The organism is Ruegeria sp. YTSA072, assembly GCF_059610285.1.
In genome coordinates, this window is the sequence record NZ_JBXWNI010000006.1 from 57,672 (window position 1) to 167,560 (window position 109,889).

The 109,889-nt window shown below is 57.8% G+C and carries 118 protein-coding genes (2 of these 118 cut by a window edge); 65 read left to right on the forward strand and 53 right to left on the reverse strand.

What is annotated here, in order from left to right; all coding sequences use genetic code 11:
* Positions 1 to 359: the final stretch of a GIY-YIG nuclease family protein gene (locus AC2FIB_RS12025; RefSeq protein ID WP_496842155.1), read on the forward strand. The gene continues 583 nt to the left of window position 1, outside the view; only the last 359 of its 942 coding nucleotides appear in the window; its start codon lies off the left edge, out of view; its stop codon occupies positions 357 to 359.
* A 99-nt stretch (positions 360 to 458) separates the two neighbouring features.
* On the opposite strand, the gene AC2FIB_RS12030 is transcribed toward AC2FIB_RS12025, so the two are convergent.
* The 8 genes from AC2FIB_RS12030 to AC2FIB_RS12065 all read right to left on the reverse strand — a co-directional run bounded on the left by AC2FIB_RS12030 (position 459) and on the right by AC2FIB_RS12065 (position 7,466).
* Positions 459 to 1,805: a phospholipase D family protein gene (locus AC2FIB_RS12030; RefSeq protein WP_496842156.1), complete on the reverse strand. Its 1,347-nt coding sequence runs from the start codon at positions 1,803 to 1,805 to the stop codon at positions 459 to 461.
* Between the two features lie 122 nt (positions 1,806 to 1,927).
* Positions 1,928 to 2,089: a hypothetical protein gene (locus tag AC2FIB_RS12035; protein WP_496842157.1), complete on the reverse strand. Its 162-nt coding sequence runs from the start codon at positions 2,087 to 2,089 to the stop codon at positions 1,928 to 1,930.
* Between the two features lie 143 nt (positions 2,090 to 2,232).
* On the reverse strand, positions 2,233 to 2,562 hold the full coding sequence (locus tag AC2FIB_RS12040; RefSeq protein WP_496842158.1) for a hypothetical protein: 330 nt from the start codon (positions 2,560 to 2,562) through the stop codon (positions 2,233 to 2,235).
* On the reverse strand, positions 2,559 to 3,152 hold the full coding sequence (locus tag AC2FIB_RS12045) for a hypothetical protein (protein WP_496842159.1): 594 nt from the start codon (positions 3,150 to 3,152) through the stop codon (positions 2,559 to 2,561). Before AC2FIB_RS12045 ends, AC2FIB_RS12040 begins: the two co-directional genes overlap by 4 nt.
* A gap of 468 nt (positions 3,153 to 3,620) precedes the next feature.
* On the reverse strand, positions 3,621 to 5,096 hold the full coding sequence (locus AC2FIB_RS12050) for an AAA family ATPase (RefSeq protein ID WP_496842160.1): 1,476 nt from the start codon (positions 5,094 to 5,096) through the stop codon (positions 3,621 to 3,623).
* Positions 5,083 to 5,388, reverse strand: a complete 306-nt coding sequence (locus AC2FIB_RS12055; protein ID WP_496842161.1) for a hypothetical protein — start codon at positions 5,386 to 5,388, stop codon at positions 5,083 to 5,085. Before AC2FIB_RS12055 ends, AC2FIB_RS12050 begins: the two co-directional genes overlap by 14 nt.
* A gap of 585 nt (positions 5,389 to 5,973) precedes the next feature.
* On the reverse strand, positions 5,974 to 6,252 hold the full coding sequence (locus tag AC2FIB_RS12060) for a helix-turn-helix transcriptional regulator (RefSeq protein WP_496842162.1): 279 nt from the start codon (positions 6,250 to 6,252) through the stop codon (positions 5,974 to 5,976).
* Between the two features lie 71 nt (positions 6,253 to 6,323).
* The gene (locus tag AC2FIB_RS12065) at positions 6,324 to 7,466 is read right to left on the reverse strand and encodes a site-specific integrase (RefSeq protein ID WP_496842164.1); all 1,143 of its coding nucleotides are present in this window, start codon (positions 7,464 to 7,466) and stop codon (positions 6,324 to 6,326) included.
* A gap of 721 nt (positions 7,467 to 8,187) precedes the next feature.
* On the opposite strand from AC2FIB_RS12065, the gene AC2FIB_RS12070 reads away from it, so the two are divergent.
* The 6 genes from AC2FIB_RS12070 to AC2FIB_RS12095 all read left to right on the forward strand — a co-directional run bounded on the left by AC2FIB_RS12070 (position 8,188) and on the right by AC2FIB_RS12095 (position 12,557).
* On the forward strand, positions 8,188 to 8,622 hold the full coding sequence (locus AC2FIB_RS12070) for a hypothetical protein (protein WP_496842165.1): 435 nt from the start codon (positions 8,188 to 8,190) through the stop codon (positions 8,620 to 8,622).
* Positions 8,619 to 9,284 carry a MotA/TolQ/ExbB proton channel family protein gene (locus AC2FIB_RS12075; RefSeq protein WP_496842166.1) on the forward strand — a complete coding sequence of 222 codons (666 nt, stop codon included), beginning with the start codon at positions 8,619 to 8,621 and terminating at the stop codon, positions 9,282 to 9,284. Before AC2FIB_RS12070 ends, AC2FIB_RS12075 begins: the two co-directional genes overlap by 4 nt.
* Entirely contained in the window at positions 9,277 to 9,642 is a 366-nt protein-coding gene (locus AC2FIB_RS12080; RefSeq protein WP_496842167.1) for an ExbD/TolR family protein, read from the forward strand. The genes AC2FIB_RS12075 and AC2FIB_RS12080 overlap by 8 nt, the downstream gene beginning before the upstream one ends.
* Entirely contained in the window at positions 9,639 to 10,016 is a 378-nt protein-coding gene (locus AC2FIB_RS12085; protein WP_496842168.1) for an ExbD/TolR family protein, read from the forward strand. The genes AC2FIB_RS12080 and AC2FIB_RS12085 overlap by 4 nt, the downstream gene beginning before the upstream one ends.
* Entirely contained in the window at positions 10,013 to 11,149 is a 1,137-nt protein-coding gene (locus tag AC2FIB_RS12090; protein WP_496842169.1) for an energy transducer TonB family protein, read from the forward strand. Before AC2FIB_RS12085 ends, AC2FIB_RS12090 begins: the two co-directional genes overlap by 4 nt.
* Positions 11,150 to 11,528: 379 nt before the next feature.
* Positions 11,529 to 12,557, forward strand: a complete 1,029-nt coding sequence (locus tag AC2FIB_RS12095) for a porin (RefSeq protein ID WP_496735127.1) — start codon at positions 11,529 to 11,531, stop codon at positions 12,555 to 12,557.
* A gap of 61 nt (positions 12,558 to 12,618) precedes the next feature.
* On the opposite strand, the gene AC2FIB_RS12100 is transcribed toward AC2FIB_RS12095, so the two are convergent.
* The 5 genes from AC2FIB_RS12100 to AC2FIB_RS12120 are packed head-to-tail and all read right to left on the reverse strand — an operon-like array spanning position 12,619 to position 16,825.
* Positions 12,619 to 13,161, reverse strand: a complete 543-nt coding sequence (locus AC2FIB_RS12100; RefSeq protein WP_496735125.1) for a DUF3833 family protein — start codon at positions 13,159 to 13,161, stop codon at positions 12,619 to 12,621.
* Positions 13,158 to 13,775 (reverse strand): DUF3833 domain-containing protein, encoded by a 618-nt coding sequence (locus AC2FIB_RS12105; protein ID WP_496735123.1) that lies wholly within the window; start codon positions 13,773 to 13,775, stop codon positions 13,158 to 13,160. The genes AC2FIB_RS12100 and AC2FIB_RS12105 overlap by 4 nt, the downstream gene beginning before the upstream one ends.
* Entirely contained in the window at positions 13,772 to 14,995 is a 1,224-nt protein-coding gene (locus AC2FIB_RS12110; RefSeq protein WP_496842170.1) for an MFS transporter, read from the reverse strand. Before AC2FIB_RS12110 ends, AC2FIB_RS12105 begins: the two co-directional genes overlap by 4 nt.
* Complete coding sequence (locus tag AC2FIB_RS12115; RefSeq protein ID WP_496735121.1) at positions 14,995 to 15,540, reverse strand: hypothetical protein; 546 nt, start codon at positions 15,538 to 15,540, stop codon at positions 14,995 to 14,997. The genes AC2FIB_RS12110 and AC2FIB_RS12115 overlap by 1 nt, the downstream gene beginning before the upstream one ends.
* A complete protein-coding gene (locus AC2FIB_RS12120) occupies positions 15,494 to 16,825 on the reverse strand; it encodes an NAD(P)/FAD-dependent oxidoreductase (protein ID WP_496735119.1) in 1,332 nt (443 codons plus the stop codon). The genes AC2FIB_RS12115 and AC2FIB_RS12120 overlap by 47 nt, the downstream gene beginning before the upstream one ends.
* Positions 16,826 to 17,053: 228 nt before the next feature.
* Here AC2FIB_RS12120 and AC2FIB_RS12125 point away from each other — a divergent pair, with 228 nt between their 5' ends.
* Positions 17,054 to 17,779, forward strand: coding sequence for an SDR family NAD(P)-dependent oxidoreductase (locus tag AC2FIB_RS12125; RefSeq protein WP_496842172.1), 726 nt, complete (start codon positions 17,054 to 17,056; stop codon positions 17,777 to 17,779).
* Positions 17,780 to 17,795: 16 nt separating this feature from the next.
* On the opposite strand, the gene AC2FIB_RS12130 is transcribed toward AC2FIB_RS12125, so the two are convergent.
* Positions 17,796 to 19,448 carry a DUF6504 family protein gene (locus AC2FIB_RS12130; RefSeq protein WP_496735116.1) on the reverse strand — a complete coding sequence of 551 codons (1,653 nt, stop codon included), beginning with the start codon at positions 19,446 to 19,448 and terminating at the stop codon, positions 17,796 to 17,798.
* A 61-nt stretch (positions 19,449 to 19,509) separates the two neighbouring features.
* Positions 19,510 to 19,839: an I78 family peptidase inhibitor gene (locus tag AC2FIB_RS12135; protein WP_261307832.1), complete on the reverse strand. Its 330-nt coding sequence runs from the start codon at positions 19,837 to 19,839 to the stop codon at positions 19,510 to 19,512.
* 85 nt (positions 19,840 to 19,924) lie between these two features.
* On the opposite strand from AC2FIB_RS12135, the gene AC2FIB_RS12140 reads away from it, so the two are divergent.
* Complete coding sequence (locus tag AC2FIB_RS12140) at positions 19,925 to 21,037, forward strand: S-(hydroxymethyl)glutathione dehydrogenase/class III alcohol dehydrogenase (RefSeq protein ID WP_058272862.1); 1,113 nt, start codon at positions 19,925 to 19,927, stop codon at positions 21,035 to 21,037.
* Between the two features lie 77 nt (positions 21,038 to 21,114).
* Here the strand turns inward: AC2FIB_RS12140 and AC2FIB_RS12145 are convergent, their stop codons facing one another.
* The 3 genes from AC2FIB_RS12145 to AC2FIB_RS12155 all read right to left on the reverse strand — a co-directional run bounded on the left by AC2FIB_RS12145 (position 21,115) and on the right by AC2FIB_RS12155 (position 25,583).
* Entirely contained in the window at positions 21,115 to 22,053 is a 939-nt protein-coding gene (locus AC2FIB_RS12145) for a DMT family transporter (protein WP_496735115.1), read from the reverse strand.
* 147 nt (positions 22,054 to 22,200) lie between these two features.
* Complete coding sequence (locus AC2FIB_RS12150; protein WP_496735113.1) at positions 22,201 to 22,614, reverse strand: group III truncated hemoglobin; 414 nt, start codon at positions 22,612 to 22,614, stop codon at positions 22,201 to 22,203.
* 50 nt (positions 22,615 to 22,664) lie between these two features.
* Complete coding sequence (locus AC2FIB_RS12155; protein ID WP_496842173.1) at positions 22,665 to 25,583, reverse strand: error-prone DNA polymerase; 2,919 nt, start codon at positions 25,581 to 25,583, stop codon at positions 22,665 to 22,667.
* Positions 25,584 to 25,692: 109 nt separating this feature from the next.
* On the opposite strand from AC2FIB_RS12155, the gene AC2FIB_RS12160 reads away from it, so the two are divergent.
* A complete protein-coding gene (locus tag AC2FIB_RS12160) occupies positions 25,693 to 26,157 on the forward strand; it encodes a DUF1203 domain-containing protein (RefSeq protein ID WP_496735110.1) in 465 nt (154 codons plus the stop codon).
* Here the strand turns inward: AC2FIB_RS12160 and AC2FIB_RS12165 are convergent.
* Positions 26,154 to 27,146, reverse strand: coding sequence for an ABC transporter ATP-binding protein (locus AC2FIB_RS12165; protein ID WP_496735209.1), 993 nt, complete (start codon positions 27,144 to 27,146; stop codon positions 26,154 to 26,156). The genes AC2FIB_RS12160 and AC2FIB_RS12165 overlap by 4 nt on opposite strands.
* 87 nt (positions 27,147 to 27,233) lie before the next feature.
* On the opposite strand from AC2FIB_RS12165, the gene AC2FIB_RS12170 reads away from it, so the two are divergent.
* The 3 genes from AC2FIB_RS12170 (at position 27,234) to polA (ending at position 31,009) form a co-directional block, all read left to right on the forward strand.
* Complete coding sequence (locus AC2FIB_RS12170; RefSeq protein WP_496735108.1) at positions 27,234 to 27,410, forward strand: zinc-finger domain-containing protein; 177 nt, start codon at positions 27,234 to 27,236, stop codon at positions 27,408 to 27,410.
* Between the two features lie 13 nt (positions 27,411 to 27,423).
* A complete protein-coding gene (locus AC2FIB_RS12175; protein WP_496735106.1) occupies positions 27,424 to 28,086 on the forward strand; it encodes a YrbL family protein in 663 nt (220 codons plus the stop codon).
* Positions 28,087 to 28,210: 124 nt separating this feature from the next.
* Complete coding sequence (gene polA, locus AC2FIB_RS12180) at positions 28,211 to 31,009, forward strand: DNA polymerase I (RefSeq protein ID WP_496842174.1); 2,799 nt, start codon at positions 28,211 to 28,213, stop codon at positions 31,007 to 31,009.
* Positions 31,010 to 31,067: 58 nt separating this feature from the next.
* On the opposite strand, the gene AC2FIB_RS12185 is transcribed toward polA, so the two are convergent.
* Entirely contained in the window at positions 31,068 to 31,298 is a 231-nt protein-coding gene (locus tag AC2FIB_RS12185) for a DUF2798 domain-containing protein (RefSeq protein WP_496735103.1), read from the reverse strand.
* A gap of 79 nt (positions 31,299 to 31,377) precedes the next feature.
* Positions 31,378 to 32,127: a hydroxypyruvate isomerase family protein gene (locus tag AC2FIB_RS12190; RefSeq protein WP_496842176.1), complete on the reverse strand. Its 750-nt coding sequence runs from the start codon at positions 32,125 to 32,127 to the stop codon at positions 31,378 to 31,380.
* 175 nt (positions 32,128 to 32,302) lie between these two features.
* Here AC2FIB_RS12190 and AC2FIB_RS12195 point away from each other — a divergent pair, with 175 nt between their 5' ends.
* Positions 32,303 to 33,247, forward strand: coding sequence for a DMT family transporter (locus tag AC2FIB_RS12195; protein WP_496842178.1), 945 nt, complete (start codon positions 32,303 to 32,305; stop codon positions 33,245 to 33,247).
* Here AC2FIB_RS12195 and AC2FIB_RS12200 read toward each other — a convergent pair.
* Positions 33,244 to 33,822, reverse strand: a complete 579-nt coding sequence (locus AC2FIB_RS12200) for a DUF1285 domain-containing protein (protein WP_496735099.1) — start codon at positions 33,820 to 33,822, stop codon at positions 33,244 to 33,246. The two genes, AC2FIB_RS12195 and AC2FIB_RS12200, sit on opposite strands and share 4 nt — an antisense overlap.
* Positions 33,823 to 33,886: 64 nt before the next feature.
* Here AC2FIB_RS12200 and AC2FIB_RS12205 point away from each other — a divergent pair, with 64 nt between their 5' ends.
* Genes AC2FIB_RS12205 through AC2FIB_RS12220 form a run of 4 tightly spaced genes read left to right on the forward strand, consistent with a single transcriptional unit; the run spans position 33,887 to position 40,561 of the window.
* Entirely contained in the window at positions 33,887 to 34,894 is a 1,008-nt protein-coding gene (locus AC2FIB_RS12205) for an AAA family ATPase (RefSeq protein ID WP_496735098.1), read from the forward strand.
* Positions 34,891 to 35,766 (forward strand): DUF58 domain-containing protein, encoded by an 876-nt coding sequence (locus AC2FIB_RS12210; protein ID WP_058272870.1) that lies wholly within the window; start codon positions 34,891 to 34,893, stop codon positions 35,764 to 35,766. The genes AC2FIB_RS12205 and AC2FIB_RS12210 overlap by 4 nt, the downstream gene beginning before the upstream one ends.
* Positions 35,763 to 38,525, forward strand: a complete 2,763-nt coding sequence (locus tag AC2FIB_RS12215) for a DUF4159 domain-containing protein (protein WP_496735096.1) — start codon at positions 35,763 to 35,765, stop codon at positions 38,523 to 38,525. The genes AC2FIB_RS12210 and AC2FIB_RS12215 overlap by 4 nt, the downstream gene beginning before the upstream one ends.
* The gene (locus AC2FIB_RS12220; protein WP_496735095.1) at positions 38,522 to 40,561 is read left to right on the forward strand and encodes a hypothetical protein; all 2,040 of its coding nucleotides are present in this window, start codon (positions 38,522 to 38,524) and stop codon (positions 40,559 to 40,561) included. The genes AC2FIB_RS12215 and AC2FIB_RS12220 overlap by 4 nt, the downstream gene beginning before the upstream one ends.
* 4 nt (positions 40,562 to 40,565) lie before the next feature.
* On the opposite strand, the gene AC2FIB_RS12225 is transcribed toward AC2FIB_RS12220, so the two are convergent.
* Complete coding sequence (locus tag AC2FIB_RS12225) at positions 40,566 to 41,411, reverse strand: 2-keto-4-pentenoate hydratase (RefSeq protein ID WP_496735093.1); 846 nt, start codon at positions 41,409 to 41,411, stop codon at positions 40,566 to 40,568.
* A 115-nt stretch (positions 41,412 to 41,526) separates the two neighbouring features.
* On the opposite strand from AC2FIB_RS12225, the gene AC2FIB_RS12230 reads away from it, so the two are divergent.
* Both AC2FIB_RS12230 and AC2FIB_RS12235 read left to right on the forward strand, forming a co-directional pair.
* Positions 41,527 to 43,743, forward strand: coding sequence for a response regulator (locus tag AC2FIB_RS12230; protein ID WP_496735092.1), 2,217 nt, complete (start codon positions 41,527 to 41,529; stop codon positions 43,741 to 43,743).
* Between the two features lie 9 nt (positions 43,744 to 43,752).
* Entirely contained in the window at positions 43,753 to 44,214 is a 462-nt protein-coding gene (locus AC2FIB_RS12235) for a VOC family protein (RefSeq protein WP_496735091.1), read from the forward strand.
* On the opposite strand, the gene yaaA is transcribed toward AC2FIB_RS12235, so the two are convergent.
* The 3 genes from yaaA to AC2FIB_RS12250 all read right to left on the reverse strand — a co-directional run bounded on the left by yaaA (position 44,205) and on the right by AC2FIB_RS12250 (position 47,427).
* Complete coding sequence (gene yaaA, locus AC2FIB_RS12240) at positions 44,205 to 44,975, reverse strand: peroxide stress protein YaaA (RefSeq protein WP_109313672.1); 771 nt, start codon at positions 44,973 to 44,975, stop codon at positions 44,205 to 44,207. The genes AC2FIB_RS12235 and yaaA overlap by 10 nt on opposite strands.
* A gap of 35 nt (positions 44,976 to 45,010) precedes the next feature.
* Complete coding sequence (gene recQ / locus AC2FIB_RS12245) at positions 45,011 to 47,050, reverse strand: DNA helicase RecQ (protein ID WP_496735088.1); 2,040 nt, start codon at positions 47,048 to 47,050, stop codon at positions 45,011 to 45,013.
* A gap of 86 nt (positions 47,051 to 47,136) precedes the next feature.
* Positions 47,137 to 47,427: a YggT family protein gene (locus AC2FIB_RS12250; protein ID WP_108860000.1), complete on the reverse strand. Its 291-nt coding sequence runs from the start codon at positions 47,425 to 47,427 to the stop codon at positions 47,137 to 47,139.
* Between the two features lie 132 nt (positions 47,428 to 47,559).
* On the opposite strand from AC2FIB_RS12250, the gene AC2FIB_RS12255 reads away from it, so the two are divergent.
* The 10 genes from AC2FIB_RS12255 to smpB all read left to right on the forward strand — a co-directional run bounded on the left by AC2FIB_RS12255 (position 47,560) and on the right by smpB (position 55,767).
* The gene (locus tag AC2FIB_RS12255) at positions 47,560 to 48,927 is read left to right on the forward strand and encodes an MFS transporter (RefSeq protein ID WP_496735085.1); all 1,368 of its coding nucleotides are present in this window, start codon (positions 47,560 to 47,562) and stop codon (positions 48,925 to 48,927) included.
* The gene (gene mepA, locus AC2FIB_RS12260) at positions 48,924 to 49,787 is read left to right on the forward strand and encodes a penicillin-insensitive murein endopeptidase (RefSeq protein ID WP_496735083.1); all 864 of its coding nucleotides are present in this window, start codon (positions 48,924 to 48,926) and stop codon (positions 49,785 to 49,787) included. The genes AC2FIB_RS12255 and mepA overlap by 4 nt, the downstream gene beginning before the upstream one ends.
* Positions 49,760 to 50,644, forward strand: coding sequence for an esterase-like activity of phytase family protein (locus AC2FIB_RS12265; RefSeq protein WP_496842182.1), 885 nt, complete (start codon positions 49,760 to 49,762; stop codon positions 50,642 to 50,644). Before mepA ends, AC2FIB_RS12265 begins: the two co-directional genes overlap by 28 nt.
* 91 nt (positions 50,645 to 50,735) lie before the next feature.
* Positions 50,736 to 51,380 (forward strand): queuosine precursor transporter, encoded by a 645-nt coding sequence (locus tag AC2FIB_RS12270; protein WP_058279096.1) that lies wholly within the window; start codon positions 50,736 to 50,738, stop codon positions 51,378 to 51,380.
* Positions 51,381 to 51,643: 263 nt separating this feature from the next.
* Positions 51,644 to 52,063 (forward strand): alternative ribosome rescue aminoacyl-tRNA hydrolase ArfB, encoded by a 420-nt coding sequence (arfB, locus tag AC2FIB_RS12275; RefSeq protein WP_496735080.1) that lies wholly within the window; start codon positions 51,644 to 51,646, stop codon positions 52,061 to 52,063.
* 60 nt (positions 52,064 to 52,123) lie between these two features.
* Positions 52,124 to 52,870 carry an SDR family oxidoreductase gene (locus tag AC2FIB_RS12280; RefSeq protein WP_058279346.1) on the forward strand — a complete coding sequence of 249 codons (747 nt, stop codon included), beginning with the start codon at positions 52,124 to 52,126 and terminating at the stop codon, positions 52,868 to 52,870.
* 81 nt (positions 52,871 to 52,951) lie between these two features.
* The gene (locus AC2FIB_RS12285; RefSeq protein ID WP_496842183.1) at positions 52,952 to 53,965 is read left to right on the forward strand and encodes a P1 family peptidase; all 1,014 of its coding nucleotides are present in this window, start codon (positions 52,952 to 52,954) and stop codon (positions 53,963 to 53,965) included.
* Between the two features lie 113 nt (positions 53,966 to 54,078).
* Positions 54,079 to 54,492, forward strand: a complete 414-nt coding sequence (locus AC2FIB_RS12290) for a c-type cytochrome (RefSeq protein ID WP_496842185.1) — start codon at positions 54,079 to 54,081, stop codon at positions 54,490 to 54,492.
* A gap of 208 nt (positions 54,493 to 54,700) precedes the next feature.
* Positions 54,701 to 55,243: an isopentenyl-diphosphate delta-isomerase gene (gene idi, locus AC2FIB_RS12295; protein WP_496739495.1), complete on the forward strand. Its 543-nt coding sequence runs from the start codon at positions 54,701 to 54,703 to the stop codon at positions 55,241 to 55,243.
* Between the two features lie 47 nt (positions 55,244 to 55,290).
* Complete coding sequence (gene smpB, locus AC2FIB_RS12300; protein WP_058272887.1) at positions 55,291 to 55,767, forward strand: SsrA-binding protein SmpB; 477 nt, start codon at positions 55,291 to 55,293, stop codon at positions 55,765 to 55,767.
* 13 nt (positions 55,768 to 55,780) lie between these two features.
* Here smpB and glpK read toward each other — a convergent pair whose 3' ends face one another.
* The 3 genes from glpK to panB form a co-directional block, all read right to left on the reverse strand.
* A complete protein-coding gene (glpK, locus tag AC2FIB_RS12305) occupies positions 55,781 to 57,259 on the reverse strand; it encodes a glycerol kinase GlpK (RefSeq protein WP_496842187.1) in 1,479 nt (492 codons plus the stop codon).
* Positions 57,260 to 57,326: 67 nt separating this feature from the next.
* Positions 57,327 to 58,169 carry a pantoate--beta-alanine ligase gene (gene panC, locus AC2FIB_RS12310; protein ID WP_496735075.1) on the reverse strand — a complete coding sequence of 281 codons (843 nt, stop codon included), beginning with the start codon at positions 58,167 to 58,169 and terminating at the stop codon, positions 57,327 to 57,329.
* Positions 58,166 to 59,005, reverse strand: coding sequence for a 3-methyl-2-oxobutanoate hydroxymethyltransferase (panB, locus tag AC2FIB_RS12315; protein ID WP_496735074.1), 840 nt, complete (start codon positions 59,003 to 59,005; stop codon positions 58,166 to 58,168). The genes panC and panB overlap by 4 nt, the downstream gene beginning before the upstream one ends.
* Positions 59,006 to 59,174: 169 nt before the next feature.
* On the opposite strand from panB, the gene AC2FIB_RS12320 reads away from it, so the two are divergent.
* Genes AC2FIB_RS12320 through AC2FIB_RS12345 form a run of 6 tightly spaced genes read left to right on the forward strand, consistent with a single transcriptional unit; the run spans position 59,175 to position 66,673 of the window.
* A complete protein-coding gene (locus tag AC2FIB_RS12320) occupies positions 59,175 to 60,662 on the forward strand; it encodes an ABC transporter substrate-binding protein (RefSeq protein ID WP_496735073.1) in 1,488 nt (495 codons plus the stop codon).
* A gap of 60 nt (positions 60,663 to 60,722) precedes the next feature.
* Positions 60,723 to 61,793, forward strand: a complete 1,071-nt coding sequence (locus AC2FIB_RS12325; RefSeq protein ID WP_496735071.1) for a ligand-gated ion channel — start codon at positions 60,723 to 60,725, stop codon at positions 61,791 to 61,793.
* Positions 61,794 to 61,833: 40 nt separating this feature from the next.
* A complete protein-coding gene (locus tag AC2FIB_RS12330) occupies positions 61,834 to 62,781 on the forward strand; it encodes an ABC transporter permease (RefSeq protein WP_058275238.1) in 948 nt (315 codons plus the stop codon).
* Complete coding sequence (locus AC2FIB_RS12335) at positions 62,778 to 63,593, forward strand: ABC transporter permease (RefSeq protein WP_496735070.1); 816 nt, start codon at positions 62,778 to 62,780, stop codon at positions 63,591 to 63,593. Before AC2FIB_RS12330 ends, AC2FIB_RS12335 begins: the two co-directional genes overlap by 4 nt.
* Positions 63,590 to 65,188 (forward strand): ABC transporter ATP-binding protein, encoded by a 1,599-nt coding sequence (locus AC2FIB_RS12340; RefSeq protein ID WP_496842188.1) that lies wholly within the window; start codon positions 63,590 to 63,592, stop codon positions 65,186 to 65,188. The genes AC2FIB_RS12335 and AC2FIB_RS12340 overlap by 4 nt, the downstream gene beginning before the upstream one ends.
* Positions 65,189 to 65,221: 33 nt before the next feature.
* Positions 65,222 to 66,673 (forward strand): aldehyde dehydrogenase family protein, encoded by a 1,452-nt coding sequence (locus AC2FIB_RS12345; protein ID WP_496735068.1) that lies wholly within the window; start codon positions 65,222 to 65,224, stop codon positions 66,671 to 66,673.
* 3 nt (positions 66,674 to 66,676) lie between these two features.
* On the opposite strand, the gene pncB is transcribed toward AC2FIB_RS12345, so the two are convergent.
* On the reverse strand, positions 66,677 to 67,969 hold the full coding sequence (pncB, locus tag AC2FIB_RS12350; RefSeq protein ID WP_496735066.1) for a nicotinate phosphoribosyltransferase: 1,293 nt from the start codon (positions 67,967 to 67,969) through the stop codon (positions 66,677 to 66,679).
* Between the two features lie 165 nt (positions 67,970 to 68,134).
* Here pncB and AC2FIB_RS12355 point away from each other — a divergent pair, with 165 nt between their 5' ends.
* Positions 68,135 to 68,659 (forward strand): hypothetical protein, encoded by a 525-nt coding sequence (locus tag AC2FIB_RS12355; RefSeq protein ID WP_496735064.1) that lies wholly within the window; start codon positions 68,135 to 68,137, stop codon positions 68,657 to 68,659.
* Here AC2FIB_RS12355 and pncA read toward each other — a convergent pair.
* Positions 68,656 to 69,249, reverse strand: a complete 594-nt coding sequence (pncA, locus tag AC2FIB_RS12360) for a bifunctional nicotinamidase/pyrazinamidase (protein ID WP_496735063.1) — start codon at positions 69,247 to 69,249, stop codon at positions 68,656 to 68,658. The genes AC2FIB_RS12355 and pncA overlap by 4 nt on opposite strands.
* 97 nt (positions 69,250 to 69,346) lie before the next feature.
* Here pncA and trhO point away from each other — a divergent pair, with 97 nt between their 5' ends.
* A complete protein-coding gene (trhO, locus tag AC2FIB_RS12365) occupies positions 69,347 to 70,252 on the forward strand; it encodes an oxygen-dependent tRNA uridine(34) hydroxylase TrhO (protein ID WP_496735061.1) in 906 nt (301 codons plus the stop codon).
* A 76-nt stretch (positions 70,253 to 70,328) separates the two neighbouring features.
* Positions 70,329 to 70,829: a potassium channel family protein gene (locus AC2FIB_RS12370; protein ID WP_058275022.1), complete on the forward strand. Its 501-nt coding sequence runs from the start codon at positions 70,329 to 70,331 to the stop codon at positions 70,827 to 70,829.
* A gap of 7 nt (positions 70,830 to 70,836) precedes the next feature.
* On the opposite strand, the gene AC2FIB_RS12375 is transcribed toward AC2FIB_RS12370, so the two are convergent.
* Positions 70,837 to 71,166 (reverse strand): hypothetical protein, encoded by a 330-nt coding sequence (locus tag AC2FIB_RS12375; protein WP_496735060.1) that lies wholly within the window; start codon positions 71,164 to 71,166, stop codon positions 70,837 to 70,839.
* 164 nt (positions 71,167 to 71,330) lie between these two features.
* Here AC2FIB_RS12375 and betB point away from each other — a divergent pair, with 164 nt between their 5' ends.
* The 3 genes from betB (at position 71,331) to AC2FIB_RS12390 (ending at position 76,699) form a co-directional block, all read left to right on the forward strand.
* Positions 71,331 to 72,785 carry a betaine-aldehyde dehydrogenase gene (betB, locus tag AC2FIB_RS12380; RefSeq protein ID WP_496842189.1) on the forward strand — a complete coding sequence of 485 codons (1,455 nt, stop codon included), beginning with the start codon at positions 71,331 to 71,333 and terminating at the stop codon, positions 72,783 to 72,785.
* A gap of 129 nt (positions 72,786 to 72,914) precedes the next feature.
* Positions 72,915 to 75,359 carry a GcvT family protein gene (locus AC2FIB_RS12385; RefSeq protein WP_496735057.1) on the forward strand — a complete coding sequence of 815 codons (2,445 nt, stop codon included), beginning with the start codon at positions 72,915 to 72,917 and terminating at the stop codon, positions 75,357 to 75,359.
* Entirely contained in the window at positions 75,356 to 76,699 is a 1,344-nt protein-coding gene (locus AC2FIB_RS12390; RefSeq protein ID WP_496735055.1) for an MmgE/PrpD family protein, read from the forward strand. The genes AC2FIB_RS12385 and AC2FIB_RS12390 overlap by 4 nt, the downstream gene beginning before the upstream one ends.
* 87 nt (positions 76,700 to 76,786) lie before the next feature.
* On the opposite strand, the gene AC2FIB_RS12395 is transcribed toward AC2FIB_RS12390, so the two are convergent.
* Genes AC2FIB_RS12395 through AC2FIB_RS12420 form a run of 6 tightly spaced genes read right to left on the reverse strand, consistent with a single transcriptional unit; the run spans position 76,787 to position 81,377 of the window.
* Positions 76,787 to 78,925, reverse strand: a complete 2,139-nt coding sequence (locus AC2FIB_RS12395) for a hypothetical protein (protein ID WP_496735053.1) — start codon at positions 78,923 to 78,925, stop codon at positions 76,787 to 76,789.
* Complete coding sequence (gene motA, locus AC2FIB_RS12400) at positions 78,922 to 79,791, reverse strand: flagellar motor stator protein MotA (protein WP_496735051.1); 870 nt, start codon at positions 79,789 to 79,791, stop codon at positions 78,922 to 78,924. Before motA ends, AC2FIB_RS12395 begins: the two co-directional genes overlap by 4 nt.
* Before the next feature lie 46 nt (positions 79,792 to 79,837).
* On the reverse strand, positions 79,838 to 80,413 hold the full coding sequence (locus AC2FIB_RS12405) for a MotE family protein (protein WP_496735049.1): 576 nt from the start codon (positions 80,411 to 80,413) through the stop codon (positions 79,838 to 79,840).
* Entirely contained in the window at positions 80,410 to 80,871 is a 462-nt protein-coding gene (locus tag AC2FIB_RS12410) for a hypothetical protein (protein WP_496735047.1), read from the reverse strand. The genes AC2FIB_RS12405 and AC2FIB_RS12410 overlap by 4 nt, the downstream gene beginning before the upstream one ends.
* Before the next feature lie 9 nt (positions 80,872 to 80,880).
* Positions 80,881 to 81,228 carry a flagellar basal body-associated FliL family protein gene (locus AC2FIB_RS12415; protein ID WP_496842191.1) on the reverse strand — a complete coding sequence of 116 codons (348 nt, stop codon included), beginning with the start codon at positions 81,226 to 81,228 and terminating at the stop codon, positions 80,881 to 80,883.
* Positions 81,156 to 81,377 (reverse strand): hypothetical protein, encoded by a 222-nt coding sequence (locus AC2FIB_RS12420; protein ID WP_496842221.1) that lies wholly within the window; start codon positions 81,375 to 81,377, stop codon positions 81,156 to 81,158. Before AC2FIB_RS12420 ends, AC2FIB_RS12415 begins: the two co-directional genes overlap by 73 nt.
* A 119-nt stretch (positions 81,378 to 81,496) precedes the next feature.
* Between AC2FIB_RS12420 and fliF the strand changes: the two genes are divergently transcribed.
* The 4 genes from fliF to fliP are packed head-to-tail and all read left to right on the forward strand — an operon-like array spanning position 81,497 to position 84,693.
* Entirely contained in the window at positions 81,497 to 83,086 is a 1,590-nt protein-coding gene (gene fliF, locus AC2FIB_RS12425) for a flagellar basal-body MS-ring/collar protein FliF (protein WP_496735045.1), read from the forward strand.
* On the forward strand, positions 83,086 to 83,682 hold the full coding sequence (locus AC2FIB_RS12430; protein ID WP_496735044.1) for a FliH/SctL family protein: 597 nt from the start codon (positions 83,086 to 83,088) through the stop codon (positions 83,680 to 83,682). The genes fliF and AC2FIB_RS12430 overlap by 1 nt, the downstream gene beginning before the upstream one ends.
* Complete coding sequence (locus AC2FIB_RS12435) at positions 83,675 to 83,962, forward strand: FliM/FliN family flagellar motor switch protein (RefSeq protein ID WP_496735042.1); 288 nt, start codon at positions 83,675 to 83,677, stop codon at positions 83,960 to 83,962. Before AC2FIB_RS12430 ends, AC2FIB_RS12435 begins: the two co-directional genes overlap by 8 nt.
* Positions 83,962 to 84,693 carry a flagellar type III secretion system pore protein FliP gene (fliP, locus tag AC2FIB_RS12440; RefSeq protein ID WP_496735041.1) on the forward strand — a complete coding sequence of 244 codons (732 nt, stop codon included), beginning with the start codon at positions 83,962 to 83,964 and terminating at the stop codon, positions 84,691 to 84,693. The genes AC2FIB_RS12435 and fliP overlap by 1 nt, the downstream gene beginning before the upstream one ends.
* A 4-nt stretch (positions 84,694 to 84,697) precedes the next feature.
* Here the strand turns inward: fliP and AC2FIB_RS12445 are convergent, their stop codons facing one another.
* Together AC2FIB_RS12445 and AC2FIB_RS12450 are read right to left on the reverse strand one after the other, a co-directional pair.
* Positions 84,698 to 86,140, reverse strand: a complete 1,443-nt coding sequence (locus tag AC2FIB_RS12445) for a sensor histidine kinase (protein WP_496735039.1) — start codon at positions 86,138 to 86,140, stop codon at positions 84,698 to 84,700.
* Entirely contained in the window at positions 86,137 to 86,868 is a 732-nt protein-coding gene (locus AC2FIB_RS12450) for a response regulator transcription factor (protein ID WP_496735037.1), read from the reverse strand. Before AC2FIB_RS12450 ends, AC2FIB_RS12445 begins: the two co-directional genes overlap by 4 nt.
* A gap of 217 nt (positions 86,869 to 87,085) precedes the next feature.
* Here AC2FIB_RS12450 and AC2FIB_RS12455 point away from each other — a divergent pair, with 217 nt between their 5' ends.
* Genes AC2FIB_RS12455 through AC2FIB_RS12470 form a run of 4 tightly spaced genes read left to right on the forward strand, consistent with a single transcriptional unit; the run spans position 87,086 to position 91,256 of the window.
* Positions 87,086 to 88,330 (forward strand): ABC transporter substrate-binding protein, encoded by a 1,245-nt coding sequence (locus tag AC2FIB_RS12455; protein WP_496735036.1) that lies wholly within the window; start codon positions 87,086 to 87,088, stop codon positions 88,328 to 88,330.
* Positions 88,331 to 88,390: 60 nt separating this feature from the next.
* Positions 88,391 to 89,263: a carbohydrate ABC transporter permease gene (locus AC2FIB_RS12460; protein ID WP_058275014.1), complete on the forward strand. Its 873-nt coding sequence runs from the start codon at positions 88,391 to 88,393 to the stop codon at positions 89,261 to 89,263.
* A complete protein-coding gene (locus tag AC2FIB_RS12465; RefSeq protein WP_058279072.1) occupies positions 89,256 to 90,155 on the forward strand; it encodes a carbohydrate ABC transporter permease in 900 nt (299 codons plus the stop codon). The genes AC2FIB_RS12460 and AC2FIB_RS12465 overlap by 8 nt, the downstream gene beginning before the upstream one ends.
* Before the next feature lie 3 nt (positions 90,156 to 90,158).
* Positions 90,159 to 91,256 (forward strand): ABC transporter ATP-binding protein, encoded by a 1,098-nt coding sequence (locus AC2FIB_RS12470; RefSeq protein WP_058275012.1) that lies wholly within the window; start codon positions 90,159 to 90,161, stop codon positions 91,254 to 91,256.
* A gap of 72 nt (positions 91,257 to 91,328) precedes the next feature.
* Here the strand turns inward: AC2FIB_RS12470 and AC2FIB_RS12475 are convergent, their stop codons facing one another.
* Positions 91,329 to 91,928: an MlaC/ttg2D family ABC transporter substrate-binding protein gene (locus AC2FIB_RS12475; protein WP_058275011.1), complete on the reverse strand. Its 600-nt coding sequence runs from the start codon at positions 91,926 to 91,928 to the stop codon at positions 91,329 to 91,331.
* Positions 91,918 to 92,745: an MlaA family lipoprotein gene (locus tag AC2FIB_RS12480; protein ID WP_282119606.1), complete on the reverse strand. Its 828-nt coding sequence runs from the start codon at positions 92,743 to 92,745 to the stop codon at positions 91,918 to 91,920. Before AC2FIB_RS12480 ends, AC2FIB_RS12475 begins: the two co-directional genes overlap by 11 nt.
* A gap of 291 nt (positions 92,746 to 93,036) precedes the next feature.
* On the opposite strand from AC2FIB_RS12480, the gene AC2FIB_RS12485 reads away from it, so the two are divergent.
* Genes AC2FIB_RS12485 through AC2FIB_RS12500 form a run of 4 tightly spaced genes read left to right on the forward strand, consistent with a single transcriptional unit; the run spans position 93,037 to position 95,779 of the window.
* Positions 93,037 to 93,492, forward strand: coding sequence for a RidA family protein (locus tag AC2FIB_RS12485; protein WP_496735032.1), 456 nt, complete (start codon positions 93,037 to 93,039; stop codon positions 93,490 to 93,492).
* Positions 93,489 to 94,256, forward strand: a complete 768-nt coding sequence (locus tag AC2FIB_RS12490; RefSeq protein ID WP_496735031.1) for a glycerophosphodiester phosphodiesterase family protein — start codon at positions 93,489 to 93,491, stop codon at positions 94,254 to 94,256. Before AC2FIB_RS12485 ends, AC2FIB_RS12490 begins: the two co-directional genes overlap by 4 nt.
* A gap of 45 nt (positions 94,257 to 94,301) precedes the next feature.
* Positions 94,302 to 95,489, forward strand: coding sequence for a GNAT family N-acetyltransferase (locus tag AC2FIB_RS12495; RefSeq protein WP_496735029.1), 1,188 nt, complete (start codon positions 94,302 to 94,304; stop codon positions 95,487 to 95,489).
* Complete coding sequence (locus tag AC2FIB_RS12500; protein WP_058275007.1) at positions 95,486 to 95,779, forward strand: 4a-hydroxytetrahydrobiopterin dehydratase; 294 nt, start codon at positions 95,486 to 95,488, stop codon at positions 95,777 to 95,779. The genes AC2FIB_RS12495 and AC2FIB_RS12500 overlap by 4 nt, the downstream gene beginning before the upstream one ends.
* Here AC2FIB_RS12500 and AC2FIB_RS12505 read toward each other — a convergent pair.
* The 4 genes from AC2FIB_RS12505 to AC2FIB_RS12520 form a co-directional block, all read right to left on the reverse strand.
* The gene (locus AC2FIB_RS12505) at positions 95,776 to 96,084 is read right to left on the reverse strand and encodes a hypothetical protein (RefSeq protein ID WP_496735027.1); all 309 of its coding nucleotides are present in this window, start codon (positions 96,082 to 96,084) and stop codon (positions 95,776 to 95,778) included. The two genes, AC2FIB_RS12500 and AC2FIB_RS12505, sit on opposite strands and share 4 nt — an antisense overlap.
* Positions 96,085 to 96,117: 33 nt before the next feature.
* The gene (locus AC2FIB_RS12510) at positions 96,118 to 96,465 is read right to left on the reverse strand and encodes an EF-hand domain-containing protein (RefSeq protein WP_496842193.1); all 348 of its coding nucleotides are present in this window, start codon (positions 96,463 to 96,465) and stop codon (positions 96,118 to 96,120) included.
* A 13-nt stretch (positions 96,466 to 96,478) separates the two neighbouring features.
* A complete protein-coding gene (locus AC2FIB_RS12515; RefSeq protein ID WP_496726400.1) occupies positions 96,479 to 96,724 on the reverse strand; it encodes a glycine zipper 2TM domain-containing protein in 246 nt (81 codons plus the stop codon).
* A 104-nt stretch (positions 96,725 to 96,828) separates the two neighbouring features.
* On the reverse strand, positions 96,829 to 97,314 hold the full coding sequence (locus AC2FIB_RS12520; protein WP_496735023.1) for a peroxiredoxin: 486 nt from the start codon (positions 97,312 to 97,314) through the stop codon (positions 96,829 to 96,831).
* Positions 97,315 to 97,413: 99 nt separating this feature from the next.
* Between AC2FIB_RS12520 and AC2FIB_RS12525 the strand changes: the two genes are divergently transcribed.
* The 4 genes from AC2FIB_RS12525 to AC2FIB_RS12540 are packed head-to-tail and all read left to right on the forward strand — an operon-like array spanning position 97,414 to position 100,019.
* Entirely contained in the window at positions 97,414 to 98,625 is a 1,212-nt protein-coding gene (locus AC2FIB_RS12525; RefSeq protein ID WP_496735021.1) for an NAD(P)/FAD-dependent oxidoreductase, read from the forward strand.
* Positions 98,622 to 99,179: a 16S rRNA (guanine(966)-N(2))-methyltransferase RsmD gene (gene rsmD, locus AC2FIB_RS12530; protein WP_496735019.1), complete on the forward strand. Its 558-nt coding sequence runs from the start codon at positions 98,622 to 98,624 to the stop codon at positions 99,177 to 99,179. Before AC2FIB_RS12525 ends, rsmD begins: the two co-directional genes overlap by 4 nt.
* A 1-nt stretch (position 99,180) precedes the next feature.
* Positions 99,181 to 99,816, forward strand: coding sequence for an HAD family hydrolase (locus AC2FIB_RS12535; RefSeq protein ID WP_496842194.1), 636 nt, complete (start codon positions 99,181 to 99,183; stop codon positions 99,814 to 99,816).
* Positions 99,817 to 99,839: 23 nt separating this feature from the next.
* On the forward strand, positions 99,840 to 100,019 hold the full coding sequence (locus AC2FIB_RS12540; protein ID WP_496735016.1) for a hypothetical protein: 180 nt from the start codon (positions 99,840 to 99,842) through the stop codon (positions 100,017 to 100,019).
* On the opposite strand, the gene map is transcribed toward AC2FIB_RS12540, so the two are convergent.
* Positions 100,007 to 100,819, reverse strand: coding sequence for a type I methionyl aminopeptidase (gene map, locus AC2FIB_RS12545; RefSeq protein ID WP_496735015.1), 813 nt, complete (start codon positions 100,817 to 100,819; stop codon positions 100,007 to 100,009). The genes AC2FIB_RS12540 and map overlap by 13 nt on opposite strands.
* A 200-nt stretch (positions 100,820 to 101,019) precedes the next feature.
* Here map and AC2FIB_RS12550 point away from each other — a divergent pair, with 200 nt between their 5' ends.
* Positions 101,020 to 101,835, forward strand: coding sequence for a class I SAM-dependent methyltransferase (locus AC2FIB_RS12550; RefSeq protein ID WP_496735014.1), 816 nt, complete (start codon positions 101,020 to 101,022; stop codon positions 101,833 to 101,835).
* A 26-nt stretch (positions 101,836 to 101,861) separates the two neighbouring features.
* Here the strand turns inward: AC2FIB_RS12550 and sfsA are convergent, their stop codons facing one another.
* Together sfsA and AC2FIB_RS12560 are read right to left on the reverse strand one after the other, a co-directional pair.
* A complete protein-coding gene (sfsA, locus tag AC2FIB_RS12555) occupies positions 101,862 to 102,578 on the reverse strand; it encodes a DNA/RNA nuclease SfsA (protein WP_496735012.1) in 717 nt (238 codons plus the stop codon).
* Between the two features lie 39 nt (positions 102,579 to 102,617).
* Entirely contained in the window at positions 102,618 to 103,373 is a 756-nt protein-coding gene (locus AC2FIB_RS12560; RefSeq protein ID WP_496842195.1) for an SDR family NAD(P)-dependent oxidoreductase, read from the reverse strand.
* 99 nt (positions 103,374 to 103,472) lie between these two features.
* Between AC2FIB_RS12560 and AC2FIB_RS12565 the strand changes: the two genes are divergently transcribed.
* The 5 genes from AC2FIB_RS12565 to AC2FIB_RS12585 all read left to right on the forward strand — a co-directional run bounded on the left by AC2FIB_RS12565 (position 103,473) and on the right by AC2FIB_RS12585 (position 107,021).
* Positions 103,473 to 104,036: a TetR/AcrR family transcriptional regulator gene (locus AC2FIB_RS12565; RefSeq protein ID WP_496735010.1), complete on the forward strand. Its 564-nt coding sequence runs from the start codon at positions 103,473 to 103,475 to the stop codon at positions 104,034 to 104,036.
* A gap of 69 nt (positions 104,037 to 104,105) precedes the next feature.
* Complete coding sequence (locus AC2FIB_RS12570) at positions 104,106 to 104,828, forward strand: competence/damage-inducible protein A (RefSeq protein WP_496735008.1); 723 nt, start codon at positions 104,106 to 104,108, stop codon at positions 104,826 to 104,828.
* A complete protein-coding gene (locus tag AC2FIB_RS12575) occupies positions 104,825 to 105,544 on the forward strand; it encodes a GNAT family N-acetyltransferase (RefSeq protein ID WP_496842196.1) in 720 nt (239 codons plus the stop codon). The genes AC2FIB_RS12570 and AC2FIB_RS12575 overlap by 4 nt, the downstream gene beginning before the upstream one ends.
* A 5-nt stretch (positions 105,545 to 105,549) precedes the next feature.
* Complete coding sequence (locus AC2FIB_RS12580) at positions 105,550 to 106,122, forward strand: peroxidase-related enzyme (protein ID WP_496777278.1); 573 nt, start codon at positions 105,550 to 105,552, stop codon at positions 106,120 to 106,122.
* Positions 106,119 to 107,021, forward strand: a complete 903-nt coding sequence (locus AC2FIB_RS12585; RefSeq protein WP_496842197.1) for an OmpA family protein — start codon at positions 106,119 to 106,121, stop codon at positions 107,019 to 107,021. The genes AC2FIB_RS12580 and AC2FIB_RS12585 overlap by 4 nt, the downstream gene beginning before the upstream one ends.
* Before the next feature lie 83 nt (positions 107,022 to 107,104).
* Here AC2FIB_RS12585 and AC2FIB_RS12590 read toward each other — a convergent pair whose 3' ends face one another.
* On the reverse strand, positions 107,105 to 108,010 hold the full coding sequence (locus tag AC2FIB_RS12590; RefSeq protein WP_496735005.1) for a LysR family transcriptional regulator: 906 nt from the start codon (positions 108,008 to 108,010) through the stop codon (positions 107,105 to 107,107).
* A 228-nt stretch (positions 108,011 to 108,238) separates the two neighbouring features.
* On the opposite strand from AC2FIB_RS12590, the gene AC2FIB_RS12595 reads away from it, so the two are divergent.
* Complete coding sequence (locus tag AC2FIB_RS12595) at positions 108,239 to 108,679, forward strand: DUF4399 domain-containing protein (protein WP_496735004.1); 441 nt, start codon at positions 108,239 to 108,241, stop codon at positions 108,677 to 108,679.
* A gap of 25 nt (positions 108,680 to 108,704) precedes the next feature.
* Here AC2FIB_RS12595 and AC2FIB_RS12600 read toward each other — a convergent pair whose 3' ends face one another.
* The 3 genes in view from AC2FIB_RS12600 to AC2FIB_RS12610 are tightly spaced (at most 54 nt apart) and all read right to left on the reverse strand, a layout consistent with a single transcriptional unit that may run on beyond the window.
* Entirely contained in the window at positions 108,705 to 109,082 is a 378-nt protein-coding gene (locus AC2FIB_RS12600) for a hypothetical protein (protein ID WP_496735002.1), read from the reverse strand.
* Entirely contained in the window at positions 109,079 to 109,372 is a 294-nt protein-coding gene (locus tag AC2FIB_RS12605; protein ID WP_496735001.1) for a hypothetical protein, read from the reverse strand. Before AC2FIB_RS12605 ends, AC2FIB_RS12600 begins: the two co-directional genes overlap by 4 nt.
* A 54-nt stretch (positions 109,373 to 109,426) precedes the next feature.
* Positions 109,427 to 109,889: the 3' portion of a 2,4-dienoyl-CoA reductase FMN-binding domain-containing protein gene (locus AC2FIB_RS12610; RefSeq protein WP_496735000.1), read on the reverse strand. It continues 1,565 nt past the right edge of the window; only the last 463 of its 2,028 coding nucleotides appear in the window; its start codon lies off the right edge, out of view; its stop codon occupies positions 109,427 to 109,429.

Genomic DNA, 109,889 nt, shown 5'->3' on the forward strand with positions numbered 1-109,889 from the left:
ACGAAGACGGTGAAACTTACGTTTATTTGTCGGCTTACGAAGGTGATAGTCACGCTTTGGTTGGACGCAAAAAATCATTCTCTGACAAGTCGGTCGCATTAAAGATCGGCGTCACCAATGATCCAGAGCGGCGTCGCGATGAACTGAATGCGGGTTTTCCACCCGCTGCGCTTGGACTATGGGGACCTATGCGCAAGTCGCAACCATTCCCATGCAAAGCGGATGCGGAGGAGGTAGAAGCCGCGTTCAAGGACAAGGCGGCACAAAAGCTTGAAAGCTTGGGTGGAGAGTTTTTCTGGGGGCGTCTGGATGACGCGGAAACCCTGTTTTGGTCGTTGCCTGGGATGTCGCGCTTCTAACCAAACGAGACATCGACGATTGTCTCAATTCAGCTGATTAATGAGCTTCGCCGACATTTAGTCAGACAATTCTGAACACAAACGTATGACAAAATCAGCTTATTCAACGTGAACCGCTACGTCATACCCAAGAGCTTTTAGGGCTTTCGAAGTTCTGCCATTTCTAGGTGGATACTTGTCAGGCAATGCCCACCCTACAAGTTCGCCGAGGGCGCTAATTCCTAGACCGTCGATCTTGTATTTTGGATCTTCAATCGCTTGCCAAAGACGATCTGGCAACTGGTCAGAGTTCCCAGAATACAGAACGTGTGTAAGAACATCGACCACATTCAAACCCGCCTGTGTTCTCCTATTCCAGATGGTTTTCGACAGAGCATCAACCTTTTCTGGTATTGAATATGCGGAACCAATTGATGGCAGACCCACCGACGAGTTTCGCACTCTTCTTGCGTAGTCTTTCATTGAATGAACAGAAAAACAGATGTCTCTGAATGTGTCCAAATCTAACTTGGCCAGGCTTTCTTGGCTGAGGGCCTTTCGCAGGAAAGGTGCGGTTGCATTGAGCATCTCGTCTTCACCCTCGGGCGCATCCTTCAACCCGGCCCACCAAGTCAGAGCGTTGCTCCGGGCCAAATCAGGATCGAGTTTATTCCTTTCATAGAAATCCAGATACCTAGCTTTGCGGCCGTCAAAAGTCTTTTGATAATAGAACGCGTGTAAGAATTGGTCCGCTTGCGCGCCTTTGGGGGCATCGTCTGAGACCCATGAGGGGCGGTTCTTAGGTAAGCTTACCTGCTCGCTGACGTGCCTAAGGATTTGAAGAGTGGCATACCACTCTTCGAGAAACTTCTGTCTTTTTACATCGGCGGCCTTGTTTGGAGCAGTGGTACTCAGCCCGCTCCACTTTCTGATACTGGAATGCTTCCAAAAATCCGCCTCATCCAGTTTTGCCTTCGCCAAGTTGCTTTGGCGTTTCTGCATAAGATCAAACAACTCTTGCGTTAATGGAGTCGAGTTTTCTTCAAGAACAGAAAACATCTGCAAAATGTCTGTAGAAAGCGCATCGTCTATGTCGGTTTCTTGGAGGAAACAACCGGCTTCGACGTTTCTGTTCCAAGCACTGTCCGTCAAGTTGGCAGATCCGATATAGAGTCCAAAACCACGCCACCATATGACTTTTGCATGATGCTTCTCGACAAGCTTACAGGAAAACTTTGCAGATTTTGTTTTCAAAAACTTCGCCAACACATTCGTGTTAACAGCCACTTGGGGGTCAAGGCGCCCATAAAACTTTAAAGGAATATCGTGAGTCCAACACCAGTCGAATAGCAGCGAATTGTCTGTGGCGTAAGCGACAGCAGCCAGTACTTCTTCTGTGTGGTCAACAGCATTTTCGGTGATATTTCTCAGGTAGTTGCCGTTTATAGCTCCCAAAATCACTTGCACGAATGAGCTCCAAACGAAAACATCAGCAACTTACGGGTAGCATAGACCACTAAAACGCGAATTTTGCAATTGGGCGTAATCCTATTTTCGTCCCTGTAGAAAAGCCATTCATCTACAGCGCCCTAATTCCACGCATAGTGCGCCGTGTCCGAAATGTGCCGAATGATCGCTTCCCTGTCGCGCTGGTTGAGCCATTGATCGCCGCGCACCAGCGCTATGGCATCATCGCGTTCTTCACGACTGTACCAGGGAACTGGTTGCTGTTTGCCCGCGATTTCAGCCATTACTCCGTCATCAGCGTGCAGGTTGATGAACGCGCCAGGGAACTGGCGGCGACATATACGCAAGAACCGTCTCGCGAATGCACCAGAGCCAACTGACAAAGTATCAGTGGATCGACGCCTGAATTTGCCAAGTATGCTTGGGCTTAGCCCCACTCGTAGTGTGCTGTACCCAATATATGCCCAATGATCTGGTTGCGTTCTTCTTCATTCAGCCACCGGTCGTCCCGGATAACCTGAGCAGCCGCGTTTCGCTCTTCAACTGAGTACCAAGGCACCGGCGACCGACATCCAATCATTTCAGCCTTTATTCCATCTGGGGCATCGAGGTTCACGAACGCGCCAGGAAATTGGCGCCTGCAGACAACCGGAGAATTGCCGACACCAAGAGGTAGAGACATGACTCCGCTTTCAGACACAAATGTTATCGTGTGGCTAATCGGTTCCGGAAATGTGAAGTCGTGCTCATCATTCATGTTTGGGCTCCGTGAGACTTAACGGCGACCAATTCACTATTGGTCTTGTTGAAGCTGTCCGGTACGACCAATCGCGGCGTCCGTGGCTCAGCCGCAGACTCTGTCTGAGCACGAGCTGCTGCCACGTTGTGGATATTGATACGCGCTCCTTTGACCCCTTCTAGTTGGGTCCGATACTCTCGCCGGGCTTCGACAGCGCTTTTTAGAGCAAGCTCGCTAACCAGGATGGGCTCGAAGTCGTCGTCAAGCACGGGTGCGCCTGCTTCATCAAGGAGCGGCACCAAAGATTTTCGCAAGTGGCTTTGGACATGAGTGTCGGCCAAGTCCATCATTTCGGCAGCGTGGTTTCGTCTTGCTTCTGCAATTCGCAATTCGAGCTCTTGCCGGAACAATGGGTCGCGTAGCCGTTCCCGATGTACTGAATGGAAACTTACGCCCAGCGACCGGCAGGCTTTCGTTATCACACCGCCTTGCTTGTCCAGCTCTTCGAAGAGGGCTTCTCGAAGATCTTCGAATGACATGACACTAGCATTGCCGGGCTGGTGCCGTGTCGGCGGCAGGCAAATTGCCGTGGCTGTATTACTGGGCATATTTCTGACTCCCACCAGGTGAACAGATTTCCCTTGGTTCCCAATGCCCATAAAATGAGCTTTCAAATGAGAGGCTGTCTCTTCTTTGGCGATGTGACGTCTGCGCCGCTCCGGAACAGTATGCACGCTTCGCGTATCTGAGTAGGCCAGTGTTTTCGACTTGGCGCTTGCAGCCCTTTTACCAACTCGCCAAGACTAATGCGGCATTATTGCCCAAGCCTTTGTTGGAGCTTTATAAAAAGAATTTGTTTTGGGGCGACACGGTCGTCGCCTAGAGAGCGACGACCATGTCCAACGGCCCTGACGAACAATAGCGTTCATTGTCCGACCGGCATGTTTTCTTTGGCTTGGACGCTTCCAAACAACTTGTCAGGCCGCTTTGACAGTTCGTCCATACTGTCGCAAACCGCCAGAAACGCTCCGCCAAAGCGGAATGAAAATGCCAATCAAACCAGAGTTCATCGTAGCTCAGAGCATGATGACGACATTGGCATTATCCTTTTTGTCTTTGTCGAGCCTTAGGCCAGGCGTTTTGTCCACATAGCTTTCAATCCAGCGAGACAGCGTTCTTGATGACCGGACTGAGCCCATGTCCAAAATGCCTTTGACGAGCTCTGTGATCCTTATGGGGCCGCGGCGCACTCGATCAGTGATTTGGTCCTCGATCTCGGCCATTTCCCAATGATCTCGATCGACCCCGGACTTGACTTTGGAGGCCGAAGTCAAGTTGGCCTCAAGCACATCACGCATTACCAGGACGTCGCGAGGCATATCGTCTTTGCCGATATTGACCCAGGCCAAGTCGGCCCCAAGAAGGCGATCTAGATCGGTAGCTCCGTCCTTCTGCTTAGTACATTTTACTCTGGTTCTAATCTCACCGTCCCTGCCGTCCTTGCGTTCGAGCGTGATCTCGAAATCGACGTTGGCATGCAGTGAGGAGTGACCTCTGGCACCTCTGGACTTGTCTTTTCCCAGGTGGTGAACAAAAGCCACGGTGGCATCCTCCAAGGCAATGCGCCCGTCTGGCATCTCAACCTCACCTCGAAGCTCCTTGCTGATTTTGAGGCAGTTTCGGACGAAATTCGTCACGTCGGAACCATTCTCATCACCACTGAAATTTGCTGAAAGCGTATCCACGCCAACTAAAACCCGGAACCCCGGGATCCGCAGCTCACCGATCTCTCCAATCAACGTATTAACTGCGGTATCATCTCCGAAGTTTTCTGGGGCCGTCAGAACATGGACGGGTAATGGTTGACTCGCTTTGTAGTACTCTGCCCAGGCCTTCATTCTGCCCATAATGCCCGAGGCACCTTCACCGACAATCATTACAAATTGAGTGGGAGCCATTTCATCCGATCCGTCACCAAATGGTGCCTTTCCACTGCAAAGGCTAAGAGCCAAGTGGATCAGGAAAAAGGTTTTCAGTGATTGGGACGCACCAAGAACGGAACCTACGCTACCGACGGGAATTAGACCCGGCACCAGCCAACTAGGAGGCTCCTGTGCCATTAGCCCGTCCCACGTCAAAAATCGTCCTTGGCGAGATTTCACGTGCGTATCCGCGTCAGACAGCTCGATGACTAACTGAGACGTAGCGCTCTGTATCCTGTCTAACTTTCTGCGAAGAATAATCTTCTCTACATGATCGTCAATTTCTGCGATTTGCTCATCAGCGTACTCTCGGAATTTGCGCGCTTGGACTCGCAGAATTTTGGATAACGAGGTCTTCTTCGGCTCATCTGACGAACTGAGACCCTGGCGCAATTCTTCATCGCTTGGTCCGCTAGGCGATTGCCTAGCGGACTCGAACAGGATTGCAGCGGCGGCGTTCAATTCTTCGCGTGGGACATCACGCCGAACAGCAGAGATGACATTGTCCCAGCCGACAAAATCCGGGTCGATGCACTCCAATGCGCGAAGTCTGGGATTATCGGGAATCATAAAGCACCCCCTCTTCGACCCGGTGTTCGACCGGACCGTTCCAGCACGCCTCAAAGGCTTGAAAAAGTGGTACCAAGGCTTTTGGGCCTTCAAACGCGGGACATTGACCGGACCATGTCACCACAAGTGTTCCTCCTTTATTGTGCACCATATCAACCGCGTTCGACACGAAATCTGGACCGAACTGCTCGGCCAGGAACTCGAGGAGGTCCATTAGCAAAGACGATGGTTCTGCTGGGTGTCCTTCGATGGCGAAGATCAGCTTCTTGGGTTTTTGATCGGAGGTGCTCATTTCACTTCGCCTCCTCGATCGAAACGCCAGTGTAACCCTCTTCTAGGTAGCGAATTACGTCACATGTTCTGTAGTATATGGCATTGGTGCCTGGAACTTTGGTTGATACCGGTCCTCTGGATACCTCGCGACGACGTAAGCTGTTGTACGTTTGGAGCGTTCGCCGCGACAAACCAGTAACTTCAGAACACTGGCTCAGGTTCATTAGCTCGTCTCCCGCAAAGGACAACGAGGGTTCGGATGCGGGATTTCCGCCATTACGATTACGATGCATAGACAATGCAACCTCCTGTAATCATGCCAATTATTGGGCGTTCGACTGCACAGGTCGATCGCCCAAATCGGCTGGTTTCGGTTTACACTGTCAAAATGTCTGTGGACCTAAGCGACCCACATCGCGGTTTGCGCGACACATTAGCGGTATGCAATCTCAACAAAATTGCAACCCTTATTTGGAAGCCTCATCAGAACGCTGTTTTTGGGCCATCACCGCGCACCTAGGACTTGCAGCGCAGAATTTTAAAGATTCCTTAAATGGAAACAGAAGTTTGCGAGGCAGACTCCGCGCGATAACCGGTGCTGTTCTTAGTTCCGTCTGGTGTTGTCTTTTAGCCACGCGTCGAGGTCTTCACGGTCATAGCGGATCGTAGAACCCACCTTGCTGAATGCTGGGCCCGACCCATTTGAACGGTAGAGCGCCAACGATTGCTGACTCATGCCTATGTGGCTAGCTGCACCTCTCGTATCCAGCCATCGAGGTTGGTTTGCTTCGATTTGAATGGTCTGCGACTTTGCCGCCGACAACGCGTCGATCTTTGTCTCAATCTCTGTCAGCCGTTGTAGTATGCTTTCGAAGATTCCCATGTTCATTCGCTCCAAATTGTTTCGTTTGGAGACAAATTAGATGCTCGACAGAGCAGCGTATTCCATTGTTTCTACCTAAATGAAAGCAGATGCTCGGCAACCAGTTCGGTTGCAACTCGGACCGGCTTCAGCACTCTGTCACGACGGACATAACGCCAAGTAGTTGTACCGGCGCCCGCATGGTTCAGCGCAAGAGAGACTGTGCTCATCTCCACTCCGAGGTCCAGCGCTCGCGATGCCCAAGTATGCCGAAGCGCATGCGGCGCCGGAAGCGAACCTGAACTACGAAGATGACCAATATGCCCTTTGCTCGATCGTGCTGGGAACAACCATGGGCTTTCCAACTTCGTTGTTGCGTCCATTAAACCAGCCAATTCTTGCAGTAGAAATCGGGGGAGCGGCCTGAGAAAGGCGCGCGTCTCGCCGCCTTTCGGAGACCTGATGTTTGCAACGCCATTATCCCAGTCAACGTCATCGCGCGAGAGGCTGGAAACCTCTTTCATTCTAAGGCCGGTCATCGCCAAGGCAATCCAAGCAGCCCTGGCGACAGGGTTTGTAACCTCGTCAATCGCGCGCCACATGGACGAGATACTCGCATTGTCTAACGCCCAATCTCTAGGTCTTTCAGGGTTTGTCCTTATGGCTCTTTGCCAAACGTTCCCTTCCGGTAGGTCTTGGTCGCGGAGCACGTCCGTCCAAATTGCCTTGGCGGAGCGTGCAACGCCATTTGCCATGTAGGGCCCGCTTTCATGCGTGATCCGCTCAAAAAGTATTCTTGCGTCCTGGCGGGTGACGGTGTTCATCGGCACTTTTGCCAAGCGCCCCATGCGTCTTAGCATACAGCGATAGAATTCGACCGTTCGGTCAGAAAGGTCCGGTCGCTGCTGCAGGTACCTGTCGAGCGCAGTAGTTGCGTTCGGGACTTCCGCGGTCCGAAGGCGCTCTCTGCGTGGGTCTAGGCCCTGAGATAGCTTTAGCTTCATCTCTCTTGCAGCTTGTCGGGCCTGTCTCACCGTCAGAGCATCTGTTCGCCCCAAGGTAAGCGTTATAGGATCGGACCTTCCATTGTTGATAGTTCCGGCCAAGCGCCATGTCGCGCTCTTTTTTCCTACCTTGATCCTTAGCCCCGGAACCTCATCGCAATACAGCTGCACACCCGGTTTTTCATCGCGTAATAGGCGATCTATCCTTGGTTGAGTAAGCCTATCTGGCATAGTCAATCTCCTTGATTTTTGGACCGGATCCGAGACCCGGCGACACCTAGCGCCGAATAGTCTCGAAAAGATCGATGCAGAGATTATGCGCGTAAAATCAAAGAGATGATGCCCTCATTACAGCGATATACAGCGAAAAAATGCCAATTGAGTTGCTGCGCGGCTAGCTTTTAATCAGTGGGTCGCAGGTTCGAATCCTGCACGGCTCACCACTTTTTTCAAAAATTTGCGCCCTGAAGTTCAATTGACCTCCTGTGGCAGTACAGCAACTCTATACGGGGCCAATACCGGAGCCATCGAATGTTGCAGGCTGCGTTCTGATTGAGTATCTTCCCAGCCTCGTCGACCGTGGATCGCTTGGCGAACTTCGCATATTCCCGGTCAGATCAGCTTTGGCATGACTGGCGGAAAGTTGCATGAGTGGGAACTCCGAAAGGTCGGCGGTTCGATCTACCCGACGAACCAGGAACACTGGCCTGTTTATGCACAGATTTTTGAATGCCGAAGTAGCGTGCGTCAGCTGAAAACGGTATGAAATCAAACGCCCTTGAGTGGCTGATCACCTCCGCGCTTGCAACCGCGCATGAACGCTGACGTGATCCCTATTCACAAACCCAAAGGTCCCCCTTTCGCCAACCCCTTGCATTGACTATGTGTAGCAGAACGCCAGCGGAGCGTCGCCGGCCCTTGATGTCTGCCTTGAACAATCGGGAGCGCGCCAATGTTCTTTCTCCGTCCGGCACTTGCTGCATTTTGTGTATGTGCATTGCCTGCAGTTGCGATAGCGCAGTCCGAGGTGGCCGCTTCGGAAGGTCTGCAAATTGAGCTGAATACGGTTCAGGATGTCGAAAACGCATGTCGACTGACCTTTGTCGTGGAAAACCAAACTGGGACAGCCATTGACGAAGCCAGTTTTGAGACAGTGATCTTTGATGCCTCAGGTAGCGTTGTCAGACTTTCTCTATTCAACTTCCGCGACTTACCTACGGAACGACCACGTGTGCGCCAATTCGATTTGCCGGGCATGGCCTGCAGCTCGGTCGGAAAAGCCCTGATCAACGGTACCAACGCATGCAAGGTGGCCGGGGCGGACAGTTCGATATGTGAAGACGGGCTGAAACTGCAAAGCCGAACAGATGTGGAGTTGATTGGATGAGCCCCTTTGATGCATTGCGCGAAATCCTTGATCTGGGCGGGCCTGTTGTTGCGATCCTGATCGCGATGTCGGTGGTGACCGTTGCGGTCACGCTTTACAAATTCTGGCAATTCGCAGCATCCGGGGTCGGGCGTCACCGGGTGTTGTCCGAGGCGTTGGCTGCCTGGGATGCGGGCGATCCGCAAACCGCCCACGCCCGTCTGGACAAAAGCCGCAGTTACCTTGCCCCCCTGGTACGGGTTGCGATGAATGCCTCAGAAACGCCGGGTCTGGACCAACGGCTGGATGCTGAGGCAGGCCTGGCGCTTGCCGGGCTTGAGCGCGGCTTCCGACTGATGGACACCGTGGCGCAGCTTGCGCCGCTGCTGGGCCTGTTTGGCACAGTCCTGGGGATGATTGAGGCGTTTCGCAGCCTGCAATCCGCCGGGTCGTCGGTCGACCCATCACTGCTTGCCGGAGGTATCTGGGTTGCCCTGCTGACAACGGCTGTGGGGCTTGCCGTGGCGATGCCGACCTCGATGCTGTTGTCCTGGTTCGAAAGTCGCACGGCGCGCGAACGGGTCTTTGCGGACAAGGCGCTGCGCACAATTCTGGTGCCTGGGCAGGCTGTTCCGCAGGCCGACGATACCCGCGCCGTGGCGACCGCCCCCGGACATGCGTAACACCGCACCCTTTGTCCGGCGTCCCATGTCGATGACTCCGCTCATCGACGTGATTTTCCTGCTGTTGCTCTTCTTCATGCTGACCTCGACCTTTGCCAAATATGGCGAGATCGAGCTGAGCAATGCAGTGGGCGGCAGCGCGACATCGGATGCACCGACCGAGCGGTTGTTCCTGCAGTTGGGGGCAGAACGACTGGTGCTGAACGGGCAAACGGTCTCTCTTAGTGATCTGGAAACGCAACTGGAGGCCGGGCAGGTTCTGGTCAGTTTGGACCCGGATACAACGGCGCAGCGCGTCATCGACGTCCTGGTCCGGCTGCGCGGGCGTGACGGATTAAGCGTTCTGGTGCTGGAATGATCAAGTACAGGCGCCCCAAACGCAGACGCGACTCAACTATTGCGCTGATCAACGTCGTCTTCCTGATGCTGATCTTTTTCCTGCTCACCGGCACGCTGGCTCCGCCGCTTGATCCGGATCTTGAGTTGGTGAACACTGCAGACCTAGAAGGGCGCGAGCCTCCTGATGCGCTGATCCTGCACGCCGACGGCTCGCTGAGCTATCGTGGAATTCCAACCGACCCTGAAACGCATATGCGTGACCAAGGGGCCGATGCCGTGCGCATCGTCCCCGACCGAAATGCACCGGGCCCGCGTCTGATCGAGGTGACCGGCGCGTTACGCCGTCTAGGCGCGTCATCCGTCTTTGTTGTGACCGAGAAGGCGCTGGAATGATCCGCCGGTCGGTTTTGATTGCGGCGGCGGCCATTCTGGTGTCGCTGTTCCTGCACCTGATGGGGCTCAGCGTGACCGGGCAGCGGCTTGCAGAAGACGCGCCAGGCGGCCAAGCGCCTGAATCAATCGAACTAAGCACGACATTCGAGGATCTTGCCGAGGTTGCCGCCGAGCCGGTTGAACCCGAACCGGCCGAGGCACCAGAGCCTCCGGTTGAAACACGGCCTGAGGAACCGGAAATCCCGGTCAGTGAGGCGCTTGTCGCGTCGGAAAACCCGCAGGAGGTTTACGCGCCCGATATCGGCGAAGCAGAAGTGGTTCAGCCGACTGCCACGGAACCGGTTGAGCCTGATGTGGCAGAGACCGAAAACACATCCGAAGGCGATGCCGCCGCCAGCGAAAATTTCAATGAAACACCGCCGGTCGAGGCGGAAACAGCAACCGAGGTGCCCGAAGGAATTCCCGAGGCAGAGGTCGCCGAGCCAGAGGTCGCGACCGAAGTCCAGCCCGTATCACCCCAACCGCAAGAGCTGGCGGCGCTGCCGGTCACCCCGTCGCCCGAGGCCGCGATTCCCGTTGTCCCGTTGGAGTCTGAGGCGATTGAGCCGGATGACCCGGTTGAACCGACCGACCAGGATGCGACGGAGGACGTGACAGAACTGGCCGTGACGTCTTCGATCCGGCCGCAGCGCCCCGACCGGCAACCAGCGCCCGAAAGGCGGGGCACACTGAACGGCGCGCGCGACTTCAGCGAGTTGCAGTTCCCGTCAGAGGTGGTTGAATCGCCCCTTTACGCCTACAGGCGCGAAGGTCTGGATGCCTTCACGACTGGCAGCAGTGGCAGCCGCTCGGGCGGGCGTGGCCCCGGCAATTCGGACACCACCAATTATGCGGGTGAAGTCTTGGTCCACCTGAACCGCGCGCCCCCGGTATTTGTTGCTGCCCGGGGATTTGCCAAGGTGTTTTTCGAAATCAATCCCGATGGCACGCTGGCCTGGGTCGATGTCATCGACAGTTCAGGGTCGTCCGATGTTGACCGGGCCGCAAGGGCGCAAGTGCAGGCGGCCTCGCCCTTTCCGCTGCCGCCAGGTGGGGTCAGCCGCAAGTTGTCCTTCTTCTACACCAGCAATTGATTGGCGGGTTTCATCACCCGATTTACCCATCACAGAACCCGTTTTGAGCGGGATTTTGCCCGAATCTGCCCATTTTCGGAAGGTGGGGTCAAACCCCGGGAAGTCTCAATTGCAAACATGTACGTTTTTTGGCATTTAAAGGGGTGTCGTCGCATTTCTTTGATCAACTTTTTGTAACGAAACACAGCTGATCGCGAAACATACGTAAATACTCAGGAAATTGGGTTTCGTGCGGTATTCTGCATTTGCAAAGATGCAACAAATACCAACCTTGCCCAGAATGAAATGCAGCGAAACCATTGCGCACGCTCGGAATTTGTCCGAGTAGGCCAGCAGTCGCCATAGCGGCTGCACTCCTCTCAAATCTTATGGGTTTACCATGAAAAATCTCCTCATTGCATCGACCGCGTTGATCGCAACCGCAAGCGTTGCTGCCGCGGATGTTAAATTCAGCGGCTACGGCCGTTTTGGTATTGGATATCAGGAAGACCGTACCGGTACTGTTGACAACTTCACCGTTGATCCGGCAACCGGCGCAGTTACCAGCGCCGGCACCGCGACCGTCGACACCGACAACACCATCTTGGTCTCGCGCTTCCGTCTGAACATCGACGGCACCGCAGAAACCGATGGCGGCGTTGAGTTCCAGGCACGTGTTCGTCTGCAGGCTGATGACGATTCCGGCAACGGCGAACAGAACAGCGCGGGCCTGAACGGCGCACGTTTCTCTGTCATCTACGGTGGTCTGCGTGTTGACGCCGGCAACGTTGCGGGTTCCTTTGACAACCTGGCTAACTACTTCGGTAACGAACCGGGCCTGGAAGAGTTTCTGGGTCAGTATTCGGGCGTGAACTATAGCTTCCTTGAGTACACCTCGACCGGTTCGGGTGCGAACGCTGTGTTCTTCCAGTACGCAGTTGGCGATTTCGCATTCGGCGCGTCATATGATCAAGCAACTGTTGCTCTGGACGGTGTTCCGCAAGACGCAGACCGCTGGGACGTCAGTGCAACTTACACCTTCAACAACATCACCGCTGCACTGGCCTATGGTCAGACCAAGGCGAACGTGAACAGCGCGAGCGAAAAGCAGTCGCTGACCGTTCTGACCCTGGGTGCAGAATTTGGTGACTTCTCGGGTACTCTGTTTGTTGCGGACGATGACGTTGTTGATGATGCCGAGAACGGCACCGCATACGGTCTGTCGCTGGCATACAATCTCGGCGCCGCAACCACCCTGCAGTTTGCTTACGGTGACGGTTCGGCTGACAACGATACCCGCAACATCGGTATTGGCGCCATCTACGACCTGGGCGGTGGTGCATCGCTGCGTGGTGGTATCGGCGAAATCAAAACGGGTGACGAAGACGGGCGCATCCGCGCTGACTTCGGTGCTCAGTTCAACTTCTAAGTTGCGCTAAATCACAAAGTTTTAGGGCAGGTTTTCGAGCCTGCCCTTTTCTTTTGCTAGCTTATTTCTTCTCAAAGAACAGGATGACCTCGCCCAGCCGGACGCCATAACGCGAGACATAGGCTCGGTTCAGCAGACGATCATCGTCCAGCAGCCACATCCAGTCGTCAAAGTTGACCCGCATGGTGCCCTCTTTGACCGGCAGGTCGATCTTGTATGTCCAATTGAACGTATCGCCGCGCTCGACCCCGGTGGCGGTTCCCAAAACGCCGGGCGCCGTGCCGGTCCAGGTGTCCTCGCCCGTTTTGGTCAGCGTCCAGACACGCTGCTCGGTGGCGCCGTCATCATAGACGAAATCCTCAACCAGGGTCAGGATTTCACCATCCCACGTTCCGTCGATATCCACCGTAAAGCGGCGCGGAACGTTGCCCAGAACATCCTGAAACTGGCCATAGGCGACGGTCTTGCCCTCAAAATACTCTTCAAGGTTCAACTGCCGATCAGACAGAAAGGTCTTGGGAACGCGCGGTTTAGCTGAACAGGCAGTCAGAACGGCCAGTCCGGCGACTGCCAGGCCCGCAACAAGGACCCGACGCGAGATCATTGCAGCGGCCTTTGTTCTGCGTCCGCATCATAGCCGTTTGAACTGGGGACATGTGCGGGTTTAACCTCGGGCGCGGGGCGCATCGTGGCAATCAACTCTGCGACCTTGATACCGAACTTGCGCATCTCGGATCGGTTCATGATTACACCGTTTGCGGTCAGGTACATCCAGTCGGTGACGTCCAAAGTATGCCCGCCGGCATCCTCAGGCAAAATGATCCGGTAGGTTAGTTTGACCGTCGAACCCGAAATCGTGCCTTTGCCTTCACCGACGATGTCATCCGCCGTGGCGATGAACGTATTGCCGGTGCCCAGCGTCAGATACCATTTACGTGTCATCTGTTTGCCGTTGGAATAGGTGAAATGCTCGGACAACGTGCCGGTGTTGCCATCCCAGTTCCCAACCATACGGGCGACAAAGCTGTTCGACATCTTGCCGTTCGGGCCATAGATCAGCCCTTCGGACAGGATCTCTCCGTTCAGAACCTCTTTCATTTTGAATGCAGGCCCAGTGCCGGTGTAGTCGGCCGGTGTTTGCGACCGGAAGCTCAGGAACCGGTTCTTGGCTATTAACAAAGCGAGAGCGGCGAACAGTAAAACAACAAGCGTTTTCATTTGGCTGAGACCTCCGTGGGCAACGTCAGGACCATGCCAAACGCGCCAAGTTTCAGGATGCAGGGTAGTACCGCATAAGCCAGATTGAGTGTTTCCAGGGCTTGGGCGGAATTCGATTGGCCAGGTGAAAAGCCGCTGCGTTCCAGCAGGGGCAATGTAAAGAAGGCGGCAAGCGCGAGGCCCAGCTTGCCCGCAAAGGACCAGATGCCGAACGCGGCTGAGGCGTTCAGGCCGGCGCGGGTCAAAACGACCGAGAACATGGCCGGCAGGACCACCATATCGGCCCCAAGTGCCGCGCCCGAGGCAAGGCAGATCAGAGCAAAGCCCAAAAGCTCACCCGCTGGCAACATCGCAGCCCCAATAAAGCCGGCTATGGACAGCGGCATTGCGATGATCAGAGTCTGTTTCGGACCAATGCGATTGCTGAGCTTGGCCCAAAGCGGCACGCTGGCGCCGGCGCTGAGGAAAAACAGGATCAACAAGGGACCCGCCTTGCCCGGCAATTGCAGCCTGTCTTCGACGAAGAACAGAAACAGGGTTGAGGTAATGGCGACCGGCAAGCTGTTGACCAGCGCCAGCGCCAATAGTCGCAATGCCCCGGCCTGACCCAGCCCTGCGAAAGACAGGCCCTCGCCAGTAATCGGCGTGCGCCGCCACATTGGAAATGTCAGCGCGATGGTTACGATCGACAGGACGCCCAGAAACAGCCCAAAGGCGGGATATCCCTGCGCGCCGGCCCCTAAAGCGACGAACAGTGCAGGCGCGCTCGCAGCAATGACAACACCCGCCAATTGTCCACCTTCACGGAAGGCTGCCAGTGTCATTAACTCTTTTGCGTCTGGTGTTTTAGCCAGGGTTGCGCTGCGCCCGTAAAGCAGGATGGTCCCGAGGCTGTAGGCCGAGAACAGCAGGATCAGGATCAGGATCAGCGATGTCACGCTTGCGCCCTGTGGCAAGGCAAAGAGAAGCGGAAAGCCGACCGCCAGCCCAACAGCGGCCATGGCGGCGAACGCCAACTGACCCTTCGGCCATCGGTCAATCGCCCAGCCTATCAGCGGGTCTTGCACAAGATCCACAAGCCGGATCAACAGCAGTACCGTTCCAATCACCCCAAGGCTAATCCCAAGGTTAACCGCAGCAAAACGCGGCAGGTGGATATAGAGGGGAATACCCGCCGCTGCGAGCATCAGCGCATAGAGGCTGACCCGGGGATACAGCATCACTGTCCCTTCAATTGCCGCGTAAAGCTTGCGGATCTGGTATTGTCTCCCAGAAAGATCGACATGAATGTCTTTTTGACGCCTTGCCCGGACAGGGTGCAGGTTTTGCGCCCGTTCCGCCAGAAACCAACCTTGTTCGGCCCTTCCGAGATGGCCAGATAGCTGTCGCCTTTGCTGACAGCCTGAAAGCACTGCTCAAGCTGGGCTTGTGTCAGCCCGCTGTTTCCTTGCCGTGTCATCTCATCCAGCGTGGATTCGACCAGAGCCTTCTGCTTGAGGTTTTTGCGGTAGGTCAGCTGCAATCCGAAATCATCGCTCCAACTGAACGGGGCACCGCCTGGCGTGAACAGCTTTGCGTCATAGATCGGCAGGCCAAGGTAACGGAACGTGGCGGACCCGCGCAGTTCGGCGTTCGGCAATTCGTTCGACACGGTTGACGCCGCCAGCCCGACTGGGGCCAGCAAGGTCAGCGACAGCAGAGCAACGCACCAGACCGAGCTATTCGGCCGCGACAGGGATGACCGGGTCATTTTTGGCAATGCCATTGTCAGCTCCGATGGTTTGCGGGGTGCCTTTCAAGTGCGCGACAACATGCATCGCGCTGGCAATCCCGTCTTCGTGAAAACCATGCCGGTTATATGCACCGGCAAACCACGTTTTGTTCTGTCCCTGCATGTCGCGAATTTGCCCTTGGGCCTTCAGTGCGGCTTGATCGAAAACCGGATGGGCGAATTCGACTTCGTCATAGATTTTGTCTGCGGGAATATCCGCCGCAACATTGAGCGTTACAAACATCGGATCACTGTCGGGGATGTTCTGCAACCGGTTCATCCAGTAAGTGACGCCGACATTTCCGGCCTGTGAACGATAGGTCCAGCTGGACCAACAGGCCCGTCTTTTGGGCATTTGGCCGGGATCGCAATGCAAAACAGCCTTGTTGGGTTGGTACTTGATCGCGCTTAGGGCAGCAATTTCTTCGGGTGTGGCGCTGTCACCCAGAATGGCCAGCGACTGGTCGGAATGGGTGGCAAGGATGATCTCATCATAAAGGTCAGCCTGACCTTCGCTGAGTACGGTCACGCCCAGTTCATCCCTCTGAACATGCTGCACGGGGGAGGCGACGCGGATTTCGCAACCGCGGGCGCGCAATGCAGCCTCGATCCGGCGGACATATTCAATGCTGCCACCTTTGACCGTCCACCACTGATGCTGCTTTGAACGATCACCGGCCAGCAAGGCATGGTTTTGGAAGAACTGCACCAGCGAACGTGCGGGAAAGCGGTCAATGAATTCGACGGGGGTCGACCAGATCGCCCCGCACATAGGCATCAGATAGTTGTGGCGGAACCAGTGGCCCAAACGTAGTTCGTCGATCAGTTCGCCAATCGTAGTGTCATTGTTCTTGGCAGCTTCCGGGGCTTCTTTGCCAAAGCGCAGGATGTCCGAAATCATCTTGTAATAGGCTGGACGCATCAGGTTGCGTTTTTGCGCTGTCAGGGTGCGCAGATTGTTCAATCCGTATTCAAGGCGACCATTGTCGATCGTGGCGCCAAAGCTCATCTCGCTTTTGGTGACCGGGACGTTCAGCTCGTCGAACAGTTTGGTCAGGTTGGGGTAGGTGGAATAGTTGAACACAATAAAACCGGTGTCGACCGGTTGATCACCGTTTTTGCCAGCCATGACCGTTCGGGCATGGCCGCCCAGTCTTGGCTCGGCCTCATAGACCGTTACATCATTGTCTTCGGATAGATAGTAAGCTGCGGATAGGCCTGATATTCCTGCACCTACAATTGCGATTTTCTTGCGTGCGCCCCTTGGTTCGTCGAACATGTGATCCTCTTAGTTCGGCAATTTAAAAGGATTACGCATCAGATGCGTGTACGGATCAATCACGTTGGACTTTTTTTGAACGTGCGTTACATCGTGATGTCTTGCCTGGTTTTTTGAGCGTTAACGTGATCCAGCTTTGTTGCCGATCCGTAAAATCCTTAAATTGTCTGAAACAACACGAAACCAATGTCCGGGCCATATGTACCCGACAGTCCGGATGGCCCAAGCATGAGCAGTTTTGACGGAAAAACCTATTGGATCGTTGGCGCCAGTGAGGGGCTGGGCCGATCTTTGGCCCAGGCGCTAAGCCGAAAGGGGGCAAAACTGATCCTCTCGGCGCGCAATGCGGCGCGATTGGCCGAGATTTGCAAAACCCTTCCGAACGCGCGGGCGGTGCCGTTTGATGTGACCGACCTGGCGGCTGTGCGCCGGGCCGTTGCAGATGTCGGCGTGGTGGATGGGCTGGTCTACAATGCCGGTGCCTACGAGCCTATGAAATCGGCCGATTGGGATACCGAAGCTGTTCTGTCCATGACAGACGTGAACTACCTTGGCGCGCTGCGTGTGTTGGGTGAGACGGTGCCAGGGTTGCTACGGGCCGGACAGGGCGACATTACCCTGATCGGGTCTTTGTCTGGCTATCGCGGGCTTCCGGCTGCTGTCGGATACGCGGCCAGCAAGGCGGCGCTTGTCTCATTGGCTGAAACGATGCGATTTGATCTGGCAGGCACGGGGGTAACTGTTCGGATCGTCAATCCGGGCTTCATTAAGACCCGCCTGACCGAAAAGAACACGTTCAAGATGCCGATGCTGATGACACCTGAGGACGCGGCGGACCGGGTGGTCAGGGCGATGTCACGCCGCCGGTTCCGCACCGATTTCCCGGCACCGTTCTCTTGGGTGATCCGTTTGCTGGATTACCTGCCGGATTGGCTGATTTACCGCGGGAAATAGACTCTAATCAGGCGTTTTAACCAAACTGCCCCTGACAGAACCAGCCTGCCGACATCGTGCCGCCATGGCCGTAAAACAGCCACAGCCGCTCACCTTGTTCGGTGACCACCACCCAATAGTCACGCACGCCGCTGCGCCAGTTGGGGTCATCCAGCCACCATTCGGGTGCGATCCGTTCCGGGCCGGTGGCCTGGGCCAACTGCCAGTCGCGCCCGCGCCACCGAAAGGCGGCTGGAACATCCGGGGCTTCAGCGGCCATCACCGGCTCGGGCTGCCACATCTGCAAGGGGCGCGGGCGCGGTGGGGCAGCCCAGTCGCGCGCGGGTTCAGACCACGCCGCCGCCAACGTCTGCGCGGTTTTTTCGGGGATATGTGAGGCCGCCGGGTGCCGCCGGGTGATCACGTCCAGCCCGACCCGCGCGCCCAGCTTGCCGATCAGATCATCTACGGCTGTATTGCCCTCCAGCCGCGCGCGGGCCACGCGGCGCGCCTCGGCGTGCCCGGCCACGGTGCGGGCATGGATGGGCTCGGTCTGGATCGCCTCAAGCCGCAGCATGTCGATGCCATAGCCTGCGTCTATTTTTTCGATTTTCATCTCTAACAAAGGTCGAATGCGATGTTTATCATAGGTTGGGCGGGCCAGACCAACCTCGATGATCTCGGCCGCCTGATCGGCGCGATGTGCCTCAAGCCGTAGGGTGCGGGCGCCACGCGCCTTCTCTTCCAGCTTCGCGCACAGCGTGGGCAGCACCCGGTCGATTGCGGCCATCACGTCCTCGATCAGGCCGATCGGATTGGGCAGGGTCATCCGCACCGCAAAGTGATGCGGCGGACGCGCGGGGGATACCGGTTCGGGCGCGCTGCCCATCGCTTGGTCCAGTCTCATCACCAGCCCGCGCCCGAACCGTCGGGCGAGAGAAGCCCGGGGTTGGCCCAAAAGATCGCCGATCCGGCGCAGGCCCAGCCGGTTCAGTTGTGCCACAACCTGATCTTCCAGCCGCAGCGCCGCAATCGGCAGAGGGCTGAGCGCGCCATAAGACTGCCCTGGTGCCGCGATCCGCGCGCCACCGCCCAGAGCCATCACCTGCGGCGCGGCCCCGCCCTTGGTCCAGTGCCGCCGTTTCCCTGCGCGCGCGCGGGTGGCGCGTGCCTCTTGGCTGATGGCGTCGCCGTTGCGGTCAGACGTGGCCTCTTGCCCCGCATAACGCGCCAGCGCCCAGGCTGCGCCCAACGTGTCGGCGATACCCATCTGAACGCTCAGCCCCATATCGGCGCAATCGGTTTCAATGACGCTCAGCAGCGCCTCCTCCCCGCCGAACAGGTGCGTGCAGCCCGACAGGTCGACGATCAGACCATCGGGGATCTCTTCAGCCACCCATGGGCTGAACTTGCCGGCCCAGCGGCGCAGCGCGGTCAGAAACGCGGCCTCGGCGGGGGCGTTGCGGTGTCGCGTGATCAGGGCCGCGCACATGGCATGGGCATCACGCACGGGCTGCCCCGCACGCAGACCTGCGGCCTGCGCTTCTGCGTTCAATGAGGTGATCACCTGCATGTTCGACTGTTCCGCAACCACCGCCAAAGGGCCAACATGCAGCCCCCGTGCGGCACGGATCAGCCGTTCAGCCCCCAGACGGGGGAACCACAGTGAGAGTATTCGGCGTTTTGGCATTGGCAGACATCAAAATGTTCCCATTTTGTTCTTACCGTAGAATCATGCCTCGAGTCTACGCTTACCCGCAGGTCAGGCGTTGAATGATTCCGGCTCCGTTCACGAAAACATTCAGCCGGTCGATGCGGTAATCCTGTGTGGCAATGTCATCAGGACCCAGAACACGCGACCGTTCGGGCAACTGGGCTTGGATGGTCGAAACCGGTTGGCCGATGGAATCGGCAAAATCGTCGCCCAGGCAAAAGGCCAGATCAACCGGCGCGTCCGTTGAGGCGGGTGTTTCCACAGGTGCAGTCGTTTCAGCACAGCCTGCCAGCAGGACCAGCGCGGGAATAAATCGGTGCATTGGCGTTTCTCCATCTGACAATGTCGTTACTGCAATATCAAACATTTAGCCAACCTGCCACCAAAGCGCAGTTGAAAACACCCTGCAATTGACGCAGGGTCGGGGCAAATAAGACAGGGAGACAACGATCATGCGCACCCGTGCCGCCGTCGCCATTCAGGCGGGCAAACCTTTGGAAGTGATGGATGTGAACCTCGAAGGCCCCAAGGCGGGCGAGGTTCTGGTCGAAATCAAGGCCACCGGCCTTTGCCACACCGACGAATTCACCCGGTCGGGTGCTGACCCCGAAGGCCTGTTCCCGGCCATACTGGGTCACGAGGGCGCGGGTGTGGTTGTCGACGTCGGTCCGGGCGTCACCAGCCTGAAACCGGGCGATCACGTGATCCCGCTCTACACCCCTGAATGTCGTGAGTGCGAATACTGTCTGCATCCCAAGACCAACCTCTGTCAGGCGATCCGCGAAACCCAAGGCCGGGGCCTGATGCCCGACGGAACCTCGCGGTTTACGACTTTGGATGGTGACCCGATCCTGCACTACATGGGCTGCTCGACCTTTGCCAACCACACGGTTCTGCCCGAGATCGCGCTGGCCAAAGTGCGTGAGGACGCGCCTTTCGACAAGATCTGCTACATCGGCTGTGGCGTGACCACCGGCATCGGTGCCGTCATCAACACTGCCAAGGTTGAGATCGGCAGTCGCGCCATCGTGTTCGGTCTGGGCGGCATTGGCCTGAATGTCATTCAGGGCTTGCGTCTGGCCGGAGCGGACCAGATCGTTGGCGTCGACCTGAACCCATCAAAGGTCGAGATGGCGACCAGGTTCGGTATGACCGATTTCGTCAACCCATCCGAAGTTGAAGGCGATCTGGTGCCATATCTGGTGAACCTGACCAAAGGTGGTGCGGATTACACCTTTGATGCCACCGGCAATGTTGGTGTGATGCGCACGGCTCTGGAAGCGGCGCACAAAGGCTGGGGTGAATCGATCATCATCGGCGTGGCACCTGCCGGTGCCGAAATCTCGACCCGCCCGTTCCAGCTGGTCACCGGTCGTTCGTGGCGCGGGACCGCTTTTGGTGGTGCGCGGGGCCGGACCGATGTGCCCAAGATCGTCGACTGGTACATGGACGGTAAGATCGAGATCGACCCGATGATCACCCACACCATGGGTCTGGACGATATCAATCACGGCTTCGACCTGATGCATAAGGGCGAAAGCATTCGGTCGGTCGTCGTTTACTAAGACTCTAATTCGAGACAATCCGCGTAATGCGGTTGAAAACGGCGCGCGGAATAGTGCGCCGTTTTTTAGTTTGACGTTTACTCCCCTGGCCGTGACGCCCCGGTATCCGACCTAGGTGACCGCACCCTCAGGACGGGCGTGTTGGCTGAGGTCGTGTTGGTTCTGCTTTCGCGCCACACCACGTAGATGCCGGATGCGATAATGACGCTTGCACCGACTGCAACCCAGACGTCCGGGCGTTCACCAAAGAAAGCCATGCCGAAAATCGTGGCCCAGATGATCTGGCTATATTGACTGGGGGCAATAACCCCGGCAGGCGCGGCCCGATAGGCCAGAATGATCAGGTGCTGGGCGATGACCGAGAAAACGCCTACCAATGCCATCATCGCAAGATGCAGCAGGGATGGTGGTTGATAGACGGCAGGCTGTGCAAGGCTCATCACCGCGATGGCCAACAACATGGGGTACAGGATCAGCACGGCCGATCGTTCCTCATTCCCGATCTTGCGCACCAACACGGATGCAAAGGCGCTGCAAAAGGCGGCTGTCAGGGCGGCCAGATGGCCCAGCGTGATATCTGTTGCGCCGGGGCGTAAGACAATCAGCACGCCGATCAAGCCCACGCCCACGGCGGCCCAGCGCTGGACGCGGACTACCTCGCCGAGAATGGGGATCGACAGGACCGTCACGATCAGTGGAAAGGAGAACAGCAGCGAATAGACCTCGGCCAGCGGCAATACGGAAAAGGAGTAAAACGCGCAGGACATTGCGGTGACCATCAAGCCCGACCGCAGCAGCACCAGCCATGGGTGGCGGGGCAGGAAGTTCCCGGTTGTCCGGTCGGTCAGAATCGTGACGGCCATGGGCACAAACGAGAACAGCGTGGCGAAAAAGATGATCTGCATCACCGAGTAGACGCCGCCAAGCGCCTTGATCAATGCGTCATGGCTGGCAAAGACCGCAAAGCCCAAAAACGCATAGCCGAGTCCCCGGAGGGTGGAGTTCTGAGTGCTCATCTTTGTGGCCCCGGGTGATGTATCGGTGTTGTGACTGTGCCATCACACCGCAAGTGCGCGGGTGGCTTGCCTTTGAGTAAACTCATTTTGGTGGCGCGCATAGCCCCTAATTTACCGCTAACATTGCATGGCCGCCATGACGCGGGATCATCGCAGGATCGGTGGTGCGTCCTTGGGTTGGCGTGCGGATTGCACGCCCGCTTTCATTCCCACCCCGATGCGACGGGCCAGCGCGACCCAAGGAGTCGCGGTTTCAGAGGGCAGCGTTTGGGTTGCGACCTCTTCGAACAGGTCCAGCCAATGGGCGAAGAACTCGGGCTTTACGTCGGGCCGCTCGATATGGACTCGTTGCGGGTTGCCGTCATAACTGCGCTCGAACAAAATCGCGTTGCGCCAGAAGGCGGCGATCTTTTCCTCATGGGCGGGCCAGTCGTGAACATGTTTGTTGAAGACCGGTCCCAGTACTGTGTCTTCTCGCACGCGGGCATAAAAGGCGCGGACCTGCACGTTGATCTGATCTGGCGTCGCGGGAAAGCGTGGGGGCAGGGTGGGTCTGGTCATTGGGATGGTCCGATTTCGACTCTGTTCAGGGGCATTATCCCGTTCTGCGGTCATGCGACAGGCGTGGTTTTGTCGCGCGGGTCCGGTGTCAGAATATGCCGCAGCAGGGCGACGGGATGTGCCCGTAGGCTGAGGCGGGTGGCGACGTAGTCCTCGACCACCTGCTCGCCCAAGGTCATTTTCGGCAGGTAGGCCTCGGGTTCATCCAGCGCCTCCCCCTCCAGATCTTGTGAGAACAGCGGCAGGGGTTTGGCTGTGGCGATCGCTTTGGCCTGCCACAATGCCTCGCGCCGTGTCAGGTCGCAGGCGGCGAAGGCATCCGCCTCGGCCAGCCGTTCGATCACCGATGGTCCCAAACCGGCACGGCGCCAGACATCGTCGACCTGATGGTAGCCATTGCCGCGCGCGGCTGTCAGCCAGCTGGCATCTTCCTCGCTGAGGCCCTTGATCTGGCGGAAGCCCAGCCGTAGCGCCAGCCCGCCCTGACCGTCAGGTTCCATCACATTGTCCCAAAAGCTGGCATTGATGCAGACCGGGCGCACTTGAACCCCATGCTCGCGCGCATCACGGACGATCTGGGCGGGGGCATAGAACCCCATTGGCTGCGAATTCAGCAGGGCGCAGGCAAATATCCCCGGATGGTGGCATTTGATCCAGGCCGAGGCATAGACCAGCAGCGCAAAGCTGGCCGCGTGGCTTTCGGGGAAGCCGTAAGAGCCGAAGCCTTCGATCTGCGAAAAACAGCGTTCGGCGAAGTCCTGTTCATACCCGTTGCGTTTCATCCCGCGCAGGAACAGCGCGCGGAATTCGCTGACATTGCCGTGCTTCTTGAAGGTTGCCAGAGACCGGCGTAGCCGGTCGGCCTGTTCCGGGGTAAAGCCTGCGCCGACAATGGCGATCTGCATGGCCTGTTCCTGAAACAGCGGCACGCCCAGCGTTTTGCCCAGCACCTCGCCCAACTCGTCCGAGGGGAAGCTGACCTCCTCCTCTCCGTTCCGGCGGCGGATATAGGGGTGGACCATGTCGCCCTGAATGGGGCCGGGGCGGATGATGGCGACCTCGATCACCAGATCATAGAAATTACGCGGCCGCATCCGGGGAAGGAAGTTCATCTGTGCACGTGATTCCACCTGAAACACGCCAATCGAGTCCGCCTTGCACAGCATGTCGTAGACGACAGGGTCCTCGGGCGGCAGGGTGGCGAGTGTATAGCTGGTCTGGTGGTGCTGCCCGATCAGATCAAAGGCCTTGCGGATGCAGGTGAGCATCCCGAGGCTGAGGACATCGACCTTGAGGATGCCCAGCGTGTCGATATCGTCCTTGTCCCAGCAGATGACCGTGCGGTCCTCCATCGTGGCGTTCTCGATAGGAACAAGCTCGTCCAGACGCCCCTCGGTGATGATGAAGCCGCCGACATGCTGAGACAGGTGACGGGGGAACCCGTCGATCTCATATACCAGCATTAGAGTCTGTTTTAGACGGCGATCTTCGGGGTCGAGGCCAATCTCGCGCATCCGTTCCGCCTCAAGCCCCGCAGCTGAGAAGAAGCCCCAAAGCTGAGATGAGAGCGCCGAAATCGTGTCTTCGGTTAGTCCCATCGCGCGGCCAACCTCGCGGATGGCGCGTTTGCCGCGATAATGCACGACCGTGGCACAGAGGCCGGCGCGATGGCGGCCATAGCGGTCATAGATGTGCTGGATCACCTCTTCGCGGCGCTCATGTTCGAAATCGACGTCGATATCGGGCGGCTCATCCCGCGCCTCGGAGACAAAGCGTTCGAAGACCATCGTGCCCATCTCGGGGCTGACTTCGGTGATGCCGAGGCAGAAGCAGACCACCGAATTAGCCGCCGAGCCGCGTCCCTGGCAGAGGATGTCGCGCGAGCGGGCGAAATGAACGATATCGCGGACTGTCAGAAAGTAGGGTTCGTATTTCAGCTTGCCGATCAGGGCGAGCTCATGCGCCAGCATCTTTTTCGCCTTCTCGGACGCTCCGGCTGGGTAGCGCCATTGCAACCCTTCATGCGCCAGACGATGCAGGCGTTGGGTCGGGGTTTCCTGCTCGCTGCCCTCGCTGGGGTACTCATAACGCAGCTCGTCCAGCGAGAATGTGAGCTGTTCGCTGAGTTCATGCGCGCGGGCAACGGCCCCCTCATAACCTTTGAAGATGCGCAGCATCTCGGCCTCGGACCGCAGGCGTTGTTCGCCATTGGCCAGCGCCTCGCGGCCCAGTTCATCGACCTTGCGGCGCAGGCGGATGGCGGTCAGCACATCCCCCAGCTTGCGGCGGCCCCCGTGATGCATCATCGGCGTGGCACTGGCGAGGGTGGGAAGGTCGAGTTGTTTTGACTCAGTCTCTAATAAAGAGAAAAACGCGCTATCTGCGCCATCATACCGGGGGTGCATCAACAGATGCATCCGCCCGGCAAAGCGGCGCGTCAGCTGTTGCGCTTGTGTCCGCCATGCGTCCGCGCCGCCCGGAGACCGGGCCGTTTGCGGCCACAGCAGAAAGTGGAGGCCGTCGGAAAACTCCAGCAGGTCGGACAAGTGCAGGATGCAGTCGCCCTTTTCGGCGCGCAGGCGGCCTTTGGACAGGATGCGGCACAGGTTGGCCCAGCCCTGCCGGTTCAGGGGCAGGGCGGTAACCGTGGGTGCGTCGGTAAAGATCAGCTGTGCCGCCGGGATCAGGCGCGGCACCGCGTGGACGGGATATGAGGGCGGTTTCGGGATGTGATCGGGGCAAGGCGGGCCTATGGAGGTGTTCTGCGCCTCCCACTCCAGCCGTTCGCGCACCTTGCGGGTGATCTCGCGCGCCTGCGTATGGGCGCGCACGATTCCGGCGACCGAGTTGTCATCAGCGATGGCGATGGCGGGCAGGCCCAGGGTGACGGCACGCTCCATATACTCCTCGGGGTGGGACGCCCCGGTGAGGAAGGTGAAATTCGACGTGATCGACAGCTCGGCATACATGACGATTCCATATTATATTCATGTTTTGTTCTTTTTCGAGTCCTTTGCGCAGGAAACGGGTCGATTGGGTTTGGTCCGATGGGCAGTGTCGGGAAAAAGGAGACCCAAAATGTTCAAAATCACCGCATTGCCCACCGACGAGGTACGCGCCCTTCAGGCCGGTCACCCGGATTCCTATGGCGCAACGCCAGAACGGGCCGTTTCCACGGGTGCCGGCAACCCGTGCCGCCATTGTTTGCAGAACATTCCCGAGGGCGAAGAAATGCTGATCTTGGCCCACAAGCCCTTTTTAGAGACACATCCATATGCCGAAACCGGGCCGATATTTCTGTGTGCTGCGCCTTGTGAGCGATACGAGGGGCAAGACCTGCCCGGGATTCTGACCTCGTCGCCCGACTACCTTATTAAGGGCTATGGCACAGATGACCGCATCGTCTATGGCACCGGGGCGATCACGCCTACGGATCAGATCGGTGCAAAAGTCAGAGATATCTTTGCCCGACCAGATGTGGCCTATATCCATGTCCGATCCGCGCGAAACAACTGCTATCAGGCCCGAATCGACCGAGACTAAAGCTTGACCCTATGCATTCCCCGGCGCGGCTGATCCGGATCAACCGCCGGGGCGTCCTCGGAGCGGCTGGACGTCAAGGCGAGGAACACATCCTCTAGATCAGCCTCTTCGGTGCGGACGTCGCGGATGCGGATATTGGCTGCGCGGACGGATTCCAAAACTTGCTCGGCGTTGGTTTGGGCGCTGCGATATTGCAGAACAAGGTTACCATCGTCGCGCAAGGCGGCCTCGACCCCTTCGGTTGTGGGCAGATCGATGACTGGGCTGTCAGGAACGATGACCATGGTGCGGCTGTCCATTCGGCCCAGCAGGTTAGCGGTGCTGTCCTGAGCGATTTTTTCACCGTGGTTGATGATGGCAATCTCGTCACACATTTCCTGCGCTTCTTCCAGGTAATGGGTGGTCAGGATGATGGTCATGCCCTGTTCGTTCAGCTTGCGCACATTTGTCCAGAGCATCTGGCGCAGTTCGATATCCACACCTGCCGTCGGTTCATCCAGCACCAGGATCTTGGGGTGATGCACCAGCGCCTTGGCCAGCAGCAACCGCCGCCGCATGCCACCCGACAGCGTGCGGGCATAGGCTTCGGCCTTGTCGCTGAGACCGACCAGTTCAAGGATCTCATCGCTGCGGCGTTGGGCCTTGGGTACGCCGTACAAACCGGCCTGCACCTCCAACGCGCCGCGGGGGGTGAAAAACGGGTCAAGGTTCAGCTCTTGGGGCATCACGCCAATCGCGGCGCGGGACTGGCGCGGGTTGCGGTCCTGATCGTACCCCCAGATCGACACAGAACCCGCCGATTTCACCACCAGACCGGCCAGAATGTTGATTAAGGTCGATTTACCGGCCCCGTTCGGACCCAGCAGGCCAAACACCGACCCGCGTGGAATGCTCAGGTCTATGCCCTTCAGTGCCTGTTTCTCGGGCTGGCCCTTGCCACCCCGATAGGTCTTGCGCAGTCCATTGATCCTGATTGCCGCATCGGTCATGAGACCCTTGCCCCCGGTTTGCTCATCGCTCATAAACGCACCTAATGCATGCCCGCGAGGCCGACAACCAATGAAGGATCGCCAGCCGTGACACTTGATGCACCGGAAACCAAGATCGTCGAAACCGCACGTGTTGCCTGTGACGGCGGCGAAGGCGCATTGGGCCATCCGCGCGTTTGGTTGCAGATCCCCGAAGATACGGGCTGGGTCGAGTGCCCGTATTGCGATTGTAAATACGTACTGTCGGAGAACAACGCGCAATAAATTCGGGGGCCGGATGCTTTTTGCAGTGCAGCTTTTGCGGGTGTCCGATCTGGACCCGATTGCCAGTGGCGGACATCGAGACGTGTATGCCTGCCCAGGGCAGCCCCACTTATTGGTAAAGGTGACGCGCCCGCGTAAACGGCCCAACCGATCCTTTGCGAAACGGTTGATCCGGCGGCTTCTGCCCGATTCTGTGTTCCGCAATGCGCTAAAAGAAATCGAGGGCGAGATGAAGGCGGCGCTGAAAAGCGGCACCGACATCGAGCAACTGCCTTTGGCGCGATGTTTTGGCATAGCGCAAACCGACATTGGCCCAGCGATCATTGTGGAACGGATCGAATCCGATGACGGACAGCTCGCACGTCCCCTTGCGAAGCTGTGCGAGGATGGAGCGCTGAGCGATGATGTTCTGAATGAACTGAACAGCTTTGCCGAAAAACTGTTTCAGCTTCAGATTGTTGCCCGCGATATTCACGAGACCAACATTGTCTACGGGCTGCGCAACGAAACCCGAATGTTCCTGCTGATCGATGGTTACGGAGAGCGCAATCTAATTCCCTTGCGCACATTGAGCCGCAGGTTGAACAACCGGTCGCTGCACAAGCAGATGAACGGCATTGCCGAGCGTGTGGGGCTGATCTGGGACAGAACCGGGCAGGAATTCCGTGTCGCGTGATTGACGGCCTGCGTTAACGTTCCGGCACAGTTTTCCGGCCTCTTGTGTGGATTGACTACCTTCTTTGCTGGCCACCCGCGCGGGCCTGTGGCAGAACCGTTTCCAACCAGAACGGAGCGCGCGCATGAGCAATTTCGGAAAAGGGTGTCACCTGCATCTGATTGACGGATCGGCCTTTATTTTTAGGGCCTATCACGCGCTGCCGCCACTGACGCGAAAGTCGGACGGGCTGCCGATTGGCGCAGTTTCCGGCTTTTGCAACATGTTGCAGAAATATGTTGAAGGGAACGCTGGCCCGGACGCACCGACCCATGTGGCGGTGATCTTTGACAAAGGCTCGCACACGTTCCGCAACGATATGTATGACCTCTACAAGGCCAACCGTGAAGCGATGCCCGAGGACCTGCGCCCGCAGATGCCCCTGACACGCGAAGCAACGAAAGCCTTCAACATCGCTTGCAAAGAGTTGGAGGGGTACGAGGCCGACGACATCATCGCGACCCTTGCTGTGCAAGCGCGTGAGGCGGGCGGGCGTGTGACAATCGTAAGCTCGGACAAGGACCTGATGCAGCTGGTTGGCGGCGGTGTCGAAATGCTGGATGCGATGAAGAACAAGCGCATCGACCGCGATGGCGTGATTGAGAAATTCGGTGTCGGCCCTGAACGCGTGGTTGATGTACAGGCACTGGCGGGCGACAGCGTCGATAACGTTCCCGGGGCTCCAGGCATTGGGGTCAAGACGGCCGCCCTGTTGATCAACGAATACGGTGATCTGGAAACGCTGCTGGACCGGGCCGAAGAAATTAAGCAGCCAAAGCGCCGCCAAACCCTGATCGAAAAGCGTGACCAGATCGAACTGTCGAAGAAACTGGTGCAACTGGACGAGAACACACCGCTGGATTTCACACTGGACGATCTTGAGGTGAAAGATCCCGAACCTGACACCTTGCTGGGTTTTCTGGCAGATATGGAGTTTCGCACGCTCACCAAGCGGATCGCGGACAAGTTGGGTGCCGAAGCGCCAGCGATTGCCGATGCGCCTGCGCCGGCTGCTGAGGTAGTCGAAGCCGAAGCCATCCCCTTTGATGCATCGAAATACGAATGTGTGCGAGATGCGGGTGCGCTGCAGAAATGGATAGATCAGGCGTATGAGCGCGGCTGGATCGCGGTGGACACGGAAACCACTGGCCTGAATGAAATGATAGCTGATCTTGTCGGCATCTCTCTGTCGGTTGAGCCGGGCGAGGCGTGTTATATCCCATTGATCCACCGGGAAAGCGCCACCGATGATCTGTTCGGCTCAGACGCGCTGGCCGAAGGGCAAATGCCCGTCAATGAGGCCCTGAATCTGCTCAAACCTATGTTCGAAGACCCGTCGATCCTGAAGATCGGGCAGAACATGAAATACGACGCCAAGATTTTCGCCCGCTATGGCGTGAACGTTGCGCCGATCGATGACACGATGCTGATGTCCTACGCGATGCATGGGGGTGAGCATGGGCATGGTATGGATACCTTGTCCGAACGCTATCTAAATCACACGCCGATCCCGATCAAACCGCTGCTGGGTTCGGGTAAATCGGCGATCACTTTCGACAAGGTGCCGATTGATGAGGCGACCGCCTATGCCGCCGAAGATGCCGACATCACTCTGCGCCTATGGAAGCTGTTCAAACCGCAACTGCATCAGGTGCAGGTGACAACCGTCTATGAAACGCTCGAACGTCCGCTGGTGCCGGTTCTGGCCGAAATGGAAATGCACGGCATCAAGGTTGACCGCGATGTTCTGAGCCGGATGTCCAATGCATTTGCCCAGAAAATGGCGGGGTTGGAGGCTGATATCCACGAATTGGCGGGCGAGAATTTCAATGTTGGCTCTCCTGCCCAGCTTGGTGAGATTCTGTTCGACAAGATGGGGCTGGAAGGCGGTAAGAAGGGGAAAACCGGAAAATACTCGACCGGGGCTGACATTCTCGAAGACCTCGCGACCGAGCATGAATTGCCGCGCCGAGTACTGGACTGGCGGCAACTGTCCAAGCTGAAGTCGACCTACACCGACGCGCTGCAGACCCATATCAATCCAGATACGGGCCGGGTGCATACATCTTATTCCATCACAGGGGCGAATACGGGGCGTCTGGCCTCGACCGATCCGAACCTGCAGAACATTCCGGTGCGTACCGAGGAGGGTCGGCGCATTCGCGAGGCGTTCATAGCCGAACCGGGTAATGTGCTGGTCAGCCTCGACTACAGCCAGATCGAGCTGCGCATTCTGGCGCATATCGCCGATATTTCGGCTCTGAAACAAGCGTTTTCCGACGGGCTGGACATTCACGCCATGACCGCGTCCGAGATGTTCGATGTGCCGCTGGACGAGATGACGCCGGATATCCGCCGTCAGGCCAAGGCGATCAACTTTGGTGTAATCTACGGCATCTCAGGCTTTGGGCTGGCGCGCAATCTGCGCATTCCGCGGGCCGAGGCACAGGGGTTCATCGACCGTTATTTCGAACGCTTCCCGGGTATTCGCAAGTATATGGACGACACTGTCGCCTTTGCCAAAGAGCATGGCTATGTGCAGACTTTGTTCGGACGTAAAATTCATACACCTGAGATTAACGCCAAAGGGCCTCATGCGGGCTTCTCGCGCCGGGCGGCGATCAATGCGCCGATTCAGGGAACGGCGGCGGATGTGATCCGGCGCGCGATGGTGCGGATGCCGGATGCGATCAATGGTCTGCCCGCCAAGATGCTGCTGCAGGTGCATGACGAATTGCTGTTCGAAGTCGCCGAGGATGCGGTGGACCCTTTGATCGATGTCGCACGCGACGTGATGGAAGGCGCATCTGATCCAGCTGTGAAGTTGGACGTCAAGCTGAGCGTGGATGCCGGGCAGGGTGCGAACTGGGCCGAGGCGCACTAGAAATTCATCAAGCGGGCGGCGCTGCTCATCAGGTCCGGCGGGCCGTCTTTGCAGCGGGTCAGTCCTGCGGTCTGACCCACCCCTCGACCACACGTTTTACTGTTGGTCCAAGGGTCAGGATGACGGCAAAGGCGATGGGCCAGCAAAAAGCCCAGGAACCCATCCAGTCACCAAATGTGGACGGTCCGAAACCGACGGCTTTGACCGTGGCGATGCCAGTGACGATGCAGGACATGAGGCCGGACATGATCAGTCCGAATACAGCGTGGGCCAAGCGGGCAGGGATCATTTCGGGCATCCTTAAGGTCGCGATGCCCCGGTTTTAGATATTTTCCCCCTGATTGCCAGACGGAATAGGGAATCTGGCGTCACATCCATCCCAGTGAATGCACGGTTCTGGATGTTGAAGGGGTGTATTCGGCACTAACCCAGCCAGAATATCCCGACGCCGTCATGGCGTTAAAAAGCTGAACGAAATCCGTCGGACCGCGTCCCGGTTCAGAGCGGTCCGGTGCGGCTCCGACCTGGGCATGTACGACCCTTGGATGAAACTGTTCCCAAACAGCCAGCGCATCTCCATGGATCATATGGGCGTGAAAGCTGTCATATTGCAGGCCGACATTCGGGCGATCCACACGGTCCAGGATGTCAGCAGCCAGGTTGTAATCGTTGAGGAAGTAATCGGGCTGGGACACTGGATTGAGCGGTTCAATCGTGAATTGTTGTTGTGGTGCAAGGTCGGCTGCCCATTGCAGGTTGTGCACCATGCATTCAAACGCGTCCGGTCCCGAGGAATAGCCTGACATGATGTGGATCAGCCCCGGGCGCAGAACCTGAGCATAGCGCAAAACGCGGCGGATATCCGACTGGAACCGGCCTTCACCACCGGGAACAGCGGCATAACCGGGATCGCCGCCGGTGTAATTGGGTGGAGGCGCATTGATCAGCACCAGATCCAAACCGTTGGTCAGCAACGCGCGGTGTGTCTCTTTGGCGGCCAATTCGTAGGGAAACAGAATCTCGACCGCCTTGAACCCAGCCTCTGCTGCGGCCTGAAACCGGTCCAGGTAGGGAAGCTCGGCAAAGAGCAGAGAGATATTGGCTGCGAATTTTGGCATCGGAGGCATTTGGTTAGCTGGTGCGCTGACCTTATCCGCGAGGCGATTTCAACGAAAGAGACTGAAAACGACAGTTTGTCGAAATTCGACCAGATCGGGCTGACTGAATCAGCGAGGTTCGGGGTAACGCGGCGAATCATTTCAGAACGCCGTGCCAACAAAAGGTTCGAACATTATGGCGATGAGCCCAGACCCCGCGCGCGGGAACGCCCTTTCTGCGTCTGCCGGGCAAAATTCGGTTTTGTCCGGCAACGGCTTGGCAGTGGCGTCCATGCTGACGTGGGCGGCTGGGTTTCCGGCGGCCGAGGTGCTGTTGCAGACATGGCCGCCAGTTGCGCTGTTGGTTGCGCGCATGGCCATGGCTGTTGCGTTTCTACTCCCGATTTGGGTCATGATAGATGGCCCGGAACGGGTTCTGCGCGCCCGTTGGGGACGTGCGTTTGTTGTTGGCGGGTTTGGCATCAGTCTGGGGATGTTTCTGCTGATCGTGGCGCAAAAACTGACTGACCCGGTCACAACGGCCATCATTGCCTCATGCGCGCCATTGATTGCGACATTGCTGGAACTTGCGTCTGGTACCAGACGGCTCAAGTGGAATTTTGCTGTTGGGGTTCTGATCTCGGTAGTGGGCGGATTGATCGCCACCAGTGCGGTAGCCCCGGCACAGTTGGGTTTAGGCGCTGCCTGTGCCGTTGCGGCGACAGCCATGTTTTGCTGGGGTAGCCAAGCAACCTCGCGAGATTTCCCCGAATTAAGCCAAACCGGGCGCGCAGCGGTTACATTTGTTGGCGGGTTCTTCATGGCAACCATCCTGATGGCCGGAGCACATCATCTGGGCATGGATATCGTGCCGTCCATTTCTATAGACTCACGTCAAATTGGAATGCTGGCGATTTATTCTCTGATTTCTATGGCGCTTAGCCAGATCCTGTTTGTTGCATCGATTGGCAAACTGGGTGTCGCGCTTACGTCCTTTCACATCAATGTCGCCCCCTTCTACGTGATGCTGATCATGCTGGTGCTGGGCGAAGAGTGGAACTGGACCCGTGCGCTGGGCGCAGGGGTCGTGGCAATGGCTGTTGTTCTGGCGCAGGATCGTCGGGTTGCAAAACCGGCCTAGTCGGTCAGGCTGTCCGACCGGACAAGCGGGAAAAACTGCCCACCGGACCAGACGCCGAACCAGCCATCTTTGTGCGTTGCGATGTCCACAAGACGATAAAAGCTTTTGCGATCTATGCGCGCCTCAAGATTTGCGCGAACCAATACATAAGGTGACGGCTCATCTGTTTCGGGATCGATGACAATCCGGATTGGCTGATCAGGGCCAGCAATCGCGGTATCACCAACACGGGTCGTAAATGTCAGTACTTGCGCCTGACCGTCGCCTGTCGCGTCAAAATCCACGGCCACAAAGGGCGCATCCTCGACAGTGATTCCCACCTTTTCCACCGGAGTCACGAGGTAGTATTTCCCGTCTTCTTTCTTAAGAATTGAGGAAAAAAGCTTCACAAGCTCGAACCTGTTGATCGGCGACCCTAAATAAGTCCAAGAGCCATCTTTTGCGATATGGATGTCCAGATCGCCGCGAAACGGAGGATTCCACAGGTGAACAGGGGGTAAACCCCTGGTTTTGGCCGCCTTGACCGAGGCCGCCAGCCCGTCCGGAGAGGGGGTCACAGGTTTTTGTCCGCTCATTGCTTTTGCCATTTCCTTTTCGCGCGATACACTTCAACCATAATAGTCCACGGAAGGGAAAGTCATGACCGAACCTGCCGACCTCGTGTCCGAGATCGAAGCGCTGGAAATCAAACTGCAAGAGGCCAAGGCCTCGATCACCCGTCGCTTTATCGGACAGGAAAGGGTCGTGGACCTGACGCTGACCGCGCTGCTGTGTGGTGGTCACGCCTTGCTGATCGGCCTGCCTGGGCTTGGCAAGACGCGGCTGGTTGAAACGCTGTCGACCGTGATGGGTCTGCATGGCAACCGCATCCAGTTCACACCCGATCTGATGCCCGCCGATATTCTGGGGTCCGAGGTTCTGGACACCGCCGAGGATGGCAGCCGCCACTTTCGCTTTATTTCCGGTCCGATCTTCTGTCAGTTGCTGATGGCGGACGAAATCAACCGCGCCAGCCCTCGAACGCAATCGGCGCTGTTACAAGCGATGCAGGAACGTACCGTGACTTTGTCCGGTGAAGACCGCGATCTGGGTGAACCTTTCCACGTATTGGCGACACAAAACCCGATCGAACAAGAGGGCACATATCCACTGCCTGAGGCGCAGCTGGACCGCTTTTTGGTGCGGATTGACGTGGACTATCCGGATCGACAGACCGAGCGCGACATTCTTTTGGCAACAACAGGTGTCGAAGAGGAAGACGCGCACGAGATTTTCAGCAAAGAGGAATTGTTGGCTGCACAGACCCTGTTGCGCCGGATGCCAGTGGGGGATTCGGTTGTGGAGCTGATCCTTGATCTTGTCCGCGCCTTCCGCCCTGAAGAGGCAGGTGTTTCTGAACGTGTCGCTGAAACCGTGGCTTGGGGCCCTGGCCCGCGTGCAGCACAGGCGTTGATGATGACGGTGCGCGCCCGGGCGATGCTGCAGGGGCGTTTGGCCCCAAATGCCGAGGACGTGCTGGACATGGCCCGTCCAGTGCTAAGCCACCGGATGGCCTTGAACTTTGCGGCGCGGGCGCGCGGTGACAGCCTTGCTGACTTGATTGAGTCCACCGCCGCCGGTCTGGTGCGCACCGAGGCTGCGGCGTGAATGCCGCGCTGACCCTTCGAGAAAGATCTGAGGCCGAGGCGTCCCGGCTGCCGCCGCTCTTGGCGCGGGCCGAGCAGCTGGCCGGTACGGTTCTGCTGGGCGATCACGGTCGACGCCGCGCCGGGCTTGGCGATGATTTCTGGCAATACCGCCCTGCTCAGATCGGTGACAGCCGCCGGATGATTGACCACCGGCGCTCGGCCCGCGGCGACCAGCAATTTGTGCGCGAACGCGAGTGGCAGATTGCGCAATCGGTAATGCTGTGGGTCGATCAGGGCGCGTCGATGCGGTTTGCGTCCGACAAGAACCTGTCCACCAAGGCCGACCGCGCTCGTCTGCTGGGGTTGGCAACCGCGATCCTGCTGGTGCGCGGGGGTGAGCGCGTCGGCCTGACCGGCACGACCCTGCCGCCACGGCGCGGCAACGCGCAGGTCATCCGACTGGCAGAAGCGTGGTCCGAGGATGCTGAGTCCGACTATGCGCCACCCGAACACCGCGCCATGATCCCGCATGCCCGCGCCGTTTTCATTTCCGATTTCCTTGGTCCGCTGGATGAGGTTGAACTGGCCCTCACCAAAGCCGCAGACCGTGGGGTGCGAGGCTTGGTTCTGCAGGTTCTCGATCCCGGAGAAGAGACCTTTCCCTACCGGGGCCGTACGATCTTTGAAAGCGTCGGCGGATCTGTCCGACACGAAACCCTAAAGGCCGGAGATCTGCGTGAGCGGTATCTGGAACGGCTTGCCAAGCGTAAGGATGCGCTGACACGGCTGTGCCGTGCGACTGGGTGGCAACTGGGGCTGCATCACACCAATGACAGTGCGCAAGCGGCTCTATTGTGGCTCTATCGTGCGCTCGATGGGGGTACGGGATGACGATTCTGGCGGGCATTGGCTTTACCGCACCGTGGGTGTTGATGGGTCTTTTGACCCTGCCGATCCTGTGGCTGATCTTGCGTGCCGTGCCACCCGCGCCGATCCGTCGGTTGTTCCCGGCCGTGACGCTACTGCTGGGGTTAAGGGATGACGAAAGCGTTTCTGACCGCACCCCATGGTGGCTGCTGTTGCTGCGCATGCTGGCGGCGGCAGCGATTATCATTGGATTGGCCGGACCGGTCCTGAACCCCTCGCGCGATCAGGCAGGCTCGGGTCCGTTGCTGCTGGTGCTGGATGCCAGCTGGGCCGGGGCGACCCGCTGGTCAACGACTCTGGATCAGATCGATGTGCAGCTGACCGAGGCCGGGCGCGCAGGCCGTACCGTGGCCATCCTGCGCCTGACCGAACCTGAAGCCCCCGTATTCCAAGCCGCCGAAGCATGGCGCGGCCGTTTACCCGGGCTGACGCCGACACCGTGGCAACCGACCCGGGCGCAAATCGATATGGCGCTGGCTGCCATGGATCAGGTGGACGGAGGGTTTGACACCCATTGGTTCAGCGATCGCCTGACCTACGAAGGGCACGAGGCGATCCTGTCTGCCCTGCGCGCGCGCGGTGATGTGACAGTCTATCAGGCCCCGTCGCCTGCGGTTGCGATTTTGCCTGCTACATATCAGGACGGGGTTATTCAATTGTCCGCGCAACGGGCGGAACCCGGTTCTGCAGATCGCATCACGATACTGGCTCAGGGGCGTGACCCCGCCGGTGCAATGCGTGTTCTGCAATCGGCCGAGATGGAGTTTGCCAGCGGTCAAACACAGGCGCAGGTGGAACTGTCGTTGCCTTCTGAATTGCGCGCGCGCATCACCCGGTTTGAGATTCAGGGTGAGCGTTCGGCAGGGGCCGTCACGCTGACCGATGACAGCTTGCGGCGACGCGAAGTCGCCCTGATTGCCGGATCGCTGAACCGCGAAGGGTTAGAGCTGTTGTCGCCGTTGCATTACCTGACGCAAGTGCTGACCCCAACGGCGGACTTCGTCGATGGCGGATTGCTGGAAGTCCTGCCCGCCAATCCCGATGTGATCGTGCTGGCCGATGTGGCGAAACTGGCAGGGTCCGAACAAGCGGCGCTGGTCGAATGGGTGGAACAGGGCGGTTTGCTGCTGCGCTTTGCCGGTCCGCGGATGGCGGCCAGCGATCTTGGCCGGGATGCCGAGGACACCCTGTTGCCGGTGCGTCTGCGCAGCGGTGGACGCTCGGTCGGTGGCGCGATGAGCTGGGGCGAAGCCAAAGGGTTGGCACCTTTCCCGGAAAACTCGCCCTTCTACGGACTTCAGGTACCAGAAGATGTCACAGTGACCACGCAAGTCATGGCGCAACCAGACCCTAATTTGGCAGATCGGGTTATTGCCTCACTCTCGGATGGCACGCCCTTGGTGACCCGCAAAGCGTTGGGTTTGGGGCAGGTGGTACTGTTCCATGTCACAGCAGATGCGGAATGGTCCAGCCTTCCCTTGTCTGGGCTTTTTGTTGAAATGCTGGACCGGCTGGCGGTGTCGTCAGCGGCGAAATCGCGGCAGGAGTCACAGTTGCAAGGCACCACGTGGGAACCGATTCAGGTTATGGATGGCTTTGGTGTTCTGTCTGATGCCGGAAATCTACCGGGCGTCGATGGTGTTGAGCTTGTGACCGGTCAGATCGGTCCCGATTTGCGACCCGGCCTTTACGAAAGCGGCAAACAGAAATTGGCACGCAATGTTCTGACCGATGAAACGGTTCTCAGCCCAGCGGTCTGGCCGTCGGATGTTCCGATCAAGGGCCAGGAGGTCAGCACCGAAAAACCCATTGGGGGCATCCTGCTGAGCCTTGCATTGTTGCTGCTGACGATCGACGTGATCGCCTCGCTGGCACTATCCGGTCGCCTGGGTCTGGCCAGGGCGGCTGCTGTCGCACTGGGGGCGGTTTTGCTGGTGCCCGAAGTACAGGCGCAAACGCCCGAAAGTACAGATTTCGCGTTGAACGCCACACAGGAATTGGTTCTGGCGCATGTTCTGACGGGTGATCAGCAGGTTGACGATATTGCGGCTGCAGGAATGCGCGGATTGGCTCAGACGTTGTTTTTTCGAACTTCGGTAGAACCTGCTGAACCCATTGGCGTGGATCTGGAACGGGACGAGTTGGCGTTTTTCCCGCTGCTTTATTGGCCGATCTCACCCGACCAGCCGCAACCGTCGGCTGAGGCTTATGCCAAGCTTAACGCTTACCTGCGCTCGGGCGGGATGATCCTGTTCGACACGCGCGACGCGGATGTAGCCCGCTTCGGGGCCGCCAGCCCGAATGGGCGCAAGCTGCAACAGATCGCGGCCCCGCTGAATATCCCTTCGTTAGAGCCTGTACCACGTGACCATGTCCTGACCCGTGCCTTCTACCTTTTGCAGGATTTCCCGGGTCGCTACGCGGGCACCGAAGTTTGGGTCGAGGCGGCACCCATGGATGCTGAACAGATCGAAGGCATGCCGTTCCGCAACCTCAATGATAACGTGACGCCAGTGGTGATCGGCGGCAATGACTGGGGTGCGGCCTGGGCCATTGATCGCAACGGTCAGGCACTGCTGCCGGTCGGGCGGGGGTATGCGGGTGAGCGGCAGCGTGAGCTTGCAAACCGCTTTGGTGTCAATCTGGTGATGCATGTGCTGACCGGGAACTACAAATCAGATCAGGTGCACGTGCCTGCCTTGCTGGACAGGTTAGGACAATGACTGGAACCGTCATCTTCGACCCGCTGATCCCCTGGCCCATTCTCGCCATCGTGGTGGCGATTGCTGTTGCTGGGGTTGTTCTGGCCCTGTTGCGCGGTTTGTCTGGCTGGGCTTTGCGCGGTTTGGCGGCGCTGGTTGTGATCGCTGCGCTATCAGGTCCGGTCTATCAGATCGAAGATCGCGCGCCGCTGACCGATATCGTTCTGATGGTCGAGGATGAAAGCGCCAGTCAGACCCTTTCGGACCGGGCGGATCAGACCGCGCAGGCCTCAAAGGAATTGGCGGCCGAGATTGAATCCCGTGACAATACGGAACTACGCCGCATTCGCGTAGGTGACGGAGACGGGGACGAAGGCACCCAAGTTATGGCGGCCCTGAACGAAGCGTTGGCCGAAGAACCACGCGCGCGGATCGCGGGCATTCTGGTGGTGTCGGACGGCATCGTACATGATGCCGATCAGGCCCCCGACCTGCCCGCGCCCATGCACCTTTTGCAGACAGGGCGTGCAACGGATTGGGATCGCCGTCTGATCGTCCGCAATGCACCTGCCTTTGCCATTATTGATGAACCCGTCACCTTGACCCTAAGGGTTGAGGATAGCGGTGCAGCGCCCACAGGGGCCTCGATCGCGCCACTAGAAATTTCGGTCGACGGGGCCGAAGCCGAGCAATTCACGATCCCCATTGGTGTTGATGTTGAGCTGCCGATCACGCTGCCCCATGGCGGGCGCAATGTGATTCAATTCACCGTGCCAGAGGCCGAGGGCGAACTGACCGACCGTAACAACACCGCCCTGATCCAGATGAACGGCGTCCGAGACCGGCTGCGCGTGTTGCTGGTGTCCGGAGAGCCGCATCCGGGCGGGCGGACATGGCGCAACCTGCTGAAGTCTGACAGTTCCGTGGATCTGGTACATTTCACCATCCTGCGCCCCCCTGAAAAGCAGGACGGGGTGCCGGTGGATGAATTGTCGCTGATCGCCTTCCCGACGCGCGAGCTGTTTCTGGAAAAGATTAACGATTTCGACCTGATCATCTTTGACCGCTACAAGCGGCGCGGCATCCTGCCGGCGATCTATCTGGACAACGTCACCAACTATATCAACGAAGGCGGTGCCGTTCTTGTTGCTGCCGGACCGGATTTTGCCAGCGCTGACAGTATCTTCCGCTCACCCCTGGCACCGATCTTGCCTGCGCAACCTACCGCGCGGGTGATCGAGGAACGCTATGTGCCGATGGTTACCGACCTGGGGCATCGCCATCCGGTCACGACCGACCTTGGCGACTCGGATAACTGGGGTGCTTGGCTGCGCCAAATCGACGTGAATCACCGCACGGGTGAGGTGTTGATGACGGGCGTGGATGACCGGCCCCTGTTGGTGCTCAACCGTGTTGGAGAAGGGCGCGTGGCGCTGCTGGCCTCGGATCATGCCTGGTTGTGGAGCCGGGGCTTCGAAGGCGGCGGACCGCAGCTGGAATTACTGCGCCGTTTGGCGCATTGGATGATGAAAGAGCCTGAGCTTGAGGAAGAGGCGCTGTGGGCCGAGGCCAATGGTCAGGTGATGCGCATCATCCGGCAGACGCTGGGGGATGAGGTCGGGCCAGTGACCATAACCCGCCCGAACGGTGAGACGGTCGAGATTACCCTCGATGAGGTCTCGCCGGGGCGGTTCGAAGCACAGTATTTCGGGCCGGAAATCGGCCTCTACCGCCTGCAGGAAGGGGAACAATCCACCGTCATCGGGCTGGGCCCTGCTGCCCCCAAGGAATTCGAACGTACGATCGCAACAGCCGAGGTACTGGAACCTGTGACGGCAGAATTGCGCGGCGGTACGGTGCGTTTGGAGGAGGGTTTGCCGTCGATCCGCAACGTACGTGCCGGGCGTCCCGCATCAGGGCGCGGATGGATCGGTCTGACCCCGCGCAACGCCTATGAAACACGTGACGTGACGCAGGCCGGGCTATTGCCACCTTGGCTTGTATTGCTACTGGCGGGCGGGTTCCTTCTGGCGGGCTGGCTGCGCGAGGGGCGGTGACAGGTCAGTCAAAAACCACGCTGACCGTGGGATTGCCGGGCAAGCCGTCGTAAGACACTGATGCCCCGCCTTTACCCTTTGCAGGCGGGATTAACGGCCCGAATGATCCGACGGAAATCAAGTCCCCCGGTTGAAATTCAATCCCTTTGGACATCAGCCAAAGGGCGGCATTGGCCGGATGCCCCAGTACCGCTGTGCCCGGTACCTGCGCCAGAATCTCGTCATCTGCGGCACGGAGGGTGACAGTCATATCAGCCAAGGCCTGCACCATAGCTGCCGGATCGGACACAGGGATTTCTGCACCCAAAACGCCCAGTTTCGGAGCAACGCCAATTGCTGTCAGCGTGACCGGGGTGATCGGTTCACCCTCGGCAAAGGTCAGGTCAGGTAGTTCGATAAACGGGCGGATGGCTGAGACGCCTTGCAGCACCTCCTCTGGCGATGTGGCCTGATTGATATCCGCGTCGCCCACAACTAGCACCAGATCGGCCTCAAACACCGGTCGCGCACCCCAGTCTGATGGAACGGTCGCGCCGTCATCCAGCATCATGCCGCGGAACAATACGCCCTGAACCGGTTCAGAAGCGCCAAATCTCTCTTGTGCAGGCGCGCTGGTCAAACCGGCCTTGTAGCCGATGATCGGCCCTAAATGTGGCTCTAATGCGGACACTATTCGCGCTTGCGTACACAGTGCTTCTTTCATTGTGCCATCAGGCGAAAGGGCAGATGTAGGCGTAGCAGAGAGGTAATCCGCGACGAACCGATCGATCTGACCATCCGTTGCGCAGCCTGCTGCCACAGGATGGGCAAACACGCCACAGGCCAACAAAGCGCCGAAGAAACCCCGCATATCACACCTCCGTTTTGGCAAGAGTGGCACGAGGTTCGATCATTGGGCAACGGCTTAAACAGTTCTTCACTCTCTGCCCGGATGCTGGACGCAGATTGTCCCGGAAACACCAAAGATGAGTCTTGCAGAAAAACTGTCACAAGAACGGCGCGCACGTCTGGCGGCCGAGCGGTTGTTGCAAATGAAACAGGCAGAGCTGTCGGCTGCCAACCGCAAACTGGGCCTACATGCGATGGCATTGACCAAGCGGATTGGTGAAACCCAGGCCGAGGTTGAAACGGTCCGGGGTGAGAATGAAAAGGTCAAATCCGATCTGACGGTCGCCAACGCCAAGATCGAGGTGGCCGAGCGCCGCCTGTGGCATTCTATCCAAACTATTCAGGATGGATTCGCGTTCTTTGACGAGGAAAGTCGCCTGATTGGGGCAAACGCGGCTTACTTAAGCGTCTTTGACGGGCTGGAAGAGGTTGCGCCGGGTGTGACCTATCCGAGGATTCTTGAGATTCTGACGACTGAGGGGCTGATTGACCTTGGGTCCGAGCCGACGCCCGGTTGGCGCGATAGAATGCTGCAGAGATGGGCCATGCCGCATCCACAGCCCGAGGTTATCCGGCTGTGGAACGGCCATTACATCAAGCTAATCGACCAGCGCGGTCATGGTGGCGATGTGGTGAGTCTGGCCCTGAACATCTCGGCATCCGTGCGCCATGAGGCCGAATTGACCTCTGCTCGTGAACGGGCCGAGGCGGCAAACCGCGCCAAATCGGCCTTTCTGGCCAATATGAGCCATGAAATCCGAACCCCGATGAACGGTATCGTGGGCATGACTGAATTGCTGACTGAAACACCTTTGGATGAAGAACAACGGCTGTATTTGAACACCATCCGCAACTCGGGCGAGGCGCTATTGGTGATTATCAACGACGTCCTGGACTATTCCAAGATCGAGGCGGACAAGCTGACCCTGCACCCGGAACAGTTCGACTTTGAACGCTGCATTCTTGAAGTCGCGATGCTGCTGCAACCCAGCGTGCGCGATAAAGGTCTGACGCTATTGGTGGATTACGATCTGTTCCTGCCCACATTGTTTGTTGGCGATCCAGGGCGGGTCCGGCAGGTTTTGACCAATCTCGTCGGCAATGCGGTCAAGTTCACGTCCGAGGGCCATGTCCTGATCCGTGTCACCGGTGTGCCTAACCCGGATACCCAATCCTGCGACGTGCATGTGGCAATCGAAGATACCGGCATCGGCATCGACGAAGACAAGATCGGGCACATTTTTGGTGAATTCAATCAGGTCGAAGACGAACGGAACCGGGCCTTTGAGGGAACCGGTCTGGGCCTTGCTATTACCAAGCGACTGATCACATTGATGGGCGGCGCTATCTGGGTGGATAGCGAGCCGGGGCAGGGGTCCTGCTTTGGCTTTCGTGTCTCAATGCCGACCGCTGAAGGCCCGCAACCTGCCCCGCCCGATCTTGACGGGCGCCTGCGCCACGTGATGATCGTCGAGGATTTGGCCGCCAACTGCGCGATCCTGTCCAAACAGCTGGGGCGGCTGGGGGTGCAGGTCACCGTTTGCACCTCGGGCCGAGAGGCGCTGACGGCGCTGGACGACAGTGTGGACCTTCTGCTGTGCGATCATGACCTGCCCGACATGGACGGGCTTGAGCTGGCTGTCATGCTGAAAGACAGGGGGTGGGGCGCTCTGCCGATTGTCGTGATGTCGGCCAATCCCGGTGTCATTCACGCCCACCCCGCGCGCCACCTGATCGAAGGCGTTCTACAAAAGCCGATCCCCAGGGCTGAGCTATACGCGCGCCTGAAAGCGCTTGGCCACCCACAGGGCGTTGAGTCGCTTTCGGAGACCGCACCGATCAATCAGGAACCTAACCAACCCGCATGTGAAGGAACGCAGCGTATCATGCGTGTTCTGGCGGCCGAAGATAACCGGACCAATCAACTGATCCTTAAGAAGATGGTCAAAGATCTGAACATCGACCTGCGCTTTGCCGGCAACGGGATCGAAGCGGTGCAGGAGTATCAGGAGTTTAACCCAGACCTTATCTTTATGGATATCTCGATGCCTAAAATGGACGGCAAACAGGCCACAGCCGAAATCCGGCGCCGTGAGATTGAGACTGGCCGTCATGTTCCTATTGTCGCTCTGACGGCTCATGCGATGGCTGGTGACGATCAGGGAATCTTATCTGCCGGGCTGGATCACTACCTGACCAAACCGCTGCAAAAGCAGACGATTCACCAGATGGTTCTGACCCATAGGCCGGATGATTGTTGCCCGGTTGTTGCAGAGGAAATCCGGGCTGACTAGATTGAACCCATGTCTGAAGATCGTGGATTTCAGCCCCGCGCACTGGGTGAGATTGCCATCCGCTGCGCGGATATGGCCGCCATGGTCGCGTTTTATGAAAACGTGATCGGGTTAAAGCGTCTTAGCGGTGACCACAACAGCGCGATCACCTTCTTCCAGATAGCGTCCGGATATAGTGGCCATACGCAGGTCCTTGCCCTGTTTCACCACACCGCCGCCCCGCGACCAGGGCTGCATCCTACCGGATCACAAAAACCGGTGACGGGTGGAGCGTCGTCTCTGCATCACATCGCTTTGTCGCTGCCATTCGACGAACAAGACGCTGTGATGCGATGGTATGACCACCTTGGCCAGCCCTACCGGGTCGAGCAGTTCGGATGGATCGGCTGGCGCGGCATCTTCACCGAAGACCCCGAAGGCAATACTGTTGAACTCGTCGCCTATGACCCGTCTATGTTGGATCAGGCCTGATAGGGCCGCACAAAGACGGGTTTGTTTTCTTCCGACAAATCGGGGCGGTATTCGTAGCCACCTGAGTCAAAGTCCAGCAGCCCTTTTGGATCGTCCAACCTGTGCTGAATGACATACCGTGCCATCGCACCGCGCGCCTTTTTGGCAAAAAAGCTCACGATCTTTGGCGTGCCGGCTTTGTCTTCCATGAAAACAGGGGTGATAACGCGCAGTTTCAGCGCTTTAGGGTCTACTGCGCCGAAATATTCCTGGCTGGCGCAGTTCACCAGAACGTCCGATCCAACCTCAGCACCTTGCGCATTAAGCGCTTTGCTCAGTTGATCGCGCCAGTATTCATACAGGTTCTTTCCGCGGCGGGTTTTAAGCTTGCTGCCCATCTCAAGCCGATAGGCCTGAATGGAATCAAGCGGACGCAGCACGCCATAGAGGCCAGACAGAATACGAAGATGATCCTGCGCCCAGGCCATCTCCTCGGCATCTAGCGACGCAGCTTCAAGCCCTTGATAGGTGTCACCCGCAAAGGCCAACGCGGCGGGGCGTGTCACATCCGCCTCGGGCGCATCTGAGAACGCGCGATACCGGTCGCGGTTCAGGCGCGCGAGATCATCGCTTAGATCCATCAGTTTTTTCAGATCACCCAGTGTCAGATTGCGTGCGGTTTTTGACAGACGGATGGCATCGTCCTGAAAGTCTGGCTGCGTGACTTCGACATCCCGTTCCGCCCAGTCCAGCCGCTTGGCCGGGGAAATAACTACCAGCATATCCGCTCTCTTTCCTTGCCTGTACTGGGCCGTATCTAGTCCGTCTGTCGCAGCACGTCCAGAAAGGCGGCTCCAAACCTTTCGTGACGGCGGTCACCCAGAACATGTTCCATTGCGCGCGGGTCATCTGACCGCAATTGTGCAACCTTGGCGAGTTGCGAGGCCGAGCAAGTTAGCGGCTTGTCGATCCCCTGCGGACCACGTGATAGCTGCGACTGCACTTCAAGCAACTGGTCATAGATATCGCCCTGATCCCGGCCAGCCAATTTGCGGCGGGCGGGATGAACGGCTTCAACCTCACCGGCGACGACTTCAAGAAACGTGTCACCATAACGTTCCAGCTTTTTCGCTCCGACCCCGCCAATTCGGGCCATATCGTCCAGAGACAGGGGGCGTTTCTCAGCCATTTCGATTAGCGTGCGGTCAGGGAAGACGACATAGGCTGGTACCCGTGCGGATTCGGCCAAAGCGCGCCGTTTGGCTTTCAGGGCCGACAGCAGCGGCGCGTCTTCCTCGGACACCATCATTTTGACCGCCGGGCGGCGTCCGGCCTTGCGCAATGTGTCCTTGCGCAGGTTGATCCGGGCCTCACCCTTCAGGATGGGCTTGGCAGCCTCGGTCATTTGCAGTGCGCCGTGGCGTTCGGGGTCCGGGCGGACCAGATCATACCCCATTATCTGCCGAAAGATGGCCTGCCATTGGGGCCGCGACCACTCTTTGCCGATCCCATAGGTCGACAGTTGGTCATGGCGCCGGGCGCGGATCTTGTCGGTTTCATTGCCCAGCAGGATGTCGATCAGGTGGCCGGCGCCGAACCATTCCTCGGTGCGCAGGATTGCAGACAAGGCCATGCGGACGGGCGTGGTCCCATCGAACACTTCGGGCGGGGTGTCACACAGATCGCACTTGCCGCAAGGTTCTGCCTGTTCTCCGAAGTAGCCCAATAGAGTCTGACGGCGGCATACCAATGCTTCGGCCAGACCCAATAGAGAATTCAGGCGTGCATGGTCGGCCATGCGACGTTCTGGCGGGGCCAACCCTTCGTCGATTTGCGAGCGGCGCAGGCGAATATCGTCGGGGCCGAACAGAGTCAGCGTTTCGGCAGGGCCACCGTCACGGCCGGCACGGCCGATTTCCTGATAATAGGCCTCGATGGATTTGGGCAGGTCGGCATGGGCCACCCATCGAATGTCGGGCTTGTCGATGCCCATGCCAAAAGCCACGGTGGCAACCACGATCAACCCGTCTTCGCGGGCAAAGCGGGTTTCGACGATACGGCGATCCTCGGCCTCCATTCCGCCATGATAGTGGCAGGCAGAGTGACCTTCCGCGCGTAAGGCTTGCGCGAGCACTTCGGTTTTGTTGCGCGTGCCGCAATAGACGATGCCAGATTGCCCTTTTCGGGCACTGGCAAAGTCGAGGATCTGTTTGCGGGGGCCATCCTTGGCCCCAAAGGCAAGGTGGATATTGGGCCGGTCGAACCCGCGCAGAAACTTGTTGGGGGGCGTGCCGTCGAACAGTTTTTCGACGATCTCGTGCTGCGTTTCGGCATCCGCGGTGGCGGTGAAGGCGGCGAGGGGGACGCCCAGCGCGCGCCGCAGCTCACCGATCCGCAGATAGTCTGGCCGGAAATCATGGCCCCACTGGCTGACGCAATGGGCTTCATCCACGGCAATCAGACTGACGTTGATCCGGCGCAGCATCCCCAGTGCCGACCCTGCCGCCAGACGTTCGGGGGCCATGTAAAGCAGCTTGAGCCGCCCGGCCTCCAGCGCTTCCCACACGGCATCTGTTTCTTCGGGCGTGTTGCCCGAGGTCAGAGCACCTGCTTCAACGCCGGCCTCTTGCAGCCCGCGAACCTGATCGCGCATCAGGGCGATCAGCGGGGAAATCACCACCGTCACGCCATCCCGCATCAACGCAGGCAGTTGGAAACAAAGGGATTTACCGCCACCCGTCGGCATGATCGCCAGCACGTTTTCACCTGCGGTCACGGCATCGACGATCTCTTCCTGCCCGGGGCGGAAGTCGTCGAATCCAAAGACATCTCGCAGCATCGGTGCGGCGTCGAACATGTGCGGGGTTGCCCTGTTTTAAGGTTTATCTGCTCTTAAGACAGGACAATCACATACTAAGATTCGGTGAACAAGAGGGATCAGCCTCAGCTCAGGGCCAGAAAGAGTTCCGGCAGGACGTAGCTTCGCAGTGAAATGATGATGATCAACACGACCAGAGGCGTCAAATCGATGCCGCCAAGATCGGGCAGCACTTTGCGAATAGGGCGATAAATCGGCTCCAGTATCCGATTCAACCCGTACCAAATCTGGGCAACGAATTGCTGGTGAAGGTTCAGAACCTGAAAGTTGATCAGCCAGCTCATTATGACCTGAATCAAGACGAACCAATAGGCGATGCTCAATACCAAGTCGATCGGGCCGAAAATTGCCATCATATTCGTATTCTCCAAGTCACGTTTCGCGAGAGGTAGTAGCTAGCGCGGCAAAGAGCAAGTGTGCGCTAACAGAACCCTTGCGAAATAGGCCAAAGACCCGTCTTATGAAAACAACGATAAACAGGGGCAGTCATGGCAGAAATTTCCAAGCGCAAGCGCATTTGGGGTTGGTGGTTTTTCGACTGGGCCAGTCAACCGTATCATACATTGCTGGTTACCTTTGTCTTTGGTCCCTACTTCGCCGGAGTTGCGGCAGAGTATTATCTGACGTCCGGTCTGGATGCGGATGCGGCCGATGCGCGGGCGCAGACGGTGTGGGCGAATTGCATGACCATCATTGGGTTGATCATCGCCTTTGGCGCACCGTTGATGGGGGCCATGGCGGATGTTTCGGGTCGCCGAATGCCATGGATTTTCGCGTTTTCGGTGATGTATGCGGTGGGGTCCGCCGCGCTTTGGTACACGATGCCCGACGGGTCGAATATGTGGCTGATGTTGTCGGCCTTTGGTCTGGGCTTTGTTGGCGCGGAATACGCTCTGATCTTCATCAATTCGCAGCTGCCCGATTTGGGGGACGAAAATGAGGTTGGTGAGATTTCGGGGTCAGGATTTGCCTTTGGCTATTTTGGTGGGCTGATCTCACTTGCGATCATGCTGGCGCTGTTCGTCGAGCAGGCCAACGGCAAGACCCTGATCGGGATGGATCCGCTGTTTGGGCTGGATGCCTCAATGCAGCAGGGCACACGTTTCGTGGGGCCATTCACGGCGGTTTGGTTCGTTCTGTTCATGATCCCCTACTTCCTTTGGGTCCGGGATGATGCGCCGACCGACAAAAAAGGCAATGTGGGCGACGCGCTGCGCCTGTTGGTCAAGTCGATTTCCAATCTGCGCCACCGGGTCAGCCTGGCCACCTACCTTGGATCATCCATGTTCTACCGCGATGCGTTGAACGGGCTTTACACCTTTGGTGGTGTTTATGCGCGACTGGTGCTGGAATGGGACCTGATCAAGATCGGTGTCTTTGGTATCGTCAGCGTTCTGGCTGCGGCTGCGTTTTCGTGGGTCGGCGGTAAGCTGGACAAGAAATACGGCCCTAAACCAGTGATTTTGGTGGCTATCTGGGTGCTGATCTTTGTTTGCATTACCATCGTGTCGATGGACCGCACACAGATCTTTGGCATGTCTTTACCCGAAGGATCCGGCCTGCCTGATGTGGTGTTCTTTGGCTGCGGGGTTCTGATCGGCGGCATGGGCGGTATTTTGCAATCCGCCAGCCGTTCGATGATGGTGCGTCACACCGACCCCAAGGCCCCGGTCGAAAGCTTTGGGCTTTATGGTTTGTCGGGGCGTGCCACAGCCTTTGCCGCCCCCTTGCTGATCGGAATAGCCACAACTGTAACCGGCAGTGCAAGACTGGGGGTGTCACCCATCGTTCTGTTGTTTATTCTGGGGCTAATACTGATGCGCTGGGTGAAACCGGAAGGGGATCAGAGCAGATGATTTCGTTACGTTTTTTGACGATACTGGCCGCGATATTTCTGACGAACACTGCTACGGCGCAGCCTCTGGCAAAGCAGTTGTTCGGGGCGCAGAAAGCAAGTTCGCAGCAAAAATCCGCAGCCTTCGGCAGTTATTCGCGCGGGTGCGCTGCAGGGTCGGTGCAATTGCCCGAAACGGGACCGACATGGCAGGCGATGCGGCTGTCACGCAATCGAAATTGGGGGCATCCCGAGGCGATTGATTATGTGCAGGACCTTAGCAAGTTCGCGGCAAAGCAGCCGGGGTGGAACGGGCTATATGTCGGCGATATCAGCCAGCCGCGCGGTGGGCCGATGACATCCGGGCACCGCAGCCATCAGCTGGGTCTGGACATCGATATCTGGATGCTGCCCGGCGACAACATGCGCTTAAGCCGCAAAGCACGTGAGAATATCTCGTCGATTTCTCTGCGCCGATCGAATGGCGCGTTTGTCAACGGTAACTGGACAAAACAACACCATGCTGTGCTGCGTGCGGCGGCCAAGGACAAACGCGTTGCGCGTATTTTTGTCTTTCCCGGCGCCAAGGCGGAAATGTGCAAAAACGAGAAGGGCAATCGTGCCTATTTGCGCAAGATCAGGCCCTGGTGGGGACATCATTATCATTTCCATGTACGCCTGAAATGCCCGCGCGGTTCGAATGGTTGCGTTAATCAGGATCCTCCGCCAAAAGGGGATGGCTGCGCCGAGGCGCAGCAATGGGTGAACAATATCCTCAACCCGCCGCCACCCGACCCCAACGCCCCGGCGCCAAAAAAACGGCGTGAATTCCGAATGGCCGATCTACCTCAGCAATGCACACAAGTTCTGCAATCCAACTGATTGTCGCAGTACTGTTGGCCGGGGCGGCTTGGGCAGTTGATCTCAAGACACCCAACCACCTTGGCAGTTTTACATGGCGTCACACGGCCGAGTGGTTTGGCGGGATTTCTGCCATCCACATCTCGGATGATGGCCGCCATTTGATTGGAATGACCGATCGTTCGACACTGATTGCCGCACGGGTCGAGCGTAATGATGACGAAATTACCGACATTCAGATCACTGAAAATTGGCCTCTCATTTCCAGCAGAGGACGCCCTCTGACTGGTGGGGTCGGGGATTCCGAAGGCATAGCCATTGCCCCTGATGGCGCCCTGTTCGTCTCGTTCGAAGGTATCCACCGCGTGGTGTATTACCCCGCGCCAGGGAAAAAAGCGCAGGTTCTGCCGCGGCCCAAGGCGTTTGATGGCTTTGAGCTCAACGGCTCGCTCGAGGCGTTGGCCATTGATCAACGCGGTCACCTTTTCACAATGCCCGAGGAAAACCGAACAGCGACGGGTGATATCCCTGTCTATCGGTGGGACGGTCAGGCGTGGTCGACGCCTTTCGTTTTGCCGCAACGGGGGGACTTTCTGCCAGTTGCAGCAGATTTCGGACCGGATGGCAGGCTTTACGTTTTGGAACGGGATGTTGGTTGGATCGGGTTCCGTTCGCGTCTGCGGCGATGGGAGTTGGACGGTGACACCCCAAGCGCCGAAGAGGTTCTGTTCCAAACTGGGACCGGTGCACATGACAACCTCGAGGGTTTGTCTGTCTGGCGCGACGACGAGGGCCGTTTGCGGGCCACTATGGTGTCAGATGATAATTTTCTGGCGCTTCAGCGTACTGAACTGGTCGAGTATGCTCTGCCCGATTGACACGTCCAAAGCAAAGGTCTAGAAGCGCGGCTTGCCTTGGGACGGTCCCTTGGCCAAGTCGCCGCTACCTTGTCAAAACGGGCATCTGAAAATGCAACGCGCTTATATACCCGGCATTATTGCCATGGCTGCCATTGTTGTGGCCTCGAATTTTCTGGTTCAGTTCCTGATCTTTGACGGGCTGCTTACCTGGGGTGCTTTCACCTATCCGCTGGCCTTTCTGGTCACCGACATCATGAACCGCGTCTATGGCGTGGCGACCGCCCGCAAAGTCGTGTTTGCCGGGTTTATCACCGGTATCATCTGCTCGCTGATCGGCAGCCAGATCATGCTGCAAGGTGACGGTTTCACTTATGCCGCTGTGCCGCTGCGAATCGCCGTTGCGTCCGGGACCGCTTTCCTGCTCGCGCAGCTTACGGACGTCACCGTGTTCAACTCATTGCGTGGCGGCCGTTGGTGGCGCGCGCCGCTGGTCTCGACCCTGATCGGATCGGCGTTGGACACCACTTTGTTCTTCACCATCGCATTCTCGGCTTCGATTACTCTCTTTGGTGCCGACGCCGACGCCGCAATCAGCTGGGCGTGGGAGCCTGTACCCTTCATGCTGACCGGTCCGATGGCGCCCCTGTGGGTAACGCTGGCCTTTGCGGATTGGCTGGTGAAATTGTCGCTGGCGATGATCGCGCTGATCCCGTTCAAGGTGATCGTCGCGCGACTGACGGCTCAGCCGGCGTAAAGAAAACGTTTTGAGTTTCGTGCAACTCGTGGCACGATTCCTGTAACGGAAACAGATTGAAAGGAGGTGATCCAATGTCGAGAAAGGGATTGGAGAGAGGTGTTGGAACAACCGGGGGGATCGCCTGTTAAGGCAGCCCTTGGTGGAGCGCTCGCTCCGGCTGGTCGATTGATCTAACCGACCCAACCTCCTGAGCTTTCGAAGGGCCGTCCCATGCGGGGCGGCCCTTTTTGTTTTCGGATCAGGCCTGTAAGGTCAGCCTCATGTTGCGCATCACCGACGATATCACCCTGCAAGACTGGGAAATGACCGAGAGCTTTGTTCGCTCATCCGGTCCCGGCGGGCAGAACGTGAACAAGGTGTCCACCGCCGTCGAATTGCGGTTCGAGGCGGCGCGCTCACCTTCTTTGCCTGATCCCGTCAAATCGCGGCTCAAGCGTCTGGCGGGGCGACGCTGGACCAAAGAGGGCGCGATCATCATTCAATGCGACGAAACCCGCAGCCAGGCGCGCAACCGCGAAATCGCGCGCAATCGGCTGGCCGAGTTGATCACCCGCGCTATGGTTAAACCCAAGCGCCGTATCGCCACCAAACCCACCTACGGTTCGGTCAAGCGACGTCTGGCGGCCAAGAAAGCACGGTCGGGCGTCAAATCCCTGCGCGGTAAAGTTTCCGAAGATTGATCTGGTATCTTTGCGGCGCATCGCTACTCTGACCCGGCGCAGTTGCAAGAGGACAAGATCATGAGGTTAGAGGGAAAAACCGCCATTGTAACCGGCAGCGCATCAGGCTTTGGTGCCGGTATCGCGCGGAAATTCCTGTCCGAAGGTGCGCGGGTCATGATTGCCGATATCAACGGCGATGCGGCAGAGGTTCAAGCCAATCAACTGGGCCCGAACGCCTTTGCACATCAGGTCGATCTGGCCAACGGCGCATCGGTTGAGGCGATGGCAGACGCAGCCTTTGATCGACTGGGGCATCTCGATATCCTAGTCAACAACGCCGGCGTCACCCACCTTCCCACCCCGCTGGAGGATGTGAGCGAAGAGGATTTCGACCGCGTTTTCAACGTGAACATGAAATCTGTCTATCTGACGGCCCGTGCATTGGTTCCGCATATGAAATCGCGTGGTACCGGTGCGATCCTAAACGTGGCCTCGACGGCTGGCCTGTCGCCGCGTCCGAATCTCAACTGGTACAACGCCTCCAAGGGGTGGATGATCACCGCGACCAAGACCATGGCGGTCGAACTGGCCCCATCGGGTGTCCGGGTAAACGCCATCTGCCCGGTTGCGGGGGAAACGCCCCTGCTCAAGTCCTTCATGGGCGAGGATACGCCCGAAATTCGCGCCAAGTTCCTGTCGACCATCCCGCTGGGTCGTTTCTCGACACCCGAGGATATGGCCAACGCCGCCTGTTTCTTATGTTCCGACGAGGCGAGCATGATCACCGGCACAGCATTGGAGGTCGACGGTGGCCGCTGCATCTGATCCGCTCTTTAATTGGCAAAAAATATCTCGACCGGAGGCAGTGCGCTTGCGTGCTCTTCTGTTCCAACATCTGAAGACGCAATGACCTCCGGACCCCGAAACTTGATCACCGATGTTCCCGGTCTTTTGGTTGGAAACGCTCAGGATGACGCGCTCAAATCCGGCGCAACCGTTCTGACGGCACCCAATCCCTTTACGGCCTCCGTTCACGTGATGGGCGGTGCGCCGGGCACGCGGGAAACCGACTTGCTGGCACCTGACAAATCTGTGTCGCGCGTGGATGCCATCGCTCTGTCCGGTGGTTCGGCCTTTGGCCTGGACGCCTGTTCCGGGGTAGCTGACGCGCTTAGGGCGCAACACCGCGGGTTTGAGGTTGGCAATGTCGTAGTCCCCATCGTTCCGGGTGCAATCCTGTTTGACCTGCTTAACGGTGGCGACAAAGCCTGGGCCGAGAACCCCTATCGCGCGCTGGGGCGTCACGCATTCGAGGGCGCGTCCGATCAGTTCGATCTGGGTACTGCTGGCGCAGGGACTGGTGCCTTGGCTGCCATGCAAAAGGGTGGGCTCGGATCCGCCTCGTTTGTGATGGAAAACGGGGTCACGGTTGGCGCATTGGTTGCTGCCAATCCGCTCGGCAGTGTCACCACGCCGGGTGACCGTCATTTCTGGGCCGCTCCGTTTGAAATCGGCGACGAATTCGGAGGATTAGGGCCTGATTCCAACACGGGTCTTGGTCGTGTCTTGACCAGTCGCAAGGCCAAAGCAATGCGACCCGCCCAGCCGGACAAGGCCAACACCACCATCGCAATTGTTGCCACTGACGCGGCGCTGTCCAAGCCGCAATGCCATAGGTTGGCGGTGGCTGCCCATGACGGAATCGCGCGGGCGATTATTCCCGCGCACACACCAGGCGATGGCGATCTGGTGTTCGGCGTCAGCACAGGCAATCACGACCTTCCAGAGGCTGAACTGGGGCTTCTTGGTCATGTGGCTTCGATCTGTCTGTCGCGGGCCATCGCGCGGGCCGTATTTCTTGCCTCGCCAGCGGCGGGGGATCTTTTACCCTGTTGGTCCGGCTTACATGACTTAAGTTAAGGACGGCCTATATGCCGCAGTGGCACAGTGCCCTCGCGCGGCAATCTGCGCGTTGACTCTTTTTTGCGCCGACGGTCCATTCGGTGCAGCCAATTCGTATCGGAGCAAAAGCTATGAATCGCATTCTCGCGACCGCAATCGTCGGCCTTCTGGCCCTTCCCGCATATGCCGAAGGCGACGCCGAAGCCGGCAAGAAGACCTTTAACAAGTGCAAATCCTGTCACCAGATTGCCGACTCTGAGGGTGAAGTCATCGTAAAGGGCGGTAAAACCGGTCCGAACCTGTATGGGATTGCAGGCCGGACCGCAGGCACCGTCGAAGACTTCAAATATGGCGATAGCATCGTTGCCGCTGGTGAAAACGGTCTGGTCTGGGACGAAACGACATTCGTTGAATACGCAAAGGACCCCAAGGCGTTTCTGAAAGATTATCTGGGTGAAACCTCGGCCAAATCCAAAATGACCTTCAAGCTGAAGAAGGGTGCCGAGGATGTTTACGCCTATATCGTAAGCGTGTCTGGCGAATAAAGCCGCAGACCAAACACCGTTTGAGGTTACAAAAGGCCGCAGCCCCTGCGGCCTTTCGTGCGCTTGATAACCGCGTTGAACAGCGCCAATTTGAAAGCGCGCGGTTTTTCATGCATTTCACGCATAAATTCGCAGAGCCAAGCCGACCCGGTGGCAGCCAATTTCGAATTTCCGGCCCTTCGGGTGGATCGGCAGCAGGAGACGACAGATGGGAATCATGATCCCGGCCTGGGTTGATGGCGAGTTGACCCCAGTGGACAAGCTTGAGGCGCATGAAAAAGGCCTGCGGCACAAGGCGGTGTCGGTCTTTGTCGTGCGCGGGACCGAAATTTTGATGCAGCGTCGGGCTTTAGGAAAATATCACACCCCTGGCCTTTGGGCGAATACCTGCTGCACCCACCCCGATTGGGGTGAGACGCCGTCTGTCTGCGCCGTGCGCCGACTGCGCGAGGAATTGGGAATTACCGGGCTTTACCCGGAATACCGTCACCGGTTGGAATATCACGCTGATGTTGGCAACAACATGATCGAGCATGAAGTGGTCGACATCTTTCTGGCCCATGTGCGCGGCCCGCTGAAGATTGAGCCCAACCCGGAAGAGGTCATGGAAATTCGCTGGATCGATTACCACGATCTTCTGGCCGAAGTGCAGCGCTATCCCGAGCGATTTACACCGTGGCTCAAGATCTATTTGCACAATCACGCCGACACGATATTCGGACCTGATCTGATTATCTCGGCCACCTCCTGACGGCTACGCCTTGCAAGGGCCGCCCAAGCCGCATAGATCAACGCGTCATGGCTAAGCAAAAGACAGACCCGAATTACAAAGTCATCGCCGAAAACCGGCGCGCACGCTTCGATTACGCAATCGAGGACGATCTTGAGTGTGGCATTATGCTGGAAGGGTCCGAGGTTAAATCCCTGCGTGTAGGTGGGACGAACATCGCCGAAAGCTATGCCTCGGTCGATGATGGCGAGCTGTGGCTGGTCAACAGCTATATCGCCCCCTATGAGCAAGCGAAATCGTTCAAACACGAGGAACGCCGTCGGCGCAAACTGCTGGTGTCACGCAAGGAATTGTCTAACCTGTGGAACGCGACCCAGCGCAAAGGCATGACACTGGTGCCGCTGGTTCTGTATTTCAACCACAAGGGCAAGGCCAAGATCAAAATCGGTATCGCCAAGGGTAAGAAGAACCATGACAAGCGCGAAACCCAGGCCAAGCGTGACTGGTCACGTCAAAAGCAGCGGTTGATGAAGGATCATAGCTGATCCTTCATACCTCTCAGAACGCCATCGCAGCTGACACCGCACGTTTCCAGCGGTCATAGGCGGCATCACGCTCTTTTGCAGAAAGTTCCGGTTCGAACCGGCGATCCAGCGCCCAGGTTTCCGCAAATCCCTGTTGATCCGGATAAACGCCTGCGCGCATACCGGCCAGCCAGGCCGCGCCCAATGCGGTGGTTTCCTGCATAACCGGCCGGTCAACCTCGGCGCCAAGGTAGTCCGACAATCCCTGCATCGCCCAGTTCGATGCACTGGCCCCACCGTCTACACGCAGGATAACGTCGGTATCTGCACCCCAGTCGCCCTGCATGGCGTGCCACAGATCGCGTGTCTGATATGCGATACTTTCCAGCGTGGCCTTGGCAAACTCGGCACGGCCTGAATTCCGGGTTAGACCGAACACAGCGCCACGGCAATCCGGTTTCCAGTAAGGCGCGCCGAGGCCGGTAAAGGCGGGCACCAGCACGACATGCTGGTTCGGGTCTGCCTTTTGGGCCAGCTCGCCACTTTCCGGGGCGGATTCGATGATCTGCAATGCATCGCGCAGCCATTGAACGGCAGCCCCGGCCACAAAGATTGACCCTTCCAGCGCATAGGTTCTTTTACCGTCCAATTGATAGGCGATGGTGGTCAACAGGCGGTTCTTCGACTCGACCGGCTTATCCCCTGTGTTCAGCAGAGCAAAACAACCGGTGCCATAGGTGGATTTCATCATGCCGGGTTGGAAGCAGGCCTGACCGATGGTGGCGGCCTGTTGATCACCGGCAACACCAAGAATCGGGATATTTCCGCCAAACAGGGTCGTATTTCCAAAATCCGAGGCGCAATCATGCACCTCGGGCAGCATGTTCATCGGCACGTCCAGCAGATCACAGATTTCGGCGCTCCATTCGCCCTTGTGGATGTCGAACAGAAGCGTGCGCGCCGCGTTGGTGGCATCCGTCGCGTGGTTGCGCCCTTCTGTCAGGCGCCAGATCAAGAAACTGTCAATGGTGCCGAACATCAGCTCTCCGGCCTCGGCCCGGTCCCGCGCTCCCGGCACGGTGTCCAGCAACCATTTAACCTTGGTGCCCGAGAAATAGGGGTCCAGCAGCAGCCCGGTCTGGGCGGTCACGTCATCCTCGCACCCGGCTTGTTTGTAACGCGCGCATATCTCGGCGGTACGACGGTCCTGCCAGACGATCGCGTTATGGATGGGCGCGCCAGTAGCGCGGTCCCAGACAACAGTTGTTTCGCGCTGGTTGGTGATGCCGATGCCCGCGATCTGATCAGAGGTTACCCCGACGCTATCCATAACTTCGCGGCAAACGCGCAGAACACTGTTCCAGATTTCCTCGGCGTCGTGTTCGACCCAGCCTTCCTGCGGGAAGTGTTGAGTGAATTCGTGCTGCGCGGTGCCTGCGCGCTGCATCTCTGCGTCGAACAGAATTGCCCGCGATGATGTGGTGCCCTGATCAATGGCAAGAATGTAGGTCACGCCTGCGCCCCCCGTCGTTTGGTTTTGCGGGACTTTAGCGCAAACAATGACGAACGTGCCAGTGTGTTCAGACAGGAATATTGTCGATCAGCCGCACACCATCCGCCCAAGCTGCTGCGAACAGGCGGGCAGGGCGGTTTGCGTGGGTTGTTGGGTCCAGAGTTTCGGCACACCGCAGTTGTATATATTCCACCTGCGTGAAGCCCGCGGCCAGCAAATCGATCTCGGCCTGTGCAGCCAAAGGATCAAACGGCGCGCCGTCTTTCAGGGCGGCCGCCAATTCCCGCATGATCCGGTTTTTGTGGGCGGCAATATCCAGCCCTTCGGACGACAGTCGCAGGTTGCGCGATGACATGGCCAGACCCGAGGGCTCGCGCACCGTGGGACATCCAACAACCTCGGTCGGAATGTCCAGATCGCGCGCCATTCGGGTCACGATCATCAGTTGCTGATAGTCTTTTTCTCCGAAATAGGCTCGATCTGCCTGCGTTTGCAGGAACAGTTTGGCCACGACCGTGGCAACGCCGTCGAAATGGCCGGGGCGGAACTCGCCCTCCATCACATCGGTCAGGCCCGCGACGGAAACGGTGGTGGCGAAGCCCTGCGGGTAAATCTCTTCGGGTTCCGGAACATAGATCGCATCAACGCCGTAGGGGGTCAATTTCTGCGCATCCTCGTTCTCGGTGCGCGGGTATTTTGCCAGATCCTCGGGGTTGTTGAACTGTTTGGGGTTCACAAAGATCGTGACGATCACCCGGTCACAACCTGCCTTTGCGGCCTGAACCAGCGACAGATGCCCCTGATGCAGCGCGCCCATGGTCGGAACCACGCCGATCTCTTCACCCTTCCGCGTCCATTCCGAGGTCAAGGCACGCAGGTCGGCCAGACGGCGAAATATTGGGGCGGTCATGTCTTTGGCCCTTTGGTCGGGGCCTGATCGGAAAAGACGTGTTCGTCCGCTGGAAAGGTTCGTGCGCGCACCTCGGCAGCATATTCGGCAATTGCGGCTTCGGCCAATGGGCCAAGCTCAGCATAGCGTTTGACGAATTTCGGTTTGAAGGCGGTGAAAAAGCCAACCATGTCGTCGACAACCAGAATCTGACCGTCGCACCCCGCCGAGGCTCCGATTCCGATTGTCGGAATCTCGATTTCACCGGTGATCTGGTCGGCCAGTTTCTGCGGCACTTTTTCAAGAACGACCGAGAACGCGCCCGCCTCGGCCACAGCACGGGCGTCGGCAAGAACCGCCTCGGCCTGTTCGTCGCGACCTTGAACCTTATATCCGCCAAGTGTGTTGATCGACTGCGGGGTCAGGCCGATATGCGCCATCACCGGAATCCCGCGCTTGACCAGAAAGCGGATGGTCTCGGCCATTTCGACGCCGCCTTCCAGCTTAACCGCGCCTGCGCTGGTTTCGGACATCAGCCGGGCGGCGTTCCGGAATGCCTCGGAAGGCGAATGCTCGTAACTGGCGAAGGGCATGTCGATGACCATCATCGCACTTTCCAGACCGCGCGCGACGGCCTGACCATGCATCACCATCATCTCCATCGTCACGCCCAGCGTCGATTCCAGCCCGTGCAGCACCATGCCGACGCTGTCGCCCACCAGAACGAAATCACAATGATCGTCCATCAACCGCGCCATTGGCGTGGTGTAGGCGGTCAGACTGACCAGCGGCTCGCCGCCTTTGCGGGCGCGGATATCCTGTGCATTCGGGGCTTTTTTGCGGGCGGTGGCGCTCATTGTCGCTCCTCCGGTTGTCATGTTGCAGCGCGGCATAACAGATGGGAGCGGGCTATAGAAACCCCGGTTGCGCGAACATTTCCTTGAATGACCTAAGGTTTAAAGGGAAGTTGGGTGCAGTACGGCCCAAAAAAACGCAGGTTTCCATTTTCAGTGGGGAGTAATTTACATGACAAAGCAGACATTTCGGTCCTTTGCTTCGGTGCTGGCGGTTAGCGCCAGCCTGTTTGGTACACAGGTTTTCGCTAAATCCGACATTACCATAGCGTTGCAACTAGAGCCGCCGCATCTGGACCCGACCAGTGCCGCAGCGCAGGCCATCGATTCGGTGGTTTACACCAATATCTTCGAAGGCCTTACCCGGTTTATGGGTGACGGATCGGTGGTTCCTGGTCTGGCTGAAAGTTGGGAAATCTCAGAAGATGGCAAGGTCTATACCTTCAAGCTGCACGATGGGGTTACCTTCCACGACGGCACCACGATGGATGCCGAGGACGTCAAGTTCAGCCTGGACCGCGCCCGATCCGAGGATAGCGCAAATGCGCAAAAAGCCCTGTTTGCCGGGATTGAAAACATCGAGGTGGTCGACCCGTTGACCGTCAAGGTGACCCTGTCTGAGCCAAACGGGAACTTCCTGTTCAACCTGGCCTGGGGTGATGCGGTTATTGTCGCGCCCGAAAGCATCGAGGGCATCAAGACCAACCCCGTCGGAACCGGCGCTTTTACCTTTGGTGAATGGGTGCAGGGCGACAGTATCACTCTGAATCGCAACCCGGACTATTGGGGCGATCGGCCTGCGTTAGAGACTGCTACGTTCAAGTTCATCTCGGACCCGACGGCGGCTTTTGCGGCCATGATGGCCGAGGATATCGACGTGTTCGACAATTTCCCCGCGCCAGAGAACCTGCCGCAATTTGAGGCTGATCCGCGCTTTCAGGTGCTTGTCGGTTCGACCGAAGGGGAAACCATTCTGTCCACCAACAACAAGATGCCACCCTTCGATGATATCCAAGTGCGTCAGGCATTGGCCCATGCAATTGACCGTCAGGCGATCATCGACGGAGCGATGTTTGGCTACGGCACGCCCATCGGCACCCATTTCGCGCCGCACAATCCGGCTTATGTCGATTTGACCGGGAACTCGGCCTACGACCCCCAAAAGGCTGCTAAGATGTTGGCTGATGCTGGGTATGCCGACGGGTTTGAGACGACGCTGCATTTGCCGCCCCCATCATATGCCCGGCGCGGGGGCGAAATCGTCGCCGCTCAGTTGGCCGAGGTCGGGATCACGGCCAATATCGTCAACGTCGAATGGGCCCAGTGGCTGGAATCGGTGTTCAAAGGAAAGGACTTTGGTCTAACCATCGTCAGTCATACCGAGCCTATGGATATCGGGATCTATGCGCGCCCTGACTATTACTTCCAGTATGATAGTACCGATTTCCAGGCGCTGATGGACACGCTGAATTCAACGACAGACCCCGAAGAACGCACCCGTCTGCTGGGTGAGGCGCAGCGCCTGATCGCAGACGACTACGTCAACGGGTACCTGTTTCAGCTGGCCAAGCTGGGTGTGGCCAAAGCCGGAGTTCAGGGCCTGTGGGAAAACGCGCCCACGGCCGCAATCGATCTGACGCAGATCAGCTGGTCCGAGTGACTCAAGGCAGGGGCCGCTGGTTCACGGCCCTTGCATTTAATGTTGTCGAGTGAGCCAAGGATGATTTTGTTTCGTGTCCTGTTTCTGGTTTTTGTGACCGTTGCCCTGGCGGCAACGACTGTGGAACCGGTTGTGGCGCAGAACATTCTGGACAGTCGGTTGGATACACCTATCGGGACGCCAGAGAACCCGCTGGATGTTGGCATCGGTATTCGAATCGATCAGATCACCAGCGTTGACCAGAAGGCCGAAAACTACGGTGCCGTGGTTGTGCTGCGTGTTGAGTGGACCGACCCTGCGTTGGCTTTTGACCGGCAAGAGCTGGGGCGCGATTTCCGGGTTTTCAACCCCCCGGCGCTGGCCGATCATGCCGCTGAGATCGGGACGGTGGTACCAGCATTCGTCATTCACAACCAACAATCCAACAAGTGGATTCACGAAGCCGCCGCCTCTCTGCGATATGACGGGCGGGTGTTGTATGTCGAGAAATCCTCGCTGACATTACAGGCCCCACATTTCGATTTTCGGAAATACCCTTTCGACACACAGGAGTTTCATTTCGAGGTCGTTTCGATCTTTCCATCCCAATATGTGTCCTATCATCCGATGAACGAGTTCTCGGGCCTTGGTGACCTGCTGGGCGAAGAAGAGTGGATTCTGGACAATGCGCGGCTTGAAACCTCTCAGGTCACGGGCCTTTCCGGTCAGGACAGCGATCAGGTTGCGCTGATCTTCGAAGGCCACCGGCATCTGACCTACTATGTCATTCGGGTGTTTCTGCCGATGCTGGTGCTGATCTCGGTCGGCTGGGCACTGTTCTTTCTTGATGAATACCGCAAAAGGATCGAAATTGCCGGAGGAAACTTGCTGGTATTCGTAGCTTTCAACTGGGCGATTTCTGCTGATCTGCCAAAGCTTGGATACCTGACATTTCTGGATTTCGTTCTGCAGTGCATGTTCCTGATGACCGGGGCTTTGATTGTGTTCAATGTCGCCCTGCGCAGGCTCAAAGTCTCGGGTCGCGAATCCGGGGCGCGCAAGTTGGATAACTACGCCATCAAGTGGATTTACCCGCTGGGTTACGCCGCAATCGTTGGCTATGCGGTTTTTGCGTATCTTCTGGTTCCATAGGTGCTGGACCCGCAGAGCACGCACCCCTAACGTGGCCTCGATGCTTCGCTATGCCCTCAAACGACTGATATCGCTGGTGATCAGCCTCGCCGTCGCCTCGGTCGTTATATTTGCCGTGATTGAGGTGGCGCCCGGTGATCCGGCGTCATTCATGTTGGGCGTCAATGCGCAAGAGGATACGCTTGCCGCTCTGCGGGCCGAGTTGGGTTTGGATGTATCCAAGGTGCAGCGGTATTTCAATTGGGTTGGCGGGATGATGGTGGGGGATTTCGGAACCTCTTACACCTATCGCACGCCAGTATCGCAGATGATCGCGGATCGGCTGTGGGTTTCGCTGCCACTGGCGCTGTATGCGCTGACCCTGTCCACCGCGATTGCGTTTCCGGTTGGCATCTATGCTGCAGCGCGCCGGGGCAAACCGGGCGATCTGACGGTGATGGGGGCAACGCAACTTGGCATTGCGGTACCGAATTTCTGGTTCGCCATGATGCTGGTTCTGGTCTTCGCCATCAACCTGCGCTGGTTCAATGCCGGAGGGTTCGCAGGCTGGGCTATGGGGTTCTGGACCGGAATGCATTCCCTGACACTGCCGGCCATCGCGCTGGCCCTGCCGCAGGCGGCCATTCTGGCGCGGGTCATGCGATCGTCTTTGTTGGACATATTGGGCGAAGACTTCATGCGCACCGCACGTGCCAAGGGGTTGTCGCGGCGACAGGCCCTGTGGCGGCACGGGGTGCGCAACGCGCTGATCCCGGTTCTGACCATCATCGGGTTGCAGTTTTCCTTCCTGCTGGCGGGATCTATTATTATCGAACAGGTCTTTTATCTGCCCGGTCTTGGGCGATTGGTGTTTCAGGCAATCTCGGCCCGCGATCTGATTGTAGTGGAATCCGTGGTAATGCTGCTGGTCTTTGCGGTCATTACCGTGAACTTTCTGGTCGATCTGGCCTATGCAGCCGTTGATCCAAGGTTAAGGAGCCGGACATGAGCCGGAGCCTGATCCTTGGGGCTTGTCTGTCCTCGCTGGTGCTGCTGGCGGCGGCGGTTTCATTTGTCTGGACGCCCTATGACTACGCCGCACTGAACATCCCCGACAAACTGCAGCCACCAAATGCTCAAAATTGGTTTGGCACGGATCATTTCGGACGTGACATGTTTTCGATGATCATGGTCGGTGCCCGTACCTCGATAGCCGTGGCTTTGGTGGCGGTGGGGATTGGTATGGCGCTGGGCGTGCCTTTGGGCCTGACAGCAGCTGCGCGCAAAGGGTCGGCGCTGGACGAGCTGATCATGCGCGGCAACGATCTGGTCTTTGCTTTCCCGTCTCTGGTCATCGCCATCCTGATCACTGCTGTGTTCGGTGCTGGCGCGATAAATGCGATCATCGCCATCGGCATTTTCAATATCCCGGTTTTTGCACGCATCACTCGCGGCGCGGCGCTTTCACTGTGGGAGCGGGAGTTCATCCTGGCCGCGCGCGTTTCGGGTAAAGGTGCGGCACGGATATCGGCTGAGCATATCCTGCCCAACGTCGCCAACCTCCTGATCGTTCAGGGCACCATCCAGTTCTCTCTGGGCATTCTGGCTGAGGCTGGCCTGTCCTATGTCGGTCTGGGCGCGCAACCGCCCACGCCAAGTTGGGGCCGGATGCTGGCCGATGCGCAGACAATGGTCAGTTTTGCCCCGCATTTGGCTCTGATTCCCGGATTGGCGATCATTGTTACGGTGCTTGGGTTGAACCTATTGGGTGATGGGTTGCGCGATTGGCTGGACCCCCGGATTAGGGTGGCGCGCGCATGAGTTTGCTTGAGATCGAAAACCTGTCGCTGTCCATTCACGGCACGGGCATCCTGAAACAGGTCAATCTGTCCATTGCGCCCGGTCAGATCGTGGCCGTGACCGGGGAGAGCGGGTCGGGCAAATCGATGACCGCGCTTGCGGTGATGCAGCTTTTGCCGGAAGGGGCCAAGACAGCAGGCTCCATCCGGCTGAACGGCTCAGATCTGCTGGACTGCAACGAAAACGATATGTGTGCCTTGCGCGGTGCCGCGATCGGTATGGTGTTCCAAGAACCTATGATCGCACTGAACCCAGTTAAAACCATCGGCGATCAGGTGATGGAGACCATCCTGATACACAAGGCCATGCCGCCCAGACAGGCGCGAGACCGGGCGGAGGAAGTTCTGACCCGTGTGGGCCTGCCGCCGGATCGTTTCCCATTGTCCCGCTTTCCGCACGAACTATCCGGGGGTCAGCGTCAGCGCGTCGTGATTGCGATGGCGATTGCGCTGCGTCCTAAACTGTTGATCGCGGATGAACCAACTACAGCTTTGGACGTGACGACGCAGGCGCAAATCCTCGAGCTTCTGAAGGGGTTGGTGACCGAATACGACATGGGGCTGTTGATGATCACCCATGATCTTGCGGTAGTCGCGGATATGGCCGACCAAATCGTTGTCATGCGCCATGGCGAAGTCGTCGAATCCGGGACCACTGACCACCTGCTACACCACATGCAACATCCATATACCCGTATGCTGTTCAAGGCTTCGGGGCATCAGGTATCCCTGCCCGAACTCGCGCAATCCCGCCCTTTGCTTGAAGTGACAAATGTCATTCGCGACTATCGTCTGCCCCGCAAGGGGCTGTTTGATACACCAGGGCACCACAGGGCCGTGGACCAAGTCAGCTTTACGCTCAATAGCGGAGAACGTCTGGGTCTAGTCGGCGAGTCTGGCTGTGGAAAATCGACCCTAACAAAGGCAATTCTTGGCCTAGAGGATGTTCAAGGTGGTGACATTCGTCTGGACGGCCAGCCCGTCTTTTCGGGCCACAAACCCAACCTCGCCGTGCGGCGCAAGATGCAGGTGGTCTTTCAGGACCCCTATGGCAGTTTCGATCCACGTCACCGCGTGGCCCGGCTGATCACTGAACCGTTCCATCTGCTCGATGCTCCTGTAATGGGGTCCGAGAGGCAGGACCGGATCGCTGAAATGCTGACAGCGGTGGGTCTCAGCCCGGATGACGCTGGTAAGTATATCCATGAATTCTCGGGCGGTCAGAGACAGCGCATCGCCATCGCCCGTGCCTTAATCATCCGGCCCGAACTGATCTTGTTTGACGAGGCTGTCTCGGCCCTTGATGTGTCGGTCCGGGCCCAGATCCTCGACCTTTTGGCCGAACTATGTGAGGCCTATGATCTGACTTATCTGTTCATCAGCCATGATCTGAGTGTCGTGCGCACCATTACCGATCGCGTTATGGTGATGCGAGCCGGAAAGATCGTCGAAGAAGGCGATACCGAAAGTGTCTTCTCTGACCCACAACACCAATACACAAAAGACCTGATTAATGCCGCGCCAGTGCTGCCAGACATTGGTCGGGATGTGGCGTGAACCACATATTAGAGCCGAATATAGGAGTATCTCATGTCCAGCCCCCTTTGGTTTGATCCAAGCCTGTGTCTGATCGGCGGCAATTGGGTGCCGCCAGCCTCAGAACAAACATTGCCTTTGATCAATCCTTCTGACGGTTCAGAGATCTGCCAGATCGCAAGGGGTGGCGCGCATGATGTTGATGCTGCGGTCAGGGCGGCTCAGACTGCGATTGACGGGGATTGGGGACGAAAGACTGCGCTGGAGCGAGGCCGTACCCTTACGCGTATGGGAAGGATGGTTTTGGAGCGTGTCGAGGACCTGGCCACGCTAGAGGCCATGGATGTCGGCAAGCCCCTGACGCAGGCACGCGCGGATGCGGTTGCGTTGGCACGGTATTGCGAATTCTATGGTGGGGCCGCGGACAAGGTCATGGGCGAGACCATCCCGTATCTGGATGGCTACACCGTCTATACTTTACGGGAACCGCACGGCGTGACGGGGCATATTGTGCCGTGGAACTATCCGATGCAGATCATTGGGCGGTCGGTTGGGGCTGCACTGGCGATGGGCAATGCCTGCGTTCTGAAACCTGCGGAAGAAGCTTGCCTGACCGCGCTGGCTTTTGCGCATCTGGCGCAAGAGGCCGGTTTACCCGCCGGTGCCCTGAACGTCGTACCCGGGTTGGGGGCTGAGGCGGGGGCGGCTTTGTCGGGCCATGCGGGCGTGCACCATGTCTCGTTCACCGGGTCAGTCGCTACTGGGGCGCTGGTGCAGCAGGCAGCGGGGCAAAACGTGGTTCCTGTGACGCTGGAGCTTGGGGGGAAGTCACCTCAACTGGTGTTTGACGATGCCGATCTGGATGCCGCTCTGCCGTTTCTGGTCAATGCGGGGGTTCAGAATGCCGGGCAAACCTGCTCTGCCTCGTCACGCATTTTGGTACAGCGCGGGGTTTATGATCAGGTCAAGCAACGTATGGCAGCGGCTTATGCAGATTTGACCGTTGGACCTGCGCAGGATGATCTGCGCGTTGGCCCGCTAATATCGGGCCGTCAAAAAGAGATCGTGTCGGGCTTTCTGGCCAAGGGCGCAGACCTGACTGTCGCAGGGCAAGGTCGGATAGTAGACGGTGCCCCGTCTGAGGGGGCCTATGTTGTACCGACGCTGTTTGCGGACGTTCCGCCCGATCACGGTCTGGCCAAGGATGAGATTTTCGGCCCGGTCCAGGTACTGATCCCATTCGACACGGAGGAAGACGCGATAAAGATCGCCAACAGCACCGAATACGGGTTGGTCGCCAGCATCTGGACCCGCGACGGGGCACGACAGATGCGGCTGGCAAAGCAACTTCGCTCAGGTCAGGTGTTCATCAACAACTACGGTGCAGGTGGCGGCGTAGAGCTACCCTTTGGTGGTGTCGGAAAATCCGGACACGGCCGCGAGAAAGGGTTTGAGGCCCTCTATGGGTTTTCACAATTGAAAACGGTCGCGGCTTACCATGGTTAGAGCCTAAACGATTACCTCGATTGCCTCTTGCGCCCCGACGCCGAACACTCGTTTGTAGCGTTCGATCTGATCTTTCGGACCCATCGCCTTTTCCGGGTTGTCCGACAGTTTCACGGTCGGCTGGCCGTTGGCGGACACAGCCTTGCAAACCAGTGAGAACGGCGCCAACGCGTCGTTTGGAACGAGTCCGCGGAAGTCGTTGGTCAGCAAAGTGCCCCACCCGAACGAGACTTTAGTTCTGTGGGCGAATTGAGTGTGCAGTTCCCGAATTTTGTCGACATCCAGACCATCCGAGAAAATCACACGCTTTTCCAGGGGGTCTTCTCCTCGAGACTGCCACCACTTGATAGCGGTTTCCGCGCCTGTTGCGGGATCACCGCTGTCGATGCGAATGCCGGTCCATCCGGCCAGCCAATCGGGTGCGCGATCCAGAAAGCCCTGCGTGCCATAGGTGTCCGGCAGAATGATGCGCAGATTGCCGTCATGTTCTTCGTGCCAGTCGCTCAGCACGTCATAAGGCGCTTGCGCCAGTTCGGCATCGTCTTTGGCAAGGGCACTGTAGACCATCGGCAGTTCATGCGCGTTGGTGCCGATGGCCTCAACTTCGCGCCGCATGGCGATCAGACAGTTAGATGTACCAGTAAAGGACGGTCCCAGACCCTCGATCATGGCCTGCACGCACCAATCCTGCCAAAGAAAGCTGTGTCGACGCCGGGTTCCGAAGTCAGCGATCCCAAGCCCGTCAATATCCCGCAGTTGCTCGATCTTCTTCCAAACGCGGGTCATGGCCTGGGCATATAGCACTTGCAGCTCGAACCGCCGCATGTTGTTCAGCACCGCGCGCGAGCGCAGTTCCATCAGAACCGCAAGCGCTGGGATTTCCCACAGCATGACCTCGTGCCATTTGCCCTCAAAGGTCAGCTCGTACTGATCGCCCTTCCGTTCCAGGTGATAGGGCGGCAGGCGCATGTTTTCGAACCATTCCATGAAATCCGAACGGAACATCTGGCGTTTGCCGTAGAATGTATTGCCTCGTAGCCACGTGCTTTCGCCCCGGCTGAGGCTAAGCGACCGGATATGATCCAATTGCTCGCGCAACTCGCCTTCATCAATAAGTTTGGCCAATGGGATGTGATTCGACCGGTTGATCAGCGAAAAAGCCACATCCGTTTGGGGCTTATTTCGAAACACTGACTGGCACATCAGCAGTTTGTAGAAGTCCGTGTCGATCAAAGACCGCACAATCGGGTCAATCTTCCATTTATGATTGTACACGCGTGTCGCAATATCGACCATGGGGAACTCCTGCGATTTCCGTTGTTAGATCAATCGGTGCGTGGAATGGCAAGAGTCGCTAGAATGATGACAATGACAAGGTCAGGTCACATTGCGAGCATATTGTGTGATCTTTTCACAGTTTAGTGAAAAGAGAGGGATGGTTGAACGAGGTTAGTTTGGTGAATGGTTCTCGAGTACGATTTTGACATTGTTGTTAACGAAGAATTGGAAGATGACGCCGGTTCTGAGCGATTGGACATGTCCGTCGCGCGTGCCCGATTCCGTAAAGTGAAAACGGCTGACGCGCTCAGGGCGGCGTCACCTAAGATTCGCAAGATTTTCCAAAATGCTGGGTTCGATCTGGATGCAACCGACAGTGGCATGTCGCACGGGTATTTCGCCGGTGGAGATGTGGCCGAACGCGAACGGATTTTGCGCGCGTTGTTCACTAATATTCGGACAGCTGGGATCAGGGGCGAATATTGCGGCGAGTTCGATTTTCATCAATTCCTGTATGATGTAAAGACCGCGAAGCCGCGCGTCGGTCAACGCCGACAAGTTGCCGATTGGACGCCGAATCCACGCTATAAATCACCCGCGACACCGGAGCGGCGCTCGATCCACGGACGGATTGGCTTTGCTCTGGGTCTGGCGGTGATTTTGTTTGCCGTTCTCAGATATCTCGCTGCTGCCGGGGCAACACCTTAGGCGAGCGTCACACCAGCCGCTCGCATGGCCGTTTCTGCGGCCGCCAGCGACCCATCGAGGTCAATCGCCCGACATGCGTCCATTCGGACCGTGACGTCAAAACCCAGCCGGGCCGCGTCAACGGCTGAAAAATGAACACAGAAATCTGTGGCCAGCCCAACCAGGGTCAGTTTGGTGATGCCACGTGATTTCAAGTAACCTTCCAAGCCGGTCGGAGTCTTTTGGTCGTTCTCGAAAAATGCGGAATAGCTATCGATGCTGCGCCGAAAGCCTTTGCGAATGACAAGGTCAGCATGGGTATTCAGATCCGGATGGAATTCCGCACCGTCGGTGCCCTGCACACAGTGATCCGGCCACAAGACCTGCGGCCCATAATGCATTTCGGTCATGTCCAAGAGGGCTTTGCCGTCGTGCTCGCTGGCAAAGGACGAATGTCCCGCCGGGTGCCAATCCTGCGTCAGGATCACGGCGTCGAACTCTGCCATTATAGCGTTGATGGGGTCCACGATCTCGTGACCTCCGGGCACCGCCAGCGCACCACCGGGGCAGAAATCGTTCTGAACGTCGATTACAATTAGGGCATGGGCCATCGGGAATCTCCTCGCATTGTCCTATCGGTAGGGGGCAGGGCGGGGGGCGTCAATCCGGTCTCTTGCGACTCTTGTCCAGCAGGTTTAGACCGCGCGCATGTATACGATCGCTGCTCTCTATCACTTCACCCGTTTTTCGGATCACGTGTCCCTGCGCGACCCGCTGCTGGACCTATGCCGCGCGCAATCAGTCAAGGGCACCTTGTTGCTGGCTGCCGAGGGGATCAACGGAACCATCGCCGGCCCGCGTAGTGGGATCGATGTGGTGCTGGCCCACATCAAGGCTCTGCCCGGTTGTGCGGATCTTGAGTGGAAAGAGGCCACATCCGATCATCCGCCCTTTGGCAAAATGAAGGTGCGTCTGAAAAAAGAGATCGTGACCATGGGCCAGCCGGACGTCGATCCGCGTGCCCGTGTCGGCAATTATGTCGAGCCCGAGGACTGGAACGATCTGATCCGGTCTGACGATGTGGTCGTGATCGACACACGCAATGACTACGAGGTGGCGATTGGTACGTTTGAGGGCGCAGTAGACCCTGAAACAGCCAGTTTCCGTGATTTCCCGGCCTGGTGGGAAGAAAACAAAGACCGCTTTCACAACAAGCGGGTCGCCATGTTCTGCACCGGCGGTATCCGTTGTGAGAAATCCACCAATTACCTGCTGGGGCAGGGGGTCGAGGATGTGTACCACCTGAAAGGCGGCATCCTGCGGTATCTCGAAGAGATGCCCGCCGATGACAGCACCTGGCAGGGCGAGTGCTTTGTGTTCGACAATCGCGTGTCGGTTGGACATGGGTTGGTCGAAGGACCGCACAACCTGTGCCACGGCTGCCGCCGCCCGATTCTGCCCGAGGATATGAAGCGCGCGGAATACGAGCACGGCGTGTCCTGCCATCGGTGCATCAATGAGACTTCGGATGCGGACAAGACGCGTTTCAGGGAACGTCAGAAACAGATCCTGTTGTCGCGTCAGCGCGGGCAAGAGCACCTGGGCGCTGAATGACAGGTGAATGATTAAGGTTGCGGGTACAGGCCGGAACCCTGATGATCGCGGAGATACCTAGGCCATCGGAAGTTTTATGCACCGCGAACCTACAACACTGGAAGAGTGGAAATCGACGCTTATCGCAGCGGTTGGACTGGTTATTGCCAGTTTTTTCGCGTGGTATGGTCTGTCGCGCCTGAGTGAGGCGGCCGCAGGCGAAACCATTGGTACTATTGTGTCGGTCTGCCTGGTGGTTTGGGTCGCATCGCAATCCTGGTACTACATGACACAGGTGAAACTGCCGCATCGACGCTTGTTTCTGATGGGTGTGTCCTTCATTCAGGTCGTGCCGTTCTTGTTCGCGGCGGCGTATGGCGCTTTCGGCTACGCCGACAATTGCGTGGTCGGTGCAGATGCTCCAGCCGATTTCCTGTATTTTTCATACGTCACCTTCACCACTGTGGGATATGGCGACATGATCCCAACAGGTTTATGTCGCGGGCTGGCCGTCGCTGAGGCTGTTACCGGCTACATCCTCTTGGGTATGTTTGTTGCTGCTACGGTTGCGCTCTATACCCGCCACCATAAACATTAGACGGCCACTATTTGTTCTGATCAATCCAGCGGGACATCATCTGTCTGTCGCGGAAACACTCGGACGGGATAGGCCTGCGCTTGCTACGGGAAATGCGTTCAGCAAAGGCAACCTGCTTGCCGGATGGATAGTCCGCAAAGCGCGAAGGGTCGATTGGTTTGTGCGCCGAAATCCAGGCAGACATCGACTTGCGATCCCGTTGTGCCTCGACCGGGATTTCCAAGGCCGACTGCTGGGCAATTGCACGAGCGTATCGCATTTGCCGGTCTGTGACGGGCAACAGGTGATAGTCGTTCGATGGGCCATCCATGGCCGGGTTGCGGGAGTGGTAAGACATCGGATTGTTCCTCTGACTATGTAGAACATAAATGGAACATTAAGCTTATTATTCAAGAGGGAGCCGATTCACATCAGCGGGAGTCCGCCGTGAATTGCTTTTATTGACTGGTCAATCAATAAAATATAAACGCGAAAGAAAGGACTTCTGAGAAGGAAATCGGCATGAAGTTTCAGCCCAAAGCGAGCCATTTCATCAACGGCGCATATGTTGAAGATACCAACGGCGCCCCTATCGACGTGATCTACCCGGCCACCGGTGAAATCATCGCCCGGCTGCACTCTGCCACGCCGGAAATTATGAATCAGGCTCTAACAAGCGCTAAAAACGCTCAGGCAGAGTGGGCGGCAATGTCCGGGACCGAGCGTGGGCGCATCCTGAGACGGGCATCTGACATCATGCGTGACCGCAATCGCGCGCTTTCGATCCTCGAAACCCACGACACCGGTAAACCCTTGCAGGAAACCTTGGTGGCCGACGCCACATCAGGTGCGGACGCGCTGGAGTACTTTGGGGGGCTGGCTGCGTCACTGACGGGTGAGCATATCCCGCTGGGCGGCGGAGACTTTGTCTACACCGTCCGCGAGGCGCTGGGCGTTTGCGTCGGTATCGGCGCATGGAACTACCCGACACAGATCGCTTGCTGGAAAGGGGCCCCGGCACTGGCCTGTGGCAACACGATGGTCTTCAAGCCGTCCGAGACCACGCCCCTGTCGGCGCTGCAGGTGGCCGAGATCTTGATCGAGGCGGGCGCGCCTAAGGGCGTCTATAACGTGGTTCAGGGCTATGGCGATGTTGGCGCATCGCTTGTGACGGATCCGCGCGTGGCCAAGGTTTCGCTAACCGGGTCCGTGCCGACCGGTCGCAAGGTCTATGCCGCGGCCGCCGACGGCATGAAGCACGTGACGATGGAACTGGGCGGCAAGTCCCCGATGATTGTGTTCGATGACGCGGATATTGAAAACGCCGTGTCCGGTGCGATCCTGGGCAACTTCTATTCCTCGGGTCAGGTCTGTTCGAACGGCACCCGTGTCTTTGTGCAGAAAGGCGTCAAAGAGGCATTCCTCAAGCGCCTCTCTGAACGTTTGGCGACTGCAAAAATCGGTGATCCGCTGGATGAGGACGTCAACTTTGGCCCGATGGTCAGTGAAAATCAGATGAACATCGCGCTGAGCTATGTTGAAAAGGGCAAAGCCGAAGGTGCACGTCTGGTATTTGGTGGTGAGCGGATCGACGGTGACGGCTTCTACATGCAGCCCACTGTGTTTGCGGATGTGGCGGACGATATGGCCATCGCGCGCGAGGAAATCTTCGGCCCGGTGATGTCCGTGCTGGATTTTGATACCGAAGAAGAGGTGTTGGCCCGCGCCAACGACACCGAGTTTGGTCTGGCCGCCGGTGTCTTCACCAACAACCTGACGCGCGCGCACCGCATCGTGGCCGGGTTCGAGGCGGGCACCTGCTATATCAACACCTATAATCTGGCTCCGGTCGAGGCCCCGTTCGGTGGATCCAAAATGTCGGGTGTCGGGCGCGAAAACTCGAAACTGGCGATCAATCACTTCAGCGAGATGAAGACAGTCTATGTTTCGATGAACGACGTCGAAGCGCCTTACTAATCAAAACCGGCCAATCAAGATCTGTTCCCGACATTTCGCGTCGGGAACAGAGCATAAGCCACATACGACATGTGGCTGACTTCCTCCAAAGGGAGCCGTTTTCGGTTCCGTCGGTGGGAGATCAAGTTCATGAAAACGCATGCACAGGCCGTAGTCATCGGCGGAGGATTGGCTGGCTGTTCGATCCTGTACCATTTGGCCAAGCTTGGTTGGCGGGACGTTGTCCTGCTTGAACGGGATGAACTGACCAGCGGATCAACCTGGCACGCAGCGGCCAATATCCACGGGCTGCACGACAATAACAATATCACCCGCATCCAGCATTACACGATGAACTTGTATAAAGAGCTGGAGCAGGAAACCGGCCAGAGCTGCGGAGTGTTCCAGCCCGGTTCCCTCTATCTGGCGCAGACAGAAGAGCGCGAGCACCAGTTGCGTTTGCAAGAGGCCAAGGCTCGATTCTATGGGCTGAATTTCCACGAGGTAAGCCGGGAGCAGGCGAAGGAACTGCACCCTCTGGCACAATTCGACGATATCCGCTGCATCATGTACGAACCTGACGGCGGAAACGTCGATCCCTCAGGCGTACCGCATGCTTATGCTGCGGGCGCGCGCGCGATGGGCGCGACGATTGAGCGGTTTTGCCCAGTATTAGGCACCGAACAACAGCCCGATGGGTCCTGGATCGTGCGCACGGAAAAGGGTGACATCCATACTCAGTGGGTGGTGAATGCCGCAGGGCTTTGGGGGCGTGAAGTGGCGGCGCTGGCTGGACTGACGCTGCCGTTGCAGCCAACCGAACACCAGTATTTCGTAACCGAATCCATCGACGAAGTCGCCAATCTGGGCCGCCGCCTGCCCTCGATTGCGGATCGGGATGGCGAGTACTATTTCCGGCAGGAAGGCAACGGGCTGCTGATAGGTGCCTATGAGAAGGACATGAAGTTCTGGGCCGAAGACGGTACGCCGCTGGACTTCGCCCATGATCTGTTCCCCGACGATCTGGACCGGATTATGGACAACGTGATCCGCGCAACCGAGCGTGTGCCCGCCGCGGCGACGGCTGGCGTGAAACGGGTGATCAACGGGCCTATGATCTGGTCCCCGGACAGTTCCGCCCTTTGGGGCCCGGTGCCGGAATTGAAGAACTATTTCCTCTGTGGGGGCCTGATCCCTGGCTTCTCGCAATCGGGCGGGCTGGGGTTGCTGGCGGCGCAGTGGATGATCGAGGGTGAGCCTCAATACGACATGTTCGCATGGGACCTAGCCCGATTTGGCGACTGGGCGGACAAGAAATTCACCAAGGCGCGGGTTGAGGACCAGTATACTCACCGTTTCGCCATCCATTTCCCAAACGAGGAACGCAGCGCTGGCCGCCCGGCCCGCGTGCGCCCGGCGTATGAGATGCAAAAAGACATGGGCTGCGTCTTTGGTCTGAACTGCGGCTGGGAGCATCCGCTGTGGTTTGCCGATCAGCCCGACACGGAAGAAACGATCGGCTTTACCCGCCAGAACTGGTGGGACCCGGTGGGCCGCGAGGTGAAAATGCTGCGCGAGAGCGTCGGCGTGATCGACATTTCGAACTTCGCCAACTACGTCATCAAGGGGCCGGGTGCCAATGAGTGGCTGGACAAGCTGGTTGCCAACCGGGTGCCGACCGTGGTCGGGCGGTCCTGCCTCACGCCGCTGATCTCGGTGCGCGGGGGTGTGGCCGGCGACTTTACCATCACCAAGGTGGCCGAGGACGAATACATGATGATCGGCTCGGGTATGGCCGAGCGCTATCATCAGCGGTTCTTCAACATGATCGACCTGCCCGAAGGCACCACGTTCGAGGTGGCGACGGACCGGATTGCGGGCTTCAACGTCGCAGGGCCCAAATCGCGTGACCTGCTGCAGCGGCTGACCAATGCGGATTTGACGAACGAGGAGTTCCGCTTCATGCGCTCGGCTACGATCGAGGTGGCCGGCGTCACCTGCCTTGCCATCCGCGTCAGCTTTACCGGCGATCTGGGGTGGGAGTTGCACTGCGCGGAAGAAGATCAGATCATGCTCTATTCGGCGCTTATTAAGACTGCGAACGAGTGCGACGGTGGTCCAGTGGGCGGCCGCGCGTTGGGATCACTGCGGATCGAGAAGGGCTATGGCTCCTGGGGCCGCGAGTATTCTCAGGAATACTGGCCGCAGGAGGTCGGGCTGGCAGGTCTGATCAAGCTGGACAAGGACTTCCTGCACAAAGACGCCTATGTCCAGATCAAGGACAACGCCGCGCGCGAGGTTCTGTCGATTTTTGAGGTCGAGGCGACGGATGCCGACGCGTCCGGTGGCGAACCTATCTTTACACCAGATGGCGCACCGGTCGGACGTGTGACGTCAGGGGCCTATGGCTATTCAGTCGGCAAGTCCCTGGCCATCGGCTATGCGAATCCGGCGGTCGTACAGCCGGGGGAAATGGTGGAAATCTTCATCCTCGGTAAACCGCATAAAGCCAGAGTTTTGGTCGAACCGCCCTTTGATCCATCGGGGCACAAGCTGCGCGATGTCCAACCCAAGGTGATGGAGGCAGCCAAATGACCGGCACGCTTGATCGGGTCACGGATTTTGCCCTGAACCTTTCAGCGCACGAGATGCCTGACGGCGCGAAAGAGGCCGCCGCCCTGATGATGCTCGACACAATGGGCATACTGATCGCCTCTGGCCCGATGGAGGCCGGCGTGATCGCGCGCGATACTGCCGCGCTACTCTACGCAAGCACTGATGCGGCATTCAGCGTTCCGATGATGTTTGATGGCCGCCCCATCAGCATGGCGGGCGCTGCCTACGCAGCAGCCACACAAACCGACAATTTGGACGGGCATGACGGCTACAACCCGACTAAGGGGCATATCGGTGTCGTCGTCCTGCCTGCGTTGGTTTCACTTGGTGCGCATTGCCCTGACTTGTCCGGTCCCGAAGCCCTGGCTGCCGTCGTCACAGGATATGAAATTGCGGGGCGTGCGGGGCTGTCGCTGCACGCATCGGTCAGCGATTATCACACGTCCGGCGCGTGGAACGCACTGGGTGTGGTGGCCATGGCCGCGCGCATGCGCAAGCATACGCCCGACCAGTTTCGACAAGCATTGGGAATCGCGGAATACCACGGCCCCCGAAGCCAGATGATGCGCGAGATTGCGAATCCGACGATGCTGCATGATGGATCGGGTTGGGGCGCGATGGTTGGCATATCATCTGCGATTCTGGCCGAACGTGGTTTCACGGGCGCCCCGGCCATCACAATCGAAGATGCTGATGTTGCGTCGTTTTGGGATGATTTAGGTCAGTTCTGGCAGGTCGAACACCAATACGTAAAACCTTATCCGATATGTCGCTGGGCTCATGCGGCAATTGATTGCGTTCGGGCTGTGATGATGGAGAATGACCTAGCCCACGACCAGATCCGATCCATCCATATCAACAGTTTTCAAGAAGCGGCCTGCCTGTATGGCGGGATGCCTGATACCACGTCTCAGGCCCAATATTCTCTGCCTTTTGCTGTGGCGGTTCAGGCGATCCATGGCCGGATAGGGGTCGAACATATCTCGGGTGCGGGTCTGTCTGATCCGGCGGCGGCAGAGTTGGTGTCGCGTATTCACGTTCTGGAAGATGCACGCCACAGTGCACGCTTCCCGCAAGGGCGGTGGGCCGATGTCACCTTGAAATCGACCGATGGGCGTGTGTTCGAATCCGGCGACACTCACGCGCGCGGCGGGCCGGAGGCCCCGCTCAGCAGAGGAGATGTGATCGCCAAGTACACCGAGTTTGCCGCGCCAATTGTCGGTTCAGACCGCGCCGACGCGATCCGCGCGGCCATATTGGGTTGGGTCGAGCCTACATCCAGATTGTCGGACCTGATGCCGTTGGTCTTTGATCCGTAAAAGCGGCCGATGCGGGCTGCGGGCCGACGCTCAGTGGGCACCTATTGAAAGACAAACCGTGAATGCAGGTGGCGCCGACCTAATCCGCTATTGGTCCACTTTCGCAAACAAATCCAGAATGTGCTGGCGTGTTTTTGCGCTGTCATCCAACAAGCCCTTCGCGTCAGCTAAGGGTTTGTCCTGCATTCGTATTGGCGGCACGGACAGGAGCCGCGTTGTTTGCTGAACTGCGAGGAACTTTGTGTCGCGTTCGTGCGCGACTGTTTCCGGATGATCGGCCAACCAAAAGAACCGATCGGCTTTTCCATCCTCACCCACAGTACGCAAAAGCTGACCAGCTGCCACGTAATCATCCGTCATCTGCAATGCTTGCCCTCGCAAAAGCTGGGCCGCGTCTGATGGATCGTCGACCAGTTCCAACATCGCTTGATGTGGTCGGCGTTGCAGTAAGGCGGCGCGCGCACGTAACCGTGCCCTTTCTGCGCGCCGGGCCTTGTCCTGTGACCGACTGGCCAGTTCCAGCGCCGCGTCCGCAAAACCTAGGGTGACCAAGCGCTCAGCCAATCCCACGCTTGTGTCTGTGAATAGCTCCAGTTTCTGCTCGGGCGTCAGGGTCACCACAAGCCTTAGAAATGTCGCGTCGTCGGCGCGTTCGGTCAGGATTTGGGCGACGCGGTTCAACGTTTCGATGGCATTGGCCTGTGTATCTTGGGCGCTCAGAAGATCCATCGCCATGTCGAACTCATGGCTTAAGCTTAACGCAACGATCTGTGTTTGCAGCATGCGCGGCCCGATTTCAGACCGGCGAAACTCCACGACGTAAGAGGCCGCAAGATCAAGTTCTTGCGGAGATATTGCCCCACGTTCCGACCATCGCTTGTCGACCAGTCGCGCAAGCGCAAGCGGTGCCTCCAACTCTGCACTCGACGCGGCGATGATCTCGTTCAACAGAGCTTCTGACTTCGGGCCGTCGCCTTCGGCAGCCGCGACCTTGGCCTTGGCTTGGGACGTATCGGCGCTGTCCTCAGTCGCAACGCGGTCGACTGCGCGCAACACGCGCCTTGCTGGTTCAAGTTTCCCAGCATCTGTCAGAATTTCCGCCAATGTCGGCCCAACATGACGGCGCAGATGGGCGGGCAAGCGCGCAAAAGACTGTTCGATCGATTGCAAATGGGCCTCTTCCTGCAGCACTCCTTCGATCAAAAGAGCCCAAAGTGCGGCGTCGCTTTCACACCGCTGAAGACTGGTAAATGGGTTCGGATGGGACGGCTGTCCGCCATCAAGGTACCGGGCTATAGAGGCAACCCGATCTGTGTCCGGCGAATGCTGCCCAAGCAATTCAAGCGTCCGAATAGCCTCTGCGCCGAACCCGGAATAGGCGTATAGCTGCGCAAGCTTCAGCGCTTTTTCTTCGTCAAGACGATCGAATTCTTTGAACAGGGCGGCGCGCAACGAAGCCACCTGTTCCGGAAAGGGAGTTGCCCCAGACCAACGGTCAAACCCAAGCTCAGCGCTTGAGATGCAGGGTGGGCGTTGTTCAAGCTGCGGCAGGGATGGTCCTAAAAGTTCATTCAAGCCGTCCAGAACGGATGTCACATGAATATTGGCATTAAGGTCTGAGGGGCTAAAGGGATCGTTCTTGGGGACTGACAGCCTTGGTCCAACCGGAGCAAGCCTCAAATCAACGACTTCCCGGTCAGATCCGCGCAGCAGCAGGGTAGAGAGCTGTTCTTCAAAGCGCTGTGCGTTCAGGTTTAGCAGTGGCAATTCGAGACTCTGCAAATTTTGCCCAACCAACGGGTCTTTCTCTTTGGACGCTTTGGGCAAAACAGGCGACGGTATATCAGCGCTGATTTGGGGCAGCGCCGAGCCTGGTGCAATATCCACCACGATCATCGTGCCCTTGAACAGAAAGGCATTGGCAACACAGTCGCAACCAAATTGCATATCCAGCGCGGCACCCGGCTCTGACTGAGAGATCGCGGCCAAGCGGTTTTGCGTCAGACGCTGGAACACGGCTGCTGTGTCAAAGTTCACCTTTTCCAGTTTGACACTCAGACGCGCACCATTTTTCTTGTGCGACAGCGCCCATTTAGTGCCCGGCGGAACCTGTGCGACCAGCCGCGTATACCCTTCATGTTCGCCCGAGCGCACCTGCACATCTTGTGCTTGAACTTGCGCTGCCGCGGCGGTTAGCGCCAAAGCAAGTAAAACTGTCCGGATCATGCCGCTGCCTGTTTGAGTTCCTTCAACGCATCTTCCAGCTCAGAAAATGCTGGGCGGTTATGCGTCGGCGTGTTCTGGCGGCCAACTTCAATGCACATGGCTGCGTTGTGGTTGTGCAGGTTGGCGACCAGAACCTCTTTGATCAACTGGTAAAAATGGTTGTCCTCTTCGACTACCGCTTTCAGCTTGCCAGCGAACGGGCCAACCAGGCCATAGGCGAGAAACACGCCCAGGAACGTCCCGACCAAAGCGCCTCCGATCAGTTTGCCCAGTACTTCGGGCGGCTGGTCGATAGACCCCATCGTTTTGATTACGCCCAAAACGGCGGCCACGATCCCAAGTGCGGGCAAACCATCGGCGACGGTTTGTAACGCGTGGCTGGAATGCATGGCGTGGTAAAAATTGGTCTCCATCCGTTTTTCCAGCACTTCTTCAACTTGATGTGGATCGTCGTAATTCATCGACGCGGATCGCATCGTGTCGCAGATCAGATCGACAGCTTCCTTGTCCTTCTGAATCTTCGGATAGGCTGAGAATAGGGTCGAGTTCTCGGGGTCTTCGATATGCTGTTCCACCTCGACCGGGGTGGCCTTGGCAATGCGGATCAGAGAAAATAAAAGGCACAGCAGATCGCGGTAATCTTCGGGTTTCCATTTGGGGCCCTTGAACACTTTACCCATGTCCTTGATCGTATGTTTGACGGCGCTCAAGTCGTTGCTGATCATGAATGCGCCAACGGCGGCGCCGCCGATCATCATCATCTCGAACGGGAGCGATTTCAAAATGATCGTCATCTTGCCACCGGCGGCAAGATATCCACCAAACACCATGGCGAAAATGACGACGATTCCGATGATTCCGATCATGGGTGGTCTCCTGCAAAGTCAGATGCGGGGGTAAAAAACATGTGCGCTACTCCTGCGGAGCCGCAGCATTGCGACCGGCCATGATCACGCTGATCGTATAGGCGGCTTCGGGGTTGAGACCGGCCAGAACACCTGCGGCGGAATCAGGCGGCATCCGCGACAGAAAGCCAGCCGCAAAGCCGGGGTCCATGGTTTCGAACAGGGCGGCTGCGTCCTTGGGTTTCATGCTCTGATACACATCCGTCAGGCGCGTCAGATCGGTCTCGGCGGCTTTTTCGGCTAAGGCCAGTGTCTGTCGCAGCGATTCTTCTGCCTCCTGCAAGGCAGCCAGGCGCGTTTCAATCGCCTGATCCGCGATATCCAGCGCCTTTTCTTTGTCTTGTAACGCGGCCTCTCGTTTCTTGAGCGCGTCTTCGCGGCGTAGCAATTCAGTCAACAATTCTTGCGCACCGGGCTGTTCGGCTTGGCTGCTCCTCGCCAGCGATGGGGCGGGATCGGATCCTTTAGCCAGCGCGGGCCCGGCCTCGAATCCTATTCTGATCGCGGCGGAACCGATCATAAGCATCGCGATCACCGCAAGAACGCCGCCTTTGGGACGGTTTTCTGCCCGCTTCCGCCTCATGTCGTGGCCTCGCTGCGGCTGTGACGCAGGAACATCAAGCCACCCGGACGTTTGACCTGAGTCTCGGCTGGCGCGTCTTCTTCAATGACGGGCACTGAGTTGGCTTGGGACTGTTCTTCAGAAACAACCGGCTCAGGCTCTGGTGTAGGGATCTCGGTTGCCTCTTCATCGTCCGGCACGACGTCATGCATCGAGGCCATCATCAACTCAAGCCGCTGCGCCACTGTTTCGGCGCGCTCGGTCAGTTCCTTAAGAACGACGCCAGACTGATCCGAGGCTTCCCGCGCGGCCTCCAGTGACTTTTTCAACTCTTCCGCTTGCGAAGACAGCACGGCCACCGCACCACCGACGCCTTTTTCAAGGTCGGTAAAGCGTTTCAACCGCTTGGACAGGACGAAACAATAAAGACCCGCACCTATGGCACCTGCGACCAGCAAAATATCTGCAATCAGCTCCAACTTCGCCTCCTAGTTCAGTACGAATTCCATGACGAGAACATCGCGAACGCGGCCTTCGCCGACGACGATTTCGATACGCCGCAACAGGTGTCCTCGGATGCGCATGAGCGCGAGCGAATCCTCAAGATCAGAAACCTCAATCGCGCGTAGATATCCGTTCAGCACGTCCATGATTCGCGGTTTCATCTTTTCCACATCCGCCATGTACGGCGCGTTCACCTCGAGCTGGACATGAAACTTCAGATGTCGCGAATCGCTGGTGTTTACCGAAACGACGACCGGAGTTAGGTCAACGAATCCAACCTTTGGCAGAGCCTTGGCAGGCCTGCTTTTCTCTGTTTCTTCGGTGTTCTGCACGACGGGTTTTCGCCTATCGGCAACAGGCCGGTGGTGGTCAGGAAATACCCGCCCGCAGCACCGGCTATCGCCAGAATCGCGCCTACTATCATTCCCTTTTTCCCAGATTTTTCCGGAACTTCTGCCTGTTCTGCAGTCGCGTCGGTCATGACGTCCTCATTTCTACAATCTGCAATCGTCATAACCCGACAGGGACTAACCGATTGTTAAGGGCAATCATCCAAACAAGGGATGCGTCGCACAGAATGTCGGCGAGTCGGAGGTGATCGTGCAGCAGATCGGAACTGTCTGGGCAAGTTTGGACAGGCGTAAACAAATCATTGTCGCGGGTGCAGTCGTGCTGATGTTTCTGGGGATCCTGGCGATGTCGCGTCTGGTGACAACACCGTCGATGACCCTGCTTTACGCCGGTTTAGAAAGCGGCGCTGCAGGGGATATTGTCCGTTCATTGGATCAGCGCGGTGTGCAGTATGAGATTCGCGGCGGCTCCATTTATGTGCCGGGATCACAACGGGATGAGCTGCGCTTGACGCTGGCCAGCGAAGGTCTGCCGGCAACCGGAAACCGGGGCTACGAGCTGCTGGATTCGCTCAGCGGGTTTGGCACAACTTCGCAGATGTTCGACGCCGCCTATTGGCGCGCAAAAGAAGGAGAGTTGGCCAGAACCATTGTCGGCAGCCCCCATATCAGCCAGGCACGTGTGCATATTGCCAACGGTTCAGCCAATCCGTTCCAGCGCAGTGTTGCACCAACCGCATCGATCTATCTGGTCGCGTCGGGCACGGACATCACGTCGGATCAGGCAAAGGCGATCCGGTTTCTTGTGTCGTCCGCAGTCAGCGGACTGGCGCCCGAGAACGTCACCGTCATCGGTTCGAATGGCGCAGTGATCGGGGCACAGGACAACCCGGTGTCCGCAGATACCGCTGACGATAAATCGCGCCAGCTGCGCGAACGGGTTCTACGTCTGGTCGAAGCCCGGGTCGGAGCTGGAAATGCTGTCGTCGAGGTAAGTGTCGATACGGTCACCAAGACAGAATCAATCCGCGAACGGCGTTTCGATCCCAATGGACGTGTGGCCATCAGCACCGATGTCGAAGAGCGTTCGGACAGTGCCCGCAACCAATCCGGGGATGTGACGGTTGCGTCAAACCTGCCAGATGGCGATGGCGCGGGCGGGGACGAATCCAATTCAAACGCAACCCAGACCCGAGAACGGGTCAACTACGAGGTTTCCGAAACCGAGCTAGAGGTTCACAACGGTCCAGGCGCGATCAAGCGACTCACGGTTGCTGTTTTGGTAAACGGAACGCGATCCGAGGACGCAAACGGCAGTGAAACATTCACGCCGATGCCGCAGGCCGAGATGGATGCACTGCAAGAGCTTGTGGCCTCGGCAGTGGGCTATGATGCCGAGCGGGGCGACGTTATTACGCTGAAATCGCTGGATCTGCCGGCGGTCGAGCCGCAGGGCAGTCTGGCAACCGCCTCGCTGTGGCAGAAGGTGCATTTCGACGCGACGTCGCTGATTCAGTTGGCCGTATTGGCGCTGGTTTCCCTGGTACTTGGGGTGTTTGTCATCCGCCCCATACTGACCCAACCAGCGACTGCTCCGGCGCTGTTGCCCGCAGGTACAGCACAGGAACCTGACGCATACCTGACCGGCGAAATTGCGACGGATGAGGGCGGCCAATTCACCACCTTGCCGGGGCAGGCGCCCACTGGGAACGTTCCGGCGCTTGCGACTGATGCCGGGGCGGACCCGGTGGATCGGCTCAGGGCGATGATCGGCGACAAGCAGGAAGAAACGGTCGAAATCCTGCGCAGCTGGCTGGAAGAAGGTGAGGAGCGTGTGTGATGTCGATTGCCCATCTTCTTGAAGATTTTACTTTACAGGCCGGCGGCGGACAGCTGCACGTACTGGATGAGGACGCGTTAGAGGAACAAAGGCTGGCCTCGTTCGAGCAAGGCTATAGCGCCGGCTGGGAAGACGCGGTCCAGGCGCAGGAGCAAAGCCGGGGGCAGGTTTCGACCGAATTGGCCAAATCGCTCGAAGATATGTCTTTTACCTACCATGAAGCGGTTAACCGGATGGCCCTGTCGCTGGAACCAATGTTTCAGAGCCTGACACAGCTGGTTTTGCCTGAAATGCTAGACCGAGGGTTTGCCGTTCGGCTTGTCGAGCAGCTCACCGATATGGCGCGCGAGCAAATCGGGCAGCCCAAGCAAATCTTCGTACCCTCAGATCGTGTGAACGAGGTGGAGGACCTGATCCCCGCCGAACTATCATCGCCTGTGCAGGTGATCGAAGACCCGACGCTTGAGGCAGGACAAGCGCGGCTCAAGGTCGGGATTTCCCAGCGCGAGGTGGATTGCAGCGGTTTGCTTGCTGCAATCGATCAAGCCTTTCAGGCGTATGTTTCTCAGGCAAAAGAGGCAGTGACCAATGAGTGATCCGCAAACCCCGAAATCCGAGAAGCCCAACCCGTTTGAGGCCGTTCCGATTGAAGTCACCGTATCGGTTGGCCGGGCGCGCCCTTTGATCCGTGATCTGCTGAACATGGGGGAAAACGCCGTGCTGATGCTGGACAAACGCATCGAGGATCCGGTTGACCTGTATGTCGGCGACCAGCGTGTCGCACGCGGTCTGCTAGAGGAGATGGAGGGCGAGCACGCCGGTCAGCTGGCCGTGCGACTGACTGAAATCGCGGATCTGCAAAACGGGATCGGCTGATGGGCCGATTTCTAATTCTGGCGGTCGCGTTTGCGGTTCTGACCCCGTCTTTGGCAACGGCGCAGGAGTTATCTGTTTCGCTGGGCGAGGGGGGTTCGATATCTGCGCGAACGATTCAGTTGATCCTATTGATCACCGTGCTCAGCCTGGCTCCGGGACTGGCGATCATGATCACCTGTTTTCCGTTTCTGATCACCGTTTTGGCGATCCTGCGCCAGGGTATCGGGTTGCAGCAATCTCCTCCCAATATGCTGATTGTCAGTCTGGCGCTGTTTCTGACCTATTTCATCATGGAGCCGGTCTTTTCCGAAGCCTGGACAACAGGAATTCGGCCGTTGGTCGATGAAACTATGGAGGTCGAGCCTGCATTGGAGCGTGCATTACAGCCGTTTCGCGGTTTCATGGCTGCGCGATTGGACCCCGATACGTTTCACGCCATGGCCGCCCTGCGCCCCGGTGGTGATGCCACAACGCTGTCGCCCGACGCGCCGCTGTCCATCCTGATGCCGTCTTTCATGCTATCTGAAATTGCACGCGCTTTTCAGATCGGGTTTTTGGTCTTTCTGCCATTTCTGATCATCGACCTTGTGGTTGCGGCGGTGCTGATGTCGATGGGGATGATGATGGTGCCGCCAGCCACAGTGTCTTTGCCGTTCAAACTGGCGTTTTTTGTCATCGCCGACGGGTGGTCCCTGATCGCCAGCGCGCTTGTGCGCAGCTATACCACCTAGTTTTTTACTGCCGGGCGATTTGCAGACAGGCGCGCAGGCCGCAGTCGCCGGCCTCAAAGCGCATTTCTCCGCCATGCTGTTCGGCCACGGTGGCGGCAATTGTTAGGCCCAAACCATAGCCGTCAGAAGATCCGGTGTTGGACCCACGACGAAATGGGGCCATCAGGTTTTCGATGTCCTCCACGGACAGATCGGTGCCCTTATCTTCGACCGTGATCGTCGCGGTGGTCGCATCGGTCGCCAACTGCACTTCGGCGTGTCGACCATATTTCAACGCGTTGTCGATCAAATTGGTCAGCGCACGCCTAAGCGATATGGGCCGCGCCATGACCAGGACGCGCCGTGTTTCGGTCAGCTGCCCGTGTCCGCGCCGGGACATGAAAACCGATGTAACCCCATCGACCGCGACGGGGTCGATCTTTTTTAGTGTCACGGGTAGGTCCATATCCTGATAATCGGCGACCAGAGCCTCGACCAAAGAGGTCAGAGAAATCTGGCGCGGTTCCTCAACATCCAGTTCGGATCGCGTATAGGTCAGGACACTTTCGATCATGCCCGTCATCTGATCCACATCCGCCTCGAGCTTTTCGCGTAGTTCATCGTCGGGGATCAGAGCGGCACGCAGGCGCACGCGGGTCGCAGGGGTACCCAGATCGTGGCTGACGCCGGACAAAACCGTTGCCCGCTTTTCAAGCTGCGCGCGCTCGGCCTCAAGATGGGCGTTCACCGCCGAGACGATATCGCGCAGTTCATCCGGGCCATCCGCCTCATAGCTTTCCGGCCCACCAAGGCGCTGCCGTTCGCGCAACGCGCGAGCAAACCGGGTGAAGGTATCTGAGACGTTACTGACTGCGGACAAGATGACCGCCATTGCGACGATCCCCATAAGAATTGCGGGCAGACGTAAATCCATAGGGGCTGCCTGACAGCCCCAGATCTGGGTCCCGTCGACCTGATGCCAGGCCTCGCGTCCAAATTTCGCAATCAGGATCGGCTCACTGCAATATGTTGCCAGCAACCGGATCAGGTTACCCATCTTTTCAGGCCCGGTCTGATCATTGCCTGACACAATGTCCGACACCGGATAAACCAACCGGTCGGACAGGATCGCCACGGTTAATTCACGCCCGCTGAGCGGTGAGGAACTGTCGGTCAGGATCGAAAGGTTGGTGACGAAGCGGCGGTTTGAAAACCCGGGCAACCGCTGAAACTCGCCATTTTCGGCAAGGGCCGTATCCTGGGGCGGTAAGGGCGTTATCGACAACCCCTCGGAGGGGGCCATGCCTGTTCGCAATTCTTCGTAGACGGTGAACCCCGCCACAAAAGATTGAAGCAGGTAGTCGTTCCAGGCGCGCGCCGAAGCGAACCATAACCCTGCAGACAGCAAACCGGCAGCAAAGGCTGAAAGGGTCCAAAGCCACCCCAGATTGCGCAGGCGCAGTGTCATTCTTCGACCGAAATGTCGGCGGCAAAGATATACCCGACCCCGCGTTCCGTGCGCAGCATTTGCGGATCTTTAGGGTTGGTCTCGATCTTGGATCGCAGGCGACCGACCAGCATGTCGATGGCGCGGCCCTGCGCTTCGGACTTGTCATTGTCCCCCGTGACATCCAGTGCCGTGACGATTTCATCGCGCGTAAGCGGAATATGTGGATTGGCCAGCAAGACCTTGAGCAGGGCGGTTTCCCGCTGTGACAACGCGACCAAATAGCCTTCCGGCGAATGCAAATCATCACGCTTTCCGTCAAAGACCCAGCCGTCAAAACGGAAGGTGCGGGTTCTTCGGCGATACGCCAGCGAAGACGACCGCCGAGCGCGCTGCATCACTGCCCTGACACGGGCCAGCATCAATTGGGGGTTGAAGGGTTTGGCAATGTAGTCGTCTGCCCCAACTTCGTACCCTGCCATGCGCTGATGGTCGGCGGACAGGGCAGAGACCAGAATGATCGGGACGTCCTGTTCGCGCCGTAACCGGGCGCAGATATCAATCCCGTTCTCGTCCCCCAGCATGACGTCCAACAAAATCAGATCGATCCGGCCATTGGACAGGTGCGCCCGGATTTCCCGCTCGGAACTGGCGGGTAGGGCGATTAAGCTGTTTTGCTGCAATAGCTGCGTCATCATCGACCGCATCTCAGGGTCGTCATCCACCACCAGAAGCCGCGGAATGCTCACTCTGTCTTTCCTCCCGATCTTTTCCCTCTGTCGTTGTCCATTGTAACGAATGGAAACAGATTCAATGCCAACGTAACACGCTGTAACAGAAGTGGTGAAAATTTGGGCCGTTTCCGTACTTTACTATGAATTCCGCTTTGCCAGACGGCGTTCAGACCTCAGTAATAGCGCCATCGCTGCTTTGGCAGTCACTGAGTTCTCAGGGAGGAGACAAAAAATGAAGCGTTTTGCATTTGCCACCGTTTCGACTTTGGCCGTTATGGCCGGATCGTCCGTTGTGGCCGAGCCGCAGGCGGAAGTACTGCACTGGTGGACCTCGGGTGGCGAGGCCAAGTCGGTTGCCGTTCTGCAGGAAGAATTCGCCTCGAACGGCGGCACTTGGACCGACATGCCCGTCGCGGGTGGCGGCGGTGATGCGGCAATGACCGCGCTGCGTGCCCGGGTTCTTTCCGGTAACGCACCAACCGCCGTTCAGCTGAAAGGCCCTGCCATTCAGGAATGGTACGAAGAAGGCGTTCTGGCGGATATCTCGAACGTTGCCGAGGCCGAAGGCTGGGCGGATGTCCTGCCTGCGTCGATCGCGGGCCATATGATGTGCGAAGGCACTTGGTGCGCTGCACCCGTGAACGTGCACCGCATCGACTGGATCTGGGCGAATGCTGATGTTCTGGCGGCAAACGACATCGAAATGCCCACCACATGGGATGAGTTTAACGCAGCAGCCGAAAAACTGCAGGCCGCTGGTGTGATCCCGCTGGCCCACGGTGGTCAGGCCTGGCAAGACGCGACCGTGTTTGAGGCGGTTGTCATGGGTATTGGTGGACCAGAATTCTACCAGAAAGCCTTGGTCGATCTCGACCCCGAAGCATTGACGTCGGACACAATGGTACAGGTCTTTGACCAGATGCGTACCATGCGTGGATATGTTGACGAGAACTTCTCGGGTCGTGACTGGAACCTGGCCACCGCCATGGTGATGAATGGCGAGGCCGCATTCCAGATCATGGGTGACTGGGCCAAAGGTGAATTCCTGGCCGCTGGCAAGAAGCCCGGCGAAGATTTCCTGTGCGCCTCGACCCCCGGTGACGGTTATCTGTACAACGTCGACAGCTTTGCCATGTTCGAAGTCGAAGGTGACGACAACCGCGCCGGTCAGGAACTGCTGGCCAAGCTGATCGTCGCACCGAACTTCCAGGAAGTGTTCAACCTGAACAAGGGTTCGATCCCTGCACGGACCGACGTAGCGCTGGATGCCTTTGATATCTGCGCGAAAATCTCGGCAGAAGACATGGGTACGACCTCGGCAGGTGGTTCGCTGCTGCCGTCTTACGCCCATGGCATGGCACTGCGCGGGTCGCAGTCTGGTGCGATCACGGATGTTGTGACCGCACATTTCAACTCGGATATGTCCTCGGCTGACGCGGTTCAGCAACTGGCGGACGCAGTGGCCAACAGCTACTGATCCAAAACGCTCTGCCCCCCCCTATACTGAGGGGCAGAGCACTTTTCCCCGGAGGAAAAAATGTCCGAATGGCTGGAAAACCACCTGCCCAAGGTGGTGCTGGCACCGTCGTTCATCGCCGTATTGATTTTTGTCTACGGATTTATCGGATGGACCGCATGGGTGTCGCTGACCCGATCGAAACTACTGCCGAAATACGAGATCCATGGCTTCATTCAGTATGAACGCCTGTTCGATTCCCCCCGCTGGGATACGGCGATTAACAACCTGTATATCTTTGGCGCGCTGTTCATCGTGATCGCGATGGTGCTGGGGCTGTTGCTGGCCATCCTGCTGGATCAGAAGATCCGCGTCGAAGGGGTTATTCGCACCATCTACCTGTACCCGATGGCACTGTCGATGATCGTGACCGGCACCGCATGGAAGTGGATCCTGAACCCAGGTCTGGGCATTGAATCCATGGTGCAGGGCTGGGGCTTTCCGAATTTCGAATTCGATTGGCTGGTGAACCCCGATTACGCTATCTACACCATTGTGATTGCCGCGATCTGGCAAAGCTCGGGCTTTGTTATGGCGCTGTTTCTGGCCGGGCTTCGTTCGGTGGATGGTGAAATCATCAAAGCCGCTCAAGTCGATGGTATCCCCACATGGCGCATCTATACGGCGATCATCATACCGTCGATGGCACCGATTTTCCTTTCTGCCTTCATCGTGCTGGCCCACCTAGCGATCAAGAGCTTTGACCTTGTCATCGCGCTGACAGGTGGCGGTCCGGGATACGCGACTGATCTGCCAGCCACATACATGTATGCCATGGCGTTTTCGCGCGGCGATATCGGTCAGGCGGCCTCTTCCGCGATGATCATGATGCTGGTCGTCTTTGCCATCGTGGTTCCATATCTTTATTCAGAGCTGAGGGCGAAAAATGACTGATCTGTCGATGCCCCAAACCCAAACCCGCTCGCAGAGCGCCACTGGCAAGATTGCCCTTCGTTGGCTGCTTTACGTCCTGCTGGGCCTGTTCGCGCTGTACTACCTGATGCCGCTGTTCGTGATGTTAACCACATCGTTGAAAAGCCTTGAGGAAATTCGCACTGGGTCCTTGATCTCACTGCCGCGCGAAGTCAGCTTCGATGCCTGGAAAACCGCGTGGTCCGGCGCTTGTACCGGTATCCAGTGTGAAGGTCTGCGGCCTTACTTCTGGAACTCTGTCCTGATCGCGGTGCCTGCGGTGTTTTTGTCCACCCTGATTGGTGCGCTGAACGGCTATGTCGTGGCGCAGTGGCGGTTCAAAGGCGCGAACATCATCTTCTCGCTGATGCTGTTTGGCTGCTTTATTCCGTTTCAGGTTGTTCTGCTGCCAATGGCGCGGCTGCTGGGCATGATGGGGATCGCCGGAACCATTCCGGGCCTGATCTTTGTCCACGTGATCTATGGCCTTGGCTTCACTACGCTGTTCTTCCGCAACTACTATGTCACCATTCCGGCCGAGCTGACCAAAGCCGCTCGGGTCGATGGGGCAGGCTTTCTGCGGATTTTCTGGTCGATCTTCCTGCCGCTGTCGCTGCCCATCATCGTGGTGACAGTGATCTGGCAGTTCACGCAGATCTGGAATGACTTCCTGTTCGGCGTGTCGTTCAGCCAGGCGGGCACGCAGCCCGTGACTGTGGCGCTCAACAACATCGTAAACTCCACCACCGGCGTCAAAGAGTACAACGTCGACATGGCCGCCGCGATCATCGCGGGGCTGCCGACGCTGCTTGTCTATGTCGTTGCCGGTAAGTATTTCATCCGCGGCCTGACCGCTGGCTCTGTGAAGGGATAACCCATGGCTCCCATCCTTGATATCAACAAACTCTACAAGAATTACGGTGCAACCGAGATTCTGAAGGACATCAACATCTCGATCGAACCGGGTGATTTCCTGGTGCTGGTCGGCCCCTCGGGCTGCGGTAAATCCACCTTGCTGAACTGCATTGCGGGGTTGGAGGAAATCACCGACGGGACACTGGCGATTGGCGGCAAAGACATGACTCATGTCAGCCCCAAGGACCGCGACATCGCTATGGTGTTCCAATCCTACGCTCTGTATCCGACTATGAGCGTCGCCAAGAACATCACCTTCGGCATGAAGGTGCGCGGGGTCGATCAGGCAACGCAGGAGGCCAAGCTGAACGATGTGGCCTCGCTGTTGCAAATCGAGCCGCTGCTGAACCGCCGTCCCAGCCAGCTATCCGGTGGTCAGCGTCAGCGTGTGGCGATGGGCCGGGCGCTGGTGCGCGATCCCAAGCTGTTCCTGTTTGATGAACCGCTGTCGAACCTCGATGCCAAGCTTCGGGTTGAGATGCGGACCGAGATCAAGAAGCTGCACCAGACATTGGACGCTTCCATCGTCTACGTGACCCACGATCAGATTGAGGCGATGACGCTGGCCACCAAGATCGTGGTCTTGAAGGGCGGTATCGTGCAGCAGATCGGCAGCCCGGCCGAGATTTATAACAACCCGGCCAATCTGTTTGTCGCTGATTTCATGGGCTCGCCGGCGATGAATCTGATCCCTGCGCAGGTCACCAAAAACGGGTCGGGTACACAAATCGTCATCTCGCGCGATGCCGGCGAAACGCTGGTTCTGAACGATGCGCGCGATCTGGCGTTGCCCGAGGATGTAATACTGGGCCTGCGCCCTGAGGATATCGCCGAGGCCGGGTTCCGTGCGGGTGATGGCGTGCAGGAAGCGGCGTGCATGGTCGATATGGTCGAACCTGCAGGGGCCGACACCTATGTCGTATCAGAACTGGGCGGCAAGCAGGTGACCGCAAGGTTACATGCCGAAACCAGCGCGCAGGCGGGCAAGATGCTGAACTTGGCCTTCGATATGAGCAAAGTATCGTACTTCGCCAAAGAAACCGGCGAGCGCCTGAATTAAAAGAAAAAAACGCCGCGCGATTGAGTTCGCGCGGCGTTTCTTTGCGTTTGAACTGGGTCAGCTGACCTTGTTCTAGCTCAAGTCCTTGATCAGGCGGTTCAAGTCGCCGCCACGGGCGTCCAGCATCGCGCCAACCTCGGTTCGTTCGGTCAGCAGCATATTCACCCCTTCGATGAACATGTTGAAGAACTTGTCGCGGCCTGATTTGTCCGAAACTAGGAATGTCACCTCGAACGGGGACGAGCCCTGCAGCTTAACCGAAGTGCGTACCTCGTAACCGGCCTTGATTTTCCGGGCCTTCCGGACGGTGACTTGCCCACCAATGAATTCGCGGAAACGTCGGCCATACTTGTTCGAGATATAGCCCTGAAACGCTTTGGTGAACTGCTTCAGCTGCGACGGGCTGGCCGAACGGGCGTCCGCCCCCAGCACATAACGTGCCATGATCGGCACATCGGCATATTGCACAAAGACCTTTTCGAAATCGCGGATCATCGCCTTTTCGGATTTGCCCGAGGCGATAATGCGGTTGATGTCATCCACGACACTGACGACCAGAGCCTTGGCGCTGGCTTCAGTCTGGGCAAAGGCGGAAAAAGGCAGGGCGGTCAGTGCCAGACCGGCAAGGCCAGTGGCGACAAAACCGCGTCGGTTCATATGGTTACTCGGCATAGGGGTCCTCATAGGGGTCCTCGTATGGGTCTAGGTAGGGATCTCTGACAGGGTCGGTCCCATTGTCTGCATAAGGGTCGTCGTAAAGACCCAGATAGGTTTCTTCGTCGTCTCTCGCCAGTTCGAAGCGGCGATTTTGTAGGTAAATGGTCCGCGCCTGCGCATAACTGTCGGCGCTTTCATATAGGATCGAGTCGACCGTGTCCGAAAAACGCCCCCGATCACCCATCCGGCGCACGACCTCGGCATAGACACCGATATTGTCGACCGGACGGACCGGAGAGAAGTTGATCGGGTTCGAGAACAGGTTGACGATAACGCCAATCGAGTCCCGCTGCGTTGACGGACCATAGAGCGGCAGCTCGACATAAGCGCCCTCGCCAAAACCCCAGACGTGCAGCGTTTCACCGAAATCGGTATCCACAGGCGGAAGGTTCAACTCGTCGGCAGGGGCTGACAACCCCAGACCACCAACGGTCGTGTTGATCACAAACTGCAGCAGTGCGTTGCCCGACTGCTTAAGGTTGCCTTGCAGCAGGTAATCCACGGCTTGGCCCGGCATCGTCAGGTTTTCGGCAAAATGGTTGAAACTGGTCACCATCGGGTCGGGCACGATCTTTACGTACCCTTTCGAGGCCGGACGAAACAAAAACCGGTCGACGCCAAGGTTGAATTTGTGGATACCCCGGTTGTTGCGTTCATATGGATCAAATGCTTCACCCTGCTGAACACCCTCCGGAGGGCGTGTGGTGCAGGCGCTGAGAACTGCCAATACGGACACAACGATCAGGGGTTTTAGGTTGATTCTGCTCAACACGATCTTTGCCACTCCAAAACGTTCGGACAGTCCGCGCCCGAACACTTAATCAATACTCTTTTTGGCCGTTGTGCCCGGCCTACCCAAAGTCACATAGGCGTTTCGCCACCAATATGAAACAGATAGCGTTTAACCTGCCGAATAGGTCAACGTAAAGTGACACAGGTTCAACAGTTCAGAATAAGAAAAGTTACGCCCACAACCGGTGCAGGTCACATCGCCGTTTTCGCACTTTTCGATCCTTGCCTTCCCGGTTAGCTTCGCCCCGACTCAAATTTGGGAGGAGACCTCATGAGCATCGCGGCGAAACTGGAAAGCTTGGGTGTCAACCTACCGGACGCTCCTGCGCCGGCGGCCAACTACGTGCCCTTCGTGCGCGTGGGCAATATCGTCTATGTCTCGGGGCAGATCTCGAAGGCGGATGATCTGATCACTGGCAAGCTGGGCGACAACATGGAAGTCGAAGCAGGCGCTGCTGCGGCCAAGGTATGTGCGATCAACCTTCTGGCCCAGGTCAAAGCGGCCTGCGGTGGCGATATCGAAAAGTTGGTGCGCGTCATCAAGCTGACCGGGTTTGTGAACTCGACGGCAGATTTTACCGCGCAGCCGCAAGTCATCAACGGTGCGTCAGACTTTCTGGTCGAAGCGCTGGGTGATGCAGGTCGCCATTCGCGTTCGGCCGTCAGTGCGACGGCACTGCCCTTGGGCGTCGCGGTTGAGATCGAAGGTATCTTCGAAGTTCAATGACGCCCGCGCTACCTGACGTATTCCTTCAAGTCCCGCTGGCGCATCGCGCGCTGCACGACAAACAGGACAACCGCCCGGAAAACAGCCGGGCGGCCATCCGGGCTGCGGTCGACGCCGGTTATGGGATCGAGATTGATCTGCAACGGACCTCGGACAACCGCGCCATGGTGTTTCATGACTATGACATGACCCGCCTGACCGGACAGCCCGGCCCGATCCAACTGATCACGTCGGTTCAGGCATCAGGCACCACGCTGTTGCACGCGGACGATGGTATCCCGACGCTGGATGAGGTGCTGCAAATCGTGTCAGGCAAAGTACCGCTGCTGATCGAATTCAAGGATCAGGACGGCGCGATGGGTACATCCGTGGGCCCGTTGGAACAAGACGCGGTGCGTGCATTGTCAGGTTACGATGGGCCGGTGGCGTTGATGTCGTTCAACCCCAACTCGGTCGCTGAACTGGCGCGGCTGGCACCGCATCTGCCGCGTGGCATCGTGACGGGATCGTACCAGCCCAAGGTCGAACTTTTACCTCAGAGCGTTTGTGACCACCTGCGCGACATTCCGGATTTCGACCGTGTCGAGGCCAGTTTCATCAGCCATGAGGTCGAAGACCTTGACCGCCCCCGCGTGGCTGAACTGAAGGCACGCGGTGTACCGGTCCTGTGCTGGACGGTGCGGTCGCCTGAACAAGAGGCAGAGGCCCGCGAAGTTGCGGACAATGTGACCTTCGAAGGGTATCTGGCTGTACAACCGGGTTGAACCAGCCCTGCGACGTCACAGATAAAGATCAGAGGCGGAGGGCAAATGGATCAGGCACAGATCGAGGTTCGGGTGCTGGGCTCACTGTCGCAGATATCTGCGGCGGAATGGGATAGCTGTGCCTGTCCCGAGGTTGCCGATGGCGGCCGTCCGCTTGATCCGTTCACTACCCACCGGTTTCTGCTGGCACTTGAACACAGCGGCTCGGTCGGGCGCGGAACGGGCTGGCAACCGCAATATCTGACGGCCTATCTGGATGGGATGCTGATCGCGGCGGCCCCGATGTATGCCAAATCCCACAGTCAGGGCGAATACATCTTCGACCACAACTGGGCTCATGCCTATGAAGGTGCCGGGGGTCGTTATTATCCCAAGTTGCAGATTGCAGTGCCGTTCACACCCGCAACAGGTCGGCGTTTTCTGGTGCGCCCCGGCTATGACTCGGTTGGCATGTCTGCGCTGGTGCAGGGGGCGGTGCAATTGGCTGCGGACAATCAGGTGTCTTCAGTCCACGCGACTTTCTGCACCGAAGCCGAGGCGCTGGCGGGCGAACAGATGGGCCTTATGCTGCGTCAGTCGCAGCAGTTTCACTGGCTGGATGACGAATACCAAGATTTCGACGGATTTCTTGCGGCATTATCGTCGCGCAAGCGCAAGAACATTCGCAAAGAACGCGCGCAGGCTATCGAGTTTGGCGGTGAAATCCGCACGCTGACAGGGGATGACCTGCGCCCCGAACACTGGGATGCCTTCTGGCAGTTTTATCAGGACACCGGTTCCCGTAAATGGGGTATGCCCTATCTGACTCGCCAATTCTTTGATATTGCACATGAAACCATGGCGGACGACATGGCCTTGGTGCTGGCTGAGCGGGACGGACACCCTATCGCCGGGGCTTTGAATTTCATCGGCCGCGAAACGCTTTTTGGCCGGTATTGGGGTTGCACTGAGCATCACGCCTGCCTGCATTTCGAACTGTGCTATTATAGGGCGATCGACTTTGCCATTGCGGAAGGTCTGGCACGGGTAGAAGCAGGCGCGCAGGGTGAACATAAGCTGGCGCGCGGTTACTTGCCCACGCGCACGCATAGCTTGCATTGGGTCAATGACCCGGGCTTTGCCGATGCGATCAAGAAATATCTGGACGCCGAGGCCCACGCAGTGGGAGAAGAGATCGAGATTCTGACGGATTACGGTCCGTTCAGAAAATCGAATCCGGAGGAACAGCAATGACGGAACTATTGTCGACCGAAACTCGCGGCCCTCTTCTTGATCCACTGTTCGACAACGGCTGGACCATGGTCACGGACCGGGATGCAATCACCAAGACCTTCATATTCGAAGATTTTGTTCATGCTTTTGGCTGGATGACCCAGGTGGCGATCTTTGCCGAGAAATGGAACCACCATCCCGAATGGTCAAACGTGTACCGCACGGTCGAGGTCGTCCTGTCCACCCATGATGTGGGCGGTTTGTCAGCGCTGGATGCCAAGTTGGCGCGTAAAATGGACAGCCTCGTTTAACGGTCTCCTCTGGATCCCATGCCGCCGGCCAGAGAAGCTATTTCACCCAGACGACGGAAATCGGCGGGTGTGACCGTGCCGTTGCTGACGTCGATGTCTCGTGGAATACCGGTTGTCCGATTCCCAACCGATCGAACGCTTCGCGCCGCCGGATTGATGTCCAAACAACGCGTATCATAGCACGTCAGGCCCGAAGTACTGATCTGGATCTGGGGCTGTCCGTTCGGTCCGGTCACCACGGGGGCCTGCGGCGCATCACAGGCGGCAAGAAACCCCAAAATGCCGAAGGCTATCCACTTTTCCATACCACGCTCCTATCGTTCAGCCCGGTCGTGCGATCAATCCAACTGGCCGTTTCCGTCCTGATCGGCGGCCAGGAAATCATCGCCCATCTGCTGGTCATACTCTGATCGTGAGATAAAGTTGTCGTTGTTGCGGTCAACGTTTTGAAACCGCTTTATGTCCAGAAACGGCTTGGCTTCTTCCAGACCCAGCGTTCCGTTCTTGTCTTCGTCCATGGCCTGAAAAGCATAATCCGAAAAAGCGTTGAACTCGTCCTTGGACAGGAAGCCATCGTTGTTGGAATCAATGGCGTTCAGTTCCTTTTCGTGCAGTTCAGCCACTGTTTCCGCCAAGGTTGCACTGGCTACCAGAATGATCGTCGTCGTTAAAATAACTGTTTTCATCATCATTCTCTCCTCAGCACGCGTAACGCTGGCCCGAGACACCGCCCGCGACGGCCCCGGCCGCAGTCAGGATGTCTTTGCCGGACCCACCGCCGAATTGATTGCCAATCGCCCCGCCGATCAGTGCGCCGCCTAGTGTGCCGCCGAGGCACGCAATCTCATGTTGTCGTGCCTGCTGTTGCTGAGGTGTCGGGGCTGGGCCGCAGGCGGCCAGTGCACCTGCCGAACCCAGAATGACTGTGATGATTTTGAGCTTCATCAAAAAAACTCCCTGAATGAATGGGGCAAGTATCGACCCATCAGGAAGTTGCATCAAGTGAAATAGGGTTAACGTGGCCCCGGCTGTACCGGGGCCCGAGTGACTTAGATGGCCTCAAGCAGACCTTCGCCCGCGGAAATCTCGCAGGCACCGGGATTTTCCTCGAGGTTCAGCGCAACGACTTTGCCATCTTCGACCAACATCGCATAGCGCTTTGAGCGCGCTAGCAGGCCGACGGGCGGGGCGTCGAAATCCATGCCTATGGCCTTGGTGAATTCGGATGCGGCGTCGGCCAGCATGGTCAGGCCTGCGCCTGTCGCGCCAGTGGCTTCGCCCCACGCGCTCATTACAAAAGGGTCGTTGACCGAGAAGCAGATGATTTCGTCCACGCCCTTGGCGTCGAACTGTTCCTTGGTGCGCATAAAGCTGGGCACATGGGCCGAGTGGCAGGTCGGCGTGAATGCGCCGGGCACAGCAAAGATCACAACTTTGCGGCCTTTGGTCTTGTCTGAAATCCGAACCTCTTCGGGCCCTTCTGCCCCCATTTGAGTCAACGTTGCGTCGGGAAGCGTATCACCGGTTGAAATCATGTTGTTCCTCCTGTCGATTGGATTTGCAGAGTCGGCCTCAGCCGCAATATAGGTGAGCCAGAGAATGAAACCACGGGAATTTGACAGGGCAGGACGAAGATGAGCCATATTGTTGTGATCGGAGCCGGGCAGGCGGGATCATCTCTTGTTGCAAGACTGCGCAAGGACGGGTTTGAAGGCGATATCACGCTGATCGGTGCCGAGCAGCATCTGCCATATCAGCGTCCCCCACTGTCCAAAGCTTATCTGCTGGGTGAGATGGAGCTTGAACGCCTGTTCCTGCGCCCCGAAAGTTTTTACGCCGAAAACAACATCACCCTGCGTCTGGGTCAGCGCGTGACGGCGATCGACCCCAAGGCCAAGACCGTGACACTGGGCGATGAGGTGATTTCATATGACGAACTGGCCCTGACCACCGGTTCTGACCCGCGTTACCTGCCCGCGGCCATTGGAGGTGACCTTGAAGGCGTCCATGTCGTGCGCGACCTGACCCATATCGACGAGATGGAGCCCCGCGTGACGGAAGGTGCGCGCGCCCTGATCGTTGGTGGTGGCTATATCGGGCTTGAAGCGGCCGCCGTCTGCGCCAAGCGTGGGGTCAGGGTCACTCTGGTCGAGATGGCGGAACGGATTTTGCAACGTGTCGCGGCACCGGAAACCAGCGATTACTTCCGTGCTCTGCATTCCGAATACGGTGCTGACATCCGTGAAGGCGTCGGGCTGGATCGTCTGGTCGGCGAAGACGGCAAGGTCACCGGGGCCATTCTGACTGATCGCACCAAGCTTGAGGTCGATTTTGTCGTCGTTGGTGTGGGCATCGCACCCTCGACCCAATTGGCCGAGATGGCCGGGCTGGAATTGGACAACGGTATCAAAACGGATGCCCATGGCCGCACCTCTGATCCGGCTATCTGGGCGGCGGGCGATTGCGCGTCGTTCCCGCATTTCGGTGGTCGTATTCGGCTGGAAAGTGTACCGAATGCCATCGATCAGGCCGAGATTGTTGCTCAGAACATGCTGGGTGCCGCCAAAGACTATGTGGCAACGCCGTGGTTCTGGTCGGACCAGTATGACGTCAAACTACAGATCGCAGGTCTGAACACCGGCTATGACAGCGTGGTGACCCGTAAGGGTGACGGGCAGACGGTGTCCTTCTGGTACTATAAAGGCGATCAGTTGATCGCGGTCGACGCGATGAATGACCCACGTGCTTATATGGTGGGCAAACGCCTGATCGATGCAGGCAAAACGGCCGACCCGGCGGTCGTGGCCGACCCAGACGCGGACCTGAAGCCGCTGCTCAAAGCGTGAGGATCATCGCTGGAGAGTTCCGGGGCCGCGCCTTGGCCTCGGTCGGCAAAGGCGATGCCGGGGCGCATCTGCGTCCCACCACGGATCGCGTGCGTGAAAGCCTGTTCAATGTACTGAGCCATCAGATCGACTTTGACGGGCTGCGTGTTCTGGACCTGTTTGCCGGCACCGGCGCATTGGGGCTTGAGGCGCTATCGCGCGGCGCGGCGCATGTGACTTTCGTTGATGACGGGCGTGTGGCGCAGGGACTGATCCGTAAGAACATTGATCTGACCCACAGCAAGGATCGTACCGATCTGATCCGTCGCGACGCGACACGGTTGGGTGATAATCCGGGCGCGCCTTGTGATCTGATTTTTCTCGATCCGCCTTACGGCAAAAGCCTGGGTCAAAAGGCGCTTGCGACGGTCACTCAAGGGGGGTGGCTGGCAAAAGACGCCATGATCGTCTGGGAAGAAAACGCCCCCATGGAGGCGCCAGAAGGGTTTGACCTGCACAATACGCGTAAATACGGCGACACGCATATTTCGCTGATGTGGCGGGCAGAGGTCTGACATGCACGATCTGGTCATCTTCGACTGCGATGGTGTTTTGGTCGACAGTGAGCCCCTGTCCAATCAGGTGATGGTTGCGAACTTTGCCCGACATGGACTGCCCTTGACGGCGGAGGAGTGCCACAGGGTTTTCACCGGCAGGACCATGCCGGAAGTGCGGGATATCGCGCGCGATTTGGGGGCCGACCTGCCCGAGAACTGGATTATGGAATTCGATGCCGAAACCGACGCCCGACTGCGTCAGGGTGTTCCTTTGGTTCCAAGTGTAGCGGAATTGCTGACGCTCTTGGATGCGCGCGGAATTCCTTTCTGCGTGGCGTCCAATGGCGGGCCTGACAAAATGCGAGTCACGCTGGGGCAGAATGGTCTTTGGGATCGCTTCAAGGATGTGATGTTTTCAGCCTACACTTTGGGAGTCGGTAAGCCCGACCCCACCATGTTCCTTACAGCAGCCCGTCAATTTGAGGCCACCGCGCCAGTTGTAATTGAAGACAGTGCCAGCGGCGTTACCGCAGCAATCCGTGCCAATATGCGCTGCCTGGGCTATGTGCCTGATGGAAAAGGTGCATTTCTGGCGGACCTCGGAGCAGAAGTTTTCACCGACATGGCCGAAGTTCCAGCCCTTTTGGGAATTTGACTTGACCGTGGTAAGCTCGGCATATGGACCGCGCTTTAACTCCACCGCTCTGGACTCCTTCCGACGCCGCTGAATCCCACACCGGACCCGCGCCCAAGCCTTTGCGCGCGCCTGTGTTCATCCACGACGCGATCACGCCGTGGGGCACGGAAACATTGCTGCTGAAACTGCTGCGCGAGCAGGCTGCCGATCAGGACGAATAGGTCGGGTGGAACTTGTCGCCCGGTGACAGGGTAAAGATATCGACACCATCAGCCGTCACACCCACCGAGTGTTCGAACTGCGCTGACAGCGATTTGTCGCGGGTCACAGCGGTCCAGTCGTCGGCCAGTGTTTTCGTCTCAGGGCGACCCAGATTCACCATCGGTTCGATGGTGAAGAACATGCCCTCTTCCAGAACCGCGCCAGTGCCCGGACGGCCATAGTGCAGCACGTTTGGCGGCGCGTGGAACACCCGGCCCAGGCCGTGACCACAGAAATCGCGCACGACGCTCATCCGATGCGCCTCGACATAGGCCTGAATGGCGTGGCCGATATCACCGAAGGTGTTGCCCGGCTTGACCGCCTCGATGCCTTTGAAAAGGGCATCATGTGTCACTTGGATCAGACGTTCAGCCTTACGGGGCAGTTTGCCCGCGACATACATGCGCGAAGTATCGCCGAACCAGCCGTCCACAATGACCGTGACGTCGATGTTCAGAATGTCGCCATCCTTCAGCTTCTTGTCACCGGGAATGCCGTGGCAAACCACGTGATTCACGCTGATACAGCTGGCATGCTGATAGCCCTTGTAGCCAATTGTCGCCGATGTCGCGCCTGCATCCTCGACCATCTGCGTGATCATGCCGTCAATCGCGCCAGTTGTCTGACCCGGAAAGACATGTTCTGCAATATCGTCGAGTATCCGCGCGGCCAAGGCCCCTGCCGCATGCATGCCGGCAAAGTCACCCTGTTCGTAAATGCGGATGCCGTCCTTGGTCAGGCGGCCACGATGTTCTTTCATCGACGCTAAGCTCCAAATGTTGCGCGCAGCCTGCCTTTTACGCTGCTTGTGCAGAAAGTTCCAGAGGGTGCGCGTTTGCGGGTGTTAGATGGCGCGAAATGCCCTCGGATCAAGGCTGCAGAGTCTGTCAAATTCGCTCAAAATCATAATTTCAGATAGAATGCTGTTTTTTCCCAGTGAGATCGTTTTGGAGGGTCAAAATGTCCAGCAATTCTGCCAGTTTTATCGGTGAAATTCCACACCATTACGATCAGGGTCTGGGACCGAACATTTTCGTAGACTATGCCGACAGGTTAACCGGGCTGTGTGGCGGCCTTGAAACGGGTCGCGTTCTGGAGCTTGCCGCAGGAACGGGAATTGTCAGCCGTAAGCTGCGCAACGCGTTAAACCCGTCTGTTTCGCTGACGGTTTCGGACCTTAATCCGCCCATGTTGGAGATTGCAAAAGCCAAGCTCGCCGGCAGTGAGAATGTCGAGTTTGTCCAAGCGAACGCAATGGAACTGCCCTTCGAAGACAACAGTTTTGACCTGATCGTTTGCCAGTTTGGCGTGATGTTCTTTCCAGACAAAACTGCGTCATATCGCGAAGCTGCCCGTGTTCTGAAGCCAGGTGGCCGGTACGTTTTCAACGTCTGGAGCGATATGTCCGAAAACCCGTTTTCCGAGACAGCTCACAAAGCGGCGATGACGTTCTTTCCCGAAAACCCACCGGGATTCTACAAGGTCCCGTTCCACTATGGCGACCCCGACGTCGTACACTCGGACCTTGCGGCCGCAGGTTGGGGGACCGTTACGCACGAAACCATCAGGTTGAACAAACCAATCGCCGACCTTGAGAAATTTGCGACAGCCCTGGTGTATGGAAATCCGTTGATTGACGAAATCAGAACGCGCGGAGGTGTCGATCCGGATGCGGTTGTGGCCGAAATGCTGTCGGCGCTGCGGTCCCGATTTGAGGCCAGTGATATGGTGATGCCCCTTTCAGCAACCCAGTTCGAATGCCGAAATAAGGGGTGAACCGGACCTGACGGGGGCAAGTGATATTATCCGGGCAGGTTAAAGTCCCCGAACCGTGTGGTATCCACCCAAACACCGTCGGGCGAAATTTGCGTACCATACACCAATCGCTCGACACCCTTCGCCTGTGCCGTCTCAAATGCCGCCGCATAGGCCGCGTCTATATCCGCCGCCAAACCAAATCGGTCGCAATCCGTGCGCTGCACCAGATACAGCATGATCGCGCGATGTCCCTGCGCCACCATGTCCGACAACTCACCCAGATGTTTGGTGCCACGCGCGGTGACGCTGTCGGGGAATTCTGCCAGGCCGGGCTCACGGGAAAGGGTCACGCTTTTGACCTCGACATAGGCGTTGGGCAGGTCCGGTTGTGTAAGCAGGAAGTCTATGCGGCTGTTCTGGCCGTATTTCACCTCTGCCCGCACTGTCTGATAATCGGCGAATTCGGGGATCGCTCGGGCTTCAAACGCTTTGCGTAGAGCCTTGTTTGGAACAGAGGTGTCCACCCCGGTAAAATGCCCATTCTCATGATCGACCAGGCGCCAGCCGTATTTCAGCTTTTTCTTCGGGTCGTCGTTTGGCTCCAGCCAGATCTTCTCACCCGGCTCGGCCAAACCCAGCATGGAACCCGGATTGGCGCAATGTGCGGTTATTTCGCGCCCGTCCTCCAACTGGCAATCGGCCAGAAAACGTTTGTAGCGTCGGATCAGGCGGGCGGGGATCAAAGGGGTGGCAAATTTCATGCCATCCGGCTTAACGCGCCCCCGCCCGCAAGGGAAGTGTCAGACGAGCCCCGCCATCACGCCTCCATCAACATCCCAGATTGCGCCGGTAACCCAACCCGCGTTATCGGACAGAAGATGTGTGACCGTATGCGCCACATCCGCAGGCCGACCAACGCGGCCGATCGGGTGGAATGCGTCGAAGGCATCGGTCAGGGTTGCCTCGATTTGATCCGGTGCGATGAACGCTCCATAGATGGGGGTCACAACCACCGCCGGTGAAACCGCATTCACCCGGATGTTGTGTTCCGCCAATTCCATTGCCAGGTGCTGTGTCAGAGAATGAAGCCCGGCCTTGGCCATCGAATAGGCCGAGGACGGTGTTGCGCGGACCGCCTGTTTTGCCCACATAGAGCCTATGTTGACAATGTTTCCACCTCCATTGGTCTTCATGTTTTCGGCTACGGCCTGCGTGATGAAAAAGGTCGCGCGACTCAGGTCCAGATAGCTGTCGTAAACCTCGACCGTGTGTTCCATGAACGGTTTTGGCGCGAATGTCCCGGCTGCATTCACCAATCCCTGAATGTGACGCGTGTCCGATTTGATCTGGTTGATCAGTCTTTCGACGTCTGCCGTGTCACGCAGGTTCGCGCGGTATATGTCCGCGTTGTCGCCAAGTTCCGCTTTCGCCGCGTCCAACTTGCCAGCGGATGACCCGACAAGGATCACGTGCCCGCCGCTTGCTATGATTTGGCGCGCTGTGGCCAGACCCATTCCGCTGGATCCGCCGACGATAAGTGTTGTTGTCTGTGTCATGATCAGATTCCCTATCTACTGATAGGTAGATATATTGAATTTGAAATCTGAAATACAACCCCCTATCTAGTGGTAGGTAACTTTTAGATTGATGAGCAGATGCCCAAAACGGAAAAACCCCTGTCAGAAACTGCCAGCCGTATTTTGGATGTGGCCGAGCGTATGGCGCGACAAGGCGGGTATTATGCCTTCAGTTTTCGCGACATCGCGTCTGAAATCGGCATCAAATCGGCCAGCATTCACTACCATTTTCCCACCAAGGAAGCTTTGGGCGAGGCGCTGGTGACCCGGTACACTGATCGGTTCCTGGGGGCGTTGGGACGGTTGGACGAAGCCACGCCCTTGGAATCTCTCGAACAATATGTCGCGGCATATAGACAAGCATTGATCGAACAGGACCTGATGTGCCTGTGCGGTATGTTTGGTGCTGAAATCGCAAGGTTGCCAGACCCGGTCGCCAGACGGACTCGCGAGTTTTTCGAGCGCAATCTCGTATGGCTGGAAACGGTTTTCCGGGCCGCAGGGGCCGCGAATCCCGAAGCCCGAGCAGGGGAAACGATTGCCCGCCTGGAAGGAGCGATGATTCTGGCGCGGTCGATGAACGATATGGACCTGTTCCAAAGCGTCACTGCCGATTTGCCTGCCCAAGCGTTGCGAGAATGACAAACGGCCTTGCGAGGTTCAGCAGGAACGATATCTTGCGGCCTGTGCCATTTCAAGAAAGGACAGGTCATGCCGAACCCAACCGCAGCAATGCTTGTGATCGGGGATGAAATCCTGTCGGGACGCACGCGGGATGCAAATACGAACTACCTTGCGCAAGAGCTGACCAAACAGGGCATTGACCTGAAAGAAGTGCGTATGGTCAGCGATGATCCAACCGCCATCGAAGAAGCCGCCCAAGCGCTGTCCGACCGCTTTGATCATGTGTTCACCAGTGGCGGAATAGGCCCGACCCATGACGATATCACAGCCGACTGCATTGCCCGCGCCTTTGGTGCATCGATTGACGTGCGCGCCGACGCCCGAGCGCTGTTGGAGCGGCACTATGAGAACTCCGGGTTGGAACTGAACGCAGCGCGCCTGCGTATGGCGCGTATTCCGGATGGGGCGACATTGATCGATAATCCCGTTTCGACCGCACCAGGGTTCACGCTTGGGAATGTGCATGTGATGGCGGGTATCCCCACAATCTTTCAGGCCATGATCGCCAGCGTTCTGCCAAAGCTGACCGGTGGCGATCCCCTGTTGTCGCAAACGCTGCGGATCAACCGGGGTGAAGGTGAAATCGCCTCGATCCTGTCCGCACTGGCCGAAGATTTCCCGGATCTCGCCATCGGCAGCTATCCGTTTCAGGTGAACGGCGTATTCGGCTCTAACGTTGTGATTCGGGGTGCCAACGGATCACAAATTGATGCGGCGACGACCCGGTTGGCGAAAGAGCTGGAGCTTTGAGCGTTGACTGGGCTGACATCGTCGACGGCACCTGGCCAGCGGCTGGGTATAGTACTTTAGGCCCGTTTCGCCTGCGGCAAGGATTGGGTGGCGGTTCGCGAGTTTCCTCTGCCAATGCGCTGGCTCCGGCGACTGATGCGGAAATAAATGACGCCGAACAGGCAATGCGCGCGATGGGTCAGCGGCCTATTTTCTGCCTGCGACCGGGCGACGAAGGGTTGGATAAGCAGCTTGCGGATCAGGGCTATGACATTCTTGATCCCGTCAACATCTACCAATGCCCGGTCGACCACCTGACCGATACGCCCATCCCTCGGGTCACCGCCTTTACCATCTGGAGTCCGCTGGCGATCATGAACGAGATCTGGGCGCAGGGCGGGATCGGGCCAGAGCGGCTGGCCATCATGGACCGCGCCGACGGGCCTAAAACGGGGATATTCCTACGTCATTCCGATCACCCGGCGGGGACCGGTTTTGTCGCCATTCACGACGACGTCGCCATGGTTCATGCGCTGGAAATCTTACCGGCCTATCGCCGTCAGGGCTTGGGAAAGTGGGCCATGCGCGCAGCTGCAATCTGGGCACAGAAGAACGGCGCAAAAACGCTAAGTGTGATCTGCACTAAGGCCAATGACGGGGCAAATGGTCTCTACCATGTGCTCGGGATGGAGATCACCGGCGAATACCATTACCGTCAGCTTGTCCAAGGAGAGTGACCAACGTGACCGATCAAACCCTGCCCACCGCACTGGACCTGCCGATGGTGGACCCGCTGCCGCCTGAGACGCAGAAGTACTTTGAAATATGTGTCGAAAAACTGGGCTTTGTGCCCAATGTTCTGAAAGCTTATGCGTTCGACATCGACAAGCTGAACGCGTTCACGGCGAACTACAACGATCTGATGCTGGGCGACAGCGGATTGTCAAAACTGGAACGCGAAATGATTGCGGTGGTCGTGTCCGCGATCAACAAGTGCTTTTACTGTTTGGTGGCCCACGGCGCGGCCGTCCGACAATTGTCGGGCAATCCGCAACTGGGCGAGATGCTGGTTATGAACTACCGCGTGGCCCCACTGGACAACCGCCAACGCGCCATGCTGGATTTTGCTGCCAAGATGACGACCGCCAGTACCGAGATCGAAGAACCTGATCGTCAACGTCTGCGCGATGTTGGGTTCAGCGACCGGGACATTTGGGACATTGCCAATGTGACCGGCTTTTTCAACATGTCGAACCGAGTGGCCAGCGCAACTGCGATGGCCCCGAACGACGAATACCACGCGCAGGCCCGATGATCCGAACTGCTGCCCTATTCCTGATGGTCATGGCCGGTCAGGGTCTTGCGCAGAACCTGACGTTGCCCTCCGGCGCGCGGCTGGTCAGCGAGCGGACCAGTGAATTGGACAGCTATGAGCTGCCAATCGGCCCTTTCGCTGACGGTGCGGTGCCCGCAAGAGAGGTAGAAGGCAAGGTCGCGCGGTTTACTTGGCGGCTCCAATCCGGCTCTAGCACTACGTTGCAATTGCTGGCCCCGTTGCGAGATCAGATCGCTGCACAAGGGTACGAAATCTTGCTTGAGTGTCAGGCCAAAACGTGTGGCGGGTTCGATTTTCGTTTTGGCACCGAGGTCGTGCCCACACCCGACATGTATGTTGCCATTCAGGACTATCGCTTTTTGTCCGCCATTCGGGGGGGCAATGTCGTCAGCCTGTTGGTCAGCCGCAATCCGCCTGACGGGTATGTGCAGATGATCCGGGTCACACCGGTGGGTGCAGAGGTTCCACCCCCGCTTGTGATTGACGAGCCGGTCACGTCGCCCAGCGACCTGTTGGCCGAATTGGAACAAAACGGTCACACAATATTGGAAGATCTTCATTTCCGCACCGGAGAGATGACGTTGGGCGAGGGGCCCTTTGCGTCGCTGAAATTGGTTGCGGAGTTTCTGGACAAAAACCAAAACATCCGGCTGGCACTTGTGGGTCACACCGATGACACGGGCGCGCTGGATGCCAATATCTCGGTCAGTACCGGCCGTGCGCAGGCCGTGCGTGCCCGGTTGATCCAGGTGCATGGGATCGCGGCAGACCGGGTCGAAGCGCGCGGGATCGGCTATCTGGCCCCGCTCACCTCGAATGCCACGCCGGAAGGCCGCGACTTGAATCGCCGGGTCGAGGCGGTCTTGCTGATCAACTAAAGCCTGCGGTGCAGATGAAATCAAGATCTGCAAAAAAAGGGCCCACGCAATTGGCGCGGGCCGTACAGTTTACCGAGGTTAACTCACCAGTCCATCGGACCTTTTTCGTGAAAGGCGCCGACGAGAAAATCTATGAATGCTCGCACCTTGGGCTGTGTAAATCGCCCGGGCGGGTAAACGGCGTATACGCCCTGAACTTCGTCCGGCAGCGATGGCATGGCGTCTACAACTGCACCGGATTTCAGCGCTTCTGCGTACAGATAGCTGGGCAGATATGCGATCCCCAGACCAGAGATGGCGGCGTTCAACAGGGATTGCCCATCGTTCACGCTCAGCCACCCTGCGGTGCGAACCTGTCTTTTTTCACCCGACGGCGCGGTCAGCCTCCACACGTTGCCAGAAGACTGGCTGGAGTAATGCAGCAGCTTGTGTTCGTTCAGATCGTCAATTTTCTGCGGTCGGCCGAATTTCTCGACATAGCTGGGCGCCGCAACCATCCGTTTGACAGTTTCTGTCAGTTTACGGGCGCGCAGGGTGCTGTCTTCCAGCTCACCAATCCGGACGGCCACATCGAACCCTTCTGAAATCAACTCGACGTAGCGGTTGTTCAGAACCATGTTCACTGTGATATCAGGATAGGCCGCCAGAAAATCCGACAGAACCGGAGACAGATGATTGACGCCGAAATCTGTTGCAACGCTGATCCGAAGCAGACCCGAGGGGGCGGATTGCATCGAAGTCACGAGCGCATCAGCCTCGCCCGCATCATTTAGAACGCGCTGTGCGCGATCGTAATATGCCAGGCCAATTTCCGTCGGCGACACGCGCCGGGTCGTGCGGTTCAGCAGCCGTGCGCCCAGACGGGCCTCGAGGCTGGAAACATGCTTTGACACGGCCGATTTGGAGATGCCCATTTTCTTGGCCGCATCGGTGAAGCCACCTTGGTCCACCACATTGGCAAAGGCTTCCATTTCGGTCAGTCGGTCCATTCTCATTCCCCAGGTCTTAGTCCTTTTTTCCAACCTGACGTCCAATCTAGGCGGAAACAGGGCGGACATGGGATAATATCAGGGTTTCAATTCGGATCGTTTGCATATGGGAAACGCGGAAACGATGGTTTCCTAGATGGCCACAAAGCCTGTAAGCCAAGGGTTTTGGGTGATTTCGGCCAGATATGCTAGGGTGACAATGGCAAATTTGTGACCACGGAGGAGATCATGAAAGCCATTTATACCATCGCAGCCATATGTCTGTCCGCAACCCTTGTATGGGCGGGTGGCGAGACGCCGTCGAACCCAGACGCACGGGTCTATTTTGTAAACCTGTCGGATGGCGACACGGTTTCATCGCCGGTGACCGTGGTCTTTGGGTTAAGCGGGATGGGCGTGGCCCCCGCCGGAACCGAGGCGGAAAACACCGGGCACCACCATTTGCTGATCGACCGCCCGCCATTGGGTGAGGGCGAGGACGGTGTGGACGAGCTGACCTATGGTCTGCCTGCGGACGACAACCATCTGCATTTCGGCGGGGGACAGACCGAGGTGACAACGGAATTGGCCCCTGGACCGCACACGCTGCAACTGGTGCTGGGCGATGCCGGGCATGTGCCACACTCCCCTCCTATTGTGTCCCAGGTGATTACGATTACGGTCGAGTAATCGCGTGCCTCCACGGCGCAGGCAACTATGCCACGTCGGGCAATAGGAAAATACGGCGCGCCAGCGCCGAATTCAGCCGTTCTTGTGGATACCATTGGCTGAGGGCTGTCTTGGCCATCAAATCGGGGTTTTCCGCAATGAATGCCTCGAAAGTGCTGGATTGTGAACTGGCAAGACGCTCTGCGATCAGGCTAATGAATGCGTAAGTGATCGTCAGGTTGAACTTATCCGGGGCGCCGGCTTTGGCCGCAAGTGTTCGGATCCCTTTGGCGTAGATCGCCGCGGCATCGATGAAATCGTACTTTCGCAGCAGGTCATATGCGACCTGTACATGTTCGGCATGTCCGAACGTTGTGTTATCGATGGCGTGTGCCTCAAACGCGCTGGTGATGTCGGTGCTCATTCTCCGTCCTCCTTGAAACGGTGGCTGTCCTCGGCTGTCCAGTCGAGGTCGTAGACACTTTTGAGCTGTTTGATCTTCTCCAGCGTTTCCTCGGAAAACGCCGGCTTGTTTTCAAAACTGTGCAAGGCGATGCCCTCGATTAGATCGCCGAGGGTCATATCCAACGACTCTGCCAGTCCTTTGAGGACTTTCAGCAGGCGCTTTTCGATTCGAATTCCCGTCTGGGTGCGTTCTATTTTCTGACTCATTGTGTACATATGTACATTGATACCATTGGAGTCAAGCGGCACAAAAAAAGCCGCCTCTTTCGAGACGGCTTCCTGCAGGTCAATTGAGGTGTTGCTTTAGAACGTTGCCGCCAGTCGCGTGCCTTGATTGATCGCCCGTTTGGCGTCCAGCTCTGCCGCCACATCTGCCCCGCCGATCACGTGCGGAGTGATGCCGCGTTCGATCAGCGCATCCGCCAGGCTGCGCTCGGATACCTGACCGGAACACAGAACGATGGTGTCCGCCGCAATCACGGTCGGGTCGGCACGTTCCTCACCAAAGCTGACATGCAGGCCGTCTTCGTCGATGTGCTCGTAATTCACGCCGCCCACAAAATTGACGTCCTTCATCTTTAGCGTAGCGCGGTGAATCCAGCCGGTTGTTTTACCCAGACCTTTCCCATGCGCCTGTTTCTTGCGCTGCAACAGAGTGACCTCACGCGCAGGTACCGCAGGTTGCGGACCCTCAGGTGCCAGGCCCGAGCGGTGTTCGGCCGGGTCTGTGACGCCCCATTCCTTCATCCATGCGGGCAGGTCGGTG

Excerpts from the sequence above, each read along its gene's own strand:
- AC2FIB_RS12035 (WP_496842157.1), bottom strand. The coding sequence starts at position 2,089 with ATGGCTGAAATCGCGGGCAAACAGCAACCAGTTCCCTGGTACAGTCGT.
- AC2FIB_RS12040 (WP_496842158.1), bottom strand. The coding sequence starts at position 2,562 with ATGAATGATGAGCACGACTTCACATTTCCGGAACCGATTAGCCACACG.
- AC2FIB_RS12045 (WP_496842159.1), bottom strand. The coding sequence starts at position 3,152 with ATGCCCAGTAATACAGCCACGGCAATTTGCCTGCCGCCGACACGGCAC.
- AC2FIB_RS12050 (WP_496842160.1), bottom strand. The coding sequence starts at position 5,096 with ATGATTCCCGATAATCCCAGACTTCGCGCATTGGAGTGCATCGACCCG.
- AC2FIB_RS12055 (WP_496842161.1), bottom strand. The coding sequence starts at position 5,388 with ATGAGCACCTCCGATCAAAAACCCAAGAAGCTGATCTTCGCCATCGAA.
- AC2FIB_RS12060 (WP_496842162.1), bottom strand. The coding sequence starts at position 6,252 with ATGGGAATCTTCGAAAGCATACTACAACGGCTGACAGAGATTGAGACA.
- AC2FIB_RS12065 (WP_496842164.1), bottom strand. The coding sequence starts at position 7,466 with ATGCCAGATAGGCTTACTCAACCAAGGATAGATCGCCTATTACGCGAT.
- AC2FIB_RS12070 (WP_496842165.1), top strand. The coding sequence starts at position 8,188 with ATGTTCTTTCTCCGTCCGGCACTTGCTGCATTTTGTGTATGTGCATTG.
- AC2FIB_RS12075 (WP_496842166.1), top strand. The coding sequence starts at position 8,619 with ATGAGCCCCTTTGATGCATTGCGCGAAATCCTTGATCTGGGCGGGCCT.
- AC2FIB_RS12080 (WP_496842167.1), top strand. The coding sequence starts at position 9,277 with ATGCGTAACACCGCACCCTTTGTCCGGCGTCCCATGTCGATGACTCCG.
- AC2FIB_RS12085 (WP_496842168.1), top strand. The coding sequence starts at position 9,639 with ATGATCAAGTACAGGCGCCCCAAACGCAGACGCGACTCAACTATTGCG.
- AC2FIB_RS12090 (WP_496842169.1), top strand. The coding sequence starts at position 10,013 with ATGATCCGCCGGTCGGTTTTGATTGCGGCGGCGGCCATTCTGGTGTCG.
- AC2FIB_RS12095 (WP_496735127.1), top strand. The coding sequence starts at position 11,529 with ATGAAAAATCTCCTCATTGCATCGACCGCGTTGATCGCAACCGCAAGC.
- AC2FIB_RS12100 (WP_496735125.1), bottom strand. The coding sequence starts at position 13,161 with ATGATCTCGCGTCGGGTCCTTGTTGCGGGCCTGGCAGTCGCCGGACTG.
- AC2FIB_RS12105 (WP_496735123.1), bottom strand. The coding sequence starts at position 13,775 with ATGAAAACGCTTGTTGTTTTACTGTTCGCCGCTCTCGCTTTGTTAATA.
- AC2FIB_RS12110 (WP_496842170.1), bottom strand. The coding sequence starts at position 14,995 with ATGCTGTATCCCCGGGTCAGCCTCTATGCGCTGATGCTCGCAGCGGCG.
- AC2FIB_RS12115 (WP_496735121.1), bottom strand. The coding sequence starts at position 15,540 with ATGGCATTGCCAAAAATGACCCGGTCATCCCTGTCGCGGCCGAATAGC.
- AC2FIB_RS12120 (WP_496735119.1), bottom strand. The coding sequence starts at position 16,825 with ATGTTCGACGAACCAAGGGGCGCACGCAAGAAAATCGCAATTGTAGGT.
- AC2FIB_RS12125 (WP_496842172.1), top strand. The coding sequence starts at position 17,054 with ATGAGCAGTTTTGACGGAAAAACCTATTGGATCGTTGGCGCCAGTGAG.
- AC2FIB_RS12130 (WP_496735116.1), bottom strand. The coding sequence starts at position 19,448 with ATGCCAAAACGCCGAATACTCTCACTGTGGTTCCCCCGTCTGGGGGCT.
- AC2FIB_RS12135 (WP_261307832.1), bottom strand. The coding sequence starts at position 19,839 with ATGTTTGATATTGCAGTAACGACATTGTCAGATGGAGAAACGCCAATG.
- AC2FIB_RS12140 (WP_058272862.1), top strand. The coding sequence starts at position 19,925 with ATGCGCACCCGTGCCGCCGTCGCCATTCAGGCGGGCAAACCTTTGGAA.
- AC2FIB_RS12145 (WP_496735115.1), bottom strand. The coding sequence starts at position 22,053 with ATGAGCACTCAGAACTCCACCCTCCGGGGACTCGGCTATGCGTTTTTG.
- AC2FIB_RS12150 (WP_496735113.1), bottom strand. The coding sequence starts at position 22,614 with ATGACCAGACCCACCCTGCCCCCACGCTTTCCCGCGACGCCAGATCAG.
- AC2FIB_RS12155 (WP_496842173.1), bottom strand. The coding sequence starts at position 25,583 with ATGTATGCCGAGCTGTCGATCACGTCGAATTTCACCTTCCTCACCGGG.
- AC2FIB_RS12160 (WP_496735110.1), top strand. The coding sequence starts at position 25,693 with ATGTTCAAAATCACCGCATTGCCCACCGACGAGGTACGCGCCCTTCAG.
- AC2FIB_RS12165 (WP_496735209.1), bottom strand. The coding sequence starts at position 27,146 with ATGACCGATGCGGCAATCAGGATCAATGGACTGCGCAAGACCTATCGG.
- AC2FIB_RS12175 (WP_496735106.1), top strand. The coding sequence starts at position 27,424 with ATGCTTTTTGCAGTGCAGCTTTTGCGGGTGTCCGATCTGGACCCGATT.
- polA (WP_496842174.1), top strand. The coding sequence starts at position 28,211 with ATGAGCAATTTCGGAAAAGGGTGTCACCTGCATCTGATTGACGGATCG.
- AC2FIB_RS12185 (WP_496735103.1), bottom strand. The coding sequence starts at position 31,298 with ATGATCCCTGCCCGCTTGGCCCACGCTGTATTCGGACTGATCATGTCC.
- AC2FIB_RS12190 (WP_496842176.1), bottom strand. The coding sequence starts at position 32,127 with ATGCCAAAATTCGCAGCCAATATCTCTCTGCTCTTTGCCGAGCTTCCC.
- AC2FIB_RS12195 (WP_496842178.1), top strand. The coding sequence starts at position 32,303 with ATGGCGATGAGCCCAGACCCCGCGCGCGGGAACGCCCTTTCTGCGTCT.
- AC2FIB_RS12200 (WP_496735099.1), bottom strand. The coding sequence starts at position 33,822 with ATGAGCGGACAAAAACCTGTGACCCCCTCTCCGGACGGGCTGGCGGCC.
- AC2FIB_RS12205 (WP_496735098.1), top strand. The coding sequence starts at position 33,887 with ATGACCGAACCTGCCGACCTCGTGTCCGAGATCGAAGCGCTGGAAATC.
- AC2FIB_RS12215 (WP_496735096.1), top strand. The coding sequence starts at position 35,763 with ATGACGATTCTGGCGGGCATTGGCTTTACCGCACCGTGGGTGTTGATG.
- AC2FIB_RS12220 (WP_496735095.1), top strand. The coding sequence starts at position 38,522 with ATGACTGGAACCGTCATCTTCGACCCGCTGATCCCCTGGCCCATTCTC.
- AC2FIB_RS12225 (WP_496735093.1), bottom strand. The coding sequence starts at position 41,411 with ATGCGGGGTTTCTTCGGCGCTTTGTTGGCCTGTGGCGTGTTTGCCCAT.
- AC2FIB_RS12230 (WP_496735092.1), top strand. The coding sequence starts at position 41,527 with ATGAGTCTTGCAGAAAAACTGTCACAAGAACGGCGCGCACGTCTGGCG.
- AC2FIB_RS12235 (WP_496735091.1), top strand. The coding sequence starts at position 43,753 with ATGTCTGAAGATCGTGGATTTCAGCCCCGCGCACTGGGTGAGATTGCC.
- yaaA (WP_109313672.1), bottom strand. The coding sequence starts at position 44,975 with ATGCTGGTAGTTATTTCCCCGGCCAAGCGGCTGGACTGGGCGGAACGG.
- recQ (WP_496735088.1), bottom strand. The coding sequence starts at position 47,050 with ATGTTCGACGCCGCACCGATGCTGCGAGATGTCTTTGGATTCGACGAC.
- AC2FIB_RS12250 (WP_108860000.1), bottom strand. The coding sequence starts at position 47,427 with ATGATGGCAATTTTCGGCCCGATCGACTTGGTATTGAGCATCGCCTAT.
- AC2FIB_RS12255 (WP_496735085.1), top strand. The coding sequence starts at position 47,560 with ATGGCAGAAATTTCCAAGCGCAAGCGCATTTGGGGTTGGTGGTTTTTC.
- mepA (WP_496735083.1), top strand. The coding sequence starts at position 48,924 with ATGATTTCGTTACGTTTTTTGACGATACTGGCCGCGATATTTCTGACG.
- AC2FIB_RS12265 (WP_496842182.1), top strand. The coding sequence starts at position 49,760 with ATGCACACAAGTTCTGCAATCCAACTGATTGTCGCAGTACTGTTGGCC.
- AC2FIB_RS12270 (WP_058279096.1), top strand. The coding sequence starts at position 50,736 with ATGCAACGCGCTTATATACCCGGCATTATTGCCATGGCTGCCATTGTT.
- arfB (WP_496735080.1), top strand. The coding sequence starts at position 51,644 with ATGTTGCGCATCACCGACGATATCACCCTGCAAGACTGGGAAATGACC.
- AC2FIB_RS12280 (WP_058279346.1), top strand. The coding sequence starts at position 52,124 with ATGAGGTTAGAGGGAAAAACCGCCATTGTAACCGGCAGCGCATCAGGC.
- AC2FIB_RS12285 (WP_496842183.1), top strand. The coding sequence starts at position 52,952 with ATGACCTCCGGACCCCGAAACTTGATCACCGATGTTCCCGGTCTTTTG.
- AC2FIB_RS12290 (WP_496842185.1), top strand. The coding sequence starts at position 54,079 with ATGAATCGCATTCTCGCGACCGCAATCGTCGGCCTTCTGGCCCTTCCC.
- idi (WP_496739495.1), top strand. The coding sequence starts at position 54,701 with ATGGGAATCATGATCCCGGCCTGGGTTGATGGCGAGTTGACCCCAGTG.
- smpB (WP_058272887.1), top strand. The coding sequence starts at position 55,291 with ATGGCTAAGCAAAAGACAGACCCGAATTACAAAGTCATCGCCGAAAAC.
- panC (WP_496735075.1), bottom strand. The coding sequence starts at position 58,169 with ATGACCGCCCCAATATTTCGCCGTCTGGCCGACCTGCGTGCCTTGACC.
- panB (WP_496735074.1), bottom strand. The coding sequence starts at position 59,005 with ATGAGCGCCACCGCCCGCAAAAAAGCCCCGAATGCACAGGATATCCGC.
- AC2FIB_RS12320 (WP_496735073.1), top strand. The coding sequence starts at position 59,175 with ATGACAAAGCAGACATTTCGGTCCTTTGCTTCGGTGCTGGCGGTTAGC.
- AC2FIB_RS12325 (WP_496735071.1), top strand. The coding sequence starts at position 60,723 with ATGATTTTGTTTCGTGTCCTGTTTCTGGTTTTTGTGACCGTTGCCCTG.
- AC2FIB_RS12330 (WP_058275238.1), top strand. The coding sequence starts at position 61,834 with ATGCTTCGCTATGCCCTCAAACGACTGATATCGCTGGTGATCAGCCTC.
- AC2FIB_RS12335 (WP_496735070.1), top strand. The coding sequence starts at position 62,778 with ATGAGCCGGAGCCTGATCCTTGGGGCTTGTCTGTCCTCGCTGGTGCTG.
- AC2FIB_RS12340 (WP_496842188.1), top strand. The coding sequence starts at position 63,590 with ATGAGTTTGCTTGAGATCGAAAACCTGTCGCTGTCCATTCACGGCACG.
- AC2FIB_RS12345 (WP_496735068.1), top strand. The coding sequence starts at position 65,222 with ATGTCCAGCCCCCTTTGGTTTGATCCAAGCCTGTGTCTGATCGGCGGC.
- pncB (WP_496735066.1), bottom strand. The coding sequence starts at position 67,969 with ATGGTCGATATTGCGACACGCGTGTACAATCATAAATGGAAGATTGAC.
- AC2FIB_RS12355 (WP_496735064.1), top strand. The coding sequence starts at position 68,135 with ATGGTTCTCGAGTACGATTTTGACATTGTTGTTAACGAAGAATTGGAA.
- pncA (WP_496735063.1), bottom strand. The coding sequence starts at position 69,249 with ATGGCCCATGCCCTAATTGTAATCGACGTTCAGAACGATTTCTGCCCC.
- trhO (WP_496735061.1), top strand. The coding sequence starts at position 69,347 with ATGTATACGATCGCTGCTCTCTATCACTTCACCCGTTTTTCGGATCAC.
- AC2FIB_RS12370 (WP_058275022.1), top strand. The coding sequence starts at position 70,329 with ATGCACCGCGAACCTACAACACTGGAAGAGTGGAAATCGACGCTTATC.
- AC2FIB_RS12375 (WP_496735060.1), bottom strand. The coding sequence starts at position 71,166 with ATGTCTTACCACTCCCGCAACCCGGCCATGGATGGCCCATCGAACGAC.
- betB (WP_496842189.1), top strand. The coding sequence starts at position 71,331 with ATGAAGTTTCAGCCCAAAGCGAGCCATTTCATCAACGGCGCATATGTT.
- AC2FIB_RS12385 (WP_496735057.1), top strand. The coding sequence starts at position 72,915 with ATGAAAACGCATGCACAGGCCGTAGTCATCGGCGGAGGATTGGCTGGC.
- AC2FIB_RS12390 (WP_496735055.1), top strand. The coding sequence starts at position 75,356 with ATGACCGGCACGCTTGATCGGGTCACGGATTTTGCCCTGAACCTTTCA.
- AC2FIB_RS12395 (WP_496735053.1), bottom strand. The coding sequence starts at position 78,925 with ATGATCCGGACAGTTTTACTTGCTTTGGCGCTAACCGCCGCGGCAGCG.
- motA (WP_496735051.1), bottom strand. The coding sequence starts at position 79,791 with ATGATCGGAATCATCGGAATCGTCGTCATTTTCGCCATGGTGTTTGGT.
- AC2FIB_RS12405 (WP_496735049.1), bottom strand. The coding sequence starts at position 80,413 with ATGAGGCGGAAGCGGGCAGAAAACCGTCCCAAAGGCGGCGTTCTTGCG.
- AC2FIB_RS12420 (WP_496842221.1), bottom strand. The coding sequence starts at position 81,377 with ATGACCGACGCGACTGCAGAACAGGCAGAAGTTCCGGAAAAATCTGGG.
- AC2FIB_RS12430 (WP_496735044.1), top strand. The coding sequence starts at position 83,086 with ATGTCGATTGCCCATCTTCTTGAAGATTTTACTTTACAGGCCGGCGGC.
- AC2FIB_RS12435 (WP_496735042.1), top strand. The coding sequence starts at position 83,675 with ATGAGTGATCCGCAAACCCCGAAATCCGAGAAGCCCAACCCGTTTGAG.
- fliP (WP_496735041.1), top strand. The coding sequence starts at position 83,962 with ATGGGCCGATTTCTAATTCTGGCGGTCGCGTTTGCGGTTCTGACCCCG.
- AC2FIB_RS12445 (WP_496735039.1), bottom strand. The coding sequence starts at position 86,140 with ATGACACTGCGCCTGCGCAATCTGGGGTGGCTTTGGACCCTTTCAGCC.
- AC2FIB_RS12455 (WP_496735036.1), top strand. The coding sequence starts at position 87,086 with ATGAAGCGTTTTGCATTTGCCACCGTTTCGACTTTGGCCGTTATGGCC.
- AC2FIB_RS12460 (WP_058275014.1), top strand. The coding sequence starts at position 88,391 with ATGTCCGAATGGCTGGAAAACCACCTGCCCAAGGTGGTGCTGGCACCG.
- AC2FIB_RS12465 (WP_058279072.1), top strand. The coding sequence starts at position 89,256 with ATGACTGATCTGTCGATGCCCCAAACCCAAACCCGCTCGCAGAGCGCC.
- AC2FIB_RS12470 (WP_058275012.1), top strand. The coding sequence starts at position 90,159 with ATGGCTCCCATCCTTGATATCAACAAACTCTACAAGAATTACGGTGCA.
- AC2FIB_RS12475 (WP_058275011.1), bottom strand. The coding sequence starts at position 91,928 with ATGCCGAGTAACCATATGAACCGACGCGGTTTTGTCGCCACTGGCCTT.
- AC2FIB_RS12485 (WP_496735032.1), top strand. The coding sequence starts at position 93,037 with ATGAGCATCGCGGCGAAACTGGAAAGCTTGGGTGTCAACCTACCGGAC.
- AC2FIB_RS12490 (WP_496735031.1), top strand. The coding sequence starts at position 93,489 with ATGACGCCCGCGCTACCTGACGTATTCCTTCAAGTCCCGCTGGCGCAT.
- AC2FIB_RS12495 (WP_496735029.1), top strand. The coding sequence starts at position 94,302 with ATGGATCAGGCACAGATCGAGGTTCGGGTGCTGGGCTCACTGTCGCAG.
- AC2FIB_RS12500 (WP_058275007.1), top strand. The coding sequence starts at position 95,486 with ATGACGGAACTATTGTCGACCGAAACTCGCGGCCCTCTTCTTGATCCA.
- AC2FIB_RS12505 (WP_496735027.1), bottom strand. The coding sequence starts at position 96,084 with ATGGAAAAGTGGATAGCCTTCGGCATTTTGGGGTTTCTTGCCGCCTGT.
- AC2FIB_RS12510 (WP_496842193.1), bottom strand. The coding sequence starts at position 96,465 with ATGAAAACAGTTATTTTAACGACGACGATCATTCTGGTAGCCAGTGCA.
- AC2FIB_RS12515 (WP_496726400.1), bottom strand. The coding sequence starts at position 96,724 with ATGAAGCTCAAAATCATCACAGTCATTCTGGGTTCGGCAGGTGCACTG.
- AC2FIB_RS12520 (WP_496735023.1), bottom strand. The coding sequence starts at position 97,314 with ATGATTTCAACCGGTGATACGCTTCCCGACGCAACGTTGACTCAAATG.
- AC2FIB_RS12525 (WP_496735021.1), top strand. The coding sequence starts at position 97,414 with ATGAGCCATATTGTTGTGATCGGAGCCGGGCAGGCGGGATCATCTCTT.
- AC2FIB_RS12535 (WP_496842194.1), top strand. The coding sequence starts at position 99,181 with ATGCACGATCTGGTCATCTTCGACTGCGATGGTGTTTTGGTCGACAGT.
- AC2FIB_RS12540 (WP_496735016.1), top strand. The coding sequence starts at position 99,840 with ATGGACCGCGCTTTAACTCCACCGCTCTGGACTCCTTCCGACGCCGCT.
- map (WP_496735015.1), bottom strand. The coding sequence starts at position 100,819 with ATGAAAGAACATCGTGGCCGCCTGACCAAGGACGGCATCCGCATTTAC.
- AC2FIB_RS12550 (WP_496735014.1), top strand. The coding sequence starts at position 101,020 with ATGTCCAGCAATTCTGCCAGTTTTATCGGTGAAATTCCACACCATTAC.
- sfsA (WP_496735012.1), bottom strand. The coding sequence starts at position 102,578 with ATGAAATTTGCCACCCCTTTGATCCCCGCCCGCCTGATCCGACGCTAC.
- AC2FIB_RS12560 (WP_496842195.1), bottom strand. The coding sequence starts at position 103,373 with ATGACACAGACAACAACACTTATCGTCGGCGGATCCAGCGGAATGGGT.
- AC2FIB_RS12565 (WP_496735010.1), top strand. The coding sequence starts at position 103,473 with ATGCCCAAAACGGAAAAACCCCTGTCAGAAACTGCCAGCCGTATTTTG.
- AC2FIB_RS12570 (WP_496735008.1), top strand. The coding sequence starts at position 104,106 with ATGCCGAACCCAACCGCAGCAATGCTTGTGATCGGGGATGAAATCCTG.
- AC2FIB_RS12585 (WP_496842197.1), top strand. The coding sequence starts at position 106,119 with ATGATCCGAACTGCTGCCCTATTCCTGATGGTCATGGCCGGTCAGGGT.
- AC2FIB_RS12590 (WP_496735005.1), bottom strand. The coding sequence starts at position 108,010 with ATGGACCGACTGACCGAAATGGAAGCCTTTGCCAATGTGGTGGACCAA.
- AC2FIB_RS12595 (WP_496735004.1), top strand. The coding sequence starts at position 108,239 with ATGAAAGCCATTTATACCATCGCAGCCATATGTCTGTCCGCAACCCTT.
- AC2FIB_RS12600 (WP_496735002.1), bottom strand. The coding sequence starts at position 109,082 with ATGAGCACCGACATCACCAGCGCGTTTGAGGCACACGCCATCGATAAC.